A 112,704-nucleotide genomic window follows, 5' to 3' on the forward strand; every position below is an offset into this window, starting at 1 on the left:
AGTGGGTTCCCCGGTCGGCCGGCCACCGCGCAGGCGTCCTGCATCCGTGTGGGGACGAGGGGTTAACTTACGTGGTCCAGGTGGCTGCGTCAAATCAGGTCTCTTCGATGCCGCGTGGCGGCGCCCCGGTTGTCGGGCTTCCCCATCTCCGGGACAGGGCGTGGGGAGCGAGGTTTCCACAGGTCACCTCCTCGACTACGGGGGCGAGAAGCGGCGCCGTACTCTCGGACGGTCAAGGGAGGGTGAGATGAGCGGGACGAAACGTGCCCTTGTTCTGGGTCATCGCCGGGCTCGCCGAGGCGGGGACGGATGTGACCGGGGCGGATGTGCTGATCGGGACATCGGCGGGGGCTTCGGTGGCGGCACAGTTGGACAGCGGCCTGGGTATCAAGGAACTGCTGGCTCGCCAGGTGGATCCGGCCTTGCAGAACCGGGAGATCGCGCCGTCCGGGGACGTGACGGTGGCGGAGTTCGTGGAGATCTGGACGCGCCTCGCGGCCGAGAACGGTGATCCGGCTGAGATGCGCAGGGCACTCGGTGCGCGTGCGCTGGCGGCCGTGACGGTGCCGGAGTCGGAGCGGCGGGCGGTGATCGAGGGACGACTCCCTGTCCATGATTGGCCCTCGCGGAAACTGCTGGTCACGGCGGTGAACGCATTGACGGGTGAGCTGCGGGTCTTCGACCGCGACTCGGGGATCGGGCTCGTCGACGCGGTTGCCGCGAGTTGCGCGGTCCCGATGATCTGGCCGCCGGTGACCATCGACGGCGTTCGCTATGTGGACGGTGGAGTGTGGTCGGTGAACAACGTCCACCTGGCGGCGGGGCATGAGCGAATCCTGCTTGTCGCGCCGATGGAGGATCCGGGCTTGGCGGAGGACATCGCCGCGGTCGAGGAGCGCGGTGGCCGGGTCAAGGTGATCAACCCGGACGAGGCGGCCGTCGTGGCGTTCGGTGCCGACCCGCTGGATCCCAGGACGCGCACTCCGGCGGCCGGTGCCGGGCTCGCCCAGGGCGCGGCCGTGGCCGCGACAGTGGCGGACTTCTGGGGTTAGAGCCTGCGCAAGCTGCCCGGACCTCTGCTGCGGCACGTCAACACCGCGCTCGCAGAAGCACGGCCAGGTGCGGGAGCGGCCAGACGAGCGCGCCAAGTGGGCTGCAACGGAAGCGCCTGTCCTCGCCGAACCTGGTGCTGGCGATCGGGAGGATCGTCGCGTGATACCGGACGCTCCGTGGTGGAACAGGGAGAGTCAGCCCGGGAGCCGGCCTGGTCGGGGCGGGTACCAGCAGAGCACAGGAGACAGCCGTCCTCCCGAGTCTCCGTCCGGCCGCCGAGCGGGCAGGCTGATCTCGATGTCCGGCTCAGGGTAGGCGCATCTTGCGCATGAAGGGCGGCAGCAACCAGGGCCGGCGCCCCCAGACGACCACCTTCCCGGTCAGGGCCGCTCGCATGACGCTCACCCGCCCGAACAGCATGAGATTGAGGGTGACCGGCTCGAAGAACACCGTCAGGTCGATGTCACGGCGCGGTTCGCCGATGGTCACCTGCCCGTTCGTCAGCACCATGACCGCCGGGGTCGTGTGGTGGGACCGGAACTCGACCGCGATGCGCCCTGGGCGCTCGGGTCCGACCCGGTCCAGGAGGCGGCCGTGGCCGTGCCTCGTGACGCCAAGCAGGAAGAGTTCGAAGAAAAGGGCGGCGTCGGCGGGGGCGATCTCCCAACGCGCGCCGGTCGTGCGGGCGATGTCGCGGCCGTGGATCTGCATCTCGTTGGCAAGATGGGCCAGCAGCCCCGCGACCGGGACGCGGGAGCCGCCGAGCCAGTCGATCGGGTCGTCTGGTCCGAGGCCGTCGCAGGCGCGCAGGACGGTGGCGACGTCGTCGCGCAACCGGGCCGCGAGGATGCGCGTGCTCCGCTCCGTGACGTGCGCCATCGCCACGTCGTTGAAGTGGGCGAGCGTGTCGACGGTCGTGCCGGGGATGATCTCATCGAGGGCCGGTACGCCGGTCAGGCCGCCCGGTCTCGCCGAGCCGGCCAGGCCCGTCGGGCCGCTGGGCCCCTTCAGCATGCTGGCATAGGAGCCGGAGACCATGACGAGGTGCGCGGCGGTGTCGGCCACCGACCAGTCGGCGGTGGCCATGGCTTCGGACGGGGCGGAGGGCAGCAACTCGGCGAACCGGTCGCCGGTGGCCTCGACGCAGCGACGGACAGCGGACCACTTCGCCGCCGTGACGGCCGGGAGCACGTCGGCCCCCTTTCGGAGATGAACGGGAGGACCGGAGGTCTCCGGTATATCACCCAGTTGGCACCGAGCGCCCCTCCCTGCCCTCGGACATCCTCGGCGGTGAATCGAGCTGGCCACCGCGAGGGGCCTCTCCGGGGCGGGGCACGTCCGCTCTCCGGCGGACCGCGCATCGGTCAGGTGACGGGGATGATCTGTGCGCGGACCAGCCGGCCGTCGCTGATGTCGAGGAGGCCGAGGGTGCCGTGCGGCTGGCGGCGCCGGTCGGTGGGTGATCCCGGGTTGATGATGCGGACGCCGTCGCCGGTCTCGTCGAGCGGGATGTGGGAGTGGCCGAAGATGACGAGGTCGGCGCTCGGGAACCAGCGTCGCATCCGCGCCGTCCGGCCGCGGGCCTGCCCGCTGTCGTGGACCATCGCCACCGCGAGGCCGTCAAGGTCGAGTTCGAGGCGCTCGGGGGCACCCCAGCCCGCCACGTCGGGGCCGTCGTTGTTGCCGAGGACGGCGTGGACGGGCGCGAAGGCGGCCAGCTCGTCCAGCACGGACGCCACACACACATCGCCGGCGTGCAGGATCACATCCGCGCCCCGCAGGTGCTCCGCCACCTCCGCCGGGCACGACTTCCAGCGCCGGGGCGCGTGCGTGTCGGATATCGCGACCGCCCTCACCTGGCCCATTCTCGCCCACGGCCATCGCGCGGCGGGCCTTCGGGGTGAGTGATTTTGCGACCATACGTTCCGGACACACGTGGGAAACAACTGTAAGCACTGTGTCATTTCATTGCGCTGACCTGCGGAGTTAGGCTCGGATTCCGCGCGGTGACCCGCGGGTCCGGCCACACGCCCCCGGCCGGGCTCGGCGGAGACCCTGCACCGTGTGGGCAGGGGGGACGGCCGGGCCCCGAGGAGGAAGATCACCCCCTTGCACCGGCCGAGGGGTCCGGCCGTCCTCCCCTCTACCGGCCCGGCGGGCCGGCCCGTTCTAGGCCGGGGGGTGCCCGGTCGCCGGGAGTCCGGCGGCGCGCCACGCCTGGAAGCCGCCGACGATGTCGGTCGCGCGGGTCAGGCCGAGGTCGTGCAGGGACGCGGCGGCGAGGCTGGAGGTGTAGCCCTCCGAGCAGAACACGATGACGCGCAGGTCGTGGCCGGTGGCCTGCGGGAGCCGCGCGTCCGAGGCGGGGTCCAGCCGCCATTCCAGGACGTTGCGCTCCACGATCAGCGCGCCGGGCACTTCCCCTTCGGCGGCCCGCTGCGCCGCGGGACGGATGTCGACCAGGAGCGCGCCGTCCTGCGACTCGGTGTGGGCGCGTTCGGGGTCGACGCGGTCCAGGCGGGCGCGCGCGTCGTCAAGGATCTCGTCGATGGTACGGACCATGCGGCCCAGCATGGCACCCGATTCCCTACCAATGCAATCTGGAATACCGGGGTCAGCCGGCCAGCTGGGCGCCGGCCGAGGCGATGACCTGCTGGATCCGCAGGCCGTGCGCGGCGTCCAGCGGGTGTCCGCCCCCGTCTCGGACGATGGCGGCGAACTCGCCGATCATGGTGGAGAACGCGTCGTCGCCCAGGTCGGACCAGTCGAGTCCGGCATGCCCGCTCCGCCCGAACACCTCGACGTGGGCGGGCGGCAGGTCACCGCCCCCGGCCATCGACACCGACGCCTGGCTCACCGCGCCGCCGGCGTGTTCCAGCAGGAGCCCCACCCAGCCGAGGGGGTCGCCGTGCGCGCGGACACCGGTGACCCGCCCGAGGGAGGCGTCGAGCAGGTCGACGATATGCGGGCCGAGGTCCAGCAGGGCGCCGTGCTCGAGCCGCCACGGCGTGGCGTACGGCCCGCCGCCGAGCGTGGACGAGACGAAGACGCCGTGGCCACCGAATGGTTCCAGGCCGCGTGCCCGCTCTAGGAAGTCCCGCGCCGCACGCGCGTAGCGCAGCGTGAAGACCATCTGCGAGGCAACCCCCGCCTCCGCGATCACTTCGGCGAGCCGTCGCGCCGCGTCCAGGTCCATCGCGAGGGGCTTCTCCAGCAGGACGGCCTTGCCCGCGCGGGCGGCCTGCGTCGCGAGCACGGCCTGGACGTCCGGTGGGACGGAGAACGCGACCGCCTCGCAGGCGTCGAACAGGTCCTCGATCCGCTCGAAGGAGGGCGCGCCGTGCCGTCCCGCCAGTTCGGCGGACGCCTCAGGGCGCCGCGCCCAGACCCCCGCGAGCCGGGTGACCGGCCCCGCCGCGAGCGCGGGCGCGTGCGTCATGCGCGCCCACGGGCCCGCCCCGACCAGTCCCACCGCCACCGGCTCGCTCATGATCCCGACCCTAGACGAGCCAGCGGCGGCAGCCCTGCGGGTGGCTAGGCACCCGCCAGGGAGCGGAAGAACGTTCGGATGTCGGAGACGAGCAGGCCGGGCTCCTCCAGTGCGGCGAAGTGGCCGCCGCGGTCGAACTCCGTCCAGTGGACGATCTTCTCGGTGCGCTCCGCCAGGGCCCGGACGGGCAGCGCGGCCTCGTGCGGGAACACCGCGACGCCGGTGGGGACGGGCGACGGCTGCGGCATGCTCCAGGCCTGGGCGAACTCGTAGTACAGCTGGGCGGACGAGCCGGCGGTGTTGGTCAGCCAGTAGAGCGTGACATTGGTCAGCAGCACGTCGCGGTCGATCTCGTGCTCGGCCCATTCGGTGAACTTCTCGGCGATCCAGGCGAGCTGCCCGGCCGGAGAGTCGGCGAGCGCGTACGCCAGGGTCTGCGGACGCGTGGACTGGAGGGCGAGGTAGCCGCCGAGCTCGCTGGTGAAGCGCTCCAGCCCGGCGAGCCGCTCCCGGCCGGCGTCGTCCAGGCCGTCGGGCGACCCGAAGGTGAGCAGGAAATTGAGATGGACACCGATGAGGTGCTCGGGAGCGACCTGGCGAAGCTCGCGGGACACGCCGGACCCCCAGTCGCCGCCCTGGGCGCCGTACCGCTCGTAGCCGAGCCGGGCCATCAGCTCGGCCCACGCCTCGGCGATGCGGCGCGGTGTCCAGCCGCCGGCGGTGAGCGGGGAGGAGAACCCGTACCCGGGAAGGGACGGGATGACCAGGTGGAAGGCGTCGGCCGGGTCGCCGCTGTGGGCGCCCGGGTCGCTGAGTGGCCCGATCACGTCCAGGAACTCCACCACCGAGCCCGGCCAGCCATGGGTGAGGATCAGTGGTGTCGCGTCCGGCTCCGGGGAGCGGACGTGCAGGAAGTGGATGTCCTGGCCGTCGATCGTGGTGCGGAACTGGGGGTGGGCGTTCAATCGGGCCTCGTGCTCGCGCCAGTCGTAGCCCGCGGCCCAGTACTCGGTCAGCTCGCGCAGCCGATCCTGCGGGACGCCGCGTTCCGCACCGGTACCGGGGACCTGGCCGGGCAGGCGCGTCCGGGCCAGCCGTTCGCGCAGGTCGTCGAGGTCGGCCTGAGGGATATCGATGCGGAAGGGGCGGATGTCGTCGCTCATGGAACGACCGTGTCACCTCATGCGGCAGGATCCTTGCCGCAATTGCGGGCAGACTCAAGTCCATGCTGGGAACGTCGGCGCGCCTGCTGCGCCTGCTGTCGCTGTTGCAGAGCCGCGCGGACTGGACGGGTGCCGAGCTCGCCGAGCGGCTCGGCGTCAGCCCGCGCACCGTCCGCTATGACATCGGCAAGCTGCGCGATCTCGGCTATCCGGTGCACGCGACGCCGGGCGTCACGGGCGGCTATCGGCTCGGCGCCGGAGCCCGGCTGCCACCGCTGCTGCTGGACGACGAGGAGGCCGTGGCGGTCGCGGTGAGCCTGCGGACGGCAGCCGGTGGCACGGTCACCGGGATCGAGGAGACGTCGCTGCGCGCGCTGGCCAAGCTGGAGCAGGTCCTGCCGTCACGGCTCCGGCATCGGGTAGGCGCCCTGCACGGCTACATGGTCCCGCTCCCCCCGGACGGCCCGACCGTCTCGGCCGACACCCTCGCCAACGTCGCCGCCGCGTGCCGTGACCACCGCCGCCTGCGGTTCGGGTACCGCACGCATGATGGCATCGAGACGGTCCGGGACGTGGAGCCGTACCGCCTCGTCCACACCGGACGGCGCTGGTACCTCGTCGCCTGGGACGTGGCGCGCGACGCCTGGCGCACCTTCCGCATCGACCGGTTGACGCCGCGCACGGTGGACGGCCCGCGCTTCACACCGCGTGAGGCGCCGCCCGCCGATCTGGTCCCGCGGGGCGTGAACGCGGCGCTCGCCCGGCACCGGGCCCGTGTCACCGCGCACGCCCCCGCCGAGGTGATCGTGGCGCGCGTCCCCGCGTCCATCCTGGTCGAGCCGTTGGACGAGCGGACGTGCGTCGTCCATGCCACCGGCGACACCCCCGGGCAGCTCGCGATGAACATCCTGGCCCTCGACACCGGCTTCGAGGTCGACGGCCCGCCGGAACTGCTGCACGCGCTGGCGGAGATCGCCGCCCGGTGTTCGGCCGCCGGCGCCCGCGACTCGTGATCGGCCTGGGACCGCGGGTTCGATGCCGCCGGCCGTGGTCAGGTCGGCCGGGCGGGTCCCGCGCTCGTCCGCCCGGCGACGGCCTTGTGGACGACGGTGACGGTGAACACGCAGGCCGCGGCGGCGACGACGGCGAGCAGCGCCAGGCCGAGGGCGTAGGACTCGTAGGCGCCGTAGATCGAGCCCATCACCAGCGGCGGGACGAACCCGCCAAGGCCGCCCGCAGCGCCGACCACGCCGGTGACCCCGCCGACCTCGCCGGCCGGGACCAGCCTCGCCACCAGCGCGAACGTCGCTCCGCTACCGGCACCGAGCGCCGCCGCCATGGCCAGGAAAGCGACCGTTCCGAGCGGCATCAGCGGCGGCGCGAACGCCTGGACGGCCGCGGCGACCGTCACCACGGCGAGCGACGCGGCCAGGACCCGCACGACGCTGAGCCGGTCCGACAGCCACCCGCCGACGGGGCGCATCACGACGGCCAGCAGCACGAAGCCCGCCATCCGGTTCGAAGCGTCCGCCTGATCCAGCCCGTACTGGGTCTTCAGATAGGTCGGCAGGTACACAGAGAACGCCACATATCCGCCGAATGCCACCGCGTACAGCGCCGCCGCCTGCCAGGTGACTCCCATCCGCGCCGTCGCCGCCAGCCGCTGCGACAAGGGCTTGGTCGGGACCGTCCGTCCGGGCGGCTCCCGGAGCAGGAGCCACGCCACCACCGTGTAGACCGCGAGCAGGACGGCCGTCAGCACGAACGGAAACGCCGTGCCCCGCGCGTCGACCAGCCGCACGGTCGTCAGCGCGCTGATCGCGGTGCCGCCCATCCCGGCGCCGAAGATCCCGACGGCGAACCCGCGCCGCTCCGGCGGAAACCAGGCGTTCACGAACGGCACCCCGACCGCGAACGCCGTCCCCCCGATCCCGAGGAAGAAGCCACCGACCAGCAGCGCCGGCAGCGATGAGTGGCCCGCCAACCCGAGGTACAGGACGGGAACGATCGTGGCGGCCGACACCAGGGGGAACATCACCCGTCCCCCGAACCGGTCGGTCAGCGCGCCGACCGGGATCCGGCCGACCGACCCGACGATGACGGGCACGGCCACCAGCAGTGCCTGCTCGACCGAGCTGAGACGCAGGGAGTCCTGGAATCGGGGGCCGAGCGGGCTCAGCAGCGCCCACGCCCAGAAGTTCACCGCGAATCCGGTGGTGGCCACCACCAGCATCAGCATCGGGCGGCCGCCGGACCCAGTCCCGGCGCGCCCGGTCGCCTTCCGCGTCTCGGTCACCCGCCTGCACCCATCCCTGACACCTCCGGGTTGGATCTTCCCGCGGTTCACGAAAGGTAATCACGCGCCGGGAGGCGCGTCGGCCGCCGTCGAAGCGGCGGCGTGTGCGCCGTCGGTGCCGGGCTTCGGTGGTCCGCCCGGGAAGGTGGCGAGAAAGGCGCCTACTGGGGAATGGAATCCGCTGCATTCGATGCTCTTTGGGGGGCACGAAACTGCCTCCGGACGGGAATGCATAAGTGCCGTCAGCGTGGCAGAAAACCGATTCGTCGACAGGAGCCACCATTTCCCGGGGCCGGGGAGCCGCCGTGGCCGTGCCGGCATTCCGTCAGGCGCCTCCGCCCGAGGCGCCGCTCGGGGTACCAGGACGCTCCGCGGGCTGCCCGTCCTTCAGCAGCGTGCTCGCGGGGACCTGGTAGGGGGCCAGGGTGTCGAAGATGTCGCGGGTGCTCTGGATCCTGTCCTCGTTGATCGTGAAGTGGCCCGCGTCGGTGACGGCGTCCTCCCGGTTGCTCCCCGGGATGACCACCCCGACGATCCCGCCCTTGTCGGTGACCAGCGCGCGATCGTCGGTCAGGCACTTTTGATGGAGCGGCGGGACCTTCTCCAGGATGACGATGTGCAGGTCGATCCCCACGTCCATCTGCTCGCGCAGGACGTCCTTCATGGCGTCGTCCAGCTCGGCCTCCGACAGCACCAGGATCCGGCGCAACAGGAGGCCGTTCCCGGTGATCGCGGATCGTTCGGTGACGAGGTAGCCGGTGTCGCGGCCCGTCCACCAGTAGTCGTTGCCGGTCGCGCTCAGCGCGATCATCTCGGTGAGCTCCGGCAGGATCCCGGGGTGGAACTCCTGTCGGCGGCCCAGGGACGACTGGCCGCTCGCCAGGTCCCGCATCTCCTCGGCGAAGGCCCGCTGGCGCGCCTCGCGCAGCTTCAGCAGGATCGCGCTGTTGCGGCGGTCGATGAGCGTCCACTGCTCGGCGATGTCGCGGATGAACGCGTGGCATTCGGGCGGGGCGTCGGCGAGCGACTTCGTGATCGCCAGCCCCGCGGAGATCTCCCTCAGCCGGTTCTCATCGTGGTGGATGCTCTCCTCGCGCCGGAAGAAGGCGTCGATGACCAGGGTCAGGTTGACGCTGGCCAGCATGACGAGCAGGGCCAGCCGGCTGCCGGTCTCGCCCGCGAGGATGGTCAGGCCGCCGAGGGCGACCGACAGCAGACCTCCGATGACGAGCCGGCCTCGCTGCCACGGCACCGTGGGCTTTCGTTTCGCCACGACATCGGCTCCTCGCCGCTCACGCGTTCTCATCGGCAAGTCCGCCGACGCCGTCGGTTGCGACCATTTCTCGCGCCCGCGCCAGCCTGGCAGGAGAAGGCTCCCGCGTCTGTGCTTCATGCCACATTAGGCCACCGATATCCGGCCAAAGACCCGGACGATCGGGACGGCGACGGGAATACCGGGCGGCGTCCCAAGGCCCGAGAAAACCTCATCCGGCACGGCCCGAAATTGTCGCCGAAGCCCGCGGAGAAGTCGCGGGAACAGCGCGGGGAGAGAGAAGCGCTGGCCCTTCTTCCGGCAGCCCCCGGGCCCCCTCGGCCGGCGGCGGGCCACGCTCCGCCTGCTCACCGCCGACACGGCCGCCGTGAGGCCGCAACCGGCCACCACCTCGTCCCGGCCACGGTGATCCAGGCCGGTGTCCCGCGCGAATGAGCAGGGACACCGGACTGGCTGGAGGTTCACTCGTGGGAGACCTCTTCGGATCGCTGACGAGACAGGTGGACGCCAACGCGCGGAGGGCGGTCGAGGTGTACGCGCGCGAGCTGCCCGAGTACCGGACGATGGCCGCCGGCGACCGCGAGTACGCGGACCTGCTGGAGTTCGCCGTGCTGCTGCGCCGCCGGACCGCGGAACTGGCGCGCGACGTCCACCCCTTCACCGACGCCGACCTGGCCCTGATCGCCGCCGTCGGACACGAGCGCGGCCGGTCGGGAGTCTCGCTGAGCTCCCACCGCAAGGTGCTCGGGCTGCATTCCACGCTCACCGTGCAGGAGATCCACGAAGCGGCCGACGCGACGGAACTGGACGCCCTCATGCAGATCCTCGGCTGGATCGGCCCGCAGGGCGCCGCGACGCAGGACGCCTACACGCGCGGTTTCCTGGAAGGCCAGCGGCACGCCCTGCCCTACGCCGAACGCGTCCAGCAGCTCGCCGCGGCACTGCTCGCCGGGGACCCCGCCGGTCCAGAGCTGACGCGCCGGCTCGGCATGCCCGTCCCCGCCGGCTACCTGGTGACGGTCGTGCGGATCGCCGACGAGGACGTCGCGCTCCTGCCGGCCGCCCGCACCGAGATCCTCGGCCTCCTGATCGACCTGGACCGGGTGCCCATGGGCTGGCACGGCCCGCTGGAGTTCGTGGCCCTGGTGCCGACCGGCTGCGCCGACCCGTCCGAGGCCCCGCCGGAGGACCGGCAGCGCGCGCTGACCCTGGCCGCCGCCTTCTCCGAGTCCGTGGGACGGCGCTGCGCCGTCGGCGCCACCGTCGCGGACGCCCGCGACCTGCCCGGCGCCCTGCCGCTGGCCCGGCAGATCAGCAGGGCCGCCCCGGTGGAGCCCGTCCCGCAGCGGATCAGCACCATCGCCGACGTGTTCGTGGAGCTGGGCGCCGCCCGGCTACCGGAGGTCGACCACTGGCTCCGGCGGATAGCCGACCTCCTCTTCCAGGGCCCGGACCTGGTGGTCACCCTGGACGCCTACTACCGCCATGACATGAACCGCCTGCTCACCGCGGCGCACCTGTACGTCCATCCCCGCACGCTCGACTACCGCCTGCGCCGGGCGCGCGAACTGACCGGCATCGACCCGACCACCACGCGGGGGGTGCGGACGCTGAGCGCTGTCGTCGCCCGCATCCTGGCCGCCGCGTGATCCACGTGCGCGCGCCCTCAGGGCCGGACGAGGACCTTCAGCGCCGTGCGATCGTTCATGGCGCGGAAGCCTGTGGCCACGTCTGCGAGGTCCACGGAGAGGTCGAACACCTCGCCCGGTGTGATCGTGCCGTCGAGCACCTCGGCCAGCAGCTCCGGGATGTACCGGCGTGCCGGCGCGACGCCGCCGGTGATGGTGATGTTGCGCATGAACACGTCGAAGTCCAGGCGCGCCTCGGCGTACTGCGGGACGCCGACCCGGCTGATGGTGCCGCCGTCGCGGACGCCGCCGAGCGCCGTCTCGAACGCGGCCGTGTTGCCGACGCATTCCAGCACGTACGGGGCGCCGTCGCCGCCGGTCAGCTCGCGCACCGCGGCCACCGCCTCCTCGCCCCGCGCGGGCACCACGTCGGTCGCGCCGAACCGGCGGCCGAGATCGGTGCGCGCGGTGTGCCGGCCGAGCAGGATGATCCGCTCGGCTCCCAGCCGCGCGGCGGACAGCACCGCGCACAGTCCGACGGCGCCGTCGCCGATGACGGCGACGGTGGAGCCCTTCCCGACGCCCGCTGTGACGGCGGCGTGGTGGCCGGTGGGCAGCACGTCCGACAGCGCCATCACCGAGGGGATCAGCGGGTCGTCGGCGCCGAGCGGCAGCTTGATCAGCGTGCCGTCCGCCTGGGGGACCCGGGCGGCCTCGCCCTGCCCTCCGTCCAGCCCGCCGACGGCCCAGCGTCCACCGTTGCGGCACGAGCCCTGGAGCCCCTCCCGGCAGAAGTCGCAGGTGTTGTCGACCCAGAGGAACGGGACGAGCACCACGTCGCCGCGCCGCACCGACTCCACCGCGGCGCCGGTCTCCTCCACGACGCCCATGAACTCGTGGCCGATGCGGAGCCCCTCGCCGACCGGATCCATGCCCCGGTACCGGTGCAGGTCGCTGCCGCAGACGCAGGCGCGGGTCACCCGGACGATCGCGTCCGTCGGCTCCAGCAGGGCGGGGTCGGGGACCTCCTCGACCCGGACGTCGCCGCGGCCGTAGATGAGGGTGGCTCGCATCTGTCGTTCACTCCTTCGCATCGGTGATCGTGGCGTCGACCAGGTCGCGCACCGGGCGACGGTCGAGGTCGAGGGCGACCTCGATGAACCGCTCCAGCCGGGCGGCCGGCAGCGGCGTCTCGGCGGCCATGGCGCGCAGCCGGCCGGCGGTCTCGTCGCGGCCCCAGTCGAAGGTCGTCGGGTCCGGGGCGTGCTCGCCGGCGCGGATTTCGTGTCCGCGGGTCTCGACGGTGATCCGGCAGGCCCCCGACGGGAGATCGGCGGAGGCCACCGTGATCCGACGGACCAGGTCCATCAGGGCGGGCTCGTCGAAACCGTACAGGTCGTCCAGCTCGATCCCGCCCCTTCGGAGCGCCACCGCCAGGCAGTACGGCAGGCTCATCAACGTCCCGCCGACGTCGCGGAACGGCCCGTGCGCGTCGACACCAGGGTAGGCGGCGTCGTCCGCGGGCAACTCGACGGTGACCCTCGCGACGTCCTGCTCCGCGAGTCCGTGCTGGCGGACCAGCCCGGTGAGCAGGGTGACCGGGATCTGGTTGATCGCGCAGATCGGATAGGGCTTGTAGGTGACGCGCCGGGTCCGCCAGTCGTCGCCGAGCCCCAGCGCCGCGGGCGGAACCTCCGGGTCCGTGCCCGTGAAGGCACGCAGGTGCCCGGCACGACCGTCGAGCGCGTCCGGTGCCCCGGTGACGTCCCGGGCGGCCAGCAGCGCCGCCACCATGCCGTTGCGGCTCGCCGTCCCGACCTGGTACCGCCACTCCTGGGTGCCGGCGACCCACGTCTGGTTCGTGCCGCCCCCGAACGCGGCGGCCAGGCCCAGCGCCGAGACGGTCTGCCCGGCGGTGAGCCCCAGCAGCCGGGCCGATCCGGCCGCCGCGGCGAACGGACCGTACACACTCGTGGCGCGGAACCCGCGGGCGGTGGACACGGACGCGTGCCCCTCCGCTATGACCGAGGCGGCCTCGTATCCGGCGATCATCGCGGCGAGCAGGTCGCGGCCGTGCAGGCCGGCGCGATCGCCGAGCGCGAGCAGTGCGGGCAGGGTCACCGATCCCAGGTGGGTGGAGACCGCGACCTGCGTGTCGTCCTGCGTGCGCGCGTGGACGAGCGCCCCCGTCGCGAGCGCGAACGCCTCGACGGTCACTGCCGTCCCGTCGACCAGGAGCCGCGCCCCGCGCGCCCGCTCGCAGGCACCGTTCTCCTTCGCGACGGCGTAGCCCGTACCGGCGAGGCGATACCCGGCGAGCCCCACACCGAGGTCATGCAGGAGCGTCACCTTCGCCTTCTCCACGACGTCGGACGGCACGGCGGACAGGTCGAGGCCCGCGGTGAAGCCGGCGACCCGCTCGGCGAGCGTCGCGGCACGGGCCGGTGCGGCGGGACGGCTCACGGCCGGACGGCTCATCGCGGGACCCCCGCACCGTCCGGGTCCACCCGGGCGATGACCTGGCCCACCACGACGTCGGCGTCCCTGGCCACGAGCAGCTCGACGATCGTCCCGGCGACCGGGCTGACGATCTCCGCGGTCGCCTTGTCGGTCTCCATCTCGGCGATGGGCTCGTCCTCGGCGACACGGTCGCCGACGCTCTTCAGCCATTCCACGATCGTCGCCTCGTCCATGGTCGCGCCCCACTTCGGCACCACGATGTCCGTCACGCCCCGCTCCCTTCGCCCCTGGTCCCCTCGATCGTGCTGAGGGTCGCCGCCACCACGTCCTCGGCGCTCGGGTAGTAGGCGCCCTCCAGATCCGGCGCGAACGGCACCGGCGCGAACGGCGGCCGGACCTGCGCCGCCGGGGCGCGCAGGGAGGCGAACCCGTCCGTGGCGGCCAGCCGGATGACCTCCGAGCCGACGCTGCACGGACCCTGCGCGTCCTGGACGACGACGAGCCGTCCCGTCCGGTGCAGCGACCGCAGGATCAGCGGCTCGTCCAGCGGGCTCAGCGTGCGCAGGTCGAGCACCTCGGCGTCGACCCCGCGCCCGGCGAGGGCCTCGGCGGCCTCCATGGCGGGCGGCACGGTGTCGCCCCAGCACACGAGCGTCACATCCGTCCCCGGGCGGCGGATCAGCCCGGCACCGATCGGCACCACGTGGTCGGGATCGTCGGGGACCTGTCCGCGCCGCGTCCACAGGCTCAGGCTCTCGATAACGATCACCGGGTCGTCGTCCCTGATGGCGGCCTTGAGCAGGCCCTTGGCGTCGGCCGGGGTGCCGCCCCAGACGACCTTCAGCCCGGGGACGGCGGCGAGCCAGCCCTCCAGGCTCTGCGAGTGCTGCGGGCCGGAGCCGCGGTGACCGCCGCAGAGCGTCCGGATCGTCAGCGGCACCGCGAAGGCACCGTCCGACATGTAGGACATCTTGGCGGCCTGGTTGACGAGCTGGTCCATGGCCAGCGTGATGAAGTCGAAGTACATGATCTCCGCGACCGGCCGCAGCCCCGCCATCGCCGCGCCGACCGCCATGCCGGTGAACGCCGCCTCGCTGATGGGGGTGTCGCGGACCCGCCACTCGCCGAACCGGTCCCGCAGCCCGCGCGTCGCCGCGAACGGGCCGCCGGGCACGCCGACGTCCTCGCCGAAGACGTGGACCGCCGGATCCCGGTCGAGTTCCTCGTGCAGGGCCGAGTTCACCGCCTGCCAGTACTTCACCGTCGACGTGGGCGTGTTCGTTCCAGGGCTCATCCGAAGGCACCTCCGCGTACCGGACGGCGATAGACGTGCGAGGAGACCGACGCGACCGGGGCGGGGGGCTCGGCCTCGGCCGCCGCGACGGCCGCCGCGAACTCCTGCCGCGCCTCCGCCTCGATCGCCTCCAGGCCGGCCGCGGCCTCCGGGTCGCCTGCGACGGCCGCCGCCAGGCGCTTCAGCGGGTCGGCGTCCTTCCAGCGGGCGACCTCGGCGGCCTCGCGGTACTGCTGCGGGTCCCCCTCGAAGTGGCCGTGCCAGCGGTAGGTCATGCACTCCAGCAGCGACGGGCCGCCGCCCTCACGCGCCCGACCCACCGCCTCCCCCGCCGCGCTTCGCACAGCGATCACGTCGTTGCCGTCCACCCGGACGCCGGGGATGCCGTAGGGGGCGGCATGGTCGGCGACGCGCCCGGCCGCCAGGTGCACCGAGACCGGGGTCAGCTCCGCGTAGAGGTTGTTCTCGCACACGAACACGATCGGCAGCCGCCACAGCGCCGCGAGGTTGAGGGACTCGTGGAAGACGCCCTGCGCGACCGCGCCCTCGCCGAAGAACGCCACCGAGACACCTCCGCGCGCACGCCGGGCCGCCGCGAACGCTCCGCCGAGCGCGATCGGGATACCCGCGCCGACGATCGCGTTCGCACCGAGGATGCCCGCGGACGGATCGGCGATGTGCATCGAGCCCGACCGTCCACCGCAGTAGCCCGTCTCGCGGCCGAGCAGCTCCGCCACCATCGCCTTCGGTTCGCCGCCCTTGGCGATGCAGTGTCCGTGCCCGCGGTGGGTCGTGGTGATGTGGTCGTCGCGGCGCAGGACGTCGCAGACGCCGGCCGCGACCGCCTCCTGGCCGATCGAGACGTGCAGCGTCCCGGGCAGCCGCCCGCCCGCCATGAGCCTGGCCGCCCCGATCTCGAAGTGCCGGATCCGGGCCATCACGCGGTAGAGCCGGCGCAGCGTCGCCGCGTCGACCGCCAGCTCCGCCGATGTGGTCGGGGTGGTCGGGGTCATGACCGTCCGTCCTCTCCGCCGCCCGCGGCGGGCGGTCTTCTCGGGAGTTCGAGCACCGCGGTGCCCGGGGCGCACAGCACCCCGTCGCCGTTGCGCTCCTCAAGGGCGCACTCCACGATCCCGGCGCCGGCCCCGTCCACATGGCACGCGGTCACCAGGCCGGTGCAGGTGAGCGTGTCGCCGGGCACGGCGATGTGGCGGTTGCGCCAGCTGAACCGGCGCAGCCGTGCGCGGGGGCCCGCCCAGCCGAGCGCGGTCCGTGTCAGGAAGCATCCGTGCAGGTGGGACTGGACGAGGATGTCCGGGTAGCCCTCGTGGACGGCGTAGCGGGTGTCGTAGTGGATGCGGTGCGCGTTCCAGGTCGCGGCGCTGAACCGGAAGAGCTGGGTCGCCGTCGGGCGAACCGTCACCGGGTCCAGCGCCATGCCGGGGGCGACGTCCTCGAACCAGCGCGTCGTGACCGCCGCCGTGGTCATCGGCTCGCCTGCGGCCGTGCGATGAAGTTCTCCCGGCAGGTCAGCAGCGGCGTGCCCGCCTCGTCCTGGAAGGCCCGCAGCAGCGTGATGACCAGGAACGGGCCCGAGCGGCCGTTCTTGAGGACCACGTCCTCGATCGAGGTCTCCCGGACGACGTCCGCGCCGTCGCATACCGGGGAGTGGAAGTCGATGTCCTGGCCGGCGCCCATCAGGCGGAGCCCCGCGAGGGGGAGCCCGGCCACCTCCTCGCCGGCGGTGCCGTCGGGGCGCAGTTCGTCCTCCGCCGGGCCCGCGTCCCAGCCGAGCAGGCTGCTGGCATACAGCGGCGGCGCGACGGCGCCGGGGAGGCCGGCGGCGTGCGCGGCGCCGTCGTCGAAGTACAGCGGATCGCTCTCGCCGGCGGCGACCGCGAACCGCTGGAAGTCCCGCGCGCGAACGCGGCCGAGACGGTCGCGCTCCACCGTCCCGACGTGTTCGCGCACGCGCCGGTAGACGTCGTCGAGCGTGCTCACCGTTCACCTCCGGGGGCCGGGTCCAGGTCGGACAGCCGCCGCCTCAGCAGCTTCTTCTCGATCTTGCCGATCGAGGTCTTCGGGAGTTCGGGGACGACATGGATCCGGGTGGGCACCTTGAAGGCCGCGAGACGAGACCGGCAGTGCTCGACGATCTCCTCGAACGCCGGTGCCCCCGCGGGCCCGCCGGGCAGCGGCACGACGAACGCGACGACCTCCTCGTCCCGGACCGGGTCCCGTCCGGCGACGACCGCCGCCTCGGCGATCGCGGGGTGCGCCAGCAGCGCGAACTCCACCTCGCTCGCGGAGACGTTCTCGCCCGCGCGCTTGATGACGTCCTTGCGCCGGTCGAAGAAGTACACATAGCCCTTCTCGTCGAGGTAGCCGTTGTCCCCGGTGTGCAGCCAGCCGTCCCGGACCGCGGCGGCGGTGGCCTCGGGATCCTTGAAGTAGCCCTTCATCAGCGTCCTGCCGGGCACTCCGGACACGAGGATCTCGCCGACGGCGCCGGCGGGGACGTCGCGTCCCTCCTCGTCCACGATCCGCACCTGCCGGTCGTAGTTGGGCAGCCCGATGGAGGGCCACCGCCGGTCCCCGAAGACCGGGGACATCGTGACGACGGTCCCGCCCTCGGAGAGCCCGTAGCCGTTGATCAGCTCCACGCCGAACCGGCGCTCGAACTCGTCCTTCTCCGCCTCGGTGACGTTGATGGCGTAGACGACCCGGCGGACGCGGTGCGCGGTGTCGTCCGGCGAGGCGGGCTGCGCCAGGAGGGTCCGCACCTGCATGGCGACCAGGCTCACCACCGTCGCGCCGTGCCCGCGCACCCGCTCCCAGAAGGTGCTGGCGTGATAGTCCTCCAGCAGGATCGCCGTGCCGCCCACGGTCAGCGCCGCCAGCACCGTGATCTCCTGTGCGTTGATGTGGAAGAGCGGCAGGGCGGTCAGCAGCCGGTCGCCGCCGTCCAGCGCGGCGCCGCGCGAGACGCGCTCGCCGCCCCACAGGCAGTTCGCGTGCGTGATCATGACGGCCTTGGGGCGTGCCGTGGTGCCCGAGGTGAACAGCATCTCCACGACGTCCTCGCTATCGACGTCGGCGGGCGCGGCCGGCGCGGCGGCCGACAATTGCGCGAAGGGAACGAACCCGGCGGGGGCGTGACCGTCGCGGGGCGTGCGGTCACGGGCGGCGCCACGGGCCACGATCCGGTGCTCGACCGCCGGGATGCCTGCCAGGACCTCGGCGAACATCGGGAGGTGGTCGGGTTCGGTGAGGACTCCCACCGCCTCGGAATGCTCGATCAGATACCGCAGTTCGGTGGCCGAGTTGGCGACGTTGGACGGCACCATGACGGCCCCGAGCCAGGCCAGCCCGAACCAGGCGAAGACGAACTCGGCGCAGTTGCGCAGGTGGATCACCACCGCGTCGCCACGGCCGATCCCCAGCGCGGCGAACCCGCCCGCGGTCCGGCGGACGGCGTCCAGCACCTCCCGGTAGGTGTACTCGGTGACGGCGCCGGCCCGGTCCTCGACGAGGAGACAGGCGCGGTCGGGGTGCCGTCCGCACCGCTCGACGAGCAGGTCGGCGAGGGTGCGGTTCCCGATCAGGTCCATGACGGCTCCTCCCCGCGCTCAGTCCCGCGAGGACAGGCCGAGCAGGTTGCGCGCGATCATCCAGCGGTGGATCTCCGAGGAGCCGTGCCCGATCCGCCAGACGCGCACCTGCCGGTAGAAGCTCTGGATCGGCAACTCCCGGCTGTAGCCGAGGCCGCCGAAGATCTGTAGGCAGCGGTCGGTGACGCGCTGGGCCATCTCGGTCGCGTAGAGCTTGGCGATGAACGCCTCGTTACGGATGTGCTCGCCCTCGTCGGCCATCCAGGCGGCCCGGTACACCAGGAACCGCGCCGCGTCGAGTTCGACCGCGGAGTCGGCCAGCATCCACTGCACCGCCTGCCGCGTCGCGATGGGCTTTCCCCAGGTCACCCGCTGCTTGGCCCACTCGACGGCCATGTCGAGGCACCGCTGGGCGATACCGAGTTGGAAGGCCGCGATCTTGAGCCGTCCGTGCGTCAGCTGGTGCGACGCCAGCGCCCAGCCGCCGCCGACCTCGCCGAGGCGGGCCGAGTCCGGGACGACGCAGTCGCTGAACGACAGCTCGTAGGGCTCCCAGTCGTCCCCCATCGTGGGGATCGGACGCGAGAGCTCGAAGCCCGGCGTGCCCATGTCCACCAGGAAGCAGGTGATGCCCCGTCCCCCGGCGGACGGGTCGGTGCTGGCGAACAGGATGCAGAAGTCGGCGCGATCGACCTCCGAGATGAAGATCTTCGTGCCGTTGATCACCCAGTCGTCGCCGCTGCGCACCGCCGTCGTGGCGATGCGGGCGAAGTCCGATCCCGTGCCGGGCTCGGTGAAGGCGTAGCAGCTGCGCCGCTCACCGGCGATGACCGGGTAGAGGTACCTCTTCTTCTGCTCCTCGTCGGCCTGGTAGAGGACGGGTTCGGGACTGCCGCCGAACTCGAACATCGCCGGATGCTTGTAGAGCTCCTCGACGACCAGGCAGGTGGCAAGGGTGCCCATGCCCTGGCCACCGTGCTCCTCCGGCACGTCCAAGGCCCACAGCCCCTGGTCCCGTGCCCGCTCCTGCAGGGCGCGCCGTTCCTCCGGAGACAGCTTGCCCTCCTTGAGGAACCGCGGCTCCAGCGGCATCAGTTCCCGCTCGCGGAACCGGCGCACCGAGTCGACGAACATGCTGAGCTCGGCCGGGATCCTGAAGTCCATACGCCGTCACCCTCCGTCTTTCGACCGACTAGTCGGTCGGCTCTGACTTTTTCATGGCCCCGGACCGTTGTCAACGGCCGACGTGACGACCCAGGGACGCCATCCGGACGCACCGGTACCGAGCCCCACGCCTTTCCGGCACGGCATCGAATAGAGCTCCATCGCTCGTTCATTTCGGATGGAACTATGGCGTTCGACGAAATGTCAATCCCTTGCGATGGAGGGTTGACGACCCCTCGGAGGCGATGTTAGCTTGAATCGTCCGACCGGTCGGTCGGCTAACCTCTCTGACTCAGAACCCCTCGTCTACCAGCGTCGACACGGTCGTCCCTCCTCCTCCAGACGAGCTCCGGGGATCAAAACCCAGCCGCATGTCGAAATAGACTTCACGAACAACTCACTTGTCATCTCGCCATGTCGTCCCGTCACGGACCCGAATTCACCAATTCTTTCGCATCCGTGACGGCATTAAATAATCCTCGGCACGATGTATCAGGAGGACGGATGGCCGGCGATCTGAACAGCGGTCCGACGGCAGCCGAACTGGTCAGCGCCTATGCCGCCGGGACGCTCTCCCCGGTGGAGGCGACGACCGCGGCCCTGGAGGCGATCCAGGCGCACGACACCGAGTACAACGCCTACGCCCTGGTCGATCCGGAAAGCGCGCTCGCGGGCGCCCGCGCCGCCGAGGGCCGCTGGCGGGCCGGCGCCCCAGCCGGCCCGATCGACGGCGTGCCGATGTCGATCAAGGACCTCTTCCTCACCCGTGGCTGGCCGACGCTCCGCGGTTCGCGCTGCGTCGATCCGGACCAGCCCTGGGACGTTGACAGCCCGGTGGCCGCGCGGCTGCGCGAGAGCGGCCCGGTGCTGCTCGGCAAGACCACGACCCCGGAGATGGGCTGGAAGGCCGTCTGCGACAACCCGCTGACCGGCGTGACCCGCAACCCCTGGGACACCACCCGCACCCCGGGCGGCTCCAGCGGCGGCAGCGCGGCCGCGGTCGCCGCCGGCATGGGCGCCCTGTCTGCCGGCACCGACGGCGGCGGATCGGTCCGCATCCCGGCGGCGTTCTGCGGCATCGTCGGCTTCAAGCCGACACACGGCCGTATCCCCCTGTATCCGCTCAGCTCGCTCGCCGTCCTGTCGCACGCGGGCCCGATGGCACAGACGGTCGAGGACGTCGCACTCCTTCTGGACGCCCTGGCGCTGCCCGACCACCGCGACCCCTACGCCCTCGGACCGCACGGCGGCCCCTACACCGAGGCGCTCGGACGGGACGTCCGCGGGGTCGTCGCCGCCTTCTCCCCCGATCTCGGGTATGCCCGCGTCGACCCGGAGGTCGCCGCGGCCGTCGCGGCCGCCGCGGAGGCGCTCCAGGACACGGGCGTCCGCGTCGAGCAGGCGGACCCGGGGTTCCCCGACCCGCTCGCGGCGTTCGATGTCCTCTGGTGCGCCGGCGCGGCGAAGTGGCTCGACGCGTTCGGCGCCGACGCCGACGGCATCGACCCCGGCCTGCGCGCCGTGATCGAGCGGGGGCTCACCTGCACCGCGGGCGACTATCTCGCTGCGGAGGCCGAACGGGTCGCGCTGGGAGTCCGCATGGGCGAGTTCCACACCCGCCACGATGTGCTGATCACACCGACGGTGCCGATCCCGGCCTTCGAGACCGGTCATGACGTGCCACCGGGCAGCGGCTTGGGCAGTTGGCCGGAGTGGACACCGTTCACCTACCCGTTCAACATGACCCACCAGCCGGCGATCACCGTTCCGGTCGGGTTCACCGGGACCGGGCTCCCGATCGGCATGCAGATCGTGGGGCCGCGCCATTCCGAGGCGCTGGTGCTGGCGGTCGCCCACGCGGTCGAGAGGGTCCGGCCGCGGGCGGATCGCCGCGCCCCGGTCCGGCCTTCCGCGTCGTCCACGACGAAGGCTCCGGCCACGGCCCGCTGAGTCGGGTCCCCGCCCTCGCCTTCCTACCGCGCGGAAGAGCGAGGACGGGGTGGGCCAGGACGCTAGCGCAGTCCTTCCGTGAAACCCGTGAGCTCGTCCAGGGCACGCAGCGAGTCGGACTCGGGTGCGGTGGGGAGCAGGAGCCCGATCCGTTCGACGCCCGCGGCGGCGAGCTCCGCCACCGCGGCGGCGTCGGCGTTCAGCCCGCAGAGTGTGATCGGGACGTCGGGACGGCCCTGCTCGGCCAGCAGGGCGGCGGCGCGCCGGATCTCGGCCGGCGGGGTCGCGGCGCGGGGCAGCCATCCGTCGCCGTGCCGGGCTAGCCGGGCCAGCGCCGCGGGGCTCTCGCCGCCGATGTAGATCGGCGGATGCGGCCGCCGCACCGGCTTCGGCCAGAGATGGATCGGGTCGAAGTCCACGTGGTCACCGTGGAACTCGGCCTCGTCCTGCGTCCAGATCGCCTTGATCGCCGCCAACTGCTCGTTGAGGAGGGCGCCCCGCGCACCGGGGTCGATCCCGTGGTTGCACATCTCCTCCCGATTCCAGCCGACGCCGACACCGAGAATCACACGGCCGCCGGAGAGCAGGTCCAGGGTCGCCACTTCCTTGGCGGTGTGGATCGTGTCCCGCTGCGGGAGAAGCGAGATGGCGGTGCCGAGCAGCAGCTCGGAGGTCACCGTCGCGGCCGCGGTGAGCGCCAGGAACGGGGCCAGGGTGCGATAGTAGGGCCGCGGCAGGTCGGCGCGGCCCTGCCAGAGGGTCTCGCGAGCGACCGGAATATGCGAATGCTCGGCGATGAACAGTGAGTCGAAACCGCGCTCCTCGGCCGCCGTCGCCAATACCTCCGGCCGGATGCCTTCGTCGGTCAATAGCGTGTAGATGCCGAACTTCATGCAGTCACCGGGCCTTGTCGTCTGTGTGCCTATTCCTCCGGCAAGACCGAACCGGATTCACCGGGGGCGGCATCATGAATTTCCGTTGATCGACGTGCTTGATCTTACGCCGGCGGTTACCGGACAGCAACGCGCAAACAGCGGAGAAACACAAGGTCAAGGGTTGACACCTCGCACCTCAGCTGCAATCGTATTCATACGACCGACCGGTCGGTCGTATGGACCGAGGCTTGGTGGCGCCGCCGCCCACAAGGCGGGCGCCAGCTGCGTTTCCACACCGGTGGCCGCACAACCGCCGCAGCTGGAACGTCCACACGTGATCAACGTGGGCTAACGTCAGGGTCGCCGCCGTCAAAGACGATTCCGGCGACCTCCAGGGCGCTGCTCCGGGGGCTCAGCGCATTCGTGCGCCGGCGCGCGAAACGTCATGTCCGGAGGGTGGTAAATTCCGGACGATAACGCTTTCCACGCGCACGGTAAGTGGTCGCGAGACCGTCGTCTGACGGTCCGCCACGCCGTTGGAAAGGAAATGCGGATGGTCCCTGGAACGGCACCCGCAAAGGACACATCCACGAAGGGCAAGCTAAAGATCGCGGCCGCCGCGCTGGCGGCGTCCAGTATCGAGAACTACGACTTCTTCATCTACGGAACCGCTGCGGCACTGGTCTTTCCGGACCTGTTCTTTCCCGGCCAGAGTCCGCTCGCCGGGGCGCTGCTGTCCTTCTCCACGTTCGCGATCGGATTCATCGCTCGGCCGGTCGGAGCGGTGATCTTCGGTCACCTCGGTGACGTCCACGGCCGCAAGAAGTCCCTCGTCATGGTGCTCCTGACGATGGGCCTCGGCACCACGCTGATCGGCGTGCTACCGACCTACGACACCATCGGTCCCGCGGCCCCCTTGTTCCTGGTCCTGCTCCGGCTCGTCCAGGGGATCGCGCTCGGCGGCCAGACCGGCGGGGTGATCCTGCTGGCGCTGGAGAACGCGCCACCCCACCGTCGCGGCTTCTTCTCCAGCTTCGCCCTCGCCGGCGGGCCCGCGGGGATCCTGGTGGGCAACTTCGCCTTCCTGCTCACTGACGCCCTCACCACGTCGGACTCCTTCGACTCCTGGGGCTGGCGCCTGCCGTTCCTCGCGAGCATCGCGCTGCTCGGCCTGACGCTCTACATCCAGTTCCGGATCGAGGAGACCCGGGCGTTCCAGCGCCTCCAGCGCACCGCGCCGGCCGTTCGGCCCGCGCCCGCCGAGGGCCCGGCGCCGCGGCCCGAACGGCCGGCGTTCCGGGCGTCCCGTTCGCCCGTCCTGGAGGCGCTGCGCCGCTATCCGAAGCAGATCGTCCTCATCGGCGGCGCCTATATCGGCATCAACGTGACCTACTACCTCTTCATGACCTTCGCCATCGCCTACGGCACCAACGACGACATCCTCGACATGCCGAAAAGCAGGGTCCTGGTGGGCGTGCTGGCAGGCGCCGCGGTCCAGCTGGTCATGCTCCCCGTCGCGGGCGCGCTGTCGGACCGTTTCGGACGCCGCGGGATGATGACGACCGGCTCGTTGCTGCTCGGAGTATGGGCGTTCCTTTTCTGGCCGCTGCTCAACACCGAGTCGCCCGCCCTCATCGTCTTCGCGTTCGTCGTCGGGCTGGGGGTGCTGCACACGACCATGTACGCCCCGCAAGGCGCGTTCTTCGCCGAGACCTTCCCGACCGCGACGCGTTATTCGGCGATGTCGCTGAGCATCCAGATCGCCTCGGTGATCGGCGGGGCGCTGGCACCGCTCATCGCGACGTCCCTGTACGCCTGGACCGGATCGTGGGTGGCCATCGCGGTCTACATGGCCGGGGTCTGCCTCATCACCGTCGTCTCTGTGCTCCTGCTCCAGGAGACCTACCGGAGCGACATCGAGGACCCGGCCGCCGACAAGGCCGTCGAGGCATCGGCCGGAGGGCCGGTCGGGGAATCCCCGGGTCCGGACGAGGCGGGCACGATGAGCCCCGCCTGACGCTCCTCAGGGCCGCAGTCCCTCAGGGTCGCAGCCCCCGATAGGCGTAATCCCAGAAAGCGTCGGCGATCTCCTCGTGCGTGAGCTTCCCATCCGAGTGGTACCACTGGTACGCCCAGTTGCTCATGCCGAATATCGCGAGACTGAACAGCTTGGTATCGACGTCCCGGAAGGTTCCCGTGGCGATGCCGTCCCGGACGACGTCCTCGACCATGGCCTCGTATCGGGCTCGCTTTTCGGTGGCGACGGCGAGGTCGGCATCGGGAAGCTCGCGGTGGTTCTCGAAGAACACCCGGCACTGGCCGCGCCTGGTGGCGATGTTCTCGAGAAAGTCGTGAATGACACCGCGCAGCAACTCGACCGGCTCGATTCCCTGGGCGACGCGGGCGCGGTGCGCGTCGATCAGACCGTCGATCAGCTCCTCGTGCATGTACCACAGGAGTTCCGACTTACTGCGGAAGTAGTGATACAGAGTGGGCTTGCCGATTCCGACGGCGGCGGCGATGTCGTCCATCGAGGCGCCGGCGTACCCCAGTTTCTCAAAGAGGTCGGCGGCGATCCGGATGATCTCCGCGCGGCGCTCGTCCTTGGACATCTGCCGCCGCCTCGACCGCCGCACCGAATCAGCTTCCGACATCCGCGTCCACTCCGCATCACTGGGGAATATCAAGGGGCGAGCCAACCTCATGAGCCGGAGGAGGGCTCCCGCCTGATAGCTCGATCCTGAAGTATACCAGGATGCTCACAATTACCTGACCGTCTACCGGCCGGCCACCGGCTAAAAGGATCCGCCCCGTACTTATCGGAGCAATGCCCGGGAAGCCACTCGCATTAACGCGTGACCGGCGCTATACGCGAGGCGGCCGCGCCATCCCCATGCCGGGTTCCTGCCAAGGTCCCGGGCTGCCCCAGCACGGACCAGACGATCGCCCTCACTCCTCCCATGACGACATGGTATTGATGGATCTCGGCCCTACTGTCGGAATCCGACCCTTCATCCAGCTCACCCCTTCCAGAAGGCACGAATAATCCCCTGTTCAAAGCGGTGGCGAGCGTCAGCCTGATACCGACCGTCACAAAGGAGTGCCGAGTCCGTGACCTCTCCCCCGCTGCTTCTTCTCCACGGCTTCTGGTTCGGTTCCTGGTGCTGGAGCGAGGTCATCGCTCACGTGGCGGGTACCGGTCGTCCGACCCTCGCGGTGGACATGGCGGGACATGGACTGCGCGCCCGCTGGCCCAGGTGCCTCACCAGCCGCCCGTTCGCTCCCGAAGCCCTGGCCACCGAGATCTCACCGGTGGCCGATGTGGACCTCGACCAGGCGGGCGACCTGTTGGTGTCGCAGATCAGACAACTCGGCTGCGGCGCCCCGGTGACGGTGGTGGCCCACAGCATGGGCGGCACCGTCCTCACACGGGCGGCACAGCAGGTACCCGAACTGGTGGCGCACGCGGTGTACCTGACCGCCTTCATGCCCGCATCGGGAATCTCCGCCGACGCCTACAGCCGGATGCCCGAGAACGCGAGCGGCCTCGTCGGGCCGGCCCTTCGCGCCGATCCCGCGACGATCGGGGCACTGCGCTTCGATCTCGCTTCGAACGACCCCGCATATCGCGCGTTGCTCCGGAAGGCGTTCTTCGAGGACATCGATCCGGTCGTCGCCGAGGCCGCCCTCGGCCTGCTGACGCCCGACGCTCCGAGGGGCATCGCGCTCGGCGTCACCCGGCTGACCGCCGAGGGCTGGGGTCGCGTCCCTCGTACCTACGTCACCTGCGCACAGGACTGGGCGCTCCGTCCCGACCTTCAGCGAAGGCTCATCGCCGAGGCCGATGCCGCCTTCCCCGACAACCCGACCACCGTCGTGGAACTCGACTCCTCGCATTCACCGTTCCTGTCGATGCCGGCCGCGGTGGCCGGCATCGTCACGTGACCTGGTGAAAAACCGTCCGGCACCACCCCGTCGATCAGGGGCACCGCCGGACGGCGCTGCGGCATGTTCTCTCCGCACTGTGTTTCAAACCGGCATTCAGTCGGAAGTCGGGAGCCCGTCACCGGACATGCTCGCTGGGAGCTGGCTGATCATGAGAGCTGGCAGAATCTAGGAACCGGCTTCGCAGTTGACCGTGAATGCGGAACCGTCCCCGCCGTTGCACGTGTCGTAGCCGGGCCCGCCGTCGATGATGTCGTGACCGCCGCCGCCGTCGATGACGTCGTTGCCGTCGCCGCCCCAGAGGTTGTCGTTCCCGTCCTCGCCCTTGAGCTTGTCGTCACCGTCATGACCGATCAGGTTGTCGGTGCCCGCGTTTCCGTTGAGGTAGTCGGGAGCGGTGCCGCCGATGAGGGTGTCGGCCCCGGTCCCACCGCGTGCGGAGACCGATCCCGTCGGCTGGACCACGAAGGAACCGATCCAGTCGTTCTCCCCGTCTCCGCAGGCCACCACGTCCGACCCGAAGGGGCCGTCACTGATCTGGTCGAGGAACACCCGGTCATCGCCGGCCAGGGTGGTGATGACCTGACCGTTGGACGCCCAGATGTTGTCGTTCTGGGCCGTCCCGGTGACGGTGACGGTCAGCGGCTGTCCGGTCCGCTCGTCCAGGCAGGTCGCGGCCGCGGCCGACGCCGGGCCGGCCGCGCCGACCGGACTCAGCGCCGCGCCGAGCAGCGTCAGCGTTCCGAGAATCGTTCGGAGCTGCATCAGTCCGTTCTCCTTTCGGCGCCGATCGATCGTCGACGCCACCCCCAATTCGCGCCAAGGCACCCCCGGAAAACAAGTATGTTGACCGAATTCGGACAATGATAGTTGATCACCTCCGAATGGTTTGTGAACTGTCACAAATAGATAAGTCACAGAGATCGCTTCTTTTACCGGGAATGATGAAGGCCACCATCCGTCCAGCAGCCCGTTCGTTGGACCTTGTTGGACAGCGGCCACGATTCCAGAAGCGACGTAAAGACCAGAACAAAAAGGGGGAGCCAAGGGTCGGCCAGAAATCATCTCCAGCGACCGCGGCCCGGCCCGCCGTCCCCGAGGCGCACGATCCGTGCCGTCTCGGTGACAATGGGGCGGGAGACCCGGTCGAGGGGAGAGTGATGTCGACACTGACGGCGAGGGGCGCGGCGACGAGACTCGTGGCACCGGCCCTCGGCGGTGTGATGGTCGTGGCCGCCGCACAGGGAACGGCCGCGGCGACGCCGTCGTCTGGCGTGACCGGGACGACCGTCGCGCAACGGACGGTGGCCGGCACCGACTATGTCGTCCGCGAAGTCGTGATCGCACCCGGCGGAAGCACCGGCTGGCACTACCACGACGGAACGGTGCGCGGGCTGGTGAGACAGGGCACGCTCACCCACAATCTCGCCGACTGCTCCGTGGACGGGACGTACCGGGCCGGCGACGTGATCGTCGAACCCGCGGGCTCCGGCCACCGGCACGTCGGACGCAACCTCGGCTCCGTCCCGATCGTGCTCACCGTGCTCTACACACTGCCCCATGGCAGCCCGTTCGCCGAAGACGCCCCGAATCCCGGATGCGGCTTCCAATGACGCCCCGTTGACTATGATCGGAGAGTGACGCACGACGCCCCTCACGTCCAGGCCGTGGACGCCTTCATCGCGGCGGCCAACGCGAACGATCCCGTCGAGCGGGCGACGCTGCTGAGCAGCGCGCTCACGGCCGACGTCATCTTCTGGGGGCCGCTCGGCCGCAGTGTCGGCCGCCAGGCCGTCGAGGACTTCATCACCGAGGTCGTCCAGGGGCACCCGGCGGCCCCCTGCCGGATGGTGCGCACGACCCGGGTCGACGCGCCCGAGGAGTGGGCGCGCTTCGGCTGGCGCTACGAGGGCGGCGACGGCCACGCCCTGCTGTCGGGAACGGACATGGTCCATGTCTCCGCTGCCGGGGAGATCGACCAGATCGTGGTGTTCGCCGGGTCTCTGGAGTAGCCGAGCACGAGTTCAGGCCCGATGTCCGCGGCCTTCCCGATCAGCTCTCCGGTGAGTCCGTACGTTTGCGCTCCAGCCCGCGGACGAAACGGTGCAGGCCATCGGCCAGAAGACCGGGGCCCGGCGGTCGTTCCGGGCCCAGGGCCGGGTCGGTGGACTCGTCGTAATACCCGCCCACGGAGACCGTCACCCGCGGCATGATCGCACGCACCGCGCGCACCAGTGCGTCCTCGTCGAGGCGCACCCCCGACAAGGCGGTGCGCTCCGGTGCACCATCCAGCAGGTCCACCTGCACCCACCGGGTGACATCGACGCGGTGGGGTCCGTCGTCCGGCACCGCACGCATGACCTCCAGCTCGTACACGCGGATCTGGGTGATGCGGCTCCACGGATAGGTCCGGCTGCCTCCCGCACGCGGGCCGAAGCCGCCGAGCACCACTCCGGCGGCGTCCACCCGCAACGCCACCTGCCGACGCAGCACCGGCCGGACCTGGCGTAGCAACAGCCCTGATACCAGTACCAGGAACAAGGGCCCGACCACGTACATGAGGCGGTCCCCACCCGGGTTGATCACCGTGCCCGCCAGGACGAGCACCGCGATGGCGGCCAGCCCGATCGCGCCGCGGAGCCGGCCGCGCCAGCCGTACCGGACCTCGTACCCGGCGCTCCGTTGATCTCTCACCATGTCGTGTCCTCGCCGATCTCTCGTGGACCCCTTCGTACCGAAGTCTCGGCCGCCGGCCCGGGCGGAAATGACGCATTCGCGGACGTGATCACGGTACGCGGCCCGGCCTCACCGCACCGGCACTTCGCGTCCAGCGGCACCATGCCGCCGCGGACGGTCGCGGTGACGCCGGCGCGGAGGCAGACCCGCCCTATTGCGAACCTTTCGCAGCTGCCTCAAGAATGCGGCAATGGTCACCCCTCCCGATGCCTGCCGCGTGCCTCCCGCGCGGCGGCTCGCCTGGGCGACGGATCGGCTGCGGGCCGCCGTCCGCCGCAGTACCCGTCCCCGGCGCCTCCTGCTCGACGTCCTCGCCCATGCCGACGGGCACCTGACCGTTGAGACCATCCACCGGCACGCGTCTGCGAAGGGTCCGCTGGACCTGTCGACGAGCTACCGCACGATGACCGTCTTCGAACGCCTGCGGCTCGTGCACACGGTGATGATCGGCGGCCGCACCACCTACGGACTCGCCGACCATCCGCACGCGCACGCGGTATGCGACCGCTGCGCGCGCGTCACCGCCCTGCGCGGACACGAGTGGCACCAGGTCTCGATGGCCGCACGCAGCCGGCTGAAGGGCTTCACCTGCGACGGGATCATCATCCGCGGCGCCTGCCACGACTGCGCTGACGTCCTCGGTGATCTACCCGAGGTCAAGGACCTCCTCCTCGAGTGCGGCGAGCCACGGGTCAACGACGGGACCTAGCCCGCGGGCGGGGTGGACCGTGCACCACCCACTGCTCAGCGTCAGGGATAGTGCGCACGGGCCGCCCGGCGCAGAGCTCCGGCCACGACATCGTTGACGTCGCCCAGACTGAGGGTCTGCTCCACGGCCTGACCGGTTCACGGGGCCATTCGCGCTCGCGGTCGGGCTGCATCTGCTGCGGCGCGTGCTCGTCGTCACCGATCAGGTCGTCCTAGCCCTCGTCGTCGGTGGGCGTCGGCGGCCGACCTACCGCGGGCCCAGGGGAAGGCCGCGCGCAGGCGCCGCCATAGAACGCGAGGGTGAGGGGCCTCCCGATGGTCTGCTCGCAGTGCTCCAGCGACCGCCCCGCGTCACCCGAGCACATTCTCGATGTCGCAGCAAAGAGCCGGATCGGACGACCTCACCGCCGAAGGCACAGCCGATCGGACGTACCCCTCCCAGCTGCGCGCTGGGCCGCCACCGCCGTGCCACGGCGCGGCCACTACCTGGAACGTGGCCCAACGCCACCGGTCGTCCGGCTCCCACTCCTCCGGGTCGTGACGCCCGTGCCGGGTGGCGGTGACTCGCGGCGTAGCAGCAACCACTGCGACGCCGCGCCGTCAAGGTCATGTCGGCTGCGTGGACGCCAAGCGCCGCGTACAAGGCGTGGTGGCGGACGTATCTGGTCTGTGAGGAGATCGCCGGCACCAGGAGGTCGGCGTCCCCCAGTCCCGCCGCACCTCTTTACTCGATTCCGGGGCACAACAGGACCGCCCGCCCCTGCCATGAACCCTGTTCTCGATTCTCAAGAGAATCTACGCAAGAGGCCCGGCAGCGCCCGTGATTCCACACAAGTCACCGAACTATGCCATAGCATCGTCCCGGCAGACCTGAATAGATTAATCCACCTCGTTCATGGCATCCTGGTCGACGAGCAATCCGGCCTCCCGGATGTCGGCGATCAGCATCTCGCCGTAACTCTCACCCGCCTCGTCGACGGCGGGGAAGACTTCGGTTTCCTCGTTCTTGTAGTCAACGGTCGCGCGGCCGTCGACTGCCGCGAGCAGGTGCGGCAACCACTCGGCGTCGAAGGTGAGCGCCGTCTTCTTGGTGAACGAGGTGAGGCTGGAGCCGTCCGAGCCGGAAGGGGCCGAGAGCTTCTTACGGTTCTTGTTCTCCAGCCACTGCTTGCCCGCCTTCCAGTCGCTCTCCTTCCCCATCTTCTTGAGGTAGCGGATCGCGCCGTAGAAGTCGTCCTTCATGGCGAACCGGACAACCCGGACACCGCGCTCGCCCTTGTGCTCCTCGGCGAAGTAGTCGGAGTGGTCCGACAGCACGAAACTGATACTCACTCCGCCCTCGTCATCGGTCGCGTTGAACGAAGTGATCTTGCCTGTCTTGTCCACCCTGATCTTGTAGGACCCTGCCCGTTCGACCCGATAGGCCATCACCATGTTGGCCCTCCCCTCCACGGCCCTCAATATCGCGTCAAAGGGAGATCAACTCAATCGCGAGAGGGTGAGATGGCCCACCAGAACAACGTCCGAAATCGGCCACGACGAGAACCACGCCCACTGCCTGTGGACACCGTATGATTTCCGCGCGAACAAGCTTTTGCGTTTTTCCCTCACACAGCTTTCGCGCCCGTCCAGCTGCGCCGCCAGTGACATCGGTACAACGCTGTCGGCGGCTTCGCGCGCTCGCTGCGTCAGAAACTCGCAGACCTCGTCTCGTCCGGTGGACTTGCGATGACGGTGAATATCAGGAAGCGCTCTGCTCGCTTCCGCGACGACGGCGCACCCTGCGGTGATCGGCACGTCCACGCGACGGTGGGCTCGACCACCTGACCGAGGTGACCCGCGGCTGGAAGGGCGCGGCGCCGTAAGCACCGTGCCGGTCCCGAACACAAGCAACAGGGCCGTGCGACGTCCCGTGCTTGGCGAAACGTTCACCCCAGCTATCCCTGCCCGCGCGGTTGGTCGAGGGCCAGAGCGGTTAGAGCCTGGAGGGGGCACGGTGCATCGCAAGGAAAGGACGCGTTCGTCATGGCCACGCTGATCGAGGAGATCTCAGCGCATCTCAAGGTGCCCGAGGCGGAACGGAACATCGACTGGTTGCGCAAGAGCCTCCAGTCGGCCGTCGCCGTGGAACTGGCGACGATCCCGCCCTATCTCTATGGCATGTGGTCGATCAAGGACAGTTCATCAGAGGTCTACGGACATATAAGAACCATCGTGCTACAGGAAATGTTGCACATGGGCCTAGCGTGCAACCTCCTCTCGGCCCTCGGTGGCCATCCCGAGGTCTCAGCGGCGGCCCAGCCCTATCCCACGGGACTTCCCGGGCAGATCCGGCAGCAGCTCTCCGTCCACCTCCAAGGGCTGGCCCCGACCCCGAAGGATCCGGCGGACGTGGTGAAGCAGGTCTTCATGGAGATCGAGATGCCCGAGCATCCGGTGGCCTTCGCCCCCTCCGACTTTGCGAAGGGGGCCGAGTCCTTCCCCACCATCGGAGTCTTCTACGAGGCGATCAAAAGGCGTCTGAACGAGTTGCGTCCACCGCCCGCATTCGGCGGGATACAGATGGAAGAGCCGCTCACCGAACTATTCAAGATCAGCACGGTCGCGGACGCGAACAAGGCCATCGACCTCATCATCGACCAGGGCGAAGGCAGGCCCGAGCAGAGCGGTCGGACCGACCTGGACACATTCCCGGCCGACCAGAATCCGGCTCATGTGGCCCACTACTACCGTTTCAAGGAGATCTGGACCGGCCGTCATCTCCGCTACGATTCCACCGCCAAGAAGTGGACGTTCGACGGACCTGAGATGAAGCGGCCCGCCGTCCACTCACTGGAGCGGATGCCGCCGACGGGCGTACCGGCCACCGATCCGGAACTCCGGAAACGGCTCGATGAGTGCAATACCACCTACCACCGGATCCTGAGCGGTCTCGAATCCGCCTGGAAGACCGGGAATCCGGGGGATCTCCAGCAGGCCGTGGAGGAAATGAGAAACCTGGAGGCCGGAGCAGCCGACGTCATCGAGTACCAGGTCAGCCGAGAATTCCCGAAGGTCTACGGTCCAGAGTTCAAGCCCCCCATCGGAACATCGCACTGATCCACCCGAAACACGGCAGCAGCGACACATCCTGCGTTCCATGCCAGAGGGGCAGACAATGGCCGACATCAACATCGCCGACGTCAAGACCGTCCGGATTCATCCGGCCATCGGAATCGCACGGGTCGGTGACAGCGACGAGTACTTCCTCGGTCCCGAGATTCCCGGTGCTCCCCCGGAGCCGTCCGGCGGCACCTTGGAGGCCAAGTTCAAGGACTCCCAGGGTCGCGTCAAACGGCAGGCCGCGCGGTTCCGGTGTTTCGGCTACGACGACAGCGGCGGATACACCGAGCTCACCGGAAAGGCCGAGGTGACCGTCGAGTGGGAGGTCACCCTGGCCAACAAGAAGGCCGCGGCCCTGGAGTTCCTGGGCGAGGACCGACGCAATCCCGGGCAGCCGGAGAACGATCTGATCATATCGCCGGGTGCCCGCGGCATCATCGGCCGGAAGACGACGCAGCCACCGACCCCGGTCCCCTTCGACAACGGCCGGGTGCGCTTCGTGCAGGACAACATCCCGCACGAGATCAAGAACATCTATCTGGGCGAGCTGCGCACCGACGAGAACGGCTGTCTCCTGGTGCTGGGTGGCCGGGGTCTGTCGCAATCCCATCCGCGAGCCGATCAGGAGCTCTCGAGCGCGGCCAACAACGACAACTGGTGCGACGACGTCTCCGACGGACCGGTCACGGCCAAGGTCACCGTCAAGGTGGACGGCACGGAGCGCGAGTTCACCGCGACACCGGCCTGGGTGATCACCACTCCGCCGAAGTTCGCACCCGAGCTGGACAGCCCGACCACGCTGTGGGACCAGATCATCTACGCGTTCGGCGTCCAGGCGCCGGACCGGCCGTCCTACGTAAAGGACATCTATCCCGTCCTGCAGAGCCCACGTCTCATGAAAGCGGTGTACCAGGCCGCCAACGGACATCACGGCTGGCAACATCCCGTCACCGTCGAGGCCACCCGCAAGCGCATCTTCAGCAGGATCGGAAACCCCAGAGAGAACGGAACCGGCGGCGGCGGGAGCCTGATGCCCAGGCTGACCGGTCTCGACAGGGAGTACCCCAGCCTCACCCCGCGGCAGTACACGGTCATGGAACGGTGGCGCAACGGCATCTTCGACAATGACTGGAAACCAGAATGGGGGAACGACCGGCCGTCGTACGCGGACGCTCAGATCACGCCTGAGGGCCTGGACCGGGCCGCCTTGCACGCGTGCGTCGGCGCGTCGTTCGTTCCCGGCATCGAGGGCGGCGACTTTCTGATCCAGAAGGACGCCCAGGGAAAGCCCAAGAACTGGAAAGAGCCCTACACGTCACTTCGGTTCGCGGCGCATGTCAAGGCCGGCGACGTCACCGCCCGGATGGCGGTCCCCTGGCAAGCCGACTTCTATGCATGCGGTGACTCCTGGTGGCCGGTTCCGCGGCCGAACGAGGCCGTACCCAAGGGCGGAGGAGGCTACAAGGACTGGGCCAGGAATCTCGACCACGGCGGAGACATGGCAAGGAAGTGGCAGCAGCTGGGCTTCGTGCTGCGCACCAGCACCGGAGAGTTCGTCGAGGTGGCTCGCAGCCTGCCCGAGCGGACCAGGCGGGAGCTGACCCACTTCGCCTTCCCGGTCGAAACGGTCCCCTCGGGGGTGGAACCTCTCTGGCCGAGCTTGGAGCGGCTGGCCGCCGACCACGCTGACACCGCCGTGCTCTCCTTCGGGCAGGCCACGACCCAGAAGGAACAGACCCAGTCCTGGAGGCTCTGGCTGACCGAACTCGACGGGGAACTCACCGTGGAGATTCGTAGTACCGACCTCGACCGGCTGGAGATCAGGCTGGCTCCCCCGCTCGGCGCGAGCCTGGCCCCGGACGACTTCGGTGTCATCACCTCACGCCCGGACGGGCAGCGGCTGAAACTGCGGGTTGAACTGCCCCACCACGTCCACTCCGGTCGCTTTGCCCGGCAGGGCCTGTGGCGTGTCGACGTTCGCGCCGAGCAGGAGGTGATGTACCAGCTCACCGCCACGGCCAAGTCCTTGATCACCTTCCCCGCCGTGATGACCGCCGCCCACGACGGTTCCATCAGCGCGAGCGTCGACTTCACCGGGACCCCGATCGAGAGCGGTGCCGCTGTCGTGCTGCCGCTATCGTCCGGGCGGGAGTTGCAGGAGGCCGTTCTCCACTCCGCCCCGGCTCCCCAGGCCGATCGGGTCGCCGGCCAGGTCGCCGTGAAGCAGGCCCAGTACCTGCGAGTCCAGGTCACCGGGAAGTCGCCGATGGGGCATCCCTTCGTCCGGGAACGCCTGATGCGAACGGACGAGCTTCCTTGACAGTCCGGCCATCGACGGCCGACGTCGTCGTGGTCGGCGGAGGCCCGGCGGGTTCGGCGGTGGCCTGGCACCTGGCCACCGCCGGCGCCGCCGTCACCCTCGTCCACGATCACCGGGACCGGTGGCGGCCGGTGGGCCAGCAACTGTCGGCCGCCGCACGCCCCCTCCTCCAGACCATGGGCGTCCTGGACGCCGTCACCGCCGAATCCGTGCCCGTCCATGAAGCCCGCAGCGCCTGGGTGGGCCCAGAGATCGACTCCCGTCCCGCCATCATCAGCCCGTACGGCCCGCCGCTGGCCGTCGAGCGCCCCCGGCTCGACGTGCTGCTCCGCACCACGGCCCAGGACGCGGGAGCCCACCTCGTCCGTGGTCATGCCCGCGCCTTCGGCGGCACTCATCGAGACAAGGCCACCGCGCAGCGCCCGGCCGGGGATTCCTGGATCGTCGAGGACACGTCCGGAACTCACCACCGGGCTGGCCTGCTCGTCGACGCCACCGGCAGCAGCCGGGCCGTCTCCCGCACCGTCCTGCCCTGGACGTGCCATGATCGCCTGCGCTGCGCCGTATGGAAGGCCACGCCCGCCGATCCGGCGCCGCAGGCGTGGTCACTGGTCGAGGCCGTGCCCGACGGCTGGTGGTACACGGCGCCCGCCCCCGGGGCCGAGGTCGACCGGCTGACCGTCATGAGGGTCGGCGATCTCTCGGGGACGAACGAGATCCCCGGTCCCCCCGTGCACACCGCGCGGCGGCTGGGACGCCCGCTCCCCACCGCAGCCGACTACCGGATCGCGACCATCGGACATGCAAGCCCGCCCTGGGCTCCGAGGCTGATCACCGTGGGTGACGCGGCCGTCGCGGTCGATCCGCTGTCGTCGTCCGGCCTGCACAACGCCCTCCGCCTGGCCGAACCCGCTGCCGCCGCCGCGCTCGCCCTGCTGGACGGCGACACAGGGCCCGCGCATCGATACGCGCAAAAGGTCCATGCCATCGCTGACGACCACCTGAACCAGCGCCGCCACTACCTGAAGCTCACCGGGGCCTCCGATCCCTTCTGGACCCGACATAATCGCCCTGTTGCGGGTCCAGGCGTCCTTCATCCCGTACGGCACCGCTGACCAGGCGACCGACCGGCTCTTCCGCGACCCCGGCCACCGCGGCGTCCGTCCTTCCCCTCTCGTCCCGCCGACGGACCGCGCGTGATGTGAGCGCTCGGGCTCGCCGAGGCGGCAGGTCCGAGGACGTGGCGAGGGCGGCGAGTACAGCCTCGCTCATCCCTCGCAGGCCAAGAGTCTGAGGGGAGGACGGGCACGTTCCGCGAGCGAAGAAGGTCCGCCACCACGCCAGGAGGCCGTCGGACGCCCGGCGGCTCAACCAACGCACCCGCAAAGCGAGAAGCCCCAGCCCGCAGACTTCGACGGGCCGGGGCTCACACTTCTCGGGGGTCAGCCCAGGTCTAGACGTCCGTCCTTGACCCGACCTGCGAACGTCTGCCACGCGGCGGCTCCGAAGACGAGCTTCGGCCCGTCCGGGTCCTTCGAGTCCCGCACGGCAACCGCCGACGCCAAGTCCGCAACCTCGACACACGCCCCGCCGGTATCGGTACTGCGGCTGCTCCTCTGCCAATCTGCCACGGACACCGGAATCATGGGGGCAACCTCGATACATTGGCCGCCCGTGTGGTCACTGTGGCTGCTCTTGCGCCAGCCACCTGACATTGAGACGACTGCTCCAACCTCAACACACGAGCCGCCCGAAGAGTCACTGTGGGTGCTCTTGCGCCATCCCAGTAGCACCGACGCGTTCTCGGCGCACTGACCGCCTGCGTTGTCACCGTGCCTGCCCTTGTACCCTTGCGCAAAGGGCACACTCTGTGCGCTCATAGGCTCTCCAAGATCGTATGGAGCATGTTCAGGGAGTCGTCAGTAGCCAGCGCTGCGCCCCTGATCAAGTCGAAACTTACCTCATACTCCCGGACAGCGTTCGGGTGATCGATGATCTGTCCGCCGACATAACCACCGACGTGCACGACATCGGAGTCATCTCGAAAGCTCATGATCGTAAATGCTCCCGCCAGCCCCGCATATGCACCCTTGGCAGTGGGGACGATCTGAAGAGTTACGTGCGGCAGCTCCGCCACGGAGATGAGATGCTGAACCTGCCCTCCCATCACATCCGCGTTTCCGACCGGTCGACGGATCGCACCCTCGTCAAAGATCGCGACGATGTGCGGCGGTGTCGCACATTTGAGGATGGACTGCCTCTCCATCCTGGTAGCGACCAACTGCTCAACAGCCTCGGATGCCTTGCCCAGCCTCAGTACCTCGTAGGCGTACTCGGGCGTCTGAAAGAGTCCGGTGATGACCATGGCCTCAAAGATGTGCATTAGATCGGCCTTGGCCTCTCGCTCGATGAAGTCGGGGAAACCTGGTGGCAGCACGGCGAGGCGCCCGAAGCGCTGGGTCCACTCCCAGATGCGGTAGAACGTCCCATTGGTCTTGAAGCAGGTGTCGCAGTCCTTGGCGAAGTCCTCAGAAGGACCGTTTTGGCCAGACTCGATCTGACCGATCCATTGAGGGGTGTATCCGAGCTTTTCGGCGAGTTGTGGCCGGGATAGGCCGACGGATTCTCGATGTGCACGCAGCTCGGCACCGAAGTATTCGACCGGAGAGGAAGGGACACCCGGGTCACGGGGACGGCGTGGCATGGCAGCTCTCCAAGATCCGAAGTCGGGGCGGCTTTCTAGTCGCACTGGAGGGGTTTCCCTCGCTGGCTTTCTCTCTCTTCCTGACGATAACCCGATCACTGCATGATGTGGAGCGATAACAGAGAGAAACCGCAGTGAGAATTCGGGGTGATCATGAACACGCCCATCAACCCCGCCGACCAGGCGTTGGCGCAGCTCCGCCACGACTTCCAAGGACATCGGATCTGGCGTGCGACACGCCAAGGCGGACTACTCGGCGACTGGGTCGCCACTCTGCACGACCCTAATGCCGGTGTAGAAGCGACCGTCGTACGTGACAGCGCGGAAGAGCTTCGCGAGGCTCTCACCACCGAACGCAGTCGCGTGATAGGCCGCGCAACCGGTCAACCCAGTAAGTGGGAGCGCTTCTAAGTGAGATGGGTCGAACCGAAGAGCTGGAACTCCGCGTTCCCCGCACCGTCCATTACGGTCCATCTCGACCGACTTGCACAAGAATGCGTTCGGGCGGGGTGGAAAGTCGTCCCTCTCTACGCCGAGTTACACCCGCTCCTCCGCGTCCTCCATCCGGCTGTGCCCCACTTCGGAGAGAGCATCACACTCGTCCCCGGATCGACGTCCGGCATCTGGTGGTACCGGTCGAGCACAGGCGAGGACCTGGCCCCGCACGACAACCCAACTCAGGCGGCAGCGAAGATCACACGAAGACTCGCCCCGTACGTCACGGCCGCGCTTGCGGCCAGGGCACACCGCCACCAGGCGACGGACGCATCTCGTCCGACTTCCCCGCCTGAGCTTGCTCCATCCCACCCGGTGACGGTCTCGGAGCTACAAGAGCAGTACCCCGGCGTCGTCTGCTGGTGGGGCCTCGCCACCTGCGAGTGGTGGGCACTCATTCCCGATGGGATGCAATGGAAGATCGTCAACGCATCCACTCCCGACGGCCTCATCCACGCCGTCGTCAGGACCTGCTCCGGCAGGTAGCCCAGTCGTCGCGTGGCGGGGAGGGTTTCCGTCCTTCCCTTTCCTTCCCCGCCACGCGGCTTCCACGTGCCAGGGACCGGCCCGCATATTGCGGCAGTCAGCCTTTGAGATCCTGCTCCGACAACTCGTACCGGCTGAGCTGTTCGTTGAGGAAGGTCTCGAACTCCTCGGCCGGGACACCCTCCCACTCCGCGTCGTACTCACCGTGCCACTGCTTCACCCACGGCAGGACCTCAAGAAGGCCAGCCAGCAACGGCGTCAGCTTCTCCGCACCCCACGCCCCTACCTCGGCCCGGTCGTTGACGAGGTTGGCGAGGGCCTGTGCCTGATCTTTGTGGTCCCAGCCGGCCCACCCGATGAGCAATGCGTCATCCGCGTCCGGGCTCGCCCCCGGGTACGAGATGAACCGCTCCTTCGGCACGTCCAGCTTCCCGCGCTGCGACCAGAACGAGGGCTTCTTGAAGTCCTTCGGCGCATACTTGGGCGGCACGGCGGTGTCGAGGCGCGTCGGCCCCGCTGAACCCGCTGCTCACCTCACGGCGGCCTACACGTCGATCGTGACGCCGTAGGTCTCCAACCAGGTGTTGAGCCAGAGTGGGACCTCCAGCGGGATCCGCGTGACCTGCGTGCTGGCCTCGCTTACGGGCGACTCCAGCAGCGCGCGTACCCGGGACAGGTCCAGCAACGGCAGGATCGGGGCGTCCCCGCCGGACACGACCTCGGTCAGCTTGTCGCGGAGGTTCTTCTCATAGCCGGAGTCCTGCGTGCTCGGATAGGGGGCCTTCACCCGCTGGACGATCGAGTCGGGCAGCAACTCGCGGCCTGCGGCGCGCAGCAGGCTCTTCTCGCGGCCGTCGAACGTCTTCGTCGACCAGGAAACGTTGAAGACGTACTCGACCAGGCGATGATCGCAGAACGGCACACGCACTTCGAGTCCGACCGCCATGCTCATGCGGTCCTTGCGGTCGAGCAGGGTGTTCAGGAAGCGGGTGAGGTTGAGGTCACCGGTACGCCTCCGCGATCAGCGGACGGTGCCGCGCCACGTCCTCGACCGTGAGGGACGGTCCGGCCCGCAACCGGATGATCGATTCGGCGATCTCCGCCGACCGGATCGACAGCATCGCCAGCGCTTGGCGAATGAGACCGGCCATCCCCCATCACCACGTCCGCCGAGGTGGCGTGCCTCCCCTTCGAGTCCGCCGTAGCCCATCTTGGCCGGTGCCGCACCTCGCCCCGCAAGGGCCATTACCCGTCAACTCTCCCTGCCGGACGAGCCGCTGACCTGCGTGGAGACCAATGGCTGCACCAAGACGCCGCACCGCAGATCGGCGTAGGGGTGGATGTGGTCGGGGATGATGCCAGGCGCGATCCGCTCGCCCCACCACGGGGGCAGTGACACGCCGCGCCCTGCCCGATACCGTCCAGGCCCCGGAGGCTGACCTGGTAACTACAGGGATTCCTCACCAGCAGCAGGCATGACCATCTCAGCGGCCAGCGGGACCTCGGCTCCGGTCTTGCTGTAGCCGAGGGCCTCAACGATCAGGCCATCGCGGACGCGCATGAGGTTCACACCACGCACCGAGTCGGCGGGACCTTCGCCGAAGCGATAACGCCAGCGGATCGTCGCCCGATCGCCGAGAACCACCACATCCTCTGGCTCGAACTGGGAAGTGCGGTCCTCAGCGAGCGCCCGCCAGAACGCCAGACAGTCCTCTCGGCCTTCGTAGCGGGCGCCGTCGGGGGCCGGCTGGATCGCCTCCATCACACAGTCCGCGCCGATGAGGTCGATGAGGGCCGCCGGGTCGTGCTCGACGAAGGCGCGGTTGAAGCGGTCGATGACATCGGCCGTCGTTCGGACAGACATGAGACCCTCTCGATAGATAGAACATTCGGTCTATATCGAATCATATATCGACCGGTTGATCTACTCGTCAACCGATGGCAGCCTTGAGAGCCATGAGCACCCGCGCCATGCCCGGCCCACGAGAGCGCCTGCTGGACGCAGCCCAGAAGCTGACCTACTCCCACGGCATGGGAATCGGAGTCGACAGCCTCCTCAAGGCCGCGAACGTGGCCCGGCGCTCTCTGTACGAACACTTCGGCGGCAAGGATGGACTGATCGTCGAGGTCCTCAGACGCAGCACCGCCGAGGACGAAGCCCGCTACCTGGAGACCATGAAGTCCGCGGGCGACGACCCGCGCGACCGCCTGCTGGCCGTCTTCGACGAACTCGCCGTCGTCATCGCCGAGCCCGATTTCCGCGGCTGCCGCTATCTGGCCGCCGATCTCGCCTTGGCCGACTCTGGGCATCCAGCGCACGCCGTTACCCGCGACTACCGTCGGCGCGTGCACGGCCTCCTTGAGCACGAACTCACCAGGCTCGGACATCCGAACGCCTCACATGCGGCCGACCAACTCCTCCTGCTCATCGACGGCGCGCTCGCAGCCGCGGCCACCCGGCCTGACAGCCACCCTGCGTCCGCAGCCCGCGAACTCGCCGCGCAGATCCTCGACACCACCCTCAGGATCAAACCGTGACCATCACGAGGAGTGGGCCCGGGTCACTCAGCGCCACACGTCCACGGTTCTGACGGATCTCGCCGAACTCCTGACGTGCGGTCGACGACGTCTCCCCACCGACTCAGCCCGCTGCCCTCAGCCGCCCGGCAACTGGCCCAGCAGCGCGAGATGCTCGGCACCCGCGCACGCACGGATTCCCCGACATCGACGCCTGGCTGCGCGAGCACGCCGACCTGACCGCCGAGCAGATCCAGCAGCGGCCGGGGATATCGCTGACGGCGGGCTCCCAGACTGCGTAGCACGCCCGTACCGCCCGACGCCGCGACGCGCCAGGCGCGTCGACCGGGTCGTCCGGGGACCGCGGTGCCGCCGCCGGGCGCCTCGACCGGGCCGCCGGGATCGCCGACCGGCTCGGCGCCGCCCCGCTGGCCCGGCTGATCTCCGAACGCGCCCGCCGCGCGGGCCTCGCGGGCCCGTCCGGCAGGCTGCTCACCGCCCGCGAGTCCGAGGTGCTGCGACTGCTCACCCAGGGCCGCTCCAACCGCGAGATCGCCGAGGAGTTGTTCATCTCGCCCAAGACCGCCAGCGTCCACGTGTCGCGGATCATGGCCAAGCTCGGCGTCGTCTCCCGCCTCCAGGCCGTTGCCGCCGCCCGCGACCGCGGCCTCGCCTGACGATCTGCCCGACCATCTACCCCAACGCGGGCGCGCTAGTAGCGCGTGTCTTCAGCTGCGCTCATCCGCGTTGCCGCTCTCGGGTTGGGTGGCGGTCCGGAGAGCGTCGGCGCGCGGCCGGGTCGCGCATTCCGGCCACGAGCACGCAGGTCGCGCCGACCAGAATTCCCGACCATCGCAGGTGAGCCGAGGTCCATTGTGCCCCGGAGCCGACCAGCATTGGCGCCTGGGGGATCGACACCGCCAGCAAGAGCGAGGCCAGGAGCAAGGGGGCGGTAATGATGCCGGGGTGCTCGAATCCGTGGCGACGGCCCCAAGCGGCGACGGCCCAGATCACGGTGAGCGCGGCGGCGAGCTCGACGGTGAGGCCGAGGCCCAGGGCCCACCGATCGCCGGCCGGTGCCGAGGAAAGGAAATGAGCGAGCAAAGCCGTCCATAGTGGGACGACAACGACCGCGGCACAGCCGATGCGCAGCCAGAGCCGGCGGGCCAGACTGTACGGGCTGGCCTGCAGGGTGACCGCCGCGCCGTCATCGAGCACGTACCCGCTACCTAGTGCCAGCAGCAGGCCCAGCACCCGCAGGTCTCCGATCACGTCGTGCGTGCCGCCGTCGCGTGCCGCCAGGAACGCCGCGACGGCGGCGGCGCCGGTCACGAAGGGTGCCAGCCGCAGACTGCGCACCAGATGGCCGCTGCGGACGAGTTCACACGCCACGGACGGTGTCATGGCAGCTGGAGCCAGCCGAAGGCGAGGGTGGCGGCGGCGACCGGCACACCGACGAGGGCCAGCCGTGGCCACTGTGCGCGATCGCGGTAGACGGCGGCGACGGCGGCGCAGGCGCAGAGCCCGGCCAGGTAGGCGACATGTAGCCACGGTTCGCCCGGCCCCGGTGCCCGGCCCTCGAAGCTGGAGTCGGTCGTCCACCACATCCACCAGACGCCGGAGTCGAACCGCCTGAACAGGATGACGCCACCCAGGGTCGCGACGACGAAGGTGATCAGCGCGCCGCCCGCGAAGGGCAGCCAGCGGGCGGCGAGGACGCCGAGCAACCCGGCGCCGGCGAGGACGAACGGGAGCTGGGCGAGTTGGCCGGCGGTCAGCAGGTCCTCGGGCGGAATGTCGTTGAAGCCGCTGTCGATGACAGCCATGGCACCGGCCCCGATGGCGCCGGCTCCGGCCGGCGGGAGCGCGACACCCAGACTCATCGCCCAGGTCCGACGCGTGTCCGTCGTCGGCGTGACGCTCAGCATCTCCTCGGCCCGGTTGCGGCGCGCATTACTGGCGACCAGGTTCGCCGAGAAGAGGACGAATATGGGCCCGAAGAACGCGACGACGGTGAAGATGGTGCCGTACCAGTAGCCGGCGGTCCGGCCGCCGCTGGCCGTCTCGACGCTGGTGGTCACGGCGACGACGACGGGTACCGGCCACAGCACGGGATGCCGGACGAGGAGGCGGGCCTCCCGGCCGATCAGGGGTGCCAGGCGGCGAGAGACGGACGTACGCGGGCTGGCGACGGAGTCCAGAGCGGTCATGAGTGGGTGACCTCCAGCTCGGGTTCGCCCATGAGCAGGAGGTACGCGTCCTCCAGTGTGGGTGGGATCAGATCGGCGCCGGCGGGTGGGTCGCCAACGTTGCGGTAGGTGCCGTCACCGGTGCGCCATGCCGCAAGTGCGGCGGGCGATCGCTGCGTGTCTGTCCACACGCGACCCGCGGCCTGCACGGTCAGCTCGGTGGGGGTGCCGGCGAATCGGGCTCGGCCCTGATGGATCACGGCGATCCTGGAGCACAGGGCGGTGATGTCCTCGGTCTGGTGGCTGGACATGACCACCGTGCGCCCCTCGCCGGCTTGAGAGATCATCTCCCGGAACCGCAGCCGCTGCTCGGGATCGAGGCCGACCGTCGGCTCGTCGAGGACGAGCAGGTCGGGATCACCCAGCATGGCCTGGGCCAGCCCGACCCGCCGGCGCATCCCGCCGGAGAGGGCCCTGATCCGCTTGGCGCTGACGGGTACCAGCCCGGTCAGCGTGATGACTCGGCGGACTTCGTCATGCCGGGCCCGCCGGTCGGTCATCTCCTTCAGGATCGCCACGTAGTCGATGAACTCGAAGACCGTGAACCCCCGATGGAAACCAGCATCCTGCGGCAGGTAGCCCAGCCGTTCACGGATCCGCGTACGGTCGTCGGGTCGCGACGGGTCGCGGCCCAGCAGCGTCACCGTGCCCTGATCCGGCGCCAGAACGGTGGCGATCATCCGGAGCAGTGTCGTCTTTCCCGCCCCGTTCGGTCCGAGCAGTCCGGTCACCCCTGGGCCGGCTTCGAGGTCGACGCTGTCCAGCGCCCTCGTACGACTGAAGGACTTGGTCACGCCATGGACGCGTACTGTGGTCACGCGCTTCTCCCCAGCTTGATCGTGACGGTGTTGCGGGTGACGGCGAGCCAGGTGCCGCCGGCGACGGCCACGGCGAGCCACAAGACCTGGGAGCCGATTCCGAAGGCGAGGTCGAGGCGACCGGCGATGACGGTCGGGGCGGTCACCAGCACCCACGCCGTGGCCACGGCGCCGACCGCGACGACGGGCGTCATCCGGGCGGTCAGAGCCAGCACGGCGCACGTGAGCCCGGCGGTGGGCAGCAGCCAGGCGGCGGCCAGCCATTTCGAGCCGGGTAGCACGAGCCCGGCCGCGGCCACGATCGGCACGGTGACCGCCAAGACCGCGGCCGTGCGGATCAGCAGCAATCGCAGCCCTGAGTATGGCGCGGCGAGACCGATCTCCCGGGTCGGGTCGACGCCGCCCGCGAAGGCGAGCGCGACACCTGCCAGCGGCCCGAGTGGGGCCGCCACGAGAAACATTCGCAGCAAGCGCTCATCGACCTGAGCCGCCCAAGCCGCGAGCGCGAGTACGCCTGCGACGGCCAGCAACCATGGCCCCCGCAGCGTCGGCGTCGTGACCACGAGACGCGCCGTCGCCTCGCCCACACCGAGCCGGACCAGCATCCGTTCGGGCCAGCTCCGCCGGGGTGCGTCGACCCGGTGAACCACCTCGTACCAGATCCTCTCCACCCGCCGAGCATCCACATACGACGAGATCACGCCCCGGCAGACCGCACACTTCAGCAGGTGCGCCTCGGCGGACGCGGCCAAGTCCGACGGGGCACCTCCCTGCGCGTACCGGCGGATCGCCTCCGGATCCAGATGCCATACGGTCATCCCAACCTCCCCGTCATCGCAACCTCCCCGCCATGCCAGCCTCTCGGTCATGCCAGCCGCTCCCGCAACAGAGCGCGGGCGCGCATCATCCGTGTCTTGACCGTGCCAGGCGGGATTCCCAGCAACTGGGCGGCCTCCCGCGTCGTCAGTCCGTCCAGGACGGTCGCCTGCACCACAGCCCGTAGCTCCGGTGACAGGCTCGCCAGGGCCGCACCCACGTCGCCGTACTGGACGGCGAGCAGCACGTGCTCCTCGGCTGACGTCTCGACGCCGGCGAACTCCGTCAGCTCATCGGCCGGCGGCCGGCTACGCCGCAGCGCGTCGACCAGACGGCGGATGCCGATTCCCCAGATCCACGCGGCCACCTCGCCCCGGCGATCCCACCGCCCGGCCGACCGCCAGACCACCACGAACGTGTCCTGCACCACCTCATCGACGAGCTCCGGCGACGAGCAGCGCCGTCCGAGGCGCACCAAGAGCCACGGCAGGTGCCGCCGGTACAGCTCAGCGAACGCCTCCCGGTCACCGTCGATGATCGCCGCGAGGAGTTGGGAGTCCTCCCGTGGATCCGGTGGTCGCATCAGCATGCGTCACCTTCCGGGACCCGTCCCTCGACGAGATACAGGGGCATCGGCTCGGCGACGCACGGCGAGCGTCCGATCATGTCGTCGAAGGCCGCCTGCGGATCTGGCGGTCCGTCGAGGACCAGCGCGCGAACCCGGTCGGGGAACCGAGAGGCGTAGTGGACTCCGAGCCGCGCACCGTACGACCAACCGACGAAGGTCACGTCCTCGCTTGGCGCGGCCCGCAGCAGGTCGAGGTCCCGCGCGGTCGCGCCGGTCGAGAGGACGGCCGTGCAGTCGCCAAGCGTGTCGACACAGGACCGCGCCTGCGGCTGAAGCAGCGCCCTCGCGGCGAAGCCAGAGCTGGTCAGCAGGCTCTGTGCAACCGCGGCGGCCTGGCCAGCCGGCAGGACTCCGCATCGGATCGGAGCGGACCGCCCGGCGTGATCGACCGCCACCATGAGCGTGGCGCACGGTACGTCCGGCCGACCCGGCCGACCCGGCCGGGGCTCAGGCAACGGCGCCGACTCCCACACCGAGGGCGCGGCCCACCCGAAGAACGCCGAAATCGGGCCACCGCGATCCGCGGTCGGCGACCAGGAGCAGGCACCCACCGTGACCGCCATGCCGGCCACGGGCCATCGCGGCACCCACGAGGCCCAACGCTTGAGGTAGCTCCCATCCACGCCCTGTTCGTCGTACCGGGCCAGGCGAACGGTTCACCGAGGACCGATTCGACTCGCCACGACCACCCGGCTGGCCCGAACAAGACACCCGCCACAGGTCACACGACCTCCAGCTTCGATGTCCGCCCGCCCCTGTCAAGCCGTCCGCCCACCGCCACGATCGTGGCCGCCGACCCCACGGCTTCTCCGGTCTCGCACCCTGCCCGCCGCCGTCGCAGTTGCCGCCCCCGGCATACGCGTTCCGCGGACGCTGAGGAGGGTCACGATCGTCATCTGACAAGACCCGCCTGGCTTCCTCCGGTTTTGACGCATGCCCATATCGGCATATGATGGCATCCATGGCACGAGCAGCGACGACGTCGGACGTCTTCAACGCGATCGCCGAGCCGCAGCGCCGGGAGATCCTGGTGCTGCTGCGGGCGGGTGAGCGGCCGGTGACCGAGTTGGCCCAGGAACTGGGGATGACCCAGCCGGGGGCGTCCAAACACCTGCGGGTGCTCCGGGAGGTCGGGCTGGTGCGGGACCGCAAGGCGGGCAAGCAGCGCCTGTACGGCCTTGACGCCCGCGGGCTGCGACCGGTCCACGAGTGGACCGGCGGGTTCGAGCGGTTCTGGAACGAGAGCTTCGACCGGCTGGACGCGTACGTGCAGGACCTCAAGCAGGCAAGCCAGGAGGAGTGACCAATGGCAGCGACAAGACGGGACGCGCCGACGCAGGCAGCGACGGCCGACCGCGAGATCGTGATCTCCCGGGTCATCAGTGCCCCACGGGAGCTGGTGTTCGAGGCGTTCACCGAAGTCCGGCACCTGTCGCGCTGGTGGGGACCGGAGGGGTTCACCACCACCACGCGGGCGTTCGAGTTTCGCGTCGGTGGGGTGTGGGACTTCGTGATGCACGGACCGGACGGGACGGACTACCAGGAGTGGATCTCCTGGACCGAGATCGCCCCGCCGGAGCGGATCGCGCTGACGCACGGCGAGTCCCGCGGCGACCCGAACGCCTTCGAGTCGGTCCTGACGTTCGCGCCCGACGGCGCGGCGACCCGGATCGAGATGCGCACGGTTTTCCCGACCAAGGACCTGCGCGACGAGGCGGTCGAGAAGTACCACGCGATCGAGGGCGGCCAGCAGACCCTGAGCCACCTGGCTGCCTACGTCACCGAGATCGTCCGGAAGGGAGCTGAGGACTGATGGCGGGAAAGGTGTTCTTCAGCGTGTCGATGTCGCTGGACGGGTTCATCGTGCCGGAGTCGATGGAATGGCTTGTCGCCACGCCCGAGCAGCGGGCTCAGGACCCGAGGCTGGAGCGCTCGATGGCCCAGTGGATGCAATTGCAGGCGTGGGCCTTCCCGCAGCGGTTCTTCCGGGAGAACCTGAAGCTCGGCGAGGGTGGCGAGGAAGGACGCGACAACGACATCGCGCGGGAGACGTTCGAGCGCACCGGCGCGAGCGTGATGGGCAAGCGCATGTTCGACGTCGGCGAGCCGGCGTGGCCGGAGGAGGCGCCGTTCCACACGCCGGTCTTCGTCGTGACGCACGAGAAGCGTGACCCCTGGGAACGGCCGGGTGGGACCACCTTCCACTTCGTCAACGACGGCATCCAGACCGCGCTCGACCAGGCTCGCGAGGCCGCCGGCGATCGGGACGTCCGCGTCGCGGGCGGCGGCGCAACGATCCTGGAGTACGTGAACGCCGGCTTGATCGACGAGTTCTCGATTGCACTCTCACCCGTGCTGTTCGGCTCCGGAATCCGTCTTTTCGAGGGCGTGGACGCGGGCCGTGTGGCTCTGGAGCCGGTCCGCGCGGAGCCGACGCAGCGGGTGACCCACCTGACCTACGCAGTCCGGGAGCGGTGACTGTCTCGACCGCAGCACTCCCCCGCCGAGGTGAGCACCTGAAGGTTCCGCGTGACCAGCCAAGATCAGGATGGAAACAGCTCACGGAACCTGGAAACCCTCGCGGACGTCTCGAACTCGGGAACGTCACCTTCCCAGGGCGCGTTTGCGGCGGTGAAAGCCCAGCAGACGGCGTCTTCCGCTGCCAGGAGTTTCGGGTGGAATGAGCCATAGCGCGGTCATGGCTGTGATCATGCACATGCCGATGGCGATGGCGATGGCAATCGGAGTTCCGCTGACCGCACGGGTCGTCGCGATCACGCCGAGCAGGGCGACTCCCATCACCCCGCCTGTCTGCCGCGCCGTGTTCAGGGCGCTCGATCCCATGTTCTTGTGCCGATCGGGCGCGAACGTCATGACCGCGAGCGTCTGCGCGGGTGCGGACAGTCCCATTCCGGTGGAGAATATGCAGAAGCCGACCGCGATGAGTGGATAAGGAGTGGAAGGGGCGGCGAGAAAAGCGAGTCCCGTCGCCGAGAGCGTCATTCCGGTGGCCAGGCCGGAGCGGGGCCCGAAGGCAGTGATGAAGCGGGCGCCGAGGAAGGTTGCGGCGAATGTGGCAGCGGCGGTCAAGGGCAGAAAAGCCAAACCGGTCTGGAACGCGGAGTACTCGCGAGACTGCTGGAAGTCGAGCGTGTAGACGATCAGCATCCCGTAGAGGGTGAAATTGTAGGTCGCACCGCCGAGCAGGCCTGCAAGAACGGGACGTGCGGCGATGATGGCCGGCGGAAGCAGAACCTCCCGCCCACGTCGTGCGCCGGAATACTGGGCCGCGAGGAATACGACGAGAGCGACGCTGCCGCCGACGATTGCGGCCAGCACGGCCGGGTCGAGCCATCCGGCGACGCTCGATTCGAGCAGCGCCCACACGGTGGCGGTAAGACCACCGATCACGATGATCTGCCCGCCGACGTCGAACGAAACGCGTTGCAAAGGGGTTTCGCGCACGTACCGCACGACGAGCCAGCCGGTGACAGCGGCAATGGGAATATTGAGGAGGAAGATGCTGCGCCAGCCAAGGGTGTCGACCAGGAGCCCACCGATGAATGGGCCGATCATGAATCCGATACCGCCGACACTCACCCACGTCGCGACCGCTCTGGTGCGTTCGGCGGCCGCCGTGTAGGTACGTGTGATCAGTGTCAGCGGTGCCGGAGCCAGAAGCGCCGCACCCACCCCCTGGCAAGCGCGCCCGATGACGAGGGTGCCGGTGCCGGGAGCCAGGCTGCAGACGATCGAGGCGATGGCGAACAGTCCCAATCCGGACAAGTAGGAGCGTCGGGCACCGATCCGATCTCCAAGGCGGCCCGCGGACAGCAGCAGCGCGGCGAATACGAGCGTGTAGGCGTCGATGACCCACAGGGCACCGGCGGGGCTTGCGTGAAGGTCCGACCGGATCGCCGGGATCGCGACGTTCACCACGTTCGCTTCCATGACTATCAGTGCCGTGCCCAGACACAGGCCTACCAGGCCGGGAATTCGACCGGTGGTGAAAGTGGAATCGGATGAGGTGACCTGTTTTTGAGCAGCATGGGACGACATGATTGCTCCGATAGACATGAGAACAGCGTTGGGGAGGGCGGTAGCGGACCGCGGGCAAGCCTCTTCAGGTCAGGTGCGGGCGCTCGCCCGCAGAAGTGACAGCACTCCTCGTACGGCACGGTCAAAAGGTTCGACGGCTTGAGCGGCGCGGGCGAGCGCGTAACCGCCCTGGATCACCGCGGCGATCGTGGAGGCTATCTCGTCTGCGTCCAGACCGTCAGCGAACTCACCCGCGGCCACACCTTCGGCGATGGTGAGCTGGAGATTCTCGTGCAGTACCTCGAATGTCTCGCGCACCGGTGCGCGCAACTTCTCGTCGGCCATGATGTCGGGGTCGGCCGTGAGTCGGCCGACACTGCACCCGCGCAGAACATCGCGTTCGCGACCCAGATATCCGGAGATCCGTTCGAACGCGGTGCCTTCCCGGGCGAACGCGTCCGTGATCTGTTGCTGCATGAGTGCCGCACTGCGTTGCTCTGCAGCCAGTGCCAAGTCCGGCTTGCCGGCGAAGTGATGGTACATGCTGCCCTGACCGACGCCAGAGCGCGCCAGGATCGCAGTCGGACTGGTGCCGATGTACCCCCGCTCCCACAGCAGTTCCCGCGTTCCCTCGATCAGACGGTCACGAGCGTCCGGTTTCACTGTTCCTCCAAGCACGCAGTGCGGTGGTCTCATGGCTTGATCGCCGACCACAATTCACAGAAGCGGATGTCGCAGATGCCAATCGGATTCGCGCTGATAGGCGTCGCCCAGCCGGATCAGCAGTTCCTCATCATAGGGACGGCCGACGAACTGGAACCCCAGCGGCATGTCGTCCTCACCGAAACCGCCCGGCAAAGTGATCGTCGGGTTGCCGGACATATCGAACGGGGTGACGAAGCGCAGGAAATCGAGCAGAGAGTCAGCGTCGGCGTAGAGCGCGTCCTTCTGGGCGAGGGTGAGACTCGTGGTCGGCTGCACCGGAGTCAACAGCACGTCGACGTCGCGCATTGTGCGCGTGACCTCACCGGTGAACGAGAGCCGCTGATGATGTGCCCGCATCAGTTCGATCCCGGACACCGAGTGACCAGGCACGATGAGTCCGGCGATCGAGCCGGGTGTGTCCACCGAGCCGTACTCCGACGCGCGGGCGGGGAAGGTCTCGTGGTGCGCGAGCGCGGTCTCAACGCCGGCATAGCGCGGCCATAGGGCATTGATGGCAGCGGTACCGGCGAGGGTGACCTCCACGATCGTCACGCCCATGCGGCGCAGTGCGGCGACGACATCGTCGAGCATCCGGATGACCGCCGAGTCGACGCGTGTTTCGTTGTACTCGCGATCCACGCCGACTCGCAGGCCGCCGACGGGTGCGCCGAGACCGGCCAAGTAGTCCGGCACGGGCGTCTGACCGGCGGTCGGATCATTCGGATCCGCCCCGGCGATCACACCGAGGATCGCTCCCGCGTCAGCCGCCGAGCGCGCCATCGGACCAATGTGGTCGAGGCTTGCGGCGAGCGCGAACACGCCGTGCCTGCTCACCCGACCCCACGTCGGTTTGATGCCGGTGACACCGTTGGCCGCCGAGGGATACCGGATCGACCCACCGGTATCGGTGCCCAACGCACCGAACCCGAGACCGGCCGCCACCGCGACTCCGGAGCCACTCGACGAGGCCCCCGACCAGTAGCCGGGATTCCACGGATTTCGGGGAGGTGTGACCGATGGGTGATGCTCGGCGAACGCGCCCTCGGTGAGTTGCAGTTTGCCGAGCAGGACCGCGCCCGCAGCCGAAAGCCGCTGGACCACTGTCGCATCGTACGAGGGCACATGTCCCGAGTGGATCGTGGTACCCGCAGCGGTGACGATACCGGCGGTGAAGATGTTGTCCTTGACCGCGATCGGCACCCCATGCAGGGGCCCTCGATAGCGTCCCGCTTTCAGTTCGGCCTCGGCGGCCCTGGCCTGAGCGGCGGCGGCATCCGCCGTCACGGTCGCGTAGCTGCGAACGGCCGGATCGACCAGTCCGATCCGCTCCAGGAGCGCTTCGGTCAGTTCGACGGGACCGAGCTCGCCGGCGTGGATCCGCGCCGCGACTTCCACCAGGTTCGCGTAGTGCACCTCGGAGTCGCCTGATCCGACCGGCTTGCCGGGAGGTGTGCAAGCAGTAGAGCTCGTCATGGAATGAACATACATACTAGTATGGATTCTGTCCACCGCGAGGCCACCGCGGACCCGCGGACGCCAGGCGTCGGGAATTCGCTTTCCGGCATGTGGAAAGCCCGCTTCCGCGTTCGTGTGTCCGTGGTCACCATCGTCGGCAGCACCTGAGAACCGAAGGAGCCGGCCGATGTCAAGCATTCCTCGCGATCAGTGGTACGTCGCGGCGTACGGACGCGAGATCGGCGGCGAACTGTTCACGCGCACCGTCTGCGGCGAGTCGATCTTGTTCTGGCGTACCCGCTCCGGCGAGGTCACCGCCATGTCCAACCGGTGTGTGCATCGCCGCTTCCCGCTGTCCCAGGAGCCGAGCAGGTTTGTCGACGACCAGGTGGTGTGCGGCTACCACGGCTTCACCTACGGGGCCGACGGCGTCTGCGTCTCCGTGCCGGGACAGACCCGGGTGCCTCGTACGGCGCGGTTGAAGAAGTACCCGGTGGTCGAGCAGGACACCTTCGTCTGGGTCTGGATCGGCGACCCGGAAGGGGCCGACGCGACCCGCATTCCGCGGGCGCCGTGGCTGGCTTCCCCGGCCTACAGCACCGTGTCCGGCATGGAGCCGCTCCAGGCCCGCTTCGGGCTGCTCGTGGACAACCTGCTCGACCTGAGCCACGAGACGTACCTGCACGGCGGCTACATCGGCACGCCCGAGGTCGCCGACACCCCGATCACCACCGAGGTGGACGAGGAGGCTGGAATCGTCCGCGTCAGCCGGCATATGGACGACGCCGAATGCCCGCCCTTCTACGCGAACTCCACCGGACTGACCGGGCGGATCACGCGCTGGCAGGACATTGAATACAGCCCGCCGTGCCTGTACAAGCTGCACTCGCGCGTCGCCCCGGCAGGGGTGCTCCCCCACGCCGACGGCAGTGACCCGCGCGCCTTCCACGTCAAGGTCGTCTACGCCATCACGCCCGAGACCGAACACACCACGCACGACTTCTGGGCCGTCGCGCGTGACTTCGCGCTGGACGACCAGAGCGTGACGGACTATCTGGCCCATCAGAACCGTGTCGTGGTCCTCCAGGACGTTGTCGCGCTGAACACCCTGGAAAAGGTGATCGCGGACGAACCGGCCCGGTATCAGGAGTTGTCGATCAATATCGACACCGGCGGTCTGGCCGCCCGGCGGATGCTCGCGCGGATGTCGACGACGACCGGGCAGGACGCCCCGGCCACGGCGGGACGCCCGCGATGACCGGCGGATCGGGCGGCGCGGTGCTGCGCGTGGTGTGGGTGCCCGGCGGTGACCTGCTGCGGGGCACCTGCCATTGCGGGGCGGCCCGCGTCGCCGACGGCCCCGTGGAGATCTGGGCATGGCTGCTCGGCCACCCGGTCGGCCACCACACGGCCTCGCGCCCGCCAGCGCCGACGGGACCGGAGGCCGCACGATGACCGGCGCGGGGACGGGGCGCGTACTCGTCGTCGCCGCCCGGGAGTGCGCGGCCGACGGGATCGTCGCCCTCGACCTACACGACCCGACCGACGCCGACCTGCCCGCCTGGACGCCCGGCGCGCACATCGACCTCGTCCTCGGCGACGGCCTGGTGCGCCAGTACTCGCTGTGCGGCGACCCGGCAGACCGCACGGCCTGGCGGATCGCCGTCCAGCGCGCACCGGCCGGCCGCGGCGGCTCGGCGTTCGTGCACGACGAACTCCACCCCGGCACGATGGTCCTCAGCCGTGGCCCCCGCAACCACTTCCCGCTACTGCCCTCGCCTCGGTACCTCTTCGTCGCCGGGGGGATCGGGATCACGCCGCTCCTGCCGATGATCGCTGCCGCGGACGCCGCCGGGGCGGACTGGGAACTGGCCTACGGCGGGCGCACGGCGGCGGCGATGGCCTTCGCCGCCCCCCTGCGCGCCGCCCACGGCGACCGGGTCACGCTGTGGCCGCGGGGCGAGCGTGGACGGCTCGACGTCGACGGGCTGCTTTCGGGCCAACAACCGGACGTCCTTGTCTACTGCTGCGGCCCGGCGCCCCTGCTGGAGGCCGTCGAGGCGCGCTGCGCGAACCGTCCCGCCGGTACCCTGCACCTGGAACGGTTCACGCCCCGGGCCGCCGTCGAAGCCGCGCGGACGGAGCCCTTCGACCTGGAGTTGGCCGCCAGCAGGCTCACCCTCACCGTGCCGCCGGAGCGGTCGATCCTGGAGGTTGTGGAGGAGGCGGGCGTGCATGTTCTGATGTCATGCCGCGAGGGGACGTGCGGCACATGCGAGACCACCGTGCTCGCTGGCACCGTCGACCACCGCGACTCTCTCCTCACCCCCGACGAGCGGGCCGCGCACGACACGATGTTCATCTGCGTCTCCCGCGCGTCCGGTTCCACGCTGGTCCTCGACCTCTGACCTCGGAGCCGCCGATGCCCACACCCGCGCCCCTGGAGGGAACCGGCCCCGTCGTCGCGCGCGCCCTGCGGATCCTCGGCGCGTTCAGCCCCGACCGGCGCGCGATGACGCTCAGCGAGATCTCCCGGTGTTCCGGCTTGCCGGTCTCCACCGTTCACCGGATCGCGGCGGAACTGGCGGGGTGGGGCGCGCTGGAGCGCGATGCGCACGGCTGCTACCACATCGGACTGCGCCTCTGGGAGATCGGCTCCCTCGCCCCGCGCGGCCTCGGTCTGCGCGAGTGCGCGCTGCCGTTCCTGGAGGACCTGTCGCATGTGACCAGGGAGAACGTGCAGCTCGCCGTGCGCGAGGACACCGAACTGGTCTTCGTGGAACGCATCGCGGGGAGCCGGGCAGTGCCCGTGCTCACCCGCGTCGGCGGCCGGTTCGCGCTCACCGCGACCGGGGTCGGGCTGGTGCTGCTCGCTCACGCCCCCGACGAGGTGCTGGAGCGCGTCCTGGCTCGCCCGATCCCCCGCTTCACCGAACGCACGATGACCGAGGCGCGGATCATCCGCGCCGCCCTCGCCGACACCCGCACCCGCGGTTACGCCGTCAGCGACCAGCAGGTCACCATGGACGCACTCTCGGTCGCTGCGCCGATCCACGATTCCCGCGGCGATGTCGTGGCGGCTGTCTCCCTGGTCGTGCGACGCGGCGGCGTCGCACCCCACATGGTCGCGCAGCTGCTGCTCACCAGCGCCCGCGCCATCTCCCGCGCGCTGCCCTCGGCCGCCCCGGATCAGTGATGGACGCCGCCCCCATTGCCCGTGGTCCTACCGAAGACGTCCTCGAACGACATTCGCCGACGCGAGGAGCGACCCATCTCAGGCCGAACTGGCTGACCACAGATGAGCCGGGGCCAAGGTCCGTGCCCCGATCTGCCTCACAGGCCCATCACGCTCGGCCCGAGTCACCGACGGGCTGGCTGACCCGCAGTCACGCCTTTACGAACCTGTGCCTACTTCGGGAGACCCGAACAACAACAAGAGGCCCGCTCTCTTCGAGAGCAGGCCTCTGAGCTGGGAAACGTGGGCGATACTGGGTTCGAACCAGTGACCTCTTCGGTGTGAACGAAGCGCTCTCCCACTGAGCTAATCGCCCGTGCGGGGCGCCCTGGGGGGCGTCCGACGTCGGAAACTCTAGCGCATGTCGGGGGGTGCTCGCGCGGAGTTTGCGGCGGTGGACGGCCGGCCGCCGGGAGCCGGTGAGGGGATGGTGTGGGCGGGGGTGTCAGTTCCAGAAGGTGAGGTCTTCTACGTTCCAGGGGAGGTTGAAGCCGTAGGCGACCAGGTAGGCGATGACGGCGGCGCCGGCGAGGAGGCCGCCGAGAACGGCGAGGATGGTATTGCGGCGCTTCGTACGGGGGTCGAGGGCCTTCTCTTTGGCGCGTTCGGCGGCCTGTTTGGCGCGGTACAGGGCGCGCTGGGCCCAGGCGAACTCGGTGGCGAGGATCGCCAGGCCGACGACGATGCCGACGATGCCGGGACCGGGGGTGACCATCATCACCAGGCCGCCGACGAGGACGGTAGCGCCTACAGTGAAGACACCGACGCGCCAGGCGGTGTTGAGGATCGCGTTGCGGCGGAGTGTCTCGCGGAACCGGTGGAAGGGGCCCGGCTCCTTCTCCGACGGGGCATCCTTTTCATGATTTATTGCCACAGTTTTACCCTAAGGCAGCTGGTCGGATGGAAGGCGACTGGAGCGGTCCACGTACCTCCTAGATCGTTACACATGCCGCACCTCCTCACCTAGAGGATCCTCCCGAAAGATCCGCTTTTGCCCAGGTCAGGGGATACTTTTGACAGGGTGAGATGGATCACAAAGCCCGGGGCCGGTGGAATGTTCGGCCGAGTTCCGGCAGTTAGGCGTCATAGATCGCGGGGACATCCGTGAGAGGGAAGAGAAGCAGCTCACCGATCGCCCGCGAGCCAGCGGTACCGACGTATGAAGGAATGGCCATGGACAGCAGCACCACCGTCTCAGCAGAGCTGGGCCTCCGTCTCGTCGTCCCCGACCGCACGGCCGTCCCCCTGCTGGCCGGGCTGGAGTACGCGTCGGACGATCCTTACGCCATCCGCATGGCCTTCTACGTGGGCGACGACGAGCCGGTGGAGTGGATCTTCGCCCGCGAGCTTCTCACCGTCGGGATCGTGCGCAGGGTCGGGGACGGTGACGTCGAGGTCTGGCCCACGGCGCCCGATGACGACACCTCGCTGAACATCGCGCTGTCGTCGCCGTTCGGCAACGCCCTGTTCGAGGTGCCCCTGTCCCCGCTGGCCGACTTCCTGCACCGCACCTACCAGGCCGTTCCCGCCGGGCAGGAATCGGAGTTCATCGACATCGACGCCGAGCTGGAGAACCTGCTCTGGCCGTCCTGATCACTGGGTCAGGCGGGCGATGTGGCGCATCTTGTTCATCGCGTCCAGGGCGGCGACCTTGTAGGACTCGGCGAGAGTGGGGTAGTTGAACACGGCGTTGACCAGGTAGTCGACGGTGCCGCCGCAGCCCATCACGGTTTGTCCGATGTGGACGAGTTCCGTCGCGCCCGTCCCGAAAACGTGGACGCCGAGGAGTGAGCGGTCCTCGGGTGAGACCAGGAGCTTGAGCATCCCGTAGGAGTCGCCGATGATCTGGCCGCGGGCCAGTTCGCGGTAGCGGGACACGCCGACCTCGAACGGCACCTTGGCCTCGGTGAGGGCGTCCTCGGTGCGCCCGACGAAGCTGATCTCCGGGATCGTGTAGATCCCGATCGGCTGGAGCTCGTGGATCTCCTGGACGGGCTCGCCGCAGGCGTGGTGCGCGGCGAGGCGGCCCTGTTCCATCGAGGTGGCGGCCAGGGACGGGAAGCCGATCACGTCGCCGACCGCGTAGATGTGCGGGACCTCGGTGCGGTAGTTCTCGTCCACCTTGATCCGGCCGCGGCGGTCGGCGGCGAGCCCGGCGGCTTCCAGGGACAGTTCGCCGGTCATGCCCTGCCGGCCGGCCGAGTACATGACGGTGTCGGCGGGGATGCGCTTGCCGCTCTCCAGGACGGTGATCGCGCCGTGCGCCATCCGCTCGACGGAGGCGACCGTCTCGCCGAACCGGAAGGTGACGGCGAGGTCACGCAGGTGGTACTTGAGGGCTTCGACGATCTCCAGGTCGCAGAACTCCAGCATCCGCTCGCGGCGCTCGACGACGGTGACCTTGGTGCCGAGGGCGGCGAACATCGAGGCGTACTCGATGCCGATCACGCCGGCGCCGACGACGACCATGGTCTCCGGGACGCGGTCCATGTGCAGGATCCCGTCGGAGTCGATGATCGTCCGGTCATCGAACGCGACCGTGTCGGGGCGGGCGGGGGTCGTGCCGGTGGCGACCACGATGTGGTCGGCGGTGACCTTGCGCTCGCGGTCCGGGCCGCCGGTGACGCCGATGGTGTTCGGGTCCAGGAAGTGGCCCGCTCCCGCGAGGACGGTGACGTGGTTGCGGGCGAGCTGGCTGCGGATGACGTCGACCTCGCGGCCGATGACGTGCTGGGTGCGCATTCCGAGGTCGGCGACGGTGATCTCGTCCTTGACCCGGTAGCTCTGCCCGTACAGCTCCCGCTGGCTGAGGCCGGTCAGGTACAGGACGGCCTCACGGAGCGTCTTGGACGGAATCGTCCCGGTATTGATGCAGACGCCGCCGATCATCTCGCGGCGGTCGACGATGGCGACGCGCCGGCCGAGCTTGGCGGCGGCGATGGCCGCCCGCTGCCCACCGGGGCCCGACCCGAGCACGAGAAGATCGAAGTCGTTCATCCTCCCAGTCTGGCGGGCCGGCGAGTCCCGTATGAAGCCCTTACGGTGATTAATCCGCGCCGATTCCCGCCAGGAGCGCGTCCATCCCCGCCTTGATCCGCTCGACCGTCATGCCGCGCGTGCGACGCTGGTGGAGGAAGAGGTTGGCGGCCAGCGGCGCCAGGAGGGCATCGGCCAGGTAGGCGACGTCGGCGTCCGGGCGGATCTGGGCGAGCAAGATCGCCAGATGGTTCCAGTAGAGGCCGTACGAGCCGTCCCTGAAACGGGCCTCGGGCGGGTCGGACTCGGCCATCAGCAGGAGGTCCGCCTGGGCGTCGGTGCGGTCGGCCAGGGCGTGCAGGAACGCGCGGACGCGGTCGCGGGGGGCGGCGCCGGGGCCGAGCGGCGGCGGGCCCTGGATGAAGGCGGCCTGGAACTCGCGCTCGCGGTCGTCGATCACGGCGTAGACGAGGCGGGCCCGGTCGCCGAAGCGCCGGTACACCGTGCCGACCCCGACGCCGGCGGCCCGTGCCACCTCGTCCATGGTCACGGCTTCGGCGCCGCGGGTGGCGATCACCTCGGCGGCGGCGCGCAGGATGCGGCGGCGGTTGAGCGCCGCGTCGGCGCGCTCGGCGGGCGGACGGCCCACGACCGGCAGTTCGCGCATCCCGTCCTCTCTCCGCACGGTCAGCAGGGTAGCGGACTTGTATCCGGAGAACTCTCCGGTTAACCTCCTTAAACGGAAAGTTTTCCGATTACTTCCTGGAGGTCGGGATGACGGTGGAGCAGGCGGGACGGGCGGCGCTGGTGACCGGCGGCGGGCGTGGCATCGGCGCGGCCATCGCGCTGCGTCTCGCGCGGGACGGCGCCGACGTCGCGGTGACCTATGTGCGGGCTCCGGAGCGGGCGGCCGAGATCGTCCGGCAGATCGAGGCGGTGGGACGGCGGGGCCTCGCGGTCGCCGCCGACGCGGCCGACCCGGTGGCGGTCACGGCCGCGGTGGATCGCGCCGCGGCGGAGTTCGGGCGGCTGGACATCCTGGTCAACAACGCCGGTATCGCCCCATACGGTCCGCTGGAGGACGTGCGGCCCGAGGAGATCGACCGGACGCTGGCGATCCACGTCCGGGCCGCGTTCGTCGCGGCGCAGGCGGCCGCTCGCCATCTGGGGCCGGGCGGGCGCATCGTCAACATCGGCAGCAGCCTCGCCGAGCGCGTCCCCTATCCGGGCTGGACGCTGTACGCGATGAGCAAGTCGGCGCTCATCGGCCTCACCCGAGGGCTGGCGCGCGATCTCGGGCCGCGCGGCATCACCGCGAACGTGGTGCAGCCGGGATCGACCGACACCGAGATGAACCCCGCGGACTCTCCCGACGCCGAGTACGAGCGGGGGTTCACCGCTCTCGGCCGGTACGGGCGCGCGGAGGAGGTCGCGGCCATGGTCGCGCATCTGGCGGGTCCAGGGGGCGGGTACGTCACGGGGGCGTCCATCGCGGTCGACGGAGGGTACGCGGCCTGATGCCCTGGGTGTTCCTGGTCATCGCGGGGCTGATGGAGCTGGTGTGGGCGACCGCCCTCAAGCAGTCGGACGGGCTCACCCGGTTCTGGCCGGGCGTCGTCGGCCTGTCGGTGTCGTTGCTCAGCGTCGTCGTCCTGTCGGTGGCCCTGCGGGATCTGCCGGTCGGGACGGCCTACGCGGTCTGGGTCGGGCTCGGCGCGCTCGGTGTGGCGGTCACCGGCATGGTCGCGCTGGGCGAGAGCGTCACCCCGGCCCGTGTGGCCTGCCTGGCCCTCATCCTGATCGGGGTGATCGGCCTGCGGGCCGTCGAAGGGTAGCTCAAAAGGGTATGAAGGGGGACATGACGACGGAAATGCTGGGGATCGACATCGGCGGGACGGGCATGAAGGGCGCCACGGTCGACCTGTCGGACGGTGCGTTCACCCGCGAGCGGTTCCGGATCGCGACGCCCCGTCCGGCGGCTCCCGAGCCGGTGGCCGAGGTCGCCGCCAAGATCGTGGATCATTTCGGCTGGGACGGGCCGGTCGGCATCACGTTCCCGGGCGTGGTGATCGACGGGGTGACGCTGTCTGCGGCGAACGTGTCCAAGCACTGGATCGGGCTGGACGCGCAGGCGCTGCTGGCCAAGGCGACCGGATGTCCGGTGACGCTGCTCAACGACGCCGACGCGGCCGGGATCGCGGAGATGCGGCTCGGTTCCGGGCGGGACCATCCGGGCACGGTCCTGCTGCTCACGCTCGGGACGGGCATCGGCAGCGCCCTGTTCACCGACGGCGTCCTCGTCCCCAACACCGAGTTCGGGCATCTGGAGCTGCACGGCAAGGACGCCGAGACGCGCGCCTCCGCCAAGGCGCGCGAGGACCACGGCCTGAGCTGGGAGAAGTGGGCGAAGCGGCTCAGCGAGTACCTGGCGCATCTGGAGGCGCTGGTCTCCCCGTCGCTGATCATCGTTAGCGGCGGGGTGAGCAAGAAGGCCGACCACTTCCTCCCGCTGATCAAGGACGTGCGGGCCCCGATCGTCCCGGCGACGCTGGTCAACAACGCCGGTATCGTCGGCGCCGCGCTGGCGGCCGCCGACGGCTGACCGGAACGCGTTCCTGCTCAGAGCTTGAGCCGGACGGTGGCGATCTCCCAGGGGCGGAGGGCGAGCGTCAGCGTCCCGTCCCGGACGTCCAGCGGCGCGCCGGGGCGTCCGCGCAGGTCAGCACGGCCGGCCTCGGTGAACGGGCCGCGCAGGACGGCCGTGGCGGGCGCGGGCGTCTGGGCGACCATCCGGACCTCGATCCAGCCGCCGCGAGCCCGCAGCGAGGTCATGACCACCCCGGCACCGGTGATCGACACACCTTCGCGGGACGGGGGGACGGGCGCATCGGACGGCCCGTACCCGGGCGCCGCGAGCAGGTCGTGCCGGTACTCCTCGGCGGCGCGGAGGATCTCCTCGCCCGGCCGGTCGCCGTCGTAGGGCAGGACGGCGAGGCCGACCGTCCGCTCGCCCCGGCACTGGGCCCCCGGAGTCGGGAGCTGCGGGCCCGCGGGCTGGTCGCGGTGGGCGTTGCGGTCGCGGGACAGGTAGCCGACCGAACGCAGCAGGGTGAGGGCCAGCTCCCGCCCGCCTCCGGTGACCTCGTACTCGGTGACGTGCTCCAGCAGGACGGCGAGGCCGCCCGCCGCGACGAAGCCCGACGCCGGATAGGTCGGGACGGGCCGTTCCCCGAAACCGCCCTCCGCGGTCAGGCCCCGCTCGACGACCGCGAACTGGCCCTCGGCGAACGACGATCCGGCCAGCCGGGGCAGCGGCGCGTGCAGCCGGACGCGGTGGTCGTCGCACCGGTTGTCGAAGGTGACGCGCAGCCGCAGGAACGGCTCGCCCGCCCGCAGTTCGGCGCGCGTGACGACGGTGATGTCCTCCCCGGCGTCCGACCGGCCCTCGCCGGGGACCGGGCCCCGGACGTCGCCGGACGCGGGCCAGCGGTAGGTCCGGACGATGTCGAGCGCGGCGACCAGCGGTCCCGACCACACCGGCTGGACAGCGACGGTCAGCGGTGTCTCGACCAGGCGGTCGTCGGCGGGCGGTGCGTGGTTGTAGGAGTCGCCGAGGTCGCCGCCGTCCACGATCCGGCCGACCCCCTCGACGGCGTGGCCGGCCATGGTGCGCAGGCCGAGAGTGCCGTCGTCGCGCACTTCCACGCGCAGCAGGCCGTTGTCGAGGGCGGTCGCGCTCGCCTCCACGGGTGGGATGGCCGCGGCGGACGCGGCGGACGCGGCGGGAGCCACCGTGGTCAGCCCCAGCGCGGGAGCGTCGACGAGCGCGGCGACCGTGCGGCGCGGGTCGGCCACGATCCGGACTCGCCAGTCCCCGTCCGCGTCGCGGAGCGCCGCCCGCACGTCGCCGATGTCGAACGGGACGTCCGAGCGGGCCGTCACGTGGAACGTGAGGGTGCGGTCCTCGCGGGAGACCGTCCAGTCGCGGATCTCCTGCCCGAACAGGACGCGCCCGTAGACCCGCTCCAGCAGGACGGGCAGGTCGGACGCGGGATGCACGGCATCGTCCAGCACGGTCGGCGCGGCGTCGAGAGCCTGGACGGGCACGGGCCGCCCCTCCCCCGTCACCAGGCCCGGCACGCCGGCCGTGCCGGACGACGGGACGTCCAGCACGGCCAGGCCCCGGCGGGCGTGCGGAGCGGGATTGAAGATCAGGTGCGCGCCGAGCGGTGCCGCCGCGGCCCGCTCCGCCGTCACGAGGTCGCAGACGGCGCGCCCGAGTTGCTCCGCTTCGGCCATCCGCGCCGCGACCTGCTCGGCGGTCTCGTCGCTGCCGCAGCCGGTGACCGAGTCGTGGCAGCTCACCTCGATGAGGTGCCGCCACGCCAGGTCGAGGAACCGCTGCGCGTCGCCGGCGTACCAGAGCGCGGCGAGGGGCTCGGCGTACCGCTCGACGAGCCGCTCACCCCGTCCCATCAGCTGCTTCAGCCGCACCCTGGCGGAGATCACGCCGGGCAGGATGTTGGCGCGGGCATGCGAGCGCAGCTCGCCCCGGACCCGGGTCAGGCCGTCCACGGACGGGTCTTCGCCGGCGAAGTATCCGGCGAGGGTGTCCAGCCGCATGCCGGGACCGGCGCCGGCGATCCGGTCGGCGAGGTCGGCGGCGGGCGCGGTGTGGTCGGCGCCGTACATCGCCAGCAGCGGCCCGCCCTCCGGGTACCAGCGGCCCATCGACGCGGCGAACCCGGCGGCGCGGCCGGGCAGCAGCGCCGCGCCGTCCCCGAACTCCTCGAACATCGATGCCGCGTTCCCGTAGCCGCCCTCGGGGAGGTACTGGGTACGGACCGCCGTCCCGTCCGGCGCCTCCCAGGCGAAGGACCGGGACCGGACGCGGGACGGCACGCCGCGCCACACGCACGCGTGCTCCAGCCCCGCCTGCCGGAGGATCTGCGGGGTCTGCGCGCAATGCCCGAACTGGTCGGGCAGGTAGCCGACCATCATCGCCGCGCCCAGTTCCTCCGCGCGTCGCAGCCCGAGCTCCAGGTTGCGGACGATGTTCTCCCCCGAGCACAGGAACTCGTCGTGCAGGATCTGCCAGGGCCCCACGGCGAGCCGGCCGTCGCGGACGAGCTCGGCGATCTCCTCGCGCCGTTCCGGGCGGATCTCCAGGTAGTCGTCCACCGCCGCCATCTGGCCGTCCAAAGTGAACCGCCAGCGCGGGTCGGCCGCCATCCGGTCCACGACGCCATCGAGCAGCGACACCAGCCGGAGGCGGAACCGCTGGAACGGCAGGTACCACTCGCGGTCCCAGTGGGTGTGGGGAACCACGACGATCGGGCCGGGCTCGCTCATCGGCGCTCCTTCATCGGCGCTGCTGGTGTCGCTCCCTCATCCGCACAGCGCGATCACCTCGTTGGCGGCGGACTCCAGACGGTGCATGCCCGGGCCGTCCGCCGGTATCCGGACACGGTCACCGCGGACGGCCAGGCGCCGCCCGTCGGGCCGGACCAGCACGGTCCCGTCCGCGCCGACCGCGATCAGGTCGTCCTCCACGCGCAGCAGGACGGGTGCGCCCGGGTCGGCCGAGACGGACGTGCGGCCCGCCGCGAGTGCGCCGAGCACATCCCCTTCATCAGCGAGGACCCACGTGGTGGGCTCGCCGAGTGTCTTGTGCTGCGCGGGGTCGTGGAAGTCGCTGCCGCCGAGCGGGATGGCGCCGCCCGGCAGCCACAGGTCCGTCCAGGCCAGCGGGGCGCCCCACGTCCGATCCCACCAGGACGAGTGCCAGATCTCCACGAAGGGCGTCCGGTCCTTCTCCGGCAGGAACCGGCGCCAGGCGCAGTCGCCGCTCAGCGGATGGTTGATCGACAACAGCCCGCCGCGTTCGGCGGCGGCGGCGACCCAGTCGGTGCTCGGGCGGCGGAAGTCGATCCAGCCGGTGTCGCCGAAGACGTTCGCGTGGCCGAGGTCGGTGGTCACCTCTTGGCCGGGCAGCAGGACGATCCCCGCGTGCGCGGCGGCGGCGGGCAGCACCGGATGGTGGCTGACGGTGTTGTGGTCGGTCACCGCCAGGAAGTCCAGTCCGCGCGACACGGCGAGGCAGGCCAGCTCGTGGACGGTGAGCGTGCCGTCGCTGTGGACGGTGTGGGAGTGCAGGTCACCGGCCAGCCAGCGCATCCCGGCGGGCGCCGGCAGGTCGCGGCGCGGCGGGCGGGGCGGGCGCGGCGGCGGTGGCGGTGCGGCCGGCTCCGGGGCCGCGACGGCGGACGTGGTGACGGTCACCTCGTACGGGACGCCGCCGGGCGGTATCCGGTGCAGGCCGAGCCAGACATGCCAGATTCCCGGCTCCAGCTCGCCGGGCAGGTAGCCGGGGGTGGCCCAGTCCGCGGCCACCGTGAAGGAGCGGCGCGCCCCGCCCGACCAGCCGCGGAAGCCGGACGGCCCCTGGCATCCGAGGTCGATGACGCCGCCCTCGAACGACAGCTCGACCGCGAGGGACGCCGTGCCCGGCGGGACGTCGAAGGGCAGCTCGCGCAGCCCTTGTTCGAGGCGGTCCTCCAGGGTCCAGCGTCCGCTGTGCGAGGTCAATGAGGTCTCCCATTCTTGATCAACGGTGTGTCCCGCGCCGGCGTCACCAGTTCGCCGTCGCGGTAGAGCAGCAGGCGGCCGGGGCGGGGCAGCGCCCAGCCCGCGGCGCCCGGGGCGGCGTCGAAACCCTCCCCCACGACGACGCGCACGGGCTCGCCCTCCACATCCAGGGTCACCAGTGAGGAGCCGCCCAGGTGCTCCACGACGGACACGGTTCCGGCGAACGCCCCGTCCACCGGCTCCTCGTTGTAGTCCAGGTACTCGGGACGTATCCCGCACACGACCGGCTCCCCGTCGCTGACCAGCCCGCGCGCCTCGTCCGGGACGGGCGGCTCCGCCCCGGCGGCGGCGACGGACCCGTCTCGGACGATACCGGGGAGCAGGTTCATGGGCGTCGAGCCGATGAACGACGCCACGAAGAGGTTCGCGGGGCGCCGGAACACCTCGGCGGGCGTGCCGAGCTGCCGGACGCGGCCGGCGTCCATCACCGCGATGCGGTCGGCGAGCGCGAGCGCCTCCGCCTGGTCGTGCGTGACGAACACGGTGGTGACACCAAGGCGCTGCTGCAGCCGCTTGAGGAACGTGCGGGCCTCCAACCGCAGCCGTGCGTCGAGGTTGGACAGCGGCTCGTCCAGCAAGAACATGCGGGGGTCGGCGACCAGCGCGCGGGCCAGCGCGACCCGCTGCTGCTGGCCGCCCGACAGCTCCCCGGGCCGGCGCTCCTCCAGGCCCTCAAGCCCCAGCTGGCCGACGGCCTCGCGTGCGGACCTGTGCCGGTCCGCGCGGCTGCGCTTCTTGATGCGCAGCGGGTAGGCGATGTTGTCCAGGACGGTCATGTGCGGGAAGAGCGCGTAGTCCTGGAACACCATGCCGACGCCGCGGCGCCCCGGCGGGAGCCGCGTGACGTCGGCGCCGCCGAGACAGACCGTCCCGCCGCTCGCGGTCTCCAGGCCGGCGACCGTGCGCAGCAGCGTCGTCTTACCGCAGCCGGACGGGCCGAGGAGGGCGAAGAACTCGCCGTCGGCGACGTCCAGGTCAAGGCCGTCCAGGGCCCGCACGCCGCCGGGGTACACCTTGGTCAGCCCGCGAATGGTGATGGTCGCCATCAGCGCTTGATACCTCCGTGGAAGCGGAACCCGTACCGGCGGCTCACGAACAGGTACATGACCACGACGGGCAGGGAGTACAGCAGCGAGAACGTGGAGATCAGCGCCAGGTCCGGCTGCCCGCCCTCGGTGTAGAACGTGTACATGATCACCGACGCGGGTGCCTTGTCCGGGTTGCGCAGCAGCAGGAACGGCATCAGGAAGTCGCCCCACACCTGCGCGACCGTCCACACCGCGACGGTGGCGAGGCCGGGCCTGATCACCGGGACGACCACGTGCCGCAGGATCTGCAAGGGCGAGGCGCCGAACACCCGCGCGGCCTCCTCGTAGGAGGCGGGCGTGCTGTCGGTGAAGTCCTTCAGCAGGAAGATCGCCGCGGGGAGCAGCCCGCCGGTCAGCACCAGGATCACCCCGAGCCGCGAGTCGATCAGGTGCAGATTGAAGGCCAGCAGAAAGACCGGCACCATCGTGGCCGTCCCGGTGATGATGGACGACAGCAGCAGCAGGACGTACAGCAGCGCGTCGCGTCCCGGGACGCGGACCCGGCTCAGCGCGTACGCCGCGAGGGCCGCGCAGGTGACAACGAGCGCGGCCGTCCCGGCGGCGAGCAGGACGGAGTTGCGCAGCGACGCGAGCGCGTACGGGTTGTCCATCAGGACACGGAAGTTGTGCAGGGTGAACTCGGGCAGTGAGGCGGAGATGCCGGGGCTCGCGTCGAACGGTGCGAACGCCAGCCACAGCAGCGGCAGCGCGAAGAACCCGAGGACAGCCGAGAGGAAGGTGGCGAACCCGATCCCGCGCAGCACCTCCCGGACCCTGTCGTTCACGCCGTCGTTCACGCCGTGGGTCACGCCGTCCTCCTTCCGGCCCGCCCCCGGTCGCGCAGGGCCCGCAGGTAGACCAACGCGATGACGAGGTTGATCAGGATCATGACGAGCGAGATGGCGGCGCCGAACCCGAGGCGGCCGTCGCCGAGCGCCGTCCGGTAGACGTACACCGACATGATCTCCGAGCGCCCGTCCGGGCCGCCCGCCGTGATCAGGAACGGGGTGAAGTCGTTGAACGTCCACAGGCTGACCAGCAACAGGCTCGTCAGCACGTGCCCCCGGACGCGCGGGTAGACCGCGTCCCGGAGCGTCTGGAGGGTCGAGGCGCCGGCCAGCCGCGCGGTCTCCAGATGGGACGGCGGAACGTTCCCGATCGCCGCTCCGTACAACATCATCGAGAACGCGGTCCCGCGCCAGATGTTGAACACCACGATGCACCCCATCGGATGGTCGAGCAGCCACGCGGTGCCGGGCGTGCCCAGCAGCGCGTTGAGGGTGCCGCCGTCGCGGTCGAGCAGCGCGATCCACAGGAACGCGATCACCGACGACGGCAGGATCCAGGCGAGCAGGACCAGCCCCTCGACCAGCCTGCGCACCGGGCCCGACCGGTCGCGCATCACCCACGCGATGGCGAATCCCAGCAGGGTCTGGCCCAGCACCGCCGACCCGACGACGAACTGGAACGTCAGCCACAGCGAACGGTGGAACTCGCCGTCGCCGAGCACGTCGCCATAGTTGTCCGCGCCGACGAACGTCGGATCGCTCGCCGCGATGCCGGTGAGCCGGTAGTCGGTCGCGCCGAGATAGAGCGTCCAGAGCGCCGGGAACACCAGGAACACCGCGACGAGGACGAGCGCGGGCGCCACGAACGCCGCGGCGCGCCCGCGTCCGAGGCCCGCCGCGTCGTCACCGCCGGCCAACGCCCGGCGGCGACCGGAGACCCCGGAGCGGCCGCCGCCGGGCAGGGGGCCGAGCTCACTGCGCGGTGACGCTGGCGGGGCCACCGACGATCCCCTCCACCTTCTTGGTGTACGTGGAGGCCGCCTCCTCCACGCTCTTGCCCGACACCACCGCCGCCGTGGCCTCCTGCAAGGCAGTCGACACCTGCGGATACACCGTGAGACCCGGACGGTAGGACGTCACCGGAAGCACCTTCTCCGAGACGAACGTCAGGAACGGGTCGCCCGCGAGGATCTCCTGGTTCACGTCGGTCCGGGACGTGATCTCCGGGGTACCGGCCGTGCGCGCCTTGGTCATCGCGGCGGAGTTCATGAACGCCAGCAGCTCGAACGCCTGCTGCGGGTGCTTGGTGCTCGGGTTGAGGACGGTGACCGCCCCGCCGGACATGCTCACGAACGACTGCCCGCGCACGCCCCTGCCCGGCGAGACGGCGGGGATCAGCGCGTACCCGACGTCCTGGTCCCGGGTCCTCATCTTCGCGACGCCGCTCCGGGGGTTGATGACATCGCGCCAGAAGTAGTCGCCCTCTGCGAGGATGCCGATCTTTCCGGCCGCGAACTCCTCGAAGGACTTGTCGCGGCCCTTGGCCTCCTGCTGAAGCTTGGGGTCGCCGAGCGCTTCCGGCCCGTAGATCTGCGCATACAGGCCGAGGACCTGCTTGACGGCCTGCCCGCCGCCCGTCCACTTGCCGCCCGAGTAGATCTCCGCGCCGGCCCCGGCCAGCAAGGGCAGCGCCCCCTGCATGGTGGTCGCCTCGCCCATCGCGGTACCCGCGTTCAGTTGGACGGGCGTAACGCCGGGGACCTTCTTCAGCGCGCGCGCCGCGGTGAGGATGTCCTGCCAGCTCCGGGGCTGCCAGGCACTGGGGAGACCGGCCTGCGCGAACAGCTTCTTGTTGAAGAACAGGACGCGGCCGTCCGTCGCGGGCGGGACCCCGTACCGCTTGCCCTCGAACGAGGCCAGCCGCTGCACCGATCCGGGGATCTTCGTCCAGCCGTCCCACGCGTCCGCCGGGGAGCCCACGACGTCCGCCAGCGGCCTGAGATAGCCGGCCTGGGCGAACTCGCCCACCCAGATACCGTCGATGTCCATGATGTCGGCTCCCGACCGCGACTTCAGGTCGAGAGCGAGCTTGGTCTTGTACGCCTCATCGTCCACGCCCTGCCCGCGGAACGTCACCTTCGCGGCGACCCCCTTGGCCTTCTGTGCCGCGACGAAGCCCGGGATCACCGTCCTGGCGATCCATTCGGCCTCTTCGGTGTTCTTGCCGCCCTCGATGGCGTTGCGGGTGATCGTCAGGCTGTAGCTCTTGTCGTCCTTGCCGCGGCTCGGATCGGTCGAGGACCCGCCCCCGCATCCGGCGAGCGCCGCGCCCGCCATCGCGAGCGCGGCCACCGCGCCGATCCGCCTTCCGGAGAAGCCCCTACTGGTTAAGAACCCGGTGAAGAGAACCATGGGTGACCTCCTACAAGCGTCACCACACAACGTGACCGATGAATCAGATCACGTAAAGCCCCTGGAGATCATTATTCGTCGGTGTGTCCTCCAGGATTCGTCAGGGATCCATCAGGTCGGCCGCACGCGCGGCGAATGCCTCCATGGCCTTGGCGGTGACCGGACCCGGCGCGGCCGGCAGCACCGTCCCGTCCACCGCCCGGATCGGCTGGACGTCCCGCGTCGTGGACGTCAGGAACGCCTCGTCCACCCGGGCGAACTCCTCCAGCGGGACGTCTTCCTCCTCGCCGCCGCACCACTCCAGCACCAGCTCGCGGGTCACCCCGGCCAAGCAGCCCGCCGACAGCGGCGGCGTCACCAGCCGCCCACCCCGCACCACGAAGACGTTGCTGCCCGTCCCCTCGCACAGATTGTCGGCGATGTTGCCGAGGATCGCCTCGCCACCACCGCGCTCGCGTGCGTAGGCGAGCGCCAGCGCGTTCTCGGCGTAGGAGGTGGTCTTGAGGCCGGCCAACGCGCCGCGCTCGTTGCGCGGCCACGGCGTCACCGTCACGTCCGCGGTCGCGGGGAGCGGGCTCTGTTCCGCCGCGATGATCGACACGGTCGGGCCCGCGTCGCCCCGGTCCGAGCCGAGCGGGCCCGGCCCGCTGGTGTAGGTGATGCGGATCCGCGCCAGCGGCCACTTCGGCGCCGCCGCCAGCACCTCCAGGGTGCCCTGGGCCAGCCCGTCGTGGTCGGGCTCGGGCAGCCCGAGACCCGCCGCCGACCGGGCCAGCCGCCGCAGGTGCCGGGTGAGGGCGAACGGTTCCCCGTGCGCGGCCTTCACCGTCTCGAAAACCCCGTCCCCGACGAGCATGCCGTGGTCGAACACCGACACCACGGCCCGCTCAGGATCGAGCAGCTCCCCGTTCATCCAGATCCTGGGCTGCGTCACCCGAGGCCACCTCCAAAAGCCGAGCCGCCTTCAACTCGGTCTCACGCCACTCATGGAGCGGATCGGACCCCCACGTGATGCCGGCGCCGGTCCCGAACCGGAGCAGGCCGTCCTCCGCCCAGAAACTCCGGATGCCCACCGCGAGCGCGCCGCGCCGGGAGTCCGCGTCCACCCAGCCGACCGCCCCACAGTACGGCCCACGCGGAACGGGTTCGAGTTCATCCAGCAACGTCAGCGCGCTGGACTTCGGCGCGCCGGTGACAGAACCAGGAGGAAAGGTCGCGGCCACCAACTCGGGCCACCCCGCCGAGGTCCGCGCCCGCACGGTCGACACCAGGTGTACGAGGCCGGGATGCTCCTCCACCTCGCACAGCCCCGGCACCGTCACCGACCCGGTCTCCGCGACCCGCCCCAGATCGTTCCGGACGAGATCGACGATCATCACATTCTCGGCCTCGTCCTTGGGCAGCAGGTCCGCGGCCGTCCGCCCGGTCCCCTTGATCGGACGGGACTCCACGACCTCGCCGTCGCGCCGCAGGTACAGTTCGGGCGACGCGCAGGCGACCTCCAGCCCTGGGAGCCCCAGCGTCATCGCATGCGGCGCCGGATTCCCCCGCGCCAGCCGCGCGCCGAGCCCGGCGATCTCGGCGTTCTTCGCCAGCGGCGCGGACAGCACCCGGCACAGGTTCGCCTGGTAGACCACACCGTCCGCGATCGAGGCCCTGATCCGCTCGACACCCGCCACGTACTGGGCCTCGTCCAGTGAACTCGTCCACTCCCCTGGCGCGTGCCAAGCACCGGCCGGATGGCGGGCCGGGCGGACCGAATCGAACCGCGCACACGTGACCTTGCCCTCGTAGGTGACCACGACTGCCCACCAGCCTCGCGAATCCAACGCGGCCAGATCGCTGGTCACGTCCGCGAGCCCGGTGGCCAGACACCCCCCGGCATACGCGAAACTCACGGCAGGACACACCCGAACGAGTCCGCGAGCCCCTTCAGACCCGCCTCCGTGACGGTCAGCGCCCGCCGGGTCGTCCCCCGCTCGAACCAGCCCAGCTCGATCATCCGGTCGGTCAGCGCCGCACCCAACGCCCCGTTCAGATGGGGGCGCCGCTCCGTCCAGTCGAGACAGTGCCAGGCGAACCGCCGGCGCGTCTTCCGCAGCGCCGCGACGTCCAGCCCCAGCGCCCCAAGCCGCTCCTCACCCTTCCCGGTGACCTCGTACGTCTCGCCTCCGTCGGGCTCGATGAGCCCCCCGTCGACCAGCGCCGCGAAAAGGCTGACCCCGGCCTCACCCGCCAGATGGTCATAACACGTCCGCGCCATGTGCAGCCGCCTCGCGTCCCGCGACTGGCGCAGGCTGCGCACCCGTACCGGCGGGCTGATCTGCGACAGCGCCTCGATCACCTGCGCCACGTCGGCGCCCTTGAGCCGGTAGTACCGCCACCGTCCCTGCCGCACCACCGTGACGAGCCCGCCGTCCAGCAACCGCGCCAGGTGCGCACTCGCCGTCGGCGCGCTGACACCCGCCGTCCGCGCCAGTTCCCCGGCCGCCAGCGGGCGCCCGTCCAGCAGCGCGGTCAGCATCGCCGCCCGCGCCCGATCGGCCAGCAGCGCCGCCACCGGCGCGAAGTCGGAGGTGAGGACATGTTCGGAGTCCATGACCTGAGCCTATGCGGCCCATCCTTCGACGGACGTCGAAGCGACCCGCCACGAAACCCGGTTTGGGGAACGCGGCCGGACGCGCTAATCTTTCCCCGTCGCCGCAACACAGGGCGGTGCACGCGGAAGTGGCTCAGGGGTAGAGCATCACCTTGCCAAGGTGAGGGTCGCGGGTTCAAATCCCGTCTTCCGCTCTGAGGGGCCTTTCGAGCTACGACCCAGAAGGTCTCGATTCTGGTGGAGTGGCCGAGAGGCGAGGCAACGGCCTGCAAAGCCGTGTACACGGGTTCAAATCCCGTCTCCACCTCAACGCCGGTTCTCCCTCGGGAGGCGACGGCTCAGGGCGATTAGCTCAGTGGGAGAGCGCTACCTTGACACGGTAGAGGCCACTGGTTCAATCCCAGTATCGCCCACCACGTGTGAGCCGGCTATGAGAGCCGGACTGACGCCGAGGACGCTCTCGACCACATCAAGGACCCATTCGACGTCGTCGATCCCCGATGACCAAGCAGGCATTCCTGACCTGGTAGCGCTGCTTTTCGAGCTCGGCTAGAGGCGGGAGCCGCTGCCGGAGGTCGACGAGATCCGTTGCCGGCACACCAGTGGCCAGAAGCTCAGCAAGGCCATGACGCTGGCCGAATGGCCCGATCACTGGCTTGAGGGCCGAGTCGACCTGCGCAGATCCACCCGAATGCTTCCATGTCGCCGGTGTTGGCATGCGTCACCTGCCATGCCTGCCAGAAGCACGGCTGCGGTTGGCACCCCAGCGACAGCTCCCGCCACGCTCGACCATGAACCCGGCGTCGGCGATTTCGCGCCCTACCACGCCGTGGTCTGGGCGCTCAGTCCGCCGCCGTCTTTCGCCCGATCATCTCGATCCAGCTGGCCAGCGTCGGCGCTTCGGCGAGCTCCAGGGGCGTGATCTCGGCGCCCTCCGCACGCCACCGCTCCACCAGGCTCATGATGCGGATCGAGTCAAGGCCGTGGTCCAGCAGGTTGGCCGAGGAATCGATGTTCTCGGGTGCTTCGCCGAGCAGTCTCGCGACGTCTGCGCGCAGCCGATCCGCGTCCAATGCAGATCCTGCCTTCTCCTGGGCCATGCGGCCTCCCAATCAGTCTGATGTGGACAATGCGGCGGCCGGTGCTTCAGGGCAACGGATTTCCGCCATCTATGCCGATGTGGGTGACGAGCCGCGCGCCACGAGGCGATGTTAGGTTAGCCTAACCTTTCCATCAAGGGGAAGAGTGGTCACCGCCCTTGCCGTTCGGCCGTCTCTGGCGATCCGCACGATCTCGGTGGCGAAGGCGTCTTCGGCGGTGAACGCGTCGCCGCCGAGGTCGGCCCCTGGCGGCGCAGGTTCGCCTGCACGGTGCCAACACCTCACTTGATCTGGGCGCCGGCTCCCCGAACTGGCCGGGCTCTGGTGGTTCCCGACCCGGGAGCCACTGCGCCCGCCACCGCGGCCGCCCTCGCATCAGGGCGGAGCGTGGCGGGCTTTGGGGCGCATCGCCCGAATAGGTCTATACGTCCGCTTGAGGGATCGCTATGTTAGGCAAGGCTTACCTAACTACAAGGAGGATCGGAGTGGCGCTGCCGGAGAGCTGGCCAGGCGTGGCCGGGAAGAACGCGCTGGTCACAGGTGCAGGCCGTGGCATCGGTGCGGCCGTGGCACGTGCGTTCGCCGACGCGGGTGCCACCGTGGCCGCCGTCGACGTCGACGCCGAGGGCTTGACCAAGCTGGCCGCCCAGTGCGCCGATCGGGTGATACCGTTCCCCGCCGATGTCACGGATGTGGCGGCGGTCGACGCGACGATCGCAGCGGCCGAGGATCGACTGGGCCCGCTGGACATCGGTGTGTCGGTCGCCGGGATCCTGCGCCCGGCAACGGTCTGCGAGACCTCTGACGAGGACTGGGCGGCGACCTTCGCGGTGAACGTCACCGGCGTGTTCACGGTGCTGCGGGAACTGGCCCGGCGGATGACCGGGCGAGGGCGCGGCACGCTGGTCACCGTCGGCTCCAACGCGGCGGGCGTCCCCCGTACCGGGATGGCCGCCTACGCCGCATCCAAGGCGGCGGCGACCATGTTGACCCGGTGCCTCGGGCTCGAAGTGGCGGGCGCGGGCGTGCGCTGCAACACGGTTTCCCCCGGATCCACCGACACCGCCATGCTGCGCCTGCTGGGAACGGACGAGAACGCGGAGAGCCGGGTGCTGTACGGCGACCCGGACAGCTTCCGGGTGGGTATTCCGCTCGGTCGGGTCGCCGAACCGGCGGACATCGCGGACGCGGTGCTGTTCCTGGTCTCCGACCACGCCCGGCACATCACGATGCAAAACATCTACGTCGACGGGGGCGCCACCCTGCGGGCGTGACCGGACCCCCACCCATCCCAATTTAGGTTAGGCTAACCTAACCTAATCAATGGAAAGGAACCTTTCCTGTGTCGGTATCCGCGCAGGCGCGCCCCCGCCCCGTCTACCGCGCCGCCGACCTGCTGGCCGCGTATCTGCCCGGCTCGTACTACTTCTCCTCGACTCGTGGCACTCTGCTCGCCGACGGGGTGGACGCCGTGGTCGGCGGCTCCCCTGGGAATCGGGCGAGCGCGGCCGCGGCGGCGCTGGCCGAGGTGGCGACGGTCGGCGGTGCGGCGGGTCAGGTGGTGATCGGCGCACTCGGGTTCCGCCCGGAGGCGCCGGCCACACTGGTCGTCCCGTCAGTGGTGCGGCGCGCGGGCGCGCCCGTCGACGCTCCTTTGCCCGACGCGCCCGCGCGACGCTGGTCCATCAGCCCCCGGCCGGAGCCCAGCTGCTACACCGACGCCGTGCGCCGTGCGCTGGCGTTAATAGACGGCGGCGAGCTGAGCAAAGTGGTGCTGGCCCGCGGCCTCGAACTGACCGCGGACGGGCCGGTCTCGGTGCCCGCACTGCTGACCCGCCTGGTACGCGCGGACCCTTCCGCGCACGCGTTCGCCATGGACGTCAGCGCACCCGGCGACCCCGCGCCGCGCACCCTGGTCGGCGCGAGCCCCGAACTGCTGGTGTCCCGGCGCGGCGACCAGGTCGTGGCCAACCCGCTCGCCGGGTCGCTGCCCCGGTGCGCCGACGCCGCGGAGAACCGGCGGCGCATCGCCGCCTTGCTGGCGTCCGAAAAGGAAAGATCGGAACACGCGCACACGACAGCCGGGGTCGCTGACGTGCTCGGCCGGTTCTGCGTGGACCTGGACGTGCCCGCCCAGCCGTCGGTCATCGGGACACCGACCATGTGGCATCTGTCCACGAAGATCACCGGTACGCTCGCGACCCCTGCCGCTCCCGCCTCTTCCGCGCTGGGCCTGGCCGAGGCGCTGCATCCGACGCCCGCGGTCTGCGGGGTGCCGCCGGCCGCGGCGCGGGACGCCATCGCGGCGCTGGAACCGGCGGACCGCGGCTACTACGCGGGACTGGTCGGCTGGACCGACATCTCCGGGGACGGGGAGTGGGTCGTCACCATCCGCAGCGCCGAAGTGTCCGAGCGGATCGTGCGGCTGCACGCGGGCGCGGGCATCGTCTCCGGCTCCGACCCGGACAAGGAACTCGACGAGACGACAGCGAAGTTCCAGACCCTGCTGCGGGCGCTCGGACAGGGGGCGCAGGCGTGAGCGCGAACGTCGTCACGTGGCCGCCGGAGACCGCCGCCCGCTACCGGGCGGCCGGCTACTGGCGCGGCCAGACCTTCGGAGCGCTGCTCACCGCGCTGGCGGCAGCCCATGCCGAGCGGACCGCGGTGGTCGGCGGCGAAACCCGGTGGACCTACGCCGAACTGGATGAACGCGCACACCGCATCGCCGCAGGCCTCGCCGAGTCCGGGGTTCGGGCGGAGGATCGCGTCGTAGTGCAACTGCCGAATGTGCCGGAATTCCTGCCCGTGGTGTTCGGGCTGTGGCGGCTGGGCGCGTGGCCGGTGTTCGCGTTGCCCGCGCACCGCGACAGCGAACTGCGGCACATCGCCGAACAGGCGGAAGCGGTCGCGGTGATCACGGTCGGCGAGCACGAGCGGCACGACCACGCGGCCACCGCGCGCACGGTGGCCGGAGCGGTGCCGTCGCTGCAGGCGGTTCACGTGGTCGGCTCGGCGGAGTTCAGCGACCTGTCCGCCGCGCAGCCCCGCGAGTTGCCCGACCCGGACCCGGCCGAAGTGGCGTTCCTGCAACTGTCCGGGGGCACCACCGGTCTGCCGAAGCTGATCCCGCGCACTCACGACGACTACCTCTACAGCGTGCGGGAGAGCATGCGCATCTGCGCGCTGGCCCCGGACAGCGTGTACCTCGCCGCGTTACCAGTCGCGCACAACTACCCGCTCAGCTCGCCGGGGGTGCTCGGGGCGCTGCACGCCGGCGCCAAGATCGTGCTGGCACCGCACCCGGACGCCGACACCGTGTTCGCGCTGATCGAGGCGGAACGGGTGACGATCACCGGCGTGGTGCCGCCGCTGGCCGCGGCCTGGGTGCAGGCGGCGGGACGCACCGGCCACGACCTGTCCTCCCTGGACGTTCTGCTGGTCGGCGGTGCCAAGTGCGGGAGGGAACTGGCCGAACGGATCGGGCCCGCGCTGGGCTGCCGGTTGCAGCAGGTATTCGGCATGGCCGAGGGGCTGGTCTGCTACACCCGCCTGGACGACCCGGACGAGCTCGTGCTGGGCACCCAGGGCCGGCCGATATCGCCGGACGACGAGATCCGCGTGGTCGACCCGGACAACCCGCTGGCCGCGTCCACCGACGTGGTGCCCGAAGGTGCGGTCGGCGCGCTGCTCACCAGGGGCCCCTACACCATCCGCGGCTACTACCGCGCGGTCGAGCACAACAAGGTCGCGTTCACCCCGGATGGCTTCTACCGCACTGGGGACCTGGTGCGGCGCACCGCGACCGGGCACCTGGAGGTGGTCGGCCGGGCCAAGGAGCAGATCAACCGGGGCGGTGAGAAGGTCGCCGCCGAAGAGGTGGAGAACCACCTGATGGCGCATCCGGACGTGCTCGACGCGGCCGTCGTCGCGGTCCCTGACGCCTACCTCGGTGAGCGCACCTGCGCCTACGTGGTGCCCGCGGACGGTGCGGCGCCGACCGGGGTTCAACTGCGCAAGTTCGTGCGCGAGCGCGGGGTGGCCGCGTTCAAGGTGCCCGACCTGGTGCGCGTGGTGGACGCGTTCCCGGTCACCGGGGTCGGCAAGACCAGCAAGCGGGATCTGCGGGCGGCGCTGACCGCCCACGAAAGGGAAAGGTGAGCGATGTCCTTGCCGAAGATCGCACCGTATCCGCTACCGGTGGCGGCCGAACTGCCCGACGGCCGGGTGCACTGGCCACTTGAGCCGGCGCGGGCGGCTTTGCTGGTCCACGATGCCCAGCGCTACTTCCTTGCTCCCTACGCCGGGTCGCCGATCCCCGAGCTGACGACCAATACCGCACGCCTGCTGGCCGCGGCGCGCACGGCCGGGGTGCCGGTGTTCTACACCGCGCAGCCGGGCCGCCAACCCGCCGCCGACCGCGGGCTGCTCACCGAGTTCTGGGGACCGGGCATCGGCGCCGTCATCGACGACGACCCGCGCGCCGCCGACATCGTGACCGAGCTCGTACCGGAACCCGTGGACACGGTGCTGGTGAAGTGGCGCTACAGCGCGTTCCAGCGCAGCACGTTCCACGAAGCGCTCACCGCGCGGGGGCGCGATCAGCTGCTGATCACCGGCGTGTACGCGCACATCGGCTGCCAGGCCACGGCCGTCGAGGCGTTCATGCGCGACATACGCCCCTTCTTCGTCGCCGACGCGGTCGCCGACTTCTCCCGCGCCTGGCACGACAGGGCCTGCGAGTACGTGGCGCAGCGTTGCGGCGTGGTCACCACCACCGCCGACGCGCTCTCCGCGCTGTCCGTGCCCGCCCGGACGGGGGTGAACCAGTGACCGGGCATCTGGCCAGAATCGCCGAGGTGCGGGCGGGCACCGTGCCCGCGAAGGTCCGCTACCCGATCCGCGTCTGCGCGGCCGAGGTGCTTCGCACCGGCATGATCGGTGCGGGCCTGGTGCGGGTCACGCTGGGCGGGCCGGGCGTCGACGGGTTCGAGTCGCACGCGCCGGACGAGCACATCAAGCTGATCTTCCCTGAGGACGACGGCAGCCTGCGGCTGCCCGAGCCCGACGGCGACCTGCTGCGCTGGCCGCGGCCGGCGCCGACGTCACGCGAGTACACGGTGCGCCGCTACGACCCGGTCAACCGGGAACTCGACATCGACATCGCACTGCACGGCGCCGGAGGCACCGAAGGGCTCGGCGCCGCGTGGGCGCGGTCGGTGCGCCCGGGTGAGATCGTCCACGTCGCGGGCCCGCCCGGCGGCCTGATCGTGCCGCCCTACGACCGCTACCTGCTCGGCGGCGACATCACCGCGCTGCCCGCGATCGCGCGGCGGGTGGAGGAACTGCCCCGTACGGCCCGCGGCTGGGCGTTCATCGAGGTCGCCGACGCCCGGGAGGAGATCGAGCTGGACCCGCCGGAAGGGGTCGAGGTGTGCTGGCTGCATCGCGGCGCCGCCGCGCCCGGCACCATCGGCCTGCTCGCTGACGCGGTGCGGCAGGTCGAGGTCCCGCCGGGCGAACGGGTGTACGTGTGGCTCGCCGGTGAAGCCGGGGTGCTCAAGCCGCTGCGTCGCTGGGTCCGCGACGACCTAAAGCTGCCCAGGGCCGACTACGACATCACCGGCTACTGGAAGCGCGGCGTCGCCGATTTCGACGAGGACCCATGAGCACGAAACCCACCACTGACCCCAGCAACCCCCACGACCAAGGAAGAACCATGCCTGTCTCCACCCGGGGCCTCTCCACCCGGTTCCGTATCGCGGGCGCTCTGGCGCTCGCGGCCGTGCTGGCCGCCGGTTGCGGCTCGAGTGACGCCGACACCGGCGGCGACGCCGGACCCACCAGGAAGTTCGTCGCGGACAACGGCACCATCACCATCCCGGCCAATCCGAAGCGGGTGGTGGCCACCGGTTACGCGGTGCCCGCGCTGCTCGACTCGGGCGCTCCGCTGGTAGGCATCGCCACCTGGCAACGCGGCCTGCCGATGATGGGCGCCGCGGAACGCAAGCACTACGACGATATCCCCAAGATCGCCGGTGAGTCCGCCGCGGAGACCAACTACAACGCGATCGCGAAGGCGGACCCTGATCTGATCGTCATCGGGGTGCCGAAGCCGGCGCTCGCCGACATCAACATGAAGCGCCTGGAGTCCATCGCACCGGTGGTGACGCTCGGCCCGTCGGTGCCCAAGGCATGGCGGGAACTGTCCCGCAGGCAGGCTGACGCGGCGGGCGCGCTCAAGGGCTTTGACGCCTCCCGGACCGCGTACGAGCTGAAGGCCAAGCAACTGGTCGAGAAGTACAAGTCCGTACTGCCCAAGCTGAAGCTCGGGCACGTCGGTGCCTACGGCGAGGTCGCCAAGGGCACCTTCCAGCGCGAGTTCCAGGGTTCGTGGGGCACCAACGTGGCGCAGGACATGGGCGCCAACTACTACGGCACGGTCAAGGTCGAGGGCAAGGGCTCCAGGTCCGTCAGCGAGTATCCGTCGATCGAGGAGCTGCCCGACGCTTTCGCGGAGGCCGACGCGATCACCTATTCGGTCAAGGCGGACGGCTCGGTGCCGCCCCCGGTGCAGTCCGTCCTGGACTCGCCGCTGTGGAAGAACCTGCCCGCTGTCAAGGCGGGCAAGGTCTTCCCGCTGCGATACACCGAAGCCGCGACTTACCGGGAGGCGGAGATGACGCTCGACGCGGCTGACAAGGCCTTCGCTCCCCTGCTCAAATGACGGCCACGGCGACTGCGGTCGACCGCACCGGTTCGAAGTGGGGTGCGCGGCCGCTTCTGCTGCTCGCCGGGCTCGTTGCGCTGGCCACGGTCATGGTGGTCAGCGTGGGAGTGGGCGCGCACTTCATCGGGCCGGTCGCGGCACTGCACGCGTTGTTCGGGAGCGGCGAAGCGAACGACGTTGCCGTGGTCCGCGACATCCGGCTGCCGAGGGGGGTGCTGGCCATCGAGGTCGGTGCTGCGCTCGCCGTGTCCGGGGTGCTGGTGCAGGTGCTGTCGCGTAACCCGCTCGCCGAACCGGGAGTGCTGGGCGTCACCTCCGGCGCCGGGTTCGCGATCAGCGTCGGGTCCGCCCTCGGGCTCACCGTGAACGCGCTCGGCGAACTGCTGGCGGCCGTGGTCGGCGCGGTGGCGGCGGCCATGCTGGTCACCGCGGTGGGCCGGCGTTCCCCGCTGCGCATGCTGCTGGCCGGAATGGCTCTCAGCTCCGTGCTGACCGGCCTCACGCTGGGCATGCGGCTGATCTCGCCGACGGTGTTCGACAAGTACCGGTTCTGGTCGATCGGTTCGCTGGCCGGCCGGGAACAGGCACCGAACACGGTGCCGCTGCTGGTGATCGCGGTCGCGGTGGTCGCGGCGTTACTGCTGAGCCGCCAGTTGGCGGCCGTCGCACTGGGCGAGGCGGTGGCGCACACCCTCGGCGTGAACGTGACGCGGGTGCGGCTGGTCACATTGGTGCTGATCACCGCCTTGGCGGGGGCGGCGACCGCGATCGCCGGTCCCATCCTGTTCGTCGGCCTGATCGTGCCGCACCTGGTGCGCCGGGCCGCGGGCGGCTCGGTGCCGTGGCTGATCGGGTTCGCCGCCGTCCTCGGTCCGGTCCTGCTGCTGGCCGCCGACACCTCCGCCCGGGTGCTGCTGACCAATGGTGAGGTGCCGGTGGCCATCGTCACGGCCTTCCTTGGCGGACCCGCCCTGATCTGGGCGGTACGGCGGTATGGGGTGGCACAACTGTGAGTGCGACCGGAACCGCCCTCGTGCTGCGCCGGGGCCGCTTCTCTGTCCTGGTGGAACGCCGGACGCTGGTGTTCACGGTCGTGATGCTGGTGCTGATGCTCGCGATCGGGTTCACCGCGCTGTGCTACGGCGCCGGCTGGACCAGCCCCGCGCGGGTGTTCGCCGCGCTGAGCGGGCAGCGCGGCGGCCCGAACGTGATGATCCGGGAGTGGCAGCTGCCGAGGGTGCTCGCCGCCGTGGTGTTCGGCGCGGCGCTCGGCACCGCGGGCGCCGTCTTCCAGAACGTCACCCGTAACCCGCTGGGCAGCCCGGACGTGATCGGCCTTGACGCGGGCGCCTACACAGGCGCGCTGGTCGCCATCACCGTCCTGTCCGGCACGCCGGCCCAGCTGACCGCCGGCTCCGTGCTGGGCGGCCTCACCGCCGCGGCCCTGGTCTACCTGCTCGCGATGCGCGGCGGGGTTTCCGGGCTGCGGCTGATCGTGATCGGCATCGCGGTCAACGCCATGCTCACCGCGATCAACTCGTGGATCGTGCTGCGTGCCGAACTTGAGGTGGCGATCGCCGCCGTCGGCTGGAGCGCGGGCTCGCTCAACGGGCTCGGCTGGGAGCACGTGCGCATCCCGTTCTGCGTCATCGGGGTGCTGCTCGCCGTGCTGGTGACCCGGGCGCCGGCGCTGCACCAGGTGGCGCTGGGCACCGAGGTCGCGGTCGGAACGGGAGTGCGGACGGAGTCGCTACAGGTGCAGCTGGTACTGATCGGGGTCGGTTGCACGGCCACCGTGACCGCCGCCGCCGGGCCGATCGTGTTCGTCGCTCTGGCCGCACCGCAGATCGGGCGGCGCCTTGCCCGTACCTCCGGCATCGGTCTGCTGCCGGCGGCGCTGACCGGCGCGGTGCTGCTGCAATCGGCCGACCTGCTCGCCCAGCTGCTGCTCTCGCCGGTATCACTGCCGGTCGGCGTCGTCACCACCGCCATTGGCGGTTGTTATCTGATCTGGCTGCTCAGCAAGGAGGTGCGGAGCGGATGACCAGCCGCCTCACAGCACGGGACCTGGCCCTCAGCTACGGCGACCGGGTGGTGTCCACCCGGCTCTCGGTCGACGTCCCGGACGGCGCACTCACCGCGGTCGTCGGCCCGAACGCGTGCGGCAAGTCGACCATGCTGCGCGCGCTCGTGCGGCTGCTGCGGCCCGTTGAGGGCACGGTGACCTTCGACGGCACCGACATCAGCACCATCCCGGCCAAGCGGTTCGCCCGGTCGGTGGCGTTCCTGCCGCAGGAGCCCTCGGCGCCCGACGACATCCGGGTGCGCCAGCTCGTCGCGCGGGGCCGGTTCCCGCACCAGTCGCTGTTCAGCGGGTGGTCCGAGGCGGACCAGGAAGCGGTGACCGAGGCGATGACCGCGGCCGAGATCACCGACCTCGCCGAGCGCCTCGTGCAGGAGCTGTCCGGTGGGCAGCGGCAGCGCGTCTGGGTGGCCATGGCGCTCGCCCAGCGGACCCCGTATCTGCTGCTGGACGAACCGACCTCGTTCCTGGACATCACGCACCAGTACCAGTTGCTGGCCTTGCTGGGCCGGCTGCGCGACGAGGGCCGCACGGTGATCGCGGTCCTGCACGACGTCAACCAGGCGTGCCGGTTCGCCGACCACGTGATCGCCATGAAGAGCGGCGCGGTGGTCGCCGAGGGCGCACCCGCCGACATCGTGGACGCCGCGCTGATCAAAGAGGTGTTCGACCTGCCGTGCCTGGTCGTACCGGACCCGGTGACCGGCACGCCGATGGTCGTTCCCACCGTGGTTCGAGGGAGCAACGCATGACCGACCTGCCCCTGACCGGCGCGCAGCTGGGCATCTGGCACGCTCAGCGGCTGGAACCGGACTCGCCGTACTACGTGGTCGGTGACGTGGTGGAGATCACCGGCCGCGGGCCCGTCCACGTGGGTGCGCTGACCAAGGCGATCTGGGCGACCACCGAGGAGGCGGAGAGCCTGCGGCTGCGGGTGCGCGACACCCCGGACGGGCCGCGCCAGACGGTGTCCACCGATGCGGTGCCCGCGCCACGGGTGATGGACCTGCGCGCCGAGGCGGACCCGCCGGCCGCGGCGCGGGCGCGCATCGACGAGCTGCGCTGGCAGGCGGCCGACGAGTGCCGGGGGATGGTGGACCGGCGGTTGTCCAGCCACACCGTGCTCCGCTTGTCCGATACGGAGGTCTGGTACACCCAGCTCGGCCACCACCTGGTGATCGACGGCTACACCGCGGCCATGCTGAACCGCCGTATCGCCGCGCACTACACGGCCCTGGTACGCGGTGAACCGGTGCCGCCGTGCCCGTTCGCCGCGTTCGCCGACCTGGTCGCCGCGGACGCCGACTACCAGGTGAGCGACCAGCTCACCAAGGACCGGGCGTACTGGACGGACCGGTTCACTCCGCTGCCAGATCTCGGCGACACCGGCCATGCCTCGGGCCCACCAGAGCGGACCGTGGCAGCCAGCACGGTGCTGCCCGCGGAGCGGCTGGCCGAGTTGAAGACATACGCCGAGCGGATCGGGTCGACCTGGGGTGAAGTACTGATCGCGGGTTACACCGCGTTCCTGCACCGGGTGCTCGGCCGCGACGACATGGTGCTCGCGATGCCGTTGATGTGCAGGTTCGGCCGGGCACTGCGCACTCCGGCCATGACAGTGAACGTGCTGCCGCTGCGGGTGCGGGTGCATAAGACCGACACGCTCCCGGAGCTGACCGCGCGGGTGGCCGAGGCGTTGCGGGAAATGCGGGTGCACCAGCGTTACCGGGGCGAGAACCTGCCGCGGGACCTCGCGGTGCCGGGCGCCGGGGCGTTGCTGCATGGCCGGGGCATCAACCTGAAGGCGTTCGACCTCACACTGGACTTTGCCGGAAGCTCCGGCGACATGCGCAACATCGCCGGTGGCCCGCCGGAGGACCTGGGGCTGAGCGTGCTCCCGACCGCGGGCGGAGGGCTCTCCCTGGGGTTCGAGGTGGACGCCCGGACCCACGACCAGGCGGGGGTCGACGCGCGACTCACCGGGTTGCTGACGCTGCTCGACACGCTGACCGGGCCGGACGAGCCGACCATCGGCACCGCGGACCTGGTGCCCGCCGACGTGAGGGCGGCGCTGCTCGGCAGCTGGACGACCCCGGCGGTGCCCGGGCGGCCGACTCCGGTCCCGGACCTGCTCGACGCCCTGCCCAGGGAACAGACGGTGCTGGTGCACGGGGAGCGGCGGGTCACCGCGGGGGAACTCGCCGACCGGGTGCATCGGCTGGCGTGGCGCCTGCGCGCGCGGGGCGTCGGCGCGAACGACGTGGTAGCGCTGGAGTTGCCGCGTTCGGTGGAGTTCGTGGTGGCGCTGCTCGCCGTGCTCGACGCCGGAGCGGTGTTCCTTCCGCTGGACGTGGTCCAGCCGGCGCGGCGGACCCGCGAGCTGGTGGCCGAGTCCGGCGCCGCGCTCGTCCTGACCCCCGACGACCTCGCCGAGGACCGCCCCGGATCCACTCCGGATTCCGTCCCGGATCGACGGCCGGGCGACGGCGGATACCTGATCTTCACGTCCGGGTCGACCGGGCGGCCCAAAGGGGTGCTGGTCCCCGCGCACGCGCTCGCCGAACTGGTCCACCGGCAGCGGGCGACCACGATCGCCGAAGCCGAGCGCGGGGCCGGCCGACGGCTGCGTGTCGCGCACACGTACTCATTCGCCTTCGACTCCGCGCTCGACCAGCTCACATGGCTGCTGTGCGGGCACGAACTACACCTTTACGACAGCGACACCGCACGTGACGCCGACTCCCTGCTGGCCGTGTTCGCGCGGGACCGCATCGACGTCGTGGACACCACGCCGTCCATGGCCGCTCCGCTGGTGGACCGCGGCCTGCTCGACGGCGCCCGGCGCCCGGTCCTGCTGGTCCTCGGCGGCGAGGCCACCCCGCCCGCGCTGTGGCAGCGGGTGCGCGACTCGGGGGTGCCCGCCGTCAACATGTACGGCCCCACCGAGGCCGCGGTGGACGCTGCGAGCGCACCGGTCACGGGACCGGCGCCGATGATCGGGACCGCGGTGCCCGGCACCCGTGCCTACGTGCTGGACGAGGCGTTGCGCCCGGTGCCGCCGGGCGCGGTCGGCGAACTCTACCTGGCTGGACCGCACCTGGCGTTCGGCTACCTCGGCCAGACCGGCCTCACCGCGGAGCAGTTCGTCGCGGACCCGTTCGGCGCCCCCGGCGACCGCATGTACCGCACCGGAGACCTGGTCCGCTGGCAGCGTGAGCTGGAATACCTCGGCAGGCGCGACGACCAGGTGAAGGTGCGCGGCCACCGGATCGAGCTGGGCGAGGTGGAGGCCGCGCTCGGCACGGTTCCCGGTGCCCGCGCGGCCGCGGCGGCGGTCCGCGGCACCCGGTTGGTCGGTTACGTGGTCGGCGAGGTCGACGGCGACGCTGCGAGGTCGTGGCTCGCCGAACGATTGCCCGAGCACCTGGTGCCGTCGGCGGTGGCGGTGCTGGCGTCGCTGCCGGTCACCCCGAACGGCAAGCTGGACCGCAGGGCGTTGCCCGAGCCTTCCCGCACCGGCAGCGGCCGGTCACCGACCACGAAGCCCGAGAGAGTGCTGTGCGCGGTGATCGGCGAGGTGCTGGACGTGCCCGGGGTCGGCGTGGACGACGATTTCTTCGTCCTCGGCGGCGACAGCATCACCGCGATCGGGGTGAGCGGCAAGCTGCGCGAACACGGCTTCGACCTGCGCCCGCGCGACCTACTGGCCCGCCGCGACTTCGCGTCCCTCGCGGCGATGGTCCGGCCGCTGCGCGCCGACCACGGGAGCGACGAGCCCGACGAGCCGCTCGGCGACGTCCCGGCACCGCCGATCGTGCGGGTGTTGCTGGACGGTAACCCGGACCGCGCGGCCATCGCCGGGTACGCGCAGTGGACCGTGGTCGAGCTGGACCAGGACGTGCCGCTGGACCGGCTTCGCGCGGCCGTGCAGACCCTGCTCGACCACCATGACGCGCTTCGCCTGCGCATCGACCCCCTGACCGTGCCGCCGCCCGGCTCGGTCACCGCGGTCGTCACCGAGACCGCCTCGGCCGACGAACCGGCGGACGTCGTCGCGCGCCGGCTGGCAGGCGAGCTCGACCCGGTCGCGGGCGACCTGGTCCGGGTGGCCGCGCTGCGCGGCCGATTGCTGGTCGTGGTACACCACCTGGCGATCGACGGCGTTTCGTGGCGGGTGCTGCTGCCCGACCTTCGCGCGGCGTGCGCGGGTGCGCCGCCGACCCGGGTCACCACCTCGTGGCGAGCCCACGCTCTACGGTTGGCCGAACAGGGCACGGCGGGCACCCGGCGTGGCGAACTGCCACACTGGCGGACCGCGTTGCGCCAAGCCCACCTCGGCGAGCGCGGGCTGGACCAGCGCCTCGACACCGTGGCCACGGCCATCGAGACCACCGACGTGGCCTCGGCCGATACAACCGCCGCCCTGCTCACCGCCCTGCCCGCCGCGTACCGCGCAGGAGTGGACGACGTCCTGCTGGCCGTACTCGTGCTCGCGCTGCGGTTGTGGCGCGAGCACGGCGTGGACACCGAGACGGTCACGGTGGAACGGCACGGGCGCGAGGGCGAGCACGACGTCGCCCGCACGATCGGCTGGTTCACCGCGGAGCACCCGGTGCGGGTGCCCGCCGACGCCGTCCACGCTGACGCGGATCTGACCGACGCGCTGGCCGGTGGACCGGCCGCCGGACGGCTGCTGCGCGCGGCGATGACCGCCGGCGGCGCCGTGCCCGGCGACGGTCTCGGCTACGGCGTCCTGCGCTACCTCGACCCCGAGGTCCGGGGGGTGGAACTGACCGGTCCGCCGCCGGACGTGCTGCTCAACTACCTGGGCCGGTTCGCGCCGGTACCTGGCTGGCGCCCGGTCGGCGAGAACCCGTTCTCGGTGTGCGAATCCGAGGCCAAAGCACTGGAGCAGGTGCTCGCGGTGAACTGCTTCGTGCGCGAGGCCGACCGCCCGCTGCTCGCGGTGGAGTGGACGGCGGCGGGCCGGGTGCTGCCCGCGACCGCGGTCGAGGCGCTGGTCGAGGCGTGGCGCACCGCGCTGGCCGCCTTCACCGAGCATGCCGCACGGGTCGAGCGAGACGGCCCCGCGGCCGAGGTGCTGCCCGCCACCGCGTTGCAGGCCGGGCTCGCGTTCCACAGTGCGGTCCGCGACGACACCGACACCGACGCCGACGTCTACGTGGTCCAGGCGGTCAGCCACCTGCGCGGCACGCTCGATCCGGATCGGATGCGGGCGGCCGCCACACAGCTGCTGCGCACCCATCCCGCGTTGCGGGCGTATCTGGAGACCACCGGGTCCAGCGCGGTCGTCCAGGTGATACCCGCGCAGGTGGCGCTGGACTTCCAGGCCGTGACGGCGCGGCCGGAGGAGTTCGCCGAGCACTGCCGGGCCGAGCACCGGCACCCGTTCGACCCGGGAACGCCGCCGCTGATCCGGTTCCTGCTGTGCACACTCGGCCCGGACGAGCACCGGCTGGTGATCACCCTCCATCACGCGCTGCTCGACGGCTGGTCGATGCCGCTGGTCGGCCGCACCCTCCTCGCCATCTACCACGAGCTGAGCGGCGGCCCTGCCGCCCCGGTGGCGCCGCCGCTGGCCGACTACCACCGGGTGCTGGCCACCCGCGACCACGAGGCGGGTCTCGCGGCCTGGCGGGACGCGCTGGCCGGGCTGGAATCCGGCACCCACCTCGCCCCGGCCGCCGCGAAGTCCGCTGTGACGCGACCGGAGCGGATCGCGGTCCCGCTCGGCGCCGAGTTCACCGCCCGGCTGCTCGCGTTCGCCCGCGACCGCGGGGTCACCCCGGCCGCGGTGTTCAACACCGTGTGGGGGCTGCTGCTCGGCAGGCTGACCGGTCGGCAGGACGTGGTGTTCGGCTGCCCGGTGTCCGGCCGCCCGGCCGACGTGCCCGAGGTGGCGCGGATGGTCGGCCAGCTCGGCAACACGGTCGTGGTGCGGGTGCGGGCCGCGCCGGGCGAGACCGCCGCCGCCGTGCTGGACCGGGTGCACACGGAATCCACCGCACTGACCGAACACCACCACGTCGGGCTTCCCGACGTACAGCGCGCCACCGGGCTCGGTGACCTGTTCGACACCATGCTGGTGATGGAGAACTTCCCGCTCTCCAGCCGCCACCGCGAGACCATCGCACCGGGCATCGAGCAGACCGGTGTGGACATCACCGACGCGACGCACTACCCGCTGACCGTGATCGTGCTGCCCGGTGAGGAGTTCACCATCGGGCTCGGCTACCAGCGGCACGCGTTCGACGAGGCGACAGTGCACCGGTACGGCCGCTGGCTGCGGGCGCTCCTGCACGAGCTGGTCGCCGATCCGGACCGCCCGGCGGCGGCACTGCCGGTGCTCGACGCCGACGAACGCGCCGAGGTGCTGCGGTTCGGGGCCGGCCCGGAACCGCGCAGGCCTGCGGGCGGCGCGCTTGAGGAGTTCGACACGTGGGTGCGCCGCACCCCGGACGCCGAAGCCGTGGTGTGCCGGGACCGCTCGCTCAGCTACGCCGAACTGGACCGCGCCGCCAACCGGCTGGCCAACGCGCTGCTGGCCGCCGGAGTGCGGCCGCAGGACACCGTCGCGGTACTGCTGGACCGCGACGTTGAGCTGGTCGTCGCGCTGTTCGGCGTCCTCAAGGCCGGGGCCGTGTACGTGCCGATGGACCCGGAGTACCCTGCGGACCGGCTGGCCTACATGATCGCCGACATCGGGCCGGCCGCTGCGGTGTCCGCGTCGGGCGTCGAGGGGCTGCCGACCATCGATCCGGCCGACCTCACCGGTCCGTCCACGTGGGACGCGGACCCGGTCGCCGCGCGCCGCGCTGTCACCGACGACTCGCTCGCCTACGTGATCTACACCTCCGGCACCACCGGCAGGCCCAAAGGCGTCGCGGTGCCGCACAGCGGCGTGCCCAGCCTGGTGGCGTTGCAGGAGGACGTGGTCGGCATCGGCGCCGGCGAGCGCTACCTGCACTTCGCCTCAACCAGTTTCGACGTGGCGTTCTGGCAGTTCATGCTCCCGTTGCTGTCCGGCGGAACCTCGGTGATCGCGCCCGCGGAGGTACGGGTGCCCGGCGGCGAACTGCTCGACTACGTGCGCCGCCATCGGGTGACCGGGCTGAACCTGCTGCCGTCGTTCCTGGCCGCCATGCCCGACGACGCGACCGTCAGCGCGGACGTGTTCTTCGTCGTCGGCGCGGAACGCCTGGATCCGGCATTGGCCGCCCGCTGGGGTGCCCGCCGCACACTGTTCAACGCGTACGGCCCCACCGAGGTCACCATCAACTCGGTCACCTGGCGCTACGCGCCGGACGACCCCGGGCCGCTGCCGATCGGGCTACCCGATCCGATGGTGCGCGCCTACGTGCTGGACAGCGGCCTGCAACCGGTCGGGGTCGGCGTGACCGGTGAGTTGTACCTCGCGGGACCGAAGCTGGCGCGCGGTTACGTCGGCCGCCCCGGGATCACCGCCGAGCGGTTCGTCGCCGACCCGTTCGGCCCCCCGGGGGAACGCATGTACCGCACCGGCGACCTGGTGCGCTGGCGGCCCGATGGGAACCTGGTATTTCTCGGCCGCGTGGACCACCAGGTGAAGCTGCGCGGGTTCCGCATCGAGCTGCCCGAGATCGAGACGGTGCTCGGGCAGCACCCGTCGGTGCGGGCCTGCGCGGTCGTGGTGCGCGCGGACCGGCTGGTCGCCTACGTGATACCGGTGGACGGCGCCGAACCCGACCCGGTGGCGTTGCGTACGCACCTGGCCGCGACACTGCCCGATCACATGGTACCGGCTGCCTACGTACCGCTGGATCGGCTGCCGCTCGGCCCGAGCGGCAAGCTGAACGCCGCGGCGCTGCCCGACCCCGTGTCGCGCCCCAGCGCACCGGCCAGGGAACCGGCGACCGGGACCGAGGCCGCGGTGCTGCGGGTGTTGCGCACCGTCCTCGGCACCGATGACCTTGGCCCGGACGACGGGTTCCTGGAACACGGCGGGGACAGCATCGCGTCCCTCCGGGTGGTGTCGATGATCCGGCACGCCGGCCTCACCGTCACCGCACGCGACGTGTTCGAGGGTGCGACGGCCGCCGGGATCGCCGCCCGAGTAGACCGCGCGGACACCGCGGAAGAGCCCCCCGCGCCGGCGGTCGGCGACGCGCCGCTGACCCCGGTCATGCGGGACCTGCTGCGCAGGGCCGGGGCCACCGCCACCCAGTTCTGCCAGTGGGTGCAGGTGTCGGTGCCGCCGGGCGGCGACGCGGCCCGCTGGCAAACCGCGCTGGACGCGGTGCTGGCCCGCCACGACGTACTGCGGGCGTACCTGGCCGACGATGTACTGCGCATCCCCGAGCCTGGCACGGTCACCGGCGCCGACGTTCTGACCGTGGTGCGCACCGACGATCCAGCGGCGGCGGTCGGCGACCGGCTGGCCACCGTGCGGGCGGCGATCGATCCGTACACCAGGCCCCTGCTGCGCGCGGTCGTGTTCGATGCGGGCCCGGACCGGCCGGCCAGGTTGCTGCTGGTGGCGCACCACCTCGTGGTGGACGCGGTGTCGTGGCGGATCCTGCTCGACGATCTGCGCCAGGCGTACGAGACCGGGCGGCCGCTGGTCCCGCACGGACAGTCGTTTCTCGGCTGGGCGCACGCGTTGCGGGCCGCCGACCATACCGACGAACTGCCGCACTGGCGGCGGGTCGCACAGGCACCTGTCACGCCGCTGTCGGTGGTTCCTGCCGACCCTGGGCGCGACACCATCGCCACGGCCCGCCATCACACACTGGCCATGGACCCGGCCGCCAGCCACGCGCTGGTGACCACGCTGCCCGCCGCCTACCGCACGACGGCGGACACCGTGCTGCTCACCGCGCTGGCCCGCGCAGTGGCCGCCTGGCGCGGCGGCGAGCGGGACCTGCTGGTGGCGCTGGAAGGTCACGGCCGCCCGGTGGAGGCCGACCTCGCGCAGACGGTCGGCTGGTTCACCGCGGTCTATCCGGCCCGGATCACCGCGGCCGGGGAGGCGCCGGCCGACGCGCTGCGCCGGGTCCGCGACCATCTGCGGGCCGCGGGCGACGGTCTTGGTGTGCCCGACGGTCTGGTCCGCCGCCCCGAGGTCAGGTGGAACTACCTCGGCCGGTTCGGCCCTTCCGCCGACGGGCCGTGGCAGAGCCCGCCGCACGCGGGGCCACTGGGGTCGGCGACCGGCGGTGCCGACGGCATGCCGCTGCCGTACCGGTTGATGGTCAGTGCGATGGTCGACGACCGCGTTCGGATCCGGTTCACCTGGCCCGCCGCGGTTTTCACCGACACCGAGATCGCCGAACTGGGCGACCACCTGTGTGCGGAGTTGGACTCTGCGGTCCGGGACCTGCCCGAGGCCCGGGAGATCGTGCCCCTGACCCCGTTGCAGGAGCTGATCCTGGCCCCGGCCCGCGGCGCGGCCGATCCGTACCCGATGCGGGTGGCGTTCACCGTGGCCGGACCGTTGGACGTGCCCGCGCTGCGGGCCGCCGCAGGCGCGCTGCTGCGCAGGCACCCCAACCTGGGCGCGGTGTTCCCCGCCGAGCACGACTTCCAGGTCATTCCGGCCGACCCGCGCCCGGACTTCCGCGCCGAGTTCACCGCGGACAGGTTCGATCTGTCAACGGGCCCGCTGTGGCGGCTCACGGTGGTGCCCGAGGGACCGGAACGGCACCAAGTGGTGCTGACCATCCACCGCCTGCTCTGTGACGCCTGGTCCGCGCCGCGTGTCGTCACCGAGTTGTTCGCGCTGTACGCCGGCAGGCCACTGCCCGAGCCAGTGCCGTTCACCCGTTACTCGCAATGGCTCGCTACCCGCGACCACGGGCGCGACCTGCGGGCATGGCGGGCCGAACTGGCCGCCCTGCCAGCCGGCGGGCACTTCCGGGTTACCGGGGTGGACCCGGCCGAGCCGGTGCTGTTCGACCTCGACGCCGCCGCCGTGGCCCGGCTGACCGAGACCGCCGCCCGCAACGGCGTCACCGCGGACACCGCTCTGCAGGGCGCATGGGCCGCCGTGCTGGCCAACCGGTCCGGGCGCGAGGACGTCCGGTTCGGCGTCATGGTGTCCGGGCGCGGCGCCGACCTGCCCGGGGTCGAGGAGATCATCGGTCTGCTGGCCAACACGGTCCCGGTGCGCGTCCAGCTGACCGGCACGGTCGCCGCCATGCTCGCCGATTTGCAGGCCCGCCGGCAGGCCATGCTGGAGCACCAGCACATCGGACTCACCGAACTGGCGGAACTCACCGGGATCGCCCCGGTGGTGGACAGCCTGGTGGTGTTCGAGAGCTACCCGCTGGACCCCGAATGGCTGCGCGAACCCGCGCCCGGACTCACCATCACGGACGTCGCGGTGCGCGAGCACACCCACCACCCGGTGACCGTCACCGTAGTGCCCCGCGGGGACGGCGGGTGGTCCGGTGTGCTCGGCCACCAGCGCGGCGTGCTGACCCGCACGCAGGCACAGGAGGTCGCCGACCGGCTCGTGGCGGTGCTGCGCACCCTGCCTGACCGGTTCGACGACGACGCCAAGGAACTTCTCCGATGAGCGAGATCGACGCGAAGCTGTGGCGGATCGCGTTCGTGCTGGTGCTCGGCACCGTGATGGCCACCCTGGACAGCACGATCGTGTCGGTCGCGGTCGCCGCGTTCGCCGACCGGTTCAGCGCGTCGGTCGCCGACGTCCAATGGGTGACCACCGCCTACCTGCTGGCCGTGGTCACCGCGGTGCCCGCGTCCGGCTGGCTGGCCGACCGGTTCAGCGGACGCCGCACCTGGCTCGTCGCGGTCGCCGCTTTCCTGGTGGCGTCACTGCTGTGCGGGCTGGCATGGTCGCTGCCCAGCCTGGTCGTCTTCCGCGTCCTGCAAGGGCTCGCGGGCGGCTTGTTGCCGCCGACCGGGCAGGCGCTGCTGGCCGGCATCGCCGGCCGCGAGCGGATCGGCCGGGTGATCGCGGTGGTCGGGGTGCTGCCGTTGCTGTCCCCCGTGCTCGGACCGCTGGTCGGCGGCGCGGTGCTGCACGCGGCGGGGTGGCGCTGGATGTTCCTGATCAACGTCCCGATCGGGGTGATCACGCTCGCGCTCGCGACCCGGCTGGTGCCCGCCGTGCCGCCGACGGCGACCGGTGCCCGGTTCGACTGGCGAGGCGCCGCGCTGCTGTCCCCCGGCCTTGCCGTGCTGGTGTTCGGATTGACCAGGGTCGCGCACGAAAGCCCGGCGTGGCAGGTGGTCGCGGCGCTGGTGGCCGGCGTGGCGATGCTCGCCGGATTCACCCTGCACGGCGTCCGGACCAAGGGCACCCCCCTGGTGGACCCACTCCTGTTCACCCGGCCACCGTTCGGCGTCGCGGCACTGGCGCTGCTGGCGTTGGGCGCTTCGGTGTTCGGCACAATGTTCCTGCTTCCGCTGTATCTACAGGGACCCGGCGAACTGTCGGCCTGGCAGACCGGAGTACTGCTCGCCCCGCAGGGGGTCGGGGCGGCCGCCGGGACCGTGCTGGTGATGCGGGTCGTGGACACGACGGCTCCGCGCACACTGGTCCTCGGCGGCATGGCGCTGGTCGCGGCCGGCACGGTCGCGTTCACCCAGCTCGGGCACGGGGTACCGGACGAGGTGGTCGCCGGTTCCCTCTTCCTGCGCGGGGTGGGCGCGGCCATGATCAGCACCCCGATCATGACGATCGTCTACCGCCGGGTGAGCCAGCCGCGGCTGCCGCGGGCGGCGGTCGCGCTGAACCTGCTCAGCACGCTCGGCGGCTCGATCGGTACGGCAGTGCTCGCCGTCGTCCTGCAAGCGAGGATCACGGCCCGCGCGGACCAGGCGGCGGCGTTCGGCGACGCCTTCTGCTGGGTGCTGGCTCTCATCGCTCTCGCCGCCGTCGCCGCGTCCACATTGCCACGCCAGGCGAGCGCCGGTGACGCTGATCACGAACAGAAGAGGGACACCACGGATGCTTGACCACGACTCGTTCCCCACGCCTGCCGACGTCACCGCCGACACACCGCTCGACCCGGCGCTGCGGACGGCGGTGTCCGCGCACCGCGAGACCATCGCCGGCGTGCTCGACCGGCGCGACCCGCGCCTCCTGGTGATCGTCGGGCCGTGTTCGGTGCATGACCCGGTGGCCGCACTGGACTACGCGCACCGGCTCGCCGACGCCGCCACACGCTTTGCCGACGATCTCGTCGTGGTCCTGCGCGCGTATCTGGAGAAACCGCGTACCGTCGCGGGCTGGGCGGGGCTGCTGCGCGATCCCACGCTGGACGGCGCGGGCGACATCGCCGGCGGCATCCGGGCAGGACGCGCCTTCCTGGTCGACGCCGCCCGCACGGGCCTGCCGATCGCCTACGAGTTCGTCGACCCGTTTCTCGCGCCGCATGTCGCGGACACGGTCAGCTGGGCCGCGATCGGCGCGCGCACGGTGACCAGCCCGCCGCACCGCCAGCTCGCATCGTGGCTGCCGATGCCGGTGGGGATGAAGAACACCCTGGGCGGCCGGATCGACCTGGCGATCGACGCCATCCGCGCCGCCGGGCTGCCGCACGTGTTCCCGGGCATCGGCACGGACGGCCGGGTCACCGCGCTGCGCAGCGACGGAAACCTGGCCGTGCACCTGGTGCTGCGCGGTGGCACGGTGCCCAACCATGACACCGCGTCGGTCGCCGCGGCGGTCAACGCGCTCGCCGAGGCGGGGCTGCACAGCCGGGTCGTGGTGGACTGCTCGCACGGTAACAGCGGCAAAGACCACAACCGCCAGCCGGTGGTGCTCGCCGATCTCGCCGACCGGATCGGGCGCGGCGACCAGGCGCTCGCCGGGGTGATGCTGGAGTCCTACCTCGCCGACGGCAGGCAGGGCCCGGACACGCGACCGCTGCGACCCGACCTGAGCATCACCGACGCGTGCCTTGGCTGGGCCCGGACCGCGCCGCTCCTGGAACAGCTGGCCGTCGCCGCGCGCCGGCGAAACGCCGTGGTGTCAAAGGAGCGGATCAGCAGATGAGCCGGGAGGCCTGACCAGGAGATCGCCGGCGCCCGTCCTCGCGATCACGCTGCAACTCCCCGCGGAGGTGACCGGGGTCCTCCATGAGATCGACCTTGACCTCGTTCCCGCGCCCCAGCCGTAGAAGCGGCCGGGGCGGAGGCCGACGCCGCAGCCCCGGGCACGGTTCTCCCGCGCACGGGATGTGATACCCATGTCACGCCGGGCTTCCTCGTGGCAGGAGGAGGCCTACGCCCTGGAGCTGGCCGGCGAGCTGAAACGTGCCGCCGAACTCCACAGCCGCAACAACCAGCCGCTTCAGGCGGCACGCCTCTACCAGCGGGCCGCCGAAGAGTCCGATTATTGACTCTGATGTGATAAGTAGAAATTGGATCGTTTTACTAGGATGTTCCCGTGAACGAAGATCAAGACGGCGGGGGTGGGCGGCCCACCACGGACATCGAGACCGACGACATCACGACGGCGCCCCTCGAACCGGCGGGCGGTGGCCCGGCCGGTGAAGGTCGTCCATCACCCGGGATGACCTCGGCGGTGAGCGCGCGGCGCGCCGCCGCGAACCGCGAGAGCATTGGCCGAGACATGGCCGGGGCGGCGCCGGTACGCGCCCTGGCCGAGGACGTCGACCGGCTCGCGGAGCTGGTGTCGCGGCTCGCCGCGACCGCCACCGCCCTGGACGGACGGCTGGACGGCGAGGTCCGCGGCGTCCTCGACAGCGCCGAGGAGGCCCTGGCCGAGGCGAGGGCCGCACGCAGCGCGACCGCCGCGGCCGAGGAGCGCATGCGCGAGGCCGAGGCCCGCGCGGACGCGGCGCGCCAGGAGGCCGCCGCCGCTCAGGAGGAGCTCCGCAAGGGCCTGGCCGCGGCCAAGACGAGCGTCGCGGCGGCACAGGCCAGCGAGGCCAACGCGTGGAAGGAGGCCGGTGCGGCCCAGCAGGTCCGCGCCACCGCCGCCAACGAGTCCGCCCACGCCGACGGGCTCCGCAAACGCGCCGAGGCCGCCTGGAGCACCGAGCACCAGGCACGGACCGAGGCCGAGCGGGAACGCGACGAACTCGCGGCCCGGCTCGCCGCCGAGCAGGCCGCGCTGGCCACCGCGCACACCGAGCTGAAGAGCGATCGCGCCGAGGCCCAGGACGCCCGGCTCCGGCTGGAGGCCGCCGCCGAGACCGAGCGGCGGCTGCGCACCGAGCTGACCACCGCCCAGGCCGAGGCGGCCCGGCTGGTCATCGAGCGTGACGCCGCCACCGCGCGCGCCGTCGAGCAGATCACGCGCGCCGACCGCGCCGAGCAGCTCGCCGACGACGCCGCGGCCCGCGCCGAGGAGGCCTCGGCACGGGCCGACCGCGCCGAGCAGCGCGCGGATACCACCGGTGCCCGCGCCGACCGCGACTCCGCCGCGGTGCACGCCCTCCAGGACACGCTGCGCGCGGCGCTGGACCTGCCGTCCGTCGAGGACATCGGTGACGGCCGCGGGGTGCCGGTCGGCGACTCCGGCGCGGTCACCGCGCAGCCCGGCGGCCTGATCGGGATCGAGCAGGTGCCCGATGTCCTGGACGGGGAGACGGCAGCGCGGTTCGCCCGCGCGATCCTGGCCGTCCGCGTCCATCAAGTCACGCGGCGTCCGCAAGAGGACACCGGACCGGACACCGAGGCGGACGCCGTGGACGAGGCCGACTCCGAAGAGTGAGACGGGGGGCCGGCGGACCACGGTGGAGCGCGCTGGAGCGGCGTGCCGGCGGACCACTCGGACTCCCGTGCCGACCTGCGGAAGGACGGCCGGACAGGAGCCGCCGCCCCGTGCGGCCCTGCCTGACGTCGCATTCTTTCTTTCGTCACGATAGGGATAAAGCGGACATTGATAATGGGGTGCGGGAAGGCCCGGCGCCGCGCCGCATGTCCTGACGGCTAGGAGTTGCTTCCTTGTTCCACGCGTTGGATTCTGCCTAAGCTCACTGGCGTCAGGGGCTTTTCCTTCGCTTGTCGTGGGATTCGGGGAGTCTGTGCTGTGACGAAACCTCCCGGGGAATACCCGGTGACTCTGCGTAATGAATCACTGACCGCCGCGTTCGATCCGCGGCTCTTCCGGGAGAATTCTCAGGCGGCCGTCGCCCATCTGGAGTCCCATTTGTCGGACCTCTCCGTCCGCGGACTCGAACTCACCGACCCGGTGGTCTTATCGGAGGCCGCCCGGGCGCTCATGACGACGGAACAGGAAAGCGTCGCCCCCTTCGATGAGAAGAAGCTGGCGGCCATCTTGGAGCTCTATGTGAAGACCGGGATCCAGGTTCATTCCCCGGGATATATGGGGCGGCAGTTCTCCGGCACGGTCCCGCTGGCCGGCGTCATCGACTTCGTGAGCTCGGTGGTCAACCAGCCGTCGTCGTTCTACGAGGCGGGACAGTTGCCCAACGTCGCCGAGCGGATCATGGCCGACGAGCTCAACCGCTTCATCGGGTGGGAGGCCGGCCGCTTCGCGATGGTGACGACGTCGGGAGGTTCGCTGGCGAACCTGACGGCGCTGCTCGCCGCGCGCAACAGGGCCTTCCCCGGAATCTGGTCGCGGGGCGAGACGGGCGGCGCGCGACCCGCCATCGCGGTGAGCGAGGACGTGCACTACAGCGTGTCCCGCGCGGCGGGCGTCCTCGGCGTCGGAGAGGCCCAGATCGTCCGGCTGCCGGTGAACCGGAGCCGGCAGATCCGCGCGGACCGGGTGCGCGGCGCGCTCGCCGCGGCCAGGGACCGGAACCTGAAGGTGTTCTGCCTCGTGGCGTCGGCCGGCACCACGGAGATCGGCGCGTTCGACCCGATCGACGAGCTCGCGGACGTCGCGGCCGAGGACGGCACCTGGCTCCACGTCGACGGCGCGCATGGTGCCAGCCTGCTGGTGTCGGACCGGCTCCGCCGGAAATTGAGAGGCGTCGAGAAGGCCGATTCCCTGACCTGGGACGCCCACAAGATGATGTTCGTCCCCGCTCCCTGCACCCTGCTTTTCTACCGCCAGGCGCACGCGGCGCTCGGCGCTTTCCGGCAGCGCGCCAGCTACGTGTTCGACGAGGAACCGGACGCCTACCACGGTTTCGATGGCGGCGACAAGAACTTCGAATGTACGAAACGTCCGATGATTATGCCGCTGTGGACACTGTGGGCAATGTACGGGCGAGCGTTGTTCGCCGAGAAGATCGAATACCTGTGCCGCCTGACACAGGAGGCACATCGCATTATTTCGGACGATCCCGACTTCGAGACACTGCATTTCCCGGAGGCGAACATACTGTGCTTCCGGTACCGCCCGGACGGCGTCGGAGACGACCACGTCCACCGCCTTCAATTGCAGATAAGGAACCAGGTCCGTGTCGGCGGCCGGTTCTTCATATCCAAAGTCAACATCGAGGGCGTCGCCGCCTTGCGCGTCGTCCTGATGAACCACCAGATCAATGGCGAACACTTCCGGATGCTCGTCGACGAGATCAAGCGCGTCGGCGCGCACCTGCTCACGAAGAGGAGTGGACGATGAACGCGACGGGTGTCATGCAGATCGAGCGGCCGGGCGGGGACGCCGTGGAGCTCGCGGCGCGGCTGATCCCCGACGAGGAGTTGCAGCCGTGGTCGGTGGACGCCGTGCCCTCCCTCCCCTCGTTCGCGAGCAAGATGCGGCAGTGCGAGCAGATCTGCGGGACGCCGTACAGCGAGACGCCGCACGAGATCCAGGACGCCCTGGTCCTGCGGCGCCTCCAGCAGATGGTGAACACGATGTTGCTCAACCCGCTGTGGAAGGAGCGGCTGGACGCCTCGGAGGTCGGCGGCCCGCCCGCCACGTACGAGGATTGGGAACGGATCCCGCTGTCGGACAAGACCGTCCAGCGCGACATGTTCATGGGCCCGCGCGCGGGGATGGTGGTGCCGATCAGCCGCGGCGGGTTCGAGGTGGTGGCGAGCGGCGGCACCAGCGACGGTCTGCCCTTGGAGATCGTCTACTCGCTGCGGGAGCTGCACGACACCTACCGGATCGCCGGTCACTTCATGGGCACCTACCAGCTGCGCGAGCATCTCCGGGGAAGCGATCCCAAGTGGCTGTTCACCAGCCTCGCCGACTACCAGATGTGGAGCAGCGGGACGATGGTCGGCGGCGTCCTGCAGCAGGTGCCGGGCGTCAACTACATCGGCGCCGGGCCCGTCACGGGGCCGGTGTTCGAGCACATGTTCTCCTACCAGGGGCCGAAGGCGCTGATGGGGATCTCGGCCGGCGTCGCGATCCTCAGCGATCTCGGCGCCGGGCTGAGCAGGGAGGCCAGGGAGAGCTTCCGGGTGGCCCTGTACGGGAGCGGGGTACTGCCGCATCGCAAGCGGGCCGAGCTGCGGGCGCTGTACCCGAACGTCGCGATCCTCAGCTACTTCGCCGCGACCCAGGCCGAGACGATCGGGCTCCAGCTCAAGGACGATTCGCCCGTCCTGTCGGCGGTGCCCGGCCTGCACTACATCGAGATCGTCGACGAGAACGGCCGCGCGGTCGCTGAGGGCGAGGAGGGCGAGCTGGTCGTCACACGGCTGCACGCGCACGAGGCGCCGCTGCTGCGGCTGAAGCTCGGCGACCGGATGATCCGCCGGCCGAGCCTGACCGGGCCGGGGCTGAAGACCCACCGGTTCGAGTTCGCGGGGCGTACCGGTGACGTCCTGCACCTGAACGACAGCCAGTACTCCGCGGCGCTGGCCTACAACGCCCTGCGCGACGACCTGCGCAAGGCCTGCGGCGTGGACCTCGACGAGGCCGCCCACGAGATCCAGTTCGTGAACCATCGCGAGTACAAGACGATCACGCTGTTCGCGGCGGTCGACGACGCCGAGGGCCTGACGCACGCGGCGGCCGCCACCCTCGGCCCCGCCGGTGTCCAGCGGGTGTTCGCCGGGGCGCTGGCCCGGTCGCTGTCGCTGTTCAACGACCGGGAGGCCACCCAGGCGTCGGTGGAGAAGTCGGGGTACGGCTTCCGGCTCGTCTTCGTCCACCGGTCGTCGCCGGAGATCGAGCGGACGGCCGTCGGCAAGGTTCCCCTGGTGCGCGACCGGGGGTGAGGGAACGGCCGCCGGACCGGGCGGTCATCGGCAACCACGACAGGAGCGGAATGAAACCGCAGGTCAACATCGTCGTCCTGGTGGACGTCGTCGGAGCACTGTCGGAGCGGACGTTGAACGACGGGAACCTGTCCCTGGTGGACGACGGGCAGTTCGACAGCTCCGGCCAGGGGACGCCCCGGCTGTGCACCGTCGTCTCGCCCGGGCAGATCGTCCAGTGGACGGCCGTGGCGGTGGACGTGCAGACACCGGTCGAGATCCGGAGCATCACCTTCCTCGGGTCCGGCGAGGCCGCATGGGAACCGGACGCCGGGGAGGCGCCGGCCCACGAGGGAACGACCCCCGACCTCAAGGTGTGGTCCGGGTTCGTCCCGCCCTACCTGGTGCCTGGGGCGCCCTATAGGTACCGGTTGGAACTGCAGATGCACACGGGGCCGAACAGCGTGCTGCACGTCGACTCGCCCGCGCTGATGTGCGCGTGACAACACCTCCGACCCGGAAGGCGGACCGATGGCCCAACAACAAGCGATCATCGTGCTGGTCGACATCGCCAACGCGCTGCGCGAGCGGACGCTGCGCGGCAACGTCTACCTCTTCGACAACATGCTCTTCCTCGGCTCCACCGGCGAGGGGACCGAGGACCTGGTGACCGCCATCCCGGGCTCCTACTGGAGCGACGGGTCGCAGGGCACCGAGCAGGTGCTGAACTGGCTGCCGTCCAGCCTCGGGTCGATCCCGCCGACCGTCCCCCGCGGCTACCACACCGACCGGTCGCAAGCGATCGACCGGCAGGCGCTGGAGGACCTGACGGTGCTGGCCGGCCAGGGCGGGCCGGCCAGCACCGAGACCGCGGCCGGGCTGGAGGCCATTCGCAACCGGATCGGGACACAGGCTCGCCGCGCGCGCGGCGAGCGCGCCCAGGTGGGCGGCAAGCTCCTCGACGTGACCGGCCACGCCATCACCAGCGCCGACGCCGCCGCCGTGAACCACCCCGTACCGATCATCACCGACATCACCGGCGAGGCGGTGGACGAGAAGATCATGTACCCGGCGCAGTACGGCTCACCGGACATGGTGTCCGACGGCTGGTACTGGTCGGCGACCGTGGACACCGCCCGTCCGGGCACGTACGCCTACACCATGCACGTCCAGCTCCACGAGCTGGTGAACCGCAACGGCGAGCAGGTCTGGGAGCCGGTGGACTTCACCTGTGACTCGGCTATCCGGGTCACCACCGAGCCCAAGTACAACGCGTTCACCGGCGCGGGGCTGGGAGCGCTGCCCATCCCCGCCGCCCCGCCGTCCTGACACGTCCCGACACGTCCCGCCCGGCGCCACGTCCCGTAGCCGCAGTACTGGAAACGGAGGAATCCATGCCCCCCAAGGCCAAACCGGTGGAGCCCGCCGCCACCCGGCCCGTCTCGATCACCGCAGTCGTCGACCCGGTCGCCGCCCTCGCCGCCGGAAGCATGCAGGGCAGCCTGTACCTGTACGACACCAACAAGGCCGCAGGATCCAGCGGCTTCGGCACCGCCGAACTACGCACCCGCGTGCGGGCGGGCGACCGCCTGCTGTGGAACGTCGTCGTGCTGGAGTGCGAGACCTACGCCGCCATCGACGGCATCGAGATCGACGAGCGGGTCTGCGAACCTGAGCGGAAGGTGTACCCGGGCACCGACATCGTCTACTGGACGGGCACGGTGAAGCGAGCCGTGACCGAGCCGGTCCCCTACCGGCTTCGGTTCCGGCTGGGCACGGTGGCCGAGCCGTTCACCACCCCCGAGTCGGCTCTCGCGGGATACGGCGCGCCCGCGCGGGCCGCCGCGGCGAAGGAGCGCGGATGACCAGCTCGCAGCGTGTCGTGGAGCCCGAGCAGCGGGGCCAGCTCAACTCGGTGCAGCTCAACATCGTGACGCTCGTGAACATGGAGCGGGCGGCGGCGACGGGCTCGCTGGAGGACGCCCTGTTCATGATGGACAACAGCGTCGGCGGCGTTGGGCAGGGTACCGACCATCTGGAGACGGTCTGCAAGCAGGGGCAGGTCCTCAACTGGATCATCCGCCCCGTCGAGATGGAGAAGCGGCCGGACGGCACGTGGCCCCCCATGCCCAAGATCAACAACTTGGTGTTCCTCGACACCGAGCGGGGGGACGAGGAGGACGTCGCGGAGCGGCGGATCATGACGGAGCTGAAGATCTACGGGGCGCCCGACCGGATGCGCTCCCCGTACACCCCCGTCTACTACTACTGGGCCGGCGCGATCCTGAGCACGGCCCGGCCGGGGCTCTACCGGTACAGGTTCGTCCTTGAGCTGGAGCAGGAGCACACCCGGGAGAAGCTCTACCTGAACACGGTCCGCAATCCCGCCGTCCGCATCCTGGAAGTCTGACCGGCCACCGCCGCGTGCACGGCGCCGGCCCGGCGGCCGGCGCCGTCGCCGCGGGTCATCCACGGGTGGCGCGGTAGGTGAGGTGGGAGACCAGGCCGGTGCCCGACACGGCGGTCTGTTCGAGCCGGAGGTCGCCGACGCCCTCGAACAGCCGCTCCCCCGCACCGAGGACGACCGGCGCGACGTGCAGCCGCAGCTCGTCGATCAACCCGGCGGCCAGGTACTGGTTGACGGTACGGGCGCCGCCGCAGACCGCTACGTCCGCCTCGCCCGCCGCGTCCCGCGCCTGGGCCAGCGCCGACCCGATCCCGTCGGTCACGAACGTGAAGGTCGTGCCGCCCTTCATCGTGACGGTGTCGCGCGGGTGGTTCGTCAGGACGAACACCGGCGCGTGGTAGGGCGGCTCCTCGCCCCACCAGCCGTTCCACTCCAGGTCCCAGTCACCCCGGCCGGGGGCGAACATGTTGCGGCCCATGATGAAGGCCCCGGCCGCCGTGATGGCGGCGATGGCCTCGGCGTTCGCCTCGGGCTCCTCGAACATCCAGCGGTGCAGCCGCTCGCCGCCCCGTCCGATCGGGTCCGTGAGGCTCTGGTCCGTGCCGGCGACGAAACCGTCCACGGACATCGCGATGTCGCAGGTGACCCTGCTCGCCTCGTTGCTGCCCATCTCACTGCCTCCGTTCCCGGCGCCCTCCCGGCGCCGCTCACCAACAGGTCGGAGCGGCCTCGCCGTCTTCGACATGCCCTTGACCGCCGCCAGCACATGGCAATCCTTTGTCCGACGGATTTGCTGATGACCGCAATCCTGTGCCGGCGGACGGCACGTGTCGGTGGGACTGAGGGCCCATCACCGGTGGGCCTAACACCACTCTTCGTCGTCGAGGTGGTCCCTTGCATCGGCTAGATCAGGGGGCGCTGGGCGGCCTTCCCTTCGTCGTAGGCCGTGCGGGCCCGTGCGGTCGAGTCCAAAGTGGACACTTCGGCGACGGGGACGTCCCACCATGCCTCGCTGTCCGGCGCCGCCACCGACGTGTCGGTCTCCACATGGACGACGGTCGTGCGGGACGAGTCCCGGGCTTTGACGAGGGCCGTGCGGAACTCGGCGGCGGTGCTGGCGCGCAGCACGTCGGCGCCGAGGGCGGCGGCGTTGGCGGCCAGGTCGCCGGGAAGGCGGAACCGGGTGCCGAACCGCTGCGCGCCGACCGACTCCGACAGGTTGCCGATCGAGGCGAAGCCGTGGTTCTGGACGAGCACGACGACGAGCTTGATCCCGTCGGCGACCGCGGTGACGAGTTCCTGCGCCATCATCAGGTACGAGCCGTCGCCCACGAGGACGAACACCTCACGGTCGGGCGCGGCCAGCTTCACGCCGAGACCGCCGGCGATCTCATAGCCCATGCAGGAGTAGCCGTATTCGACGTGGTAGCCCTTCGGGTCGCGGGTCCGCCATAGTTTGTGCAGGTCACCGGGCATCGAACCGGCCGCGCACACGACCACGTCGCGCGGGCCGCCGACCTCGTTGACGATGCCGATGATCTCCGGTTGGGAGGGCAGGGTGCCGTCCCCGGGCGCGTGGGCGCGGTCGACGGCGGCGTTCCAGCGGCCCGCCAACTCGGCGATCTCCGTCCGGTACGCGGCGGCGACCGTGTGACCGGCCATCGCCTCACGCACTGCGGCGAGGCCCGCGCGGGCGTCGGCGGTCAGCGGGAGCCCGGCGTGCTTGGCGGCGTCCAGCACGGCGATGTTGAGGTTGACGAACCGGACGCCGGGATGGGCGAACAGCGTCCGCGAGGCGGTGGTGAAGTCGCTGTACCGGGTGCCGACGCCGAGGACCACGTCCGCCTCGCGGGCGAGGGCGTTCGCCGCGGCCGTCCCGGTGGCGCCGATCGCGCCCGCCGACGCGGGGTGGTCCCACGGCAGGGAGCCCTTGCCCGCCTGGGTCTCGGCGACGGGGATCCCGGTCCGCTCGGCGAGTGCCGCCAGCTCGGCGGTCGCGCCGGAGTAGATGACGCCGCCACCCGCGACGATCAGCGGCCGCCGGGCCGCCCGCAGCAGCGCCGCCGCCTCCTCCAGCACGGCGGGTTCGGGCACCGGGCGTGCGATCCGCCAGGTTCGCTCGGTGAACAGCTCCACCGGCCAGTCGTGCGCCTCGGCCTGGACGTCCTGCGGCAGCGCGAGCGTCACCGCGCCCGTCTCCGCCGGGTCGGTCAGCACCCGCATCGCCGCCAGGAGCGCGGCCGGAAGCTGCTCGGGACGGTTGATCCTGTCCCAGTACCTGGAGACGGGCTTGAAGCAGTCGTTCACCGACACGTCGTAGGAGCGGGCGTCCTCCAGTTCCTGGAGCACGGGGTTGGCGACGCGGGTGGCGAAGACGTCGCCGGGCAGCAGCAGCACCGGAATGCGGTTGATCGTCGCCAGCGCCGCGCCGGTCACCATGTTGGTGGCGCCCGGTCCGACGGACGTCGTGCACGCGAACGCGCGGAGCCGGTCGTGCATGCGCGCGTATCCGACGGCGGCGTGCACCATCGCCTGCTCGTTGCGCGCGGCGCGGTAGGACAGCTCGCCGTCCTGCTGGAGCAGCGCCTGCCCGAGGCCGGCCACGTTGCCGTGGCCGAAGATGCCGAAGCAGCCGGCGAAGAACCGCTGCCGCTCGCCGTCGCGCTCGGTCCACTGGTTCGCCAGGAAGCGGACGATCGCCTGCCCGACGGTGAGTCGCTCGGTGGCGGTCATCGTTGTCCCTTCTGTGCGTTCCGGGGGGTGTGGGGGGTCGTCCCCTCGCCGGGGACCGGTCCGGCCGCCGATGACATCGGCAGCCTCGGGTCGGCAGGGAGCCCCGGCCAGGTGTCACGGACCCAGGCGTGCGCCGGGTCGTCGCAGATCCGCCAGGCGCGCTCGCCGGGCCCGGCCATGACGTTCAGGTAGTACAGGTCGTAGCCGGGCACCGCCATGGACGGTCCGTGCCAGCCGTGCGGGATCAGCACCGTGTCGCCCGTGCGGACCTCCTCCAGCACGTCGGTGCTTCCGTAGACCCGCTGGTAGCCCATGCCGGGCCCGCCGTCCGGAGCGTCCGCGACCTCGAAGTAGTAGATCTCCTCCAGGACCGACTCGTCGGGCGTCTGCTCGTCGTGCTTGTGCGGCGGGTAGGACGACCAGTTCCCGCCCGGCGTCAGCACCTCGCAGGCGATCAGCCGGTCGGCCTCGAACGCGCCGGGCGTGCAGAAGTTGTTGACCTGCCGGGCCATCCGTCCCGCCCCGCGCAGCTCCACCGGTACCCGTTCCGCCGGGCCGTAGCGGGGCGGCAGCCGCCGCTCGCAGCGGGCGGAGGGGAGCGCGAACCGTCCCCCCGCCCGGGAGGAGACCCGCAGCCGCGCGTCGCGGGGCGCGTAGGCGAAGTCGGTCACCCGGGAGAACACGTCGCGGCGGCCGGTCAGCTCGAACGTCACGGTGGCCACGGTCCCGGCGGGCCCGTCCGCCGGGACGCCGACCGTCACCGAGCACGAGCCGGCGAGCGGCAGCACGAGGGTCTCCGCGTCGCCGGTGTCCAGCGCGGCCTCCTCCCCCGGCCCGAGCGTGAGGACGCGAAGTCCCGAATACGTCCAGCCCGCGCTCTCCGGCGTGACCGTGCTCTCCGGCGTGCCCGTATCTCTGGGTGTGCCCGCGTGCATGGCGAATCCTCCGTTCACAGCAGACCCGCCGCGGCGTCGACGGCCCCCGCGACGTCGCCGCCGGGCGGGTAGAGCAGGGAGCGGCCCACGACGAGGCCGCGGACGGTCGGCAGCGCGAGCGCGGCCTTCCAGCCGGCCAGCGCCGCGTCCTGGTCCGCGAGAACCTCGCCGCCCAGCAGCAGGGCGGGCAGCGTCGAAGCGGCCATGACCTCCTCCATCCGGTCCACCACCGGGACCTTCAACCAGGTGTGAGCGGACGTGGCGCCGAGCCCCGAGGCGATCGACACCGCGTGGATCATCGCCTCGGGCGTCAGCACGTTGCGGACGCGCCCGCCGTCCTCGCGGGACGACAGGAACGGCTCGACCATCGCCATGAGCCCGTGCGCGGCCAGGTCCGTCACGGCACGCGCACACGCCTCCAGCGTCCGCGCGGTCGCCGGGTCGGCGAGGTCGACGCGCAGCAGCATCTTGCCGCCGTCCAGCCGCGCCCCGGCGATGGCGGGCGCGGTGTAGGCGGTGAACCTGTCGTCGATCTCGAACGCGGCACCGGCGAGGCCGCCGCGGTTCATCGAGCCGATGACGACCTTGCCCTCCAGCGCGCCGAGCAGCAGCAGGTCCTCGATCACGTCCGGGGTGCCGAGCACACCGTGCACGCCCGGACGGGCGAGCGCGACGCACATCCGCTCCAGCAGGTCCGCCCGGTTCCCCATCGCCAGCGGGTCGTTCCCGGCGCGCAGCGCGCCCCGGGCCGGGTGGTCGGCCGCGATGATCAGCAGCCGGCCGGGCGGCGCCGCGGCCCGGGCCCGGCGGGCGGCGGCCTGCGCGACGGCCGCCGGCCGCGCCGCCCTGACCTCGACCAGCTCCGCGAACCGCTCGGCGAACGTCCCCATGCTCACCCCTCGTCCTCCTCGTGCTCGGCCAGGAGGTGCTGGACCTCGTGCTCGGTGGGCATGGCGTCGGCGCAGGCGAGACGCGAGGCGACCAGCGCGCCGGCGGCGCCGGCGAAGCGGACGGTGCGCTCCAGGTCCCAGCCCTCCAGGAACCCGTGGCAGACGGCGCCGCCGAAGGCGTCGCCCGCGCCGAGCCCGTTGACGACCCGCACGGGCGTCGGCGGGACCTCGACGATCCCGGCGGCGGACGCCGCGAGGGTCCCGCGCGGCCCCTGCTTGACGATGGCGACGGACACGCCGCGGTCCAGAAGGGCGCGGGCGGCGGCACGGGGCTCGCGCTCGCCCACGGCGATCTCGCACTCGTCGAGGTTGCCGATGGCCACGGTGGCGTGCTCCAGCGCCCGGCGGACGCGGGACCGGGCCTCGGCCGGCGACTGCCAGAACATGGGGCGCCAGTCCAGGTCGAGGACGGTCGTGCCCGGGTGCGCGGTCAGCGCGGCGAGCGTCGAACCGTTGCTGGGCTCCTGGGACAGACCGGTGACCGTCGCCCAGAAGATGCGGGCGTCCCTGATCGCGTCCAGGTCCAGCTCGTGCTCGTGGATCTCCAGGTCGGGGGCTTTGGGATAGCGGTAGAAGTACAGTGGAAAGTCGTCCGGGGGGAAGATCTCGCAGAACGCCAGCGGCGTCGGGAGCCCGGGGACGTCGGTGACGAACCGGTCGTCCACGCCGTAGCCGGTGAGCGCCTGGTGGACGAAGCGACCGAAGGGATCCTCGCCCGTCCGGGTGATGACGGCGGTGCGGTGGCCGAGGCGCGCGGCGGCGACCGCGACGTTGGTCGGGCTGCCGCCGAGGTACTTGCCGAACGACTCGACCTTCTCCAGTGGCACGCCCGTCTGGAGCGGGTAGATGTCGACGCTCACCCGCCCCATCGTGATGAGGTCGTGGATCATGCGGCCTCCAGGAACGCCAGGCAGGCGCGGACGTCGTCGCGGGGGCCGGCGTCCGGCGCGGGGTCGGTGGTGAGGACCATGTCCTGTTCGAGGACGTACCAACCGTCGTACCCCGCGCCCTCCAGGGCGCCGATGATCCCGGCGATGTCGATGTCGCCCTGGCCGAGCGGGCGGTAGATCCCGTCCCGGACGGCGCCGGTGTAGGTGATCTCGCCGGTCCGCACCCTGCGGGCGAGGGCGGCGTCGACGTCCTTGAGGTGGACGTGGGCGATCCGGTCCGCGGCCGAGCGCGCCAGGTCGAGCGGGTCGGTGCCGCCGATGAGCAGGTGCCCGGTGTCGAGGCAGAGCCCGATGTCGGAGCCGTCCAGGACGCGGCCGACCTCCTCGCGCCGCTCGACGACCGTGCCGACGTGGGGGTGCAGGACGGCGCGGTGGCCACGCGCGGCGGCGTGGGTGGCGGCGCGGCCGAGGTTGGTCAAGAGGGCGGCCCAGTGCTCCTCGTCCAGGACGGGCCGTCCGTCGTATCCGTCCAGCCCGGTGGCGGCGGCGAGCACCACGGTCACGGCGTCGCCGAAGGCGTCGAGGGCACCCGCGAGATCGGGCAGCGGGTCATGTCCGGGGTCGTGCAGGACGAGCGGGACGAATCCGCCGACGGGCCGCAGCCCGTACGAGCCGAGCAGCGCCGACCGCTCGGCGGGGTCGGACGGCAGGAATCCGTCCGGGCCGAACTCGGTCGCGGCGACGCCGAGGTCGCGCATCTCGGCGAGGACGCGGCAGGCGGCGAGCTGGTGGCCCCAGCCGGGCACCTCGCAGACACCCCAGGAGATCGGCGCGGCGGCGACGCGGCCGGCGGCGATCATCGGCGGACCTCCTCGATCGTGACGGCGCGCCGCTCACGCCGGGAGACCTCGCACGCCTCGGCGACGTAGAACGCCTCCAGGCTCTCCTCCGGGGGGCACGGGCTGTCCGCGCCCGCGGCGACCATGCCGGTGAACGCGCGGAGCTCGGCCGTGTACGCCTCAGCGAACCGTTCGAGGAAGCCGGTGTGCGGCGGTCCCGCCGGCCGGAGACCGGGGCCGGCGGGCGACAGCGGGGTACGGTCGTCCAGGCCGACGACGATGCCGTCCCGGGAGCCGAGCACCTCCAGCCGGACGTCGTATCCGGCGGCGTTGTAGCGGCTGGCGGAGACCACGGCGAGGGTGCCGTCGTCGAGCGTGAGGACCGCCGAGGCGGCGGAGACGTCGCCGGCCTCGGCGAAGACGGCGGCGCCGCGGTCGGCGCCGGCCGCGGTCACCTCGACGACGTCGCGGCCGGTGACGAACCGGACGGCGTCGAAGTCGTGGACGGAGCAGTCCCGAAACAGCCCGCCCGAGGTGGGGATGTACTCCTCCGGTGGCGGGGCGGCATCGAGCGTGCACGAGCGGACGGTGTGCACCCAGCCGAGCCGCCCGTCGCGGACCGCGTCGCGGGCGGCCCGGTGCCCGGGGTCGAAGCGCCGCTGGAACCCGACCTGGACCGGGACGCCGGAGCGTTGGACGGCCGCCAGGACTTGGATCGTTCCATCAAGATCGGCGGCCACCGGCTTCTCCACGAACACCGGCAGCCCGGCCTCCACGGCGCGGATCACCAGGCCGGCGTGTGCGGCGGTGGGCGTGGCGACGACCAGGCCGTCCAGCCCGGCGGCGAACAGCGCGTCCACTCCGGCGGCGGCTCGGACACCGAGCTTGCGGGCCACCTCGCGGGCCCGTCCGGCGTCGGCATCGGCGACGAGTACCTCCTCGACCTCTGCGATCCCCCGCAGCGTCTCCGCGTGTCCCCCGCCGATCCGGCCTACGCCGGCCAGCCCGATCCTCATCCGGTCCCCCTCCCGATGCCGCGTTGCCTGTGTCCGAGTTTCATGGAACGCTCCAATAGCTGTCAACAGTATGTCATGACATATGGACTTTAGCGCTTTGTTGCGGACTGTCCGTTATCCTCATCCCGACAGAGCCGAAGGAGTCCTGAGGTGCACGGACCCATCGTGAGGCTGGATCGCGGCAGCCCGATCCCGCTCTACTTCCAGGTCGCCCGGCAGTTGGAGGAGGCGATCCGCACGGGCGAACTGCCACCGGGAGCACGGCTGGAGAACGAGCTTGAGCTGGCCGCCCGCTACCGGCTGTCACGGCCGACCGTTCGGCAGGCGATCCAGCACCTGGTCGACAAGGGCCTGCTGGTGCGCAGGCGCGGTGTCGGCACGCAGGTCGTCCGATCCCCGGTGCGGCGGCCTCTCGAACTGTCCAGCCTGTACGACGACCTCGCCGCGGCCGGCGCCGAACCGCGCACACGCGTCCTGGAGTTCGGCCCCGTCCGTGCGGACGAGGAGTCGGCCGGGCAACTGGGCGTCGCGCCCGCCACCGAGGTGCTGCGGGTGCGCCGGCTGCGTTTCACCGGCGCCGAGCCGCTCGCGCTGATGACCAACGTCCTGCCGATGGGACTGATCGACACCACCTCCGCCCATCTCGAAGAGCACGGGTTGTACGAGACGCTCCGGGACGCGGGCGTCAACCTGCGGATCGCCCACCAGACCATCGGGGCGCGGGCCGCGACCACGGCCGAGGCCCGGCTGCTGGACGAGCGGCGCGGCACGCCCCTGCTCACCATGACCCGTACGGCCTACGACGACAAGGGTGCCGCCGCCGAGTACGGCTGCCATGTCTACCGTGCCGATCGCTATACGTTCTCGCACACACTCGTGGGCAAGTAGGCACCGCCGCGCCGGCCCCGTTCAGCGGGCCCGGCGCGGCGGTGTCACGTCACCGGGTGATCCGGGCGACGGCGCTCGCCGTTCCTCCCCTCCTCGCCTCGAAGGCCACTGCCACAAGGCCGCTCGTGCCCGGCACCGTCACCGTCTGGACGCCCGCGCCACGGATCTCGACCTTCCGCGTACCGAGGACCTTGCCGTCCCACACGTGGACGTGCGCGACGCCGGGCCCGGTGGCGCGCAGCTTGACGCCGACCGAGCCGCCGGAGACCGTCGGCTTGCCGAGGATCCGGAGCGTGTCGGACCGGGGCGCGGCGGGTCCGCCCGCCAGCGGGACGCCCGTGCGCACCGCCTGGAGGATGGACTCGGGCGAGTTGAGCGAGGACGCCGCATCGGTGGGCATGACCGGCTCGCCGGGCGTGGTCGGCATACCGGGCGGCGGTGTGTGGCCCGGAAGCGAGACGAGGCCCCAGCGGTACGGGTCGCCCTGCACGCCACCCCAGGTGGACCAGCCGATCCGGGACTTGCCGATCTTGTCCTGGGTGTCGGAGTCGTACACGAAGATGTTCAGGCCCATCCGCGCCGGGTCCACGGCGGTCGGCAGCACCTTGAAGGGGATCTTCGTCTCGATCACGTACCCGTCGTACGGATTGGCCACCGTCGAGGCGACCTGCATCCCGGGCGCCGTCTCGGGCCCGCCCTGGTGCGCGTCGGCATCGCGCTCGAAGCACGGCTTGCCGTCGGACATCGTCGGGAAGATGCCGGTCTTGAAGGTGGTCGAGGTGTTCTCGGAGTCACCGCGCGGGTCGACGGCGATCTCCACCGAGTCGGTGCGCCAGTGCCGCTTGCAGTCGTCGGCGCTCAGCACGGTGCCCGGCTTGTCGTCACGGACCTTGACCAGCACGTGCAGCGCGTCGTCGGTCCAGGTGACCTTGCCGGTGGCCGAGCAGTCCGCCGCCGAGACGCAGGGTGAGCCCTCCCAGAGGCGGGAGAGGTTCAGCTCGGGGCCCGGGTACTCGCCCGGCGACTCCTTGCCGTCCACGACCGGCGTGCCCGACGCCTTCGGCAGGACGGCGGTCGGGACCAGTTCCAGCCCGCCCGTCTGCACGTCCGCGGCACCCGAGGACGGGGTCGTGGTGATCGTCACGTCGTAGTCGCCGCCGGTGCCGCCCTCGTTCGAGGTGGGCAGGGACGCGTCGGTGTTGCTGACGGTGAACGTGGCCGACCCCTTGGCCCCGGCCGCGAGCGTGTAGGGCTTGGACGGCTCGTCGGCCGCGAAGCCCTTCGGCAGGGCGAGCTTGACCGTTCCCGACTGCGCGGACGCGGTCGTGTTGGCCAGGTCCACGCGCACCTTGCGGGACTTGCCGGACGCCAGCGTGAGCACCGGCTTGACCTGCCCGGTGAGCGCGGGGACTCCGGTCTTGGCCGCCCAGGAGTCGAAGTCCGACACGCGCGGCAGCGGCTCCATGGTCCCGGTGACGGACGGCTGCACCTGCACCTGCGCGGCCGTCTGGCCCCTGGCCTTCCCGCTGGTGAGGGTCGCCGCCAGCTGGACGCGTCCGGAGGCGGCACCGGCCGGGGGCTTGACCGTGAAGGTCGCGGTGCGCTCCCTGGAGCCCACCGTGCCCACATCACCCGAACCTGTAACGTTCCAATCAGACGGAACGGACAAAGCAATCTTCGCGTCGCGCAGCTTCCTCGACGAGCTGGCGTGCGCCGTGACCTTGAAGGCGGCACCGGGCGTCACCCCGAGCGACTGCGTGGTGAGGAAGAACCCGGTGCCGAGCGGCAGGCCGCCCTTGCCGGGCTGGACCGCGCCCTCCAGCATCGCCGCCGGGCCGCTGTTCCCCAGCGTGAACGGCACCCTGCTGTGGATCTGCATGTAGTAATCGCAGCCGATCTTGGACGGGTCGGACGGCACGTCCGGGAATCCGCCCCAGCCCTGGCTCACATAGGTCCGCTGCGCCTCGCGCTCGACCTGCGCCCAGGTCTTGCCGCCGTTGCGGGCGGACGCGCGGCCGCCCCACACACCCCGGACGAGCGAGCCCGGCCGGGTGGGCTTCAGGTCCGTCTCGCACGCGGGACCCGTGGGCCCGGAGGCGCCGCCGGTCTGGAAGATCCGTCCCGGCGCCCAGGTGCGCAGCCCCTCCCCGCGGAGCTGCGCGGGGTACGCCTTGGGATCGGCCGCGGCGAAGTACGCCTCGGTCGCCAGGCGTGCCGCCTCCTGGTGGTTGCCGTGCTGGCCGGGCAACGGCGCGGGCACCATGGTGACGATCACCTTGGGCCGTGTCTCCCGCACCAGCCGGACGACCTTCTCCAGGGTCTTGTCGTGGTCCCAGGTC

105 protein-coding genes, 4 tRNA genes and 1 pseudogene (1 of these 110 only partly in view) are annotated in these 112,704 nt (G+C 70.9%); 50 read left to right on the forward strand and 60 right to left on the reverse strand.

The window, feature by feature from the left end; translation table 11 throughout:
- The first annotated feature begins 263 nt into the window (after positions 1 to 263).
- Entirely contained in the window at positions 264 to 1,052 is a 789-nt protein-coding gene (locus tag AMA02S_RS35075) for a patatin-like phospholipase family protein (protein WP_067467733.1), read from the forward strand.
- A gap of 307 nt (positions 1,053 to 1,359) precedes the next feature.
- Here AMA02S_RS35075 and AMA02S_RS35080 read toward each other — a convergent pair whose 3' ends face one another.
- The 5 genes from AMA02S_RS35080 to AMA02S_RS35100 form a co-directional block, all read right to left on the reverse strand.
- Positions 1,360 to 2,244 carry a maleylpyruvate isomerase N-terminal domain-containing protein gene (locus AMA02S_RS35080; protein WP_067467736.1) on the reverse strand — a complete coding sequence of 295 codons (885 nt, stop codon included), beginning with the start codon at positions 2,242 to 2,244 and terminating at the stop codon, positions 1,360 to 1,362.
- Positions 2,245 to 2,417: 173 nt separating this feature from the next.
- Positions 2,418 to 2,918: a metallophosphoesterase family protein gene (locus AMA02S_RS35085; RefSeq protein WP_245667967.1), complete on the reverse strand. Its 501-nt coding sequence runs from the start codon at positions 2,916 to 2,918 to the stop codon at positions 2,418 to 2,420.
- Between the two features lie 304 nt (positions 2,919 to 3,222).
- Positions 3,223 to 3,615: a rhodanese-like domain-containing protein gene (locus AMA02S_RS35090; protein ID WP_084265959.1), complete on the reverse strand. Its 393-nt coding sequence runs from the start codon at positions 3,613 to 3,615 to the stop codon at positions 3,223 to 3,225.
- Positions 3,616 to 3,667: 52 nt separating this feature from the next.
- Entirely contained in the window at positions 3,668 to 4,543 is an 876-nt protein-coding gene (locus AMA02S_RS35095; protein WP_067467743.1) for a Gfo/Idh/MocA family protein, read from the reverse strand.
- Positions 4,544 to 4,587: 44 nt separating this feature from the next.
- Positions 4,588 to 5,706 carry an epoxide hydrolase family protein gene (locus AMA02S_RS35100; protein ID WP_067467746.1) on the reverse strand — a complete coding sequence of 373 codons (1,119 nt, stop codon included), beginning with the start codon at positions 5,704 to 5,706 and terminating at the stop codon, positions 4,588 to 4,590.
- Positions 5,707 to 5,768: 62 nt separating this feature from the next.
- Here AMA02S_RS35100 and AMA02S_RS35105 point away from each other — a divergent pair, with 62 nt between their 5' ends.
- The gene (locus tag AMA02S_RS35105; protein WP_067467749.1) at positions 5,769 to 6,719 is read left to right on the forward strand and encodes a helix-turn-helix transcriptional regulator; all 951 of its coding nucleotides are present in this window, start codon (positions 5,769 to 5,771) and stop codon (positions 6,717 to 6,719) included.
- Between the two features lie 38 nt (positions 6,720 to 6,757).
- On the opposite strand, the gene AMA02S_RS35110 is transcribed toward AMA02S_RS35105, so the two are convergent.
- Together AMA02S_RS35110 and AMA02S_RS35115 are read right to left on the reverse strand one after the other, a co-directional pair.
- Complete coding sequence (locus tag AMA02S_RS35110) at positions 6,758 to 7,945, reverse strand: MFS transporter (RefSeq protein ID WP_067468144.1); 1,188 nt, start codon at positions 7,943 to 7,945, stop codon at positions 6,758 to 6,760.
- 382 nt (positions 7,946 to 8,327) lie between these two features.
- Positions 8,328 to 9,275: a hypothetical protein gene (locus AMA02S_RS35115; RefSeq protein WP_157431044.1), complete on the reverse strand. Its 948-nt coding sequence runs from the start codon at positions 9,273 to 9,275 to the stop codon at positions 8,328 to 8,330.
- A gap of 467 nt (positions 9,276 to 9,742) precedes the next feature.
- Between AMA02S_RS35115 and AMA02S_RS35120 the strand changes: the two genes are divergently transcribed.
- On the forward strand, positions 9,743 to 10,924 hold the full coding sequence (locus AMA02S_RS35120; RefSeq protein WP_067467755.1) for a PucR family transcriptional regulator: 1,182 nt from the start codon (positions 9,743 to 9,745) through the stop codon (positions 10,922 to 10,924).
- 17 nt (positions 10,925 to 10,941) lie between these two features.
- On the opposite strand, the gene AMA02S_RS35125 is transcribed toward AMA02S_RS35120, so the two are convergent.
- Genes AMA02S_RS35125 through AMA02S_RS35165 form a run of 9 tightly spaced genes read right to left on the reverse strand, consistent with a single transcriptional unit; the run spans position 10,942 to position 19,432 of the window.
- Positions 10,942 to 11,976: a zinc-binding dehydrogenase gene (locus AMA02S_RS35125; protein WP_067467758.1), complete on the reverse strand. Its 1,035-nt coding sequence runs from the start codon at positions 11,974 to 11,976 to the stop codon at positions 10,942 to 10,944.
- 7 nt (positions 11,977 to 11,983) lie between these two features.
- Complete coding sequence (locus tag AMA02S_RS35130; protein ID WP_084265943.1) at positions 11,984 to 13,381, reverse strand: MmgE/PrpD family protein; 1,398 nt, start codon at positions 13,379 to 13,381, stop codon at positions 11,984 to 11,986.
- Entirely contained in the window at positions 13,378 to 13,632 is a 255-nt protein-coding gene (locus tag AMA02S_RS35135; RefSeq protein ID WP_067467763.1) for a biotin/lipoyl-containing protein, read from the reverse strand. The genes AMA02S_RS35130 and AMA02S_RS35135 overlap by 4 nt, the downstream gene beginning before the upstream one ends.
- Positions 13,629 to 14,657: an alpha-ketoacid dehydrogenase subunit beta gene (locus AMA02S_RS42470; RefSeq protein WP_067467766.1), complete on the reverse strand. Its 1,029-nt coding sequence runs from the start codon at positions 14,655 to 14,657 to the stop codon at positions 13,629 to 13,631. Before AMA02S_RS42470 ends, AMA02S_RS35135 begins: the two co-directional genes overlap by 4 nt.
- Positions 14,654 to 15,670 (reverse strand): thiamine pyrophosphate-dependent dehydrogenase E1 component subunit alpha, encoded by a 1,017-nt coding sequence (locus tag AMA02S_RS42475; protein WP_067467769.1) that lies wholly within the window; start codon positions 15,668 to 15,670, stop codon positions 14,654 to 14,656. Before AMA02S_RS42475 ends, AMA02S_RS42470 begins: the two co-directional genes overlap by 4 nt.
- Complete coding sequence (locus AMA02S_RS35150) at positions 15,667 to 16,146, reverse strand: FAS1-like dehydratase domain-containing protein (RefSeq protein ID WP_067467773.1); 480 nt, start codon at positions 16,144 to 16,146, stop codon at positions 15,667 to 15,669. The genes AMA02S_RS42475 and AMA02S_RS35150 overlap by 4 nt, the downstream gene beginning before the upstream one ends.
- On the reverse strand, positions 16,143 to 16,658 hold the full coding sequence (locus AMA02S_RS35155) for an FAS1-like dehydratase domain-containing protein (RefSeq protein ID WP_067467776.1): 516 nt from the start codon (positions 16,656 to 16,658) through the stop codon (positions 16,143 to 16,145). The genes AMA02S_RS35150 and AMA02S_RS35155 overlap by 4 nt, the downstream gene beginning before the upstream one ends.
- Entirely contained in the window at positions 16,655 to 18,268 is a 1,614-nt protein-coding gene (locus AMA02S_RS35160; RefSeq protein ID WP_067467778.1) for an AMP-binding protein, read from the reverse strand. The genes AMA02S_RS35155 and AMA02S_RS35160 overlap by 4 nt, the downstream gene beginning before the upstream one ends.
- Before the next feature lie 18 nt (positions 18,269 to 18,286).
- On the reverse strand, positions 18,287 to 19,432 hold the full coding sequence (locus AMA02S_RS35165; RefSeq protein WP_067467781.1) for an acyl-CoA dehydrogenase family protein: 1,146 nt from the start codon (positions 19,430 to 19,432) through the stop codon (positions 18,287 to 18,289).
- Between the two features lie 504 nt (positions 19,433 to 19,936).
- Between AMA02S_RS35165 and AMA02S_RS35170 the strand changes: the two genes are divergently transcribed.
- A complete protein-coding gene (locus AMA02S_RS35170) occupies positions 19,937 to 21,382 on the forward strand; it encodes an amidase (protein ID WP_067467784.1) in 1,446 nt (481 codons plus the stop codon).
- 62 nt (positions 21,383 to 21,444) lie between these two features.
- Here the strand turns inward: AMA02S_RS35170 and AMA02S_RS35175 are convergent, their stop codons facing one another.
- Complete coding sequence (locus AMA02S_RS35175; protein WP_067467787.1) at positions 21,445 to 22,275, reverse strand: LLM class F420-dependent oxidoreductase; 831 nt, start codon at positions 22,273 to 22,275, stop codon at positions 21,445 to 21,447.
- A 535-nt stretch (positions 22,276 to 22,810) separates the two neighbouring features.
- Here AMA02S_RS35175 and AMA02S_RS35180 point away from each other — a divergent pair.
- Entirely contained in the window at positions 22,811 to 24,274 is a 1,464-nt protein-coding gene (locus tag AMA02S_RS35180) for an MFS transporter (protein ID WP_067467790.1), read from the forward strand.
- A gap of 22 nt (positions 24,275 to 24,296) precedes the next feature.
- On the opposite strand, the gene AMA02S_RS35185 is transcribed toward AMA02S_RS35180, so the two are convergent.
- Positions 24,297 to 24,911 carry a TetR/AcrR family transcriptional regulator gene (locus tag AMA02S_RS35185; RefSeq protein WP_067467793.1) on the reverse strand — a complete coding sequence of 205 codons (615 nt, stop codon included), beginning with the start codon at positions 24,909 to 24,911 and terminating at the stop codon, positions 24,297 to 24,299.
- 457 nt (positions 24,912 to 25,368) lie between these two features.
- Between AMA02S_RS35185 and AMA02S_RS35190 the strand changes: the two genes are divergently transcribed.
- Positions 25,369 to 26,202: an alpha/beta fold hydrolase gene (locus tag AMA02S_RS35190; protein ID WP_067467795.1), complete on the forward strand. Its 834-nt coding sequence runs from the start codon at positions 25,369 to 25,371 to the stop codon at positions 26,200 to 26,202.
- A gap of 168 nt (positions 26,203 to 26,370) precedes the next feature.
- Here the strand turns inward: AMA02S_RS35190 and AMA02S_RS35195 are convergent, their stop codons facing one another.
- Entirely contained in the window at positions 26,371 to 26,967 is a 597-nt protein-coding gene (locus AMA02S_RS35195; RefSeq protein WP_067467797.1) for a calcium-binding protein, read from the reverse strand.
- Positions 26,968 to 27,362: 395 nt separating this feature from the next.
- Here AMA02S_RS35195 and AMA02S_RS35200 point away from each other — a divergent pair, with 395 nt between their 5' ends.
- Both AMA02S_RS35200 and AMA02S_RS35205 read left to right on the forward strand, forming a co-directional pair.
- The gene (locus AMA02S_RS35200; RefSeq protein WP_067467799.1) at positions 27,363 to 27,815 is read left to right on the forward strand and encodes a cupin domain-containing protein; all 453 of its coding nucleotides are present in this window, start codon (positions 27,363 to 27,365) and stop codon (positions 27,813 to 27,815) included.
- Between the two features lie 24 nt (positions 27,816 to 27,839).
- A complete protein-coding gene (locus tag AMA02S_RS35205; protein ID WP_067467802.1) occupies positions 27,840 to 28,214 on the forward strand; it encodes a nuclear transport factor 2 family protein in 375 nt (124 codons plus the stop codon).
- A 40-nt stretch (positions 28,215 to 28,254) separates the two neighbouring features.
- On the opposite strand, the gene AMA02S_RS35210 is transcribed toward AMA02S_RS35205, so the two are convergent.
- Positions 28,255 to 28,899: a hypothetical protein gene (locus tag AMA02S_RS35210; RefSeq protein WP_067467805.1), complete on the reverse strand. Its 645-nt coding sequence runs from the start codon at positions 28,897 to 28,899 to the stop codon at positions 28,255 to 28,257.
- A 229-nt stretch (positions 28,900 to 29,128) separates the two neighbouring features.
- On the opposite strand from AMA02S_RS35210, the gene AMA02S_RS35215 reads away from it, so the two are divergent.
- Positions 29,129 to 29,647 (forward strand): Fur family transcriptional regulator, encoded by a 519-nt coding sequence (locus tag AMA02S_RS35215; RefSeq protein WP_067467808.1) that lies wholly within the window; start codon positions 29,129 to 29,131, stop codon positions 29,645 to 29,647.
- A gap of 878 nt (positions 29,648 to 30,525) precedes the next feature.
- On the opposite strand, the gene AMA02S_RS35220 is transcribed toward AMA02S_RS35215, so the two are convergent.
- Together AMA02S_RS35220 and AMA02S_RS42480 are read right to left on the reverse strand one after the other, a co-directional pair.
- Positions 30,526 to 31,080, reverse strand: coding sequence for a hypothetical protein (locus tag AMA02S_RS35220; RefSeq protein ID WP_067467811.1), 555 nt, complete (start codon positions 31,078 to 31,080; stop codon positions 30,526 to 30,528).
- Positions 31,081 to 31,125: 45 nt separating this feature from the next.
- Positions 31,126 to 31,449: a hypothetical protein gene (locus tag AMA02S_RS42480; RefSeq protein ID WP_157431045.1), complete on the reverse strand. Its 324-nt coding sequence runs from the start codon at positions 31,447 to 31,449 to the stop codon at positions 31,126 to 31,128.
- Positions 31,450 to 31,671: 222 nt separating this feature from the next.
- On the opposite strand from AMA02S_RS42480, the gene AMA02S_RS35225 reads away from it, so the two are divergent.
- From AMA02S_RS35225 to AMA02S_RS35235, 3 genes are read left to right on the forward strand one after another with little or no spacing between them, the layout of a single operon-like run.
- Entirely contained in the window at positions 31,672 to 32,745 is a 1,074-nt protein-coding gene (locus AMA02S_RS35225; protein ID WP_067467814.1) for a ferritin-like domain-containing protein, read from the forward strand.
- Between the two features lie 40 nt (positions 32,746 to 32,785).
- Positions 32,786 to 35,068 carry a LodA/GoxA family CTQ-dependent oxidase gene (locus AMA02S_RS43110; protein ID WP_169806954.1) on the forward strand — a complete coding sequence of 761 codons (2,283 nt, stop codon included), beginning with the start codon at positions 32,786 to 32,788 and terminating at the stop codon, positions 35,066 to 35,068.
- The gene (locus tag AMA02S_RS35235; protein WP_067467819.1) at positions 35,065 to 36,183 is read left to right on the forward strand and encodes an NAD(P)/FAD-dependent oxidoreductase; all 1,119 of its coding nucleotides are present in this window, start codon (positions 35,065 to 35,067) and stop codon (positions 36,181 to 36,183) included. Before AMA02S_RS43110 ends, AMA02S_RS35235 begins: the two co-directional genes overlap by 4 nt.
- A 327-nt stretch (positions 36,184 to 36,510) precedes the next feature.
- On the opposite strand, the gene AMA02S_RS45205 is transcribed toward AMA02S_RS35235, so the two are convergent.
- Together AMA02S_RS45205 and AMA02S_RS35245 are read right to left on the reverse strand one after the other, a co-directional pair.
- Positions 36,511 to 36,948: a DUF397 domain-containing protein gene (locus AMA02S_RS45205; RefSeq protein ID WP_084265945.1), complete on the reverse strand. Its 438-nt coding sequence runs from the start codon at positions 36,946 to 36,948 to the stop codon at positions 36,511 to 36,513.
- A complete protein-coding gene (locus AMA02S_RS35245) occupies positions 36,945 to 37,772 on the reverse strand; it encodes a helix-turn-helix domain-containing protein (RefSeq protein WP_084265946.1) in 828 nt (275 codons plus the stop codon). Before AMA02S_RS35245 ends, AMA02S_RS45205 begins: the two co-directional genes overlap by 4 nt.
- A gap of 810 nt (positions 37,773 to 38,582) precedes the next feature.
- Between AMA02S_RS35245 and AMA02S_RS42485 the strand changes: the two genes are divergently transcribed.
- A complete protein-coding gene (locus AMA02S_RS42485) occupies positions 38,583 to 38,753 on the forward strand; it encodes a hypothetical protein (protein ID WP_157431047.1) in 171 nt (56 codons plus the stop codon).
- 97 nt (positions 38,754 to 38,850) lie between these two features.
- Here AMA02S_RS42485 and AMA02S_RS35250 read toward each other — a convergent pair whose 3' ends face one another.
- From AMA02S_RS35250 to AMA02S_RS35260, 5 genes and pseudogenes are all read right to left on the reverse strand, one after another.
- The gene (locus AMA02S_RS35250) at positions 38,851 to 39,243 is read right to left on the reverse strand and encodes a DUF7008 domain-containing protein (RefSeq protein ID WP_067467828.1); all 393 of its coding nucleotides are present in this window, start codon (positions 39,241 to 39,243) and stop codon (positions 38,851 to 38,853) included.
- 54 nt (positions 39,244 to 39,297) lie between these two features.
- A pseudogene (locus AMA02S_RS35255) lies at positions 39,298 to 39,741 on the reverse strand (asparagine synthase-related protein); the annotation flags it as partial.
- Between the two features lie 13 nt (positions 39,742 to 39,754).
- A complete protein-coding gene (locus AMA02S_RS42490) occupies positions 39,755 to 39,904 on the reverse strand; it encodes a hypothetical protein (protein WP_157431048.1) in 150 nt (49 codons plus the stop codon).
- Positions 39,905 to 40,005: 101 nt separating this feature from the next.
- A complete protein-coding gene (locus AMA02S_RS42495; RefSeq protein ID WP_157431049.1) occupies positions 40,006 to 40,152 on the reverse strand; it encodes a hypothetical protein in 147 nt (48 codons plus the stop codon).
- Between the two features lie 48 nt (positions 40,153 to 40,200).
- Entirely contained in the window at positions 40,201 to 40,617 is a 417-nt protein-coding gene (locus AMA02S_RS35260) for a nuclear transport factor 2 family protein (RefSeq protein WP_067467835.1), read from the reverse strand.
- A 92-nt stretch (positions 40,618 to 40,709) separates the two neighbouring features.
- Here AMA02S_RS35260 and AMA02S_RS35265 point away from each other — a divergent pair, with 92 nt between their 5' ends.
- Positions 40,710 to 41,291, forward strand: coding sequence for a TetR/AcrR family transcriptional regulator (locus tag AMA02S_RS35265; protein ID WP_067467838.1), 582 nt, complete (start codon positions 40,710 to 40,712; stop codon positions 41,289 to 41,291).
- 467 nt (positions 41,292 to 41,758) lie between these two features.
- Entirely contained in the window at positions 41,759 to 41,947 is a 189-nt protein-coding gene (locus AMA02S_RS40945) for a response regulator transcription factor (RefSeq protein ID WP_281181955.1), read from the forward strand.
- Positions 41,948 to 42,008: 61 nt separating this feature from the next.
- On the opposite strand, the gene AMA02S_RS35270 is transcribed toward AMA02S_RS40945, so the two are convergent.
- Genes AMA02S_RS35270 through AMA02S_RS35295 form a run of 6 tightly spaced genes read right to left on the reverse strand, consistent with a single transcriptional unit; the run spans position 42,009 to position 46,179 of the window.
- Entirely contained in the window at positions 42,009 to 42,662 is a 654-nt protein-coding gene (locus tag AMA02S_RS35270) for a hypothetical protein (protein WP_067467843.1), read from the reverse strand.
- A gap of 8 nt (positions 42,663 to 42,670) precedes the next feature.
- A complete protein-coding gene (locus tag AMA02S_RS35275; protein WP_067467846.1) occupies positions 42,671 to 43,480 on the reverse strand; it encodes a hypothetical protein in 810 nt (269 codons plus the stop codon).
- Positions 43,477 to 44,337, reverse strand: a complete 861-nt coding sequence (locus AMA02S_RS35280) for an ABC transporter ATP-binding protein (protein ID WP_067467849.1) — start codon at positions 44,335 to 44,337, stop codon at positions 43,477 to 43,479. The genes AMA02S_RS35275 and AMA02S_RS35280 overlap by 4 nt, the downstream gene beginning before the upstream one ends.
- The gene (locus AMA02S_RS44455) at positions 44,334 to 45,155 is read right to left on the reverse strand and encodes a hypothetical protein (RefSeq protein WP_067467851.1); all 822 of its coding nucleotides are present in this window, start codon (positions 45,153 to 45,155) and stop codon (positions 44,334 to 44,336) included. Before AMA02S_RS44455 ends, AMA02S_RS35280 begins: the two co-directional genes overlap by 4 nt.
- A 47-nt stretch (positions 45,156 to 45,202) precedes the next feature.
- Complete coding sequence (locus AMA02S_RS35290) at positions 45,203 to 45,742, reverse strand: RNA polymerase sigma factor (protein ID WP_157431050.1); 540 nt, start codon at positions 45,740 to 45,742, stop codon at positions 45,203 to 45,205.
- The gene (locus tag AMA02S_RS35295; protein WP_067467854.1) at positions 45,736 to 46,179 is read right to left on the reverse strand and encodes an alpha/beta fold hydrolase; all 444 of its coding nucleotides are present in this window, start codon (positions 46,177 to 46,179) and stop codon (positions 45,736 to 45,738) included. The genes AMA02S_RS35290 and AMA02S_RS35295 overlap by 7 nt, the downstream gene beginning before the upstream one ends.
- A 563-nt stretch (positions 46,180 to 46,742) precedes the next feature.
- On the opposite strand from AMA02S_RS35295, the gene AMA02S_RS35305 reads away from it, so the two are divergent.
- Genes AMA02S_RS35305 through AMA02S_RS35315 form a run of 3 tightly spaced genes read left to right on the forward strand, consistent with a single transcriptional unit; the run spans position 46,743 to position 48,259 of the window.
- Positions 46,743 to 47,084, forward strand: a complete 342-nt coding sequence (locus AMA02S_RS35305) for an ArsR/SmtB family transcription factor (protein WP_067467860.1) — start codon at positions 46,743 to 46,745, stop codon at positions 47,082 to 47,084.
- Positions 47,085 to 47,087: 3 nt separating this feature from the next.
- Positions 47,088 to 47,594 (forward strand): SRPBCC family protein, encoded by a 507-nt coding sequence (locus tag AMA02S_RS35310; RefSeq protein ID WP_067467862.1) that lies wholly within the window; start codon positions 47,088 to 47,090, stop codon positions 47,592 to 47,594.
- Entirely contained in the window at positions 47,594 to 48,259 is a 666-nt protein-coding gene (locus tag AMA02S_RS35315) for a dihydrofolate reductase family protein (RefSeq protein WP_067467866.1), read from the forward strand. The genes AMA02S_RS35310 and AMA02S_RS35315 overlap by 1 nt, the downstream gene beginning before the upstream one ends.
- Positions 48,260 to 48,385: 126 nt before the next feature.
- Here AMA02S_RS35315 and AMA02S_RS35320 read toward each other — a convergent pair whose 3' ends face one another.
- From AMA02S_RS35320 to AMA02S_RS35330, 3 genes are read right to left on the reverse strand one after another with little or no spacing between them, the layout of a single operon-like run.
- Complete coding sequence (locus tag AMA02S_RS35320; RefSeq protein ID WP_218005231.1) at positions 48,386 to 49,858, reverse strand: MFS transporter; 1,473 nt, start codon at positions 49,856 to 49,858, stop codon at positions 48,386 to 48,388.
- A 51-nt stretch (positions 49,859 to 49,909) separates the two neighbouring features.
- Positions 49,910 to 50,482 (reverse strand): TetR/AcrR family transcriptional regulator, encoded by a 573-nt coding sequence (locus tag AMA02S_RS35325; RefSeq protein ID WP_245667969.1) that lies wholly within the window; start codon positions 50,480 to 50,482, stop codon positions 49,910 to 49,912.
- Between the two features lie 54 nt (positions 50,483 to 50,536).
- Positions 50,537 to 51,937 (reverse strand): amidase, encoded by a 1,401-nt coding sequence (locus AMA02S_RS35330; protein WP_218005232.1) that lies wholly within the window; start codon positions 51,935 to 51,937, stop codon positions 50,537 to 50,539.
- A 229-nt stretch (positions 51,938 to 52,166) separates the two neighbouring features.
- On the opposite strand from AMA02S_RS35330, the gene AMA02S_RS35335 reads away from it, so the two are divergent.
- From AMA02S_RS35335 to AMA02S_RS35350, 4 genes are read left to right on the forward strand one after another with little or no spacing between them, the layout of a single operon-like run.
- On the forward strand, positions 52,167 to 53,237 hold the full coding sequence (locus AMA02S_RS35335; RefSeq protein ID WP_067467878.1) for a Rieske 2Fe-2S domain-containing protein: 1,071 nt from the start codon (positions 52,167 to 52,169) through the stop codon (positions 53,235 to 53,237).
- Complete coding sequence (locus AMA02S_RS35340) at positions 53,234 to 53,434, forward strand: hypothetical protein (protein ID WP_067467881.1); 201 nt, start codon at positions 53,234 to 53,236, stop codon at positions 53,432 to 53,434. Before AMA02S_RS35335 ends, AMA02S_RS35340 begins: the two co-directional genes overlap by 4 nt.
- Complete coding sequence (locus AMA02S_RS35345; protein ID WP_067467884.1) at positions 53,431 to 54,387, forward strand: PDR/VanB family oxidoreductase; 957 nt, start codon at positions 53,431 to 53,433, stop codon at positions 54,385 to 54,387. Before AMA02S_RS35340 ends, AMA02S_RS35345 begins: the two co-directional genes overlap by 4 nt.
- A gap of 14 nt (positions 54,388 to 54,401) precedes the next feature.
- Positions 54,402 to 55,175 (forward strand): IclR family transcriptional regulator, encoded by a 774-nt coding sequence (locus AMA02S_RS35350; RefSeq protein WP_067467887.1) that lies wholly within the window; start codon positions 54,402 to 54,404, stop codon positions 55,173 to 55,175.
- A gap of 283 nt (positions 55,176 to 55,458) precedes the next feature.
- On the opposite strand, the gene AMA02S_RS35355 is transcribed toward AMA02S_RS35350, so the two are convergent.
- Together AMA02S_RS35355 and AMA02S_RS35360 are read right to left on the reverse strand one after the other, a co-directional pair.
- A tRNA-Val gene (locus AMA02S_RS35355) sits at positions 55,459 to 55,530 on the reverse strand.
- Between the two features lie 129 nt (positions 55,531 to 55,659).
- Positions 55,660 to 56,088, reverse strand: a complete 429-nt coding sequence (locus tag AMA02S_RS35360) for a PGPGW domain-containing protein (RefSeq protein WP_067467889.1) — start codon at positions 56,086 to 56,088, stop codon at positions 55,660 to 55,662.
- A gap of 299 nt (positions 56,089 to 56,387) precedes the next feature.
- On the opposite strand from AMA02S_RS35360, the gene AMA02S_RS35365 reads away from it, so the two are divergent.
- Positions 56,388 to 56,807 (forward strand): SsgA family sporulation/cell division regulator, encoded by a 420-nt coding sequence (locus tag AMA02S_RS35365; RefSeq protein WP_067467892.1) that lies wholly within the window; start codon positions 56,388 to 56,390, stop codon positions 56,805 to 56,807.
- Here AMA02S_RS35365 and sthA read toward each other — a convergent pair whose 3' ends face one another.
- Positions 56,808 to 58,211 carry a Si-specific NAD(P)(+) transhydrogenase gene (gene sthA, locus AMA02S_RS35370; protein ID WP_067467894.1) on the reverse strand — a complete coding sequence of 468 codons (1,404 nt, stop codon included), beginning with the start codon at positions 58,209 to 58,211 and terminating at the stop codon, positions 56,808 to 56,810.
- Between the two features lie 49 nt (positions 58,212 to 58,260).
- Positions 58,261 to 58,875, reverse strand: a complete 615-nt coding sequence (locus AMA02S_RS35375; RefSeq protein ID WP_245667970.1) for a TetR/AcrR family transcriptional regulator — start codon at positions 58,873 to 58,875, stop codon at positions 58,261 to 58,263.
- An 89-nt stretch (positions 58,876 to 58,964) separates the two neighbouring features.
- Here AMA02S_RS35375 and AMA02S_RS35380 point away from each other — a divergent pair, with 89 nt between their 5' ends.
- From AMA02S_RS35380 to ppgK, 3 genes are read left to right on the forward strand one after another with little or no spacing between them, the layout of a single operon-like run.
- The gene (locus AMA02S_RS35380) at positions 58,965 to 59,708 is read left to right on the forward strand and encodes an SDR family oxidoreductase (protein ID WP_067467899.1); all 744 of its coding nucleotides are present in this window, start codon (positions 58,965 to 58,967) and stop codon (positions 59,706 to 59,708) included.
- Positions 59,708 to 60,025, forward strand: a complete 318-nt coding sequence (locus AMA02S_RS35385; RefSeq protein ID WP_067467902.1) for a DMT family transporter — start codon at positions 59,708 to 59,710, stop codon at positions 60,023 to 60,025. Before AMA02S_RS35380 ends, AMA02S_RS35385 begins: the two co-directional genes overlap by 1 nt.
- Positions 60,026 to 60,048: 23 nt before the next feature.
- The gene (ppgK, locus tag AMA02S_RS35390; protein WP_067467906.1) at positions 60,049 to 60,792 is read left to right on the forward strand and encodes a polyphosphate--glucose phosphotransferase; all 744 of its coding nucleotides are present in this window, start codon (positions 60,049 to 60,051) and stop codon (positions 60,790 to 60,792) included.
- Between the two features lie 17 nt (positions 60,793 to 60,809).
- Here the strand turns inward: ppgK and AMA02S_RS35395 are convergent, their stop codons facing one another.
- From AMA02S_RS35395 to AMA02S_RS35435, 9 genes are all read right to left on the reverse strand, one after another.
- A complete protein-coding gene (locus tag AMA02S_RS35395; RefSeq protein WP_067467909.1) occupies positions 60,810 to 63,542 on the reverse strand; it encodes a glycoside hydrolase family 38 N-terminal domain-containing protein in 2,733 nt (910 codons plus the stop codon).
- Positions 63,543 to 63,578: 36 nt separating this feature from the next.
- Entirely contained in the window at positions 63,579 to 64,778 is a 1,200-nt protein-coding gene (locus AMA02S_RS35400) for a CehA/McbA family metallohydrolase (protein ID WP_067467913.1), read from the reverse strand.
- A complete protein-coding gene (locus tag AMA02S_RS35405) occupies positions 64,775 to 65,884 on the reverse strand; it encodes an ABC transporter ATP-binding protein (RefSeq protein WP_067467916.1) in 1,110 nt (369 codons plus the stop codon). Before AMA02S_RS35405 ends, AMA02S_RS35400 begins: the two co-directional genes overlap by 4 nt.
- The gene (locus tag AMA02S_RS35410; protein ID WP_245667971.1) at positions 65,884 to 66,735 is read right to left on the reverse strand and encodes a carbohydrate ABC transporter permease; all 852 of its coding nucleotides are present in this window, start codon (positions 66,733 to 66,735) and stop codon (positions 65,884 to 65,886) included. The genes AMA02S_RS35405 and AMA02S_RS35410 overlap by 1 nt, the downstream gene beginning before the upstream one ends.
- Positions 66,732 to 67,715 (reverse strand): carbohydrate ABC transporter permease, encoded by a 984-nt coding sequence (locus AMA02S_RS35415; RefSeq protein ID WP_245667972.1) that lies wholly within the window; start codon positions 67,713 to 67,715, stop codon positions 66,732 to 66,734. Before AMA02S_RS35415 ends, AMA02S_RS35410 begins: the two co-directional genes overlap by 4 nt.
- Positions 67,687 to 69,126 carry an extracellular solute-binding protein gene (locus AMA02S_RS35420; RefSeq protein WP_084265948.1) on the reverse strand — a complete coding sequence of 480 codons (1,440 nt, stop codon included), beginning with the start codon at positions 69,124 to 69,126 and terminating at the stop codon, positions 67,687 to 67,689. Before AMA02S_RS35420 ends, AMA02S_RS35415 begins: the two co-directional genes overlap by 29 nt.
- Before the next feature lie 100 nt (positions 69,127 to 69,226).
- Positions 69,227 to 70,039, reverse strand: a complete 813-nt coding sequence (locus AMA02S_RS35425; RefSeq protein WP_067467918.1) for an aminotransferase class IV — start codon at positions 70,037 to 70,039, stop codon at positions 69,227 to 69,229.
- Positions 70,014 to 71,024: a chorismate-binding protein gene (locus tag AMA02S_RS35430; RefSeq protein ID WP_245667973.1), complete on the reverse strand. Its 1,011-nt coding sequence runs from the start codon at positions 71,022 to 71,024 to the stop codon at positions 70,014 to 70,016. The genes AMA02S_RS35425 and AMA02S_RS35430 overlap by 26 nt, the downstream gene beginning before the upstream one ends.
- Complete coding sequence (locus AMA02S_RS35435) at positions 71,021 to 71,725, reverse strand: ArsR/SmtB family transcription factor (RefSeq protein ID WP_067467922.1); 705 nt, start codon at positions 71,723 to 71,725, stop codon at positions 71,021 to 71,023. The genes AMA02S_RS35430 and AMA02S_RS35435 overlap by 4 nt, the downstream gene beginning before the upstream one ends.
- 122 nt (positions 71,726 to 71,847) lie before the next feature.
- On the opposite strand from AMA02S_RS35435, the gene AMA02S_RS35440 reads away from it, so the two are divergent.
- The 3 genes from AMA02S_RS35440 (at position 71,848) to AMA02S_RS35450 (ending at position 72,141) form a co-directional block, all read left to right on the forward strand.
- Positions 71,848 to 71,919, forward strand: a tRNA-Gly gene (locus tag AMA02S_RS35440).
- A gap of 42 nt (positions 71,920 to 71,961) precedes the next feature.
- Positions 71,962 to 72,032 (forward strand) — tRNA-Cys (locus AMA02S_RS35445).
- 34 nt (positions 72,033 to 72,066) lie between these two features.
- A tRNA-Val gene (locus tag AMA02S_RS35450) sits at positions 72,067 to 72,141 on the forward strand.
- 426 nt (positions 72,142 to 72,567) lie between these two features.
- Here the strand turns inward: AMA02S_RS35450 and AMA02S_RS35455 are convergent.
- Positions 72,568 to 72,825: a phosphopantetheine-binding protein gene (locus AMA02S_RS35455; RefSeq protein WP_067467924.1), complete on the reverse strand. Its 258-nt coding sequence runs from the start codon at positions 72,823 to 72,825 to the stop codon at positions 72,568 to 72,570.
- 485 nt (positions 72,826 to 73,310) lie between these two features.
- Here AMA02S_RS35455 and AMA02S_RS35460 point away from each other — a divergent pair, with 485 nt between their 5' ends.
- From AMA02S_RS35460 to AMA02S_RS35550, 20 genes are all read left to right on the forward strand, one after another.
- Positions 73,311 to 74,099 carry a 2,3-dihydro-2,3-dihydroxybenzoate dehydrogenase gene (locus AMA02S_RS35460; protein WP_245667974.1) on the forward strand — a complete coding sequence of 263 codons (789 nt, stop codon included), beginning with the start codon at positions 73,311 to 73,313 and terminating at the stop codon, positions 74,097 to 74,099.
- A gap of 68 nt (positions 74,100 to 74,167) precedes the next feature.
- Positions 74,168 to 75,364: an isochorismate synthase gene (locus AMA02S_RS35465; RefSeq protein WP_067467926.1), complete on the forward strand. Its 1,197-nt coding sequence runs from the start codon at positions 74,168 to 74,170 to the stop codon at positions 75,362 to 75,364.
- The gene (locus AMA02S_RS35470) at positions 75,361 to 76,983 is read left to right on the forward strand and encodes a (2,3-dihydroxybenzoyl)adenylate synthase (protein ID WP_067467929.1); all 1,623 of its coding nucleotides are present in this window, start codon (positions 75,361 to 75,363) and stop codon (positions 76,981 to 76,983) included. The genes AMA02S_RS35465 and AMA02S_RS35470 overlap by 4 nt, the downstream gene beginning before the upstream one ends.
- 3 nt (positions 76,984 to 76,986) lie before the next feature.
- Positions 76,987 to 77,655 carry an isochorismatase family protein gene (locus tag AMA02S_RS35475; RefSeq protein ID WP_067467931.1) on the forward strand — a complete coding sequence of 223 codons (669 nt, stop codon included), beginning with the start codon at positions 76,987 to 76,989 and terminating at the stop codon, positions 77,653 to 77,655.
- Entirely contained in the window at positions 77,652 to 78,491 is an 840-nt protein-coding gene (locus tag AMA02S_RS35480; protein WP_067467933.1) for a siderophore-interacting protein, read from the forward strand. Before AMA02S_RS35475 ends, AMA02S_RS35480 begins: the two co-directional genes overlap by 4 nt.
- Positions 78,492 to 78,541: 50 nt before the next feature.
- Entirely contained in the window at positions 78,542 to 79,549 is a 1,008-nt protein-coding gene (locus AMA02S_RS35485) for an ABC transporter substrate-binding protein (RefSeq protein ID WP_067467935.1), read from the forward strand.
- Positions 79,546 to 80,565 (forward strand): FecCD family ABC transporter permease, encoded by a 1,020-nt coding sequence (locus AMA02S_RS35490; protein WP_067467937.1) that lies wholly within the window; start codon positions 79,546 to 79,548, stop codon positions 80,563 to 80,565. The genes AMA02S_RS35485 and AMA02S_RS35490 overlap by 4 nt, the downstream gene beginning before the upstream one ends.
- Entirely contained in the window at positions 80,562 to 81,596 is a 1,035-nt protein-coding gene (locus AMA02S_RS35495; RefSeq protein ID WP_245667975.1) for a FecCD family ABC transporter permease, read from the forward strand. The genes AMA02S_RS35490 and AMA02S_RS35495 overlap by 4 nt, the downstream gene beginning before the upstream one ends.
- Positions 81,593 to 82,387: an ABC transporter ATP-binding protein gene (locus AMA02S_RS35500; protein WP_067467939.1), complete on the forward strand. Its 795-nt coding sequence runs from the start codon at positions 81,593 to 81,595 to the stop codon at positions 82,385 to 82,387. Before AMA02S_RS35495 ends, AMA02S_RS35500 begins: the two co-directional genes overlap by 4 nt.
- Positions 82,384 to 92,211, forward strand: a complete 9,828-nt coding sequence (locus AMA02S_RS35505) for a non-ribosomal peptide synthetase (RefSeq protein ID WP_067467945.1) — start codon at positions 82,384 to 82,386, stop codon at positions 92,209 to 92,211. The genes AMA02S_RS35500 and AMA02S_RS35505 overlap by 4 nt, the downstream gene beginning before the upstream one ends.
- Entirely contained in the window at positions 92,208 to 93,620 is a 1,413-nt protein-coding gene (locus tag AMA02S_RS35510; RefSeq protein ID WP_067467947.1) for an MDR family MFS transporter, read from the forward strand. Before AMA02S_RS35505 ends, AMA02S_RS35510 begins: the two co-directional genes overlap by 4 nt.
- Positions 93,613 to 94,662, forward strand: a complete 1,050-nt coding sequence (locus tag AMA02S_RS35515; protein WP_067467952.1) for a 3-deoxy-7-phosphoheptulonate synthase — start codon at positions 93,613 to 93,615, stop codon at positions 94,660 to 94,662. Before AMA02S_RS35510 ends, AMA02S_RS35515 begins: the two co-directional genes overlap by 8 nt.
- 193 nt (positions 94,663 to 94,855) lie before the next feature.
- The gene (locus tag AMA02S_RS42500; RefSeq protein WP_157431051.1) at positions 94,856 to 95,008 is read left to right on the forward strand and encodes a hypothetical protein; all 153 of its coding nucleotides are present in this window, start codon (positions 94,856 to 94,858) and stop codon (positions 95,006 to 95,008) included.
- Positions 95,009 to 95,055: 47 nt separating this feature from the next.
- Positions 95,056 to 96,348, forward strand: a complete 1,293-nt coding sequence (locus AMA02S_RS35520; protein ID WP_067467955.1) for a coiled-coil domain-containing protein — start codon at positions 95,056 to 95,058, stop codon at positions 96,346 to 96,348.
- A 345-nt stretch (positions 96,349 to 96,693) separates the two neighbouring features.
- The gene (locus AMA02S_RS35525; RefSeq protein ID WP_157431052.1) at positions 96,694 to 98,175 is read left to right on the forward strand and encodes a pyridoxal phosphate-dependent decarboxylase family protein; all 1,482 of its coding nucleotides are present in this window, start codon (positions 96,694 to 96,696) and stop codon (positions 98,173 to 98,175) included.
- Positions 98,172 to 99,728: a phenylacetate--CoA ligase family protein gene (locus AMA02S_RS35530; RefSeq protein WP_067467963.1), complete on the forward strand. Its 1,557-nt coding sequence runs from the start codon at positions 98,172 to 98,174 to the stop codon at positions 99,726 to 99,728. Before AMA02S_RS35525 ends, AMA02S_RS35530 begins: the two co-directional genes overlap by 4 nt.
- A 50-nt stretch (positions 99,729 to 99,778) precedes the next feature.
- Positions 99,779 to 100,210, forward strand: coding sequence for a DUF8788 domain-containing protein (locus AMA02S_RS35535; RefSeq protein WP_157431053.1), 432 nt, complete (start codon positions 99,779 to 99,781; stop codon positions 100,208 to 100,210).
- A gap of 28 nt (positions 100,211 to 100,238) precedes the next feature.
- Entirely contained in the window at positions 100,239 to 101,036 is a 798-nt protein-coding gene (locus AMA02S_RS35540; protein WP_067467969.1) for a DUF8788 domain-containing protein, read from the forward strand.
- Between the two features lie 65 nt (positions 101,037 to 101,101).
- Complete coding sequence (locus AMA02S_RS35545; RefSeq protein WP_067467971.1) at positions 101,102 to 101,572, forward strand: DUF8788 domain-containing protein; 471 nt, start codon at positions 101,102 to 101,104, stop codon at positions 101,570 to 101,572.
- Positions 101,569 to 102,117 (forward strand): DUF8788 domain-containing protein, encoded by a 549-nt coding sequence (locus AMA02S_RS35550; protein WP_067467972.1) that lies wholly within the window; start codon positions 101,569 to 101,571, stop codon positions 102,115 to 102,117. Before AMA02S_RS35545 ends, AMA02S_RS35550 begins: the two co-directional genes overlap by 4 nt.
- A 55-nt stretch (positions 102,118 to 102,172) precedes the next feature.
- Here the strand turns inward: AMA02S_RS35550 and AMA02S_RS35555 are convergent, their stop codons facing one another.
- The 7 genes from AMA02S_RS35555 to AMA02S_RS35585 all read right to left on the reverse strand — a co-directional run bounded on the left by AMA02S_RS35555 (position 102,173) and on the right by AMA02S_RS35585 (position 109,477).
- Positions 102,173 to 102,784, reverse strand: a complete 612-nt coding sequence (locus AMA02S_RS35555) for a dihydrofolate reductase family protein (protein WP_067468166.1) — start codon at positions 102,782 to 102,784, stop codon at positions 102,173 to 102,175.
- 233 nt (positions 102,785 to 103,017) lie between these two features.
- The gene (iolD, locus tag AMA02S_RS35560; RefSeq protein WP_067467973.1) at positions 103,018 to 104,847 is read right to left on the reverse strand and encodes a 3D-(3,5/4)-trihydroxycyclohexane-1,2-dione acylhydrolase (decyclizing); all 1,830 of its coding nucleotides are present in this window, start codon (positions 104,845 to 104,847) and stop codon (positions 103,018 to 103,020) included.
- The gene (gene iolB, locus AMA02S_RS35565) at positions 104,844 to 105,782 is read right to left on the reverse strand and encodes a 5-deoxy-glucuronate isomerase (protein ID WP_067467974.1); all 939 of its coding nucleotides are present in this window, start codon (positions 105,780 to 105,782) and stop codon (positions 104,844 to 104,846) included. Before iolB ends, iolD begins: the two co-directional genes overlap by 4 nt.
- A gap of 14 nt (positions 105,783 to 105,796) precedes the next feature.
- Complete coding sequence (locus tag AMA02S_RS35570; RefSeq protein WP_067467976.1) at positions 105,797 to 106,672, reverse strand: Cgl0159 family (beta/alpha)8-fold protein; 876 nt, start codon at positions 106,670 to 106,672, stop codon at positions 105,797 to 105,799.
- A gap of 2 nt (positions 106,673 to 106,674) precedes the next feature.
- Positions 106,675 to 107,622 (reverse strand): 5-dehydro-2-deoxygluconokinase, encoded by a 948-nt coding sequence (gene iolC, locus AMA02S_RS35575; protein WP_067467979.1) that lies wholly within the window; start codon positions 107,620 to 107,622, stop codon positions 106,675 to 106,677.
- The gene (locus AMA02S_RS35580; RefSeq protein WP_067467982.1) at positions 107,619 to 108,482 is read right to left on the reverse strand and encodes a TIM barrel protein; all 864 of its coding nucleotides are present in this window, start codon (positions 108,480 to 108,482) and stop codon (positions 107,619 to 107,621) included. The genes iolC and AMA02S_RS35580 overlap by 4 nt, the downstream gene beginning before the upstream one ends.
- On the reverse strand, positions 108,479 to 109,477 hold the full coding sequence (locus AMA02S_RS35585; RefSeq protein ID WP_067467984.1) for a Gfo/Idh/MocA family protein: 999 nt from the start codon (positions 109,475 to 109,477) through the stop codon (positions 108,479 to 108,481). Before AMA02S_RS35585 ends, AMA02S_RS35580 begins: the two co-directional genes overlap by 4 nt.
- 150 nt (positions 109,478 to 109,627) lie before the next feature.
- Here AMA02S_RS35585 and AMA02S_RS35590 point away from each other — a divergent pair, with 150 nt between their 5' ends.
- Positions 109,628 to 110,365, forward strand: coding sequence for a GntR family transcriptional regulator (locus tag AMA02S_RS35590; protein WP_067467987.1), 738 nt, complete (start codon positions 109,628 to 109,630; stop codon positions 110,363 to 110,365).
- A gap of 49 nt (positions 110,366 to 110,414) precedes the next feature.
- Here AMA02S_RS35590 and AMA02S_RS35595 read toward each other — a convergent pair whose 3' ends face one another.
- Positions 110,415 to 112,704: the 3' portion of a sugar-binding protein gene (locus AMA02S_RS35595; RefSeq protein ID WP_067467989.1), read on the reverse strand. The gene runs 416 nt beyond the window's last position; only the last 2,290 of its 2,706 coding nucleotides appear in the window; its start codon lies off the right edge, out of view — the gene reads right to left on this strand; it ends in the stop codon at positions 110,415 to 110,417.

Source organism: Actinomadura macra NBRC 14102 (assembly GCF_001552215.1).
GTDB lineage: Bacteria > Actinomycetota > Actinomycetes > Streptosporangiales > Streptosporangiaceae > Spirillospora > Spirillospora macra.

Bases quoted from the DNA above. Each gene is read 5' to 3' on its own strand.
- AMA02S_RS35095 (WP_067467743.1), bottom strand. From the start codon at position 4,543: ATGAGCGAGCCGGTGGCGGTGGGACTGGTCGGGGCGGGCCCGTGGGCG.
- AMA02S_RS42490 (WP_157431048.1), bottom strand. From the start codon at position 39,904: ATGGCCGGTCTCATTCGCCAAGCGCTGGCGATGCTGTCGATCCGGTCG.
- AMA02S_RS42500 (WP_157431051.1), top strand. From the start codon at position 94,856: ATGTCACGCCGGGCTTCCTCGTGGCAGGAGGAGGCCTACGCCCTGGAG.
- AMA02S_RS35295 (WP_067467854.1), bottom strand. From the start codon at position 46,179: ATGGTGGCGGTCGATCACGCCGGGCGGTCCGCTCCGATCCGATGCGGA.
- AMA02S_RS35540 (WP_067467969.1), top strand. From the start codon at position 100,239: ATGGCCCAACAACAAGCGATCATCGTGCTGGTCGACATCGCCAACGCG.
- AMA02S_RS35265 (WP_067467838.1), top strand. From the start codon at position 40,710: ATGAGCACCCGCGCCATGCCCGGCCCACGAGAGCGCCTGCTGGACGCA.
- AMA02S_RS35505 (WP_067467945.1), top strand. From the start codon at position 82,384: ATGACCGACCTGCCCCTGACCGGCGCGCAGCTGGGCATCTGGCACGCT.
- AMA02S_RS35090 (WP_084265959.1), bottom strand. From the start codon at position 3,615: ATGGTCCGTACCATCGACGAGATCCTTGACGACGCGCGCGCCCGCCTG.
- AMA02S_RS35405 (WP_067467916.1), bottom strand. From the start codon at position 65,884: ATGGCGACCATCACCATTCGCGGGCTGACCAAGGTGTACCCCGGCGGC.
- AMA02S_RS44455 (WP_067467851.1), bottom strand. From the start codon at position 45,155: ATGACCGTATGGCATCTGGATCCGGAGGCGATCCGCCGGTACGCGCAG.
- AMA02S_RS35555 (WP_067468166.1), bottom strand. From the start codon at position 102,784: ATGGGCAGCAACGAGGCGAGCAGGGTCACCTGCGACATCGCGATGTCC.
- AMA02S_RS35335 (WP_067467878.1), top strand. From the start codon at position 52,167: ATGTCAAGCATTCCTCGCGATCAGTGGTACGTCGCGGCGTACGGACGC.
- AMA02S_RS35200 (WP_067467799.1), top strand. From the start codon at position 27,363: ATGTCGACACTGACGGCGAGGGGCGCGGCGACGAGACTCGTGGCACCG.
- AMA02S_RS35290 (WP_157431050.1), bottom strand. From the start codon at position 45,742: ATGCTGATGCGACCACCGGATCCACGGGAGGACTCCCAACTCCTCGCG.
- AMA02S_RS35320 (WP_218005231.1), bottom strand. From the start codon at position 49,858: ATGTCTATCGGAGCAATCATGTCGTCCCATGCTGCTCAAAAACAGGTC.
- AMA02S_RS35475 (WP_067467931.1), top strand. From the start codon at position 76,987: ATGTCCTTGCCGAAGATCGCACCGTATCCGCTACCGGTGGCGGCCGAA.
- AMA02S_RS35175 (WP_067467787.1), bottom strand. From the start codon at position 22,275: ATGAAGTTCGGCATCTACACGCTATTGACCGACGAAGGCATCCGGCCG.
- AMA02S_RS35545 (WP_067467971.1), top strand. From the start codon at position 101,102: ATGCCCCCCAAGGCCAAACCGGTGGAGCCCGCCGCCACCCGGCCCGTC.
- AMA02S_RS35380 (WP_067467899.1), top strand. From the start codon at position 58,965: ATGACGGTGGAGCAGGCGGGACGGGCGGCGCTGGTGACCGGCGGCGGG.
- AMA02S_RS35585 (WP_067467984.1), bottom strand. From the start codon at position 109,477: ATGAGGATCGGGCTGGCCGGCGTAGGCCGGATCGGCGGGGGACACGCG.
- AMA02S_RS35130 (WP_084265943.1), bottom strand. From the start codon at position 13,381: ATGAGCCGTCCGGCCGTGAGCCGTCCCGCCGCACCGGCCCGTGCCGCG.
- AMA02S_RS35345 (WP_067467884.1), top strand. From the start codon at position 53,431: ATGACCGGCGCGGGGACGGGGCGCGTACTCGTCGTCGCCGCCCGGGAG.
- AMA02S_RS35215 (WP_067467808.1), top strand. From the start codon at position 29,129: ATGGTCACCCCTCCCGATGCCTGCCGCGTGCCTCCCGCGCGGCGGCTC.
- AMA02S_RS35365 (WP_067467892.1), top strand. From the start codon at position 56,388: ATGGACAGCAGCACCACCGTCTCAGCAGAGCTGGGCCTCCGTCTCGTC.
- AMA02S_RS35570 (WP_067467976.1), bottom strand. From the start codon at position 106,672: ATGGGGACGTTCGCCGAGCGGTTCGCGGAGCTGGTCGAGGTCAGGGCG.
- iolC (WP_067467979.1), bottom strand. From the start codon at position 107,622: ATGATCCACGACCTCATCACGATGGGGCGGGTGAGCGTCGACATCTAC.
- AMA02S_RS35125 (WP_067467758.1), bottom strand. From the start codon at position 11,976: ATGCGAGCCACCCTCATCTACGGCCGCGGCGACGTCCGGGTCGAGGAG.
- AMA02S_RS35490 (WP_067467937.1), top strand. From the start codon at position 79,546: ATGACGGCCACGGCGACTGCGGTCGACCGCACCGGTTCGAAGTGGGGT.
- AMA02S_RS42470 (WP_067467766.1), bottom strand. From the start codon at position 14,657: ATGAGCCCTGGAACGAACACGCCCACGTCGACGGTGAAGTACTGGCAG.
- AMA02S_RS35420 (WP_084265948.1), bottom strand. From the start codon at position 69,126: ATGGTTCTCTTCACCGGGTTCTTAACCAGTAGGGGCTTCTCCGGAAGG.
- AMA02S_RS35195 (WP_067467797.1), bottom strand. From the start codon at position 26,967: ATGCAGCTCCGAACGATTCTCGGAACGCTGACGCTGCTCGGCGCGGCG.
- AMA02S_RS35305 (WP_067467860.1), top strand. From the start codon at position 46,743: ATGGCACGAGCAGCGACGACGTCGGACGTCTTCAACGCGATCGCCGAG.
- AMA02S_RS35170 (WP_067467784.1), top strand. From the start codon at position 19,937: ATGGCCGGCGATCTGAACAGCGGTCCGACGGCAGCCGAACTGGTCAGC.
- iolD (WP_067467973.1), bottom strand. From the start codon at position 104,847: ATGACCGCCACCGAGCGACTCACCGTCGGGCAGGCGATCGTCCGCTTC.
- ppgK (WP_067467906.1), top strand. From the start codon at position 60,049: ATGACGACGGAAATGCTGGGGATCGACATCGGCGGGACGGGCATGAAG.
- AMA02S_RS35310 (WP_067467862.1), top strand. From the start codon at position 47,088: ATGGCAGCGACAAGACGGGACGCGCCGACGCAGGCAGCGACGGCCGAC.
- AMA02S_RS35340 (WP_067467881.1), top strand. From the start codon at position 53,234: ATGACCGGCGGATCGGGCGGCGCGGTGCTGCGCGTGGTGTGGGTGCCC.
- AMA02S_RS35210 (WP_067467805.1), bottom strand. From the start codon at position 28,899: ATGGTGAGAGATCAACGGAGCGCCGGGTACGAGGTCCGGTACGGCTGG.
- AMA02S_RS35100 (WP_067467746.1), bottom strand. From the start codon at position 5,706: ATGAGCGACGACATCCGCCCCTTCCGCATCGATATCCCTCAGGCCGAC.
- AMA02S_RS35425 (WP_067467918.1), bottom strand. From the start codon at position 70,039: ATGAACGGGGAGCTGCTCGATCCTGAGCGGGCCGTGGTGTCGGTGTTC.
- AMA02S_RS35530 (WP_067467963.1), top strand. From the start codon at position 98,172: ATGAACGCGACGGGTGTCATGCAGATCGAGCGGCCGGGCGGGGACGCC.
- AMA02S_RS35225 (WP_067467814.1), top strand. From the start codon at position 31,672: ATGGCCACGCTGATCGAGGAGATCTCAGCGCATCTCAAGGTGCCCGAG.
- AMA02S_RS42475 (WP_067467769.1), bottom strand. From the start codon at position 15,670: ATGACCCCGACCACCCCGACCACATCGGCGGAGCTGGCGGTCGACGCG.
- sthA (WP_067467894.1), bottom strand. From the start codon at position 58,211: ATGAACGACTTCGATCTTCTCGTGCTCGGGTCGGGCCCCGGTGGGCAG.
- AMA02S_RS35315 (WP_067467866.1), top strand. From the start codon at position 47,594: ATGGCGGGAAAGGTGTTCTTCAGCGTGTCGATGTCGCTGGACGGGTTC.
- AMA02S_RS35260 (WP_067467835.1), bottom strand. From the start codon at position 40,617: ATGTCTGTCCGAACGACGGCCGATGTCATCGACCGCTTCAACCGCGCC.
- AMA02S_RS35455 (WP_067467924.1), bottom strand. From the start codon at position 72,825: ATGGCCCAGGAGAAGGCAGGATCTGCATTGGACGCGGATCGGCTGCGC.
- AMA02S_RS35180 (WP_067467790.1), top strand. From the start codon at position 22,811: ATGGTCCCTGGAACGGCACCCGCAAAGGACACATCCACGAAGGGCAAG.
- AMA02S_RS35110 (WP_067468144.1), bottom strand. From the start codon at position 7,945: ATGCTGATGCTGGTGGTGGCCACCACCGGATTCGCGGTGAACTTCTGG.
- iolB (WP_067467974.1), bottom strand. From the start codon at position 105,782: ATGCACGCGGGCACACCCAGAGATACGGGCACGCCGGAGAGCACGGTC.
- AMA02S_RS35550 (WP_067467972.1), top strand. From the start codon at position 101,569: ATGACCAGCTCGCAGCGTGTCGTGGAGCCCGAGCAGCGGGGCCAGCTC.
- AMA02S_RS35515 (WP_067467952.1), top strand. From the start codon at position 93,613: ATGCTTGACCACGACTCGTTCCCCACGCCTGCCGACGTCACCGCCGAC.
- AMA02S_RS35275 (WP_067467846.1), bottom strand. From the start codon at position 43,480: ATGACCGCTCTGGACTCCGTCGCCAGCCCGCGTACGTCCGTCTCTCGC.
- AMA02S_RS35385 (WP_067467902.1), top strand. From the start codon at position 59,708: ATGCCCTGGGTGTTCCTGGTCATCGCGGGGCTGATGGAGCTGGTGTGG.
- AMA02S_RS43110 (WP_169806954.1), top strand. From the start codon at position 32,786: ATGCCAGAGGGGCAGACAATGGCCGACATCAACATCGCCGACGTCAAG.
- AMA02S_RS35165 (WP_067467781.1), bottom strand. From the start codon at position 19,432: ATGGACTTCAGGATCCCGGCCGAGCTCAGCATGTTCGTCGACTCGGTG.
- AMA02S_RS35580 (WP_067467982.1), bottom strand. From the start codon at position 108,482: ATGATCGCCGCCGGCCGCGTCGCCGCCGCGCCGATCTCCTGGGGTGTC.
- AMA02S_RS35245 (WP_084265946.1), bottom strand. From the start codon at position 37,772: ATGCCACGCCGTCCCCGTGACCCGGGTGTCCCTTCCTCTCCGGTCGAA.
- AMA02S_RS35220 (WP_067467811.1), bottom strand. From the start codon at position 31,080: ATGGTGATGGCCTATCGGGTCGAACGGGCAGGGTCCTACAAGATCAGG.
- AMA02S_RS35500 (WP_067467939.1), top strand. From the start codon at position 81,593: ATGACCAGCCGCCTCACAGCACGGGACCTGGCCCTCAGCTACGGCGAC.
- AMA02S_RS35105 (WP_067467749.1), top strand. From the start codon at position 5,769: ATGCTGGGAACGTCGGCGCGCCTGCTGCGCCTGCTGTCGCTGTTGCAG.
- AMA02S_RS35160 (WP_067467778.1), bottom strand. From the start codon at position 18,268: ATGGACCTGATCGGGAACCGCACCCTCGCCGACCTGCTCGTCGAGCGG.
- AMA02S_RS35435 (WP_067467922.1), bottom strand. From the start codon at position 71,725: ATGGACTCCGAACATGTCCTCACCTCCGACTTCGCGCCGGTGGCGGCG.
- AMA02S_RS35485 (WP_067467935.1), top strand. From the start codon at position 78,542: ATGCCTGTCTCCACCCGGGGCCTCTCCACCCGGTTCCGTATCGCGGGC.
- AMA02S_RS35150 (WP_067467773.1), bottom strand. From the start codon at position 16,146: ATGACCACGGCGGCGGTCACGACGCGCTGGTTCGAGGACGTCGCCCCC.
- AMA02S_RS45205 (WP_084265945.1), bottom strand. From the start codon at position 36,948: ATGAGCGCACAGAGTGTGCCCTTTGCGCAAGGGTACAAGGGCAGGCAC.
- AMA02S_RS35185 (WP_067467793.1), bottom strand. From the start codon at position 24,911: ATGTCGGAAGCTGATTCGGTGCGGCGGTCGAGGCGGCGGCAGATGTCC.
- AMA02S_RS35510 (WP_067467947.1), top strand. From the start codon at position 92,208: ATGAGCGAGATCGACGCGAAGCTGTGGCGGATCGCGTTCGTGCTGGTG.
- AMA02S_RS35535 (WP_157431053.1), top strand. From the start codon at position 99,779: ATGAAACCGCAGGTCAACATCGTCGTCCTGGTGGACGTCGTCGGAGCA.
- AMA02S_RS35085 (WP_245667967.1), bottom strand. From the start codon at position 2,918: ATGGGCCAGGTGAGGGCGGTCGCGATATCCGACACGCACGCGCCCCGG.
- AMA02S_RS35350 (WP_067467887.1), top strand. From the start codon at position 54,402: ATGCCCACACCCGCGCCCCTGGAGGGAACCGGCCCCGTCGTCGCGCGC.
- AMA02S_RS35395 (WP_067467909.1), bottom strand. From the start codon at position 63,542: ATGAGCGAGCCCGGCCCGATCGTCGTGGTTCCCCACACCCACTGGGAC.